General features: G+C 61.8%; 100 protein-coding genes and 1 tRNA gene (2 of these 101 running past the window's edge). 72 read left to right on the top strand and 29 right to left on the bottom strand.

The window, feature by feature from the left end:
- From PQQ86_RS12585 to PQQ86_RS12555, 7 genes are all read left to right on the top strand, one after another.
- Positions 1-581, top strand: the 3' portion of a protein-coding gene (locus PQQ86_RS12585; protein ID WP_408267053.1) for an FAD binding domain-containing protein. 241 nt of this gene lie to the left of the window's left edge; only the last 581 of its 822 coding nucleotides appear in the window; its start codon lies beyond the left edge, outside the window; it ends in the stop codon at positions 579-581.
- A gap of 28 nt (positions 582-609) precedes the next feature.
- The gene (locus PQQ86_RS12580) at positions 610-1131 is read left to right on the top strand and encodes a (2Fe-2S)-binding protein (protein ID WP_408270249.1); all 522 of its coding nucleotides are present in this window, start codon (positions 610-612) and stop codon (positions 1129-1131) included.
- On the top strand, positions 1124-2743 hold the full coding sequence (locus PQQ86_RS12575; protein WP_408267050.1) for an AMP-binding protein: 1620 nt from the start codon (positions 1124-1126) through the stop codon (positions 2741-2743). Before PQQ86_RS12580 ends, PQQ86_RS12575 begins: the two co-directional genes overlap by 8 nt.
- Before the next feature lie 4 nt (positions 2744-2747).
- Positions 2748-3554, top strand: a complete 807-nt coding sequence (locus PQQ86_RS12570; protein ID WP_093636080.1) for an enoyl-CoA hydratase/isomerase family protein — start codon at positions 2748-2750, stop codon at positions 3552-3554.
- Positions 3555-3620: 66 nt separating this feature from the next.
- The gene (locus PQQ86_RS12565; RefSeq protein ID WP_408267048.1) at positions 3621-5354 is read left to right on the top strand and encodes a GMC family oxidoreductase; all 1734 of its coding nucleotides are present in this window, start codon (positions 3621-3623) and stop codon (positions 5352-5354) included.
- A gap of 93 nt (positions 5355-5447) precedes the next feature.
- Positions 5448-6824, top strand: a complete 1377-nt coding sequence (locus tag PQQ86_RS12560; RefSeq protein WP_408267045.1) for an MFS transporter — start codon at positions 5448-5450, stop codon at positions 6822-6824.
- Between the two features lie 55 nt (positions 6825-6879).
- The gene (locus tag PQQ86_RS12555) at positions 6880-7581 is read left to right on the top strand and encodes a sterol desaturase family protein (protein ID WP_408267042.1); all 702 of its coding nucleotides are present in this window, start codon (positions 6880-6882) and stop codon (positions 7579-7581) included.
- A gap of 191 nt (positions 7582-7772) precedes the next feature.
- Here the strand turns inward: PQQ86_RS12555 and PQQ86_RS12550 are convergent, their stop codons facing one another.
- The 4 genes from PQQ86_RS12550 to PQQ86_RS12535 all read right to left on the bottom strand — a co-directional run bounded on the left by PQQ86_RS12550 (position 7773) and on the right by PQQ86_RS12535 (position 12101).
- Positions 7773-8783 carry an Ldh family oxidoreductase gene (locus tag PQQ86_RS12550; protein ID WP_408267039.1) on the bottom strand — a complete coding sequence of 337 codons (1011 nt, stop codon included), beginning with the start codon at positions 8781-8783 and terminating at the stop codon, positions 7773-7775.
- A 154-nt stretch (positions 8784-8937) separates the two neighbouring features.
- Positions 8938-9678 (bottom strand): FadR/GntR family transcriptional regulator, encoded by a 741-nt coding sequence (locus tag PQQ86_RS12545; protein WP_408267036.1) that lies wholly within the window; start codon positions 9676-9678, stop codon positions 8938-8940.
- A gap of 257 nt (positions 9679-9935) precedes the next feature.
- Positions 9936-10943: a trans-3-hydroxy-L-proline dehydratase gene (gene lhpH / locus PQQ86_RS12540; protein WP_408267033.1), complete on the bottom strand. Its 1008-nt coding sequence runs from the start codon at positions 10941-10943 to the stop codon at positions 9936-9938.
- Positions 10944-10979: 36 nt separating this feature from the next.
- Complete coding sequence (locus tag PQQ86_RS12535) at positions 10980-12101, bottom strand: branched-chain amino acid ABC transporter substrate-binding protein (RefSeq protein WP_408267030.1); 1122 nt, start codon at positions 12099-12101, stop codon at positions 10980-10982.
- 161 nt (positions 12102-12262) lie between these two features.
- Here PQQ86_RS12535 and PQQ86_RS12530 point away from each other — a divergent pair, with 161 nt between their 5' ends.
- From PQQ86_RS12530 to PQQ86_RS12500, 7 genes are all read left to right on the top strand, one after another.
- Entirely contained in the window at positions 12263-14479 is a 2217-nt protein-coding gene (locus PQQ86_RS12530) for a N,N-dimethylformamidase beta subunit family domain-containing protein (RefSeq protein ID WP_408267028.1), read from the top strand.
- Between the two features lie 328 nt (positions 14480-14807).
- On the top strand, positions 14808-15341 hold the full coding sequence (locus tag PQQ86_RS12525) for a flavin reductase family protein (RefSeq protein WP_408267025.1): 534 nt from the start codon (positions 14808-14810) through the stop codon (positions 15339-15341).
- 66 nt (positions 15342-15407) lie between these two features.
- Positions 15408-16286 carry an acyl-CoA dehydrogenase family protein gene (locus tag PQQ86_RS12520; RefSeq protein WP_408267022.1) on the top strand — a complete coding sequence of 293 codons (879 nt, stop codon included), beginning with the start codon at positions 15408-15410 and terminating at the stop codon, positions 16284-16286.
- On the top strand, positions 16183-16599 hold the full coding sequence (locus tag PQQ86_RS12515) for an acyl-CoA dehydrogenase family protein (protein WP_408267020.1): 417 nt from the start codon (positions 16183-16185) through the stop codon (positions 16597-16599). Before PQQ86_RS12520 ends, PQQ86_RS12515 begins: the two co-directional genes overlap by 104 nt.
- A gap of 406 nt (positions 16600-17005) precedes the next feature.
- Complete coding sequence (locus PQQ86_RS12510; RefSeq protein ID WP_408267017.1) at positions 17006-18550, top strand: DUF6351 family protein; 1545 nt, start codon at positions 17006-17008, stop codon at positions 18548-18550.
- Positions 18551-18588: 38 nt separating this feature from the next.
- Positions 18589-19743 (top strand): ABC transporter substrate-binding protein, encoded by a 1155-nt coding sequence (locus PQQ86_RS12505; RefSeq protein WP_408267014.1) that lies wholly within the window; start codon positions 18589-18591, stop codon positions 19741-19743.
- 291 nt (positions 19744-20034) lie between these two features.
- Complete coding sequence (locus PQQ86_RS12500) at positions 20035-20523, top strand: MarR family winged helix-turn-helix transcriptional regulator (RefSeq protein ID WP_408267012.1); 489 nt, start codon at positions 20035-20037, stop codon at positions 20521-20523.
- Positions 20524-20582: 59 nt separating this feature from the next.
- Here the strand turns inward: PQQ86_RS12500 and PQQ86_RS12495 are convergent, their stop codons facing one another.
- Positions 20583-20720: a hypothetical protein gene (locus tag PQQ86_RS12495; protein WP_408267009.1), complete on the bottom strand. Its 138-nt coding sequence runs from the start codon at positions 20718-20720 to the stop codon at positions 20583-20585.
- A 92-nt stretch (positions 20721-20812) separates the two neighbouring features.
- Here PQQ86_RS12495 and PQQ86_RS12490 point away from each other — a divergent pair, with 92 nt between their 5' ends.
- The 8 genes from PQQ86_RS12490 (at position 20813) to PQQ86_RS12455 (ending at position 27137) form a co-directional block, all read left to right on the top strand.
- On the top strand, positions 20813-22486 hold the full coding sequence (locus PQQ86_RS12490) for an FAD-dependent oxidoreductase (RefSeq protein ID WP_408267007.1): 1674 nt from the start codon (positions 20813-20815) through the stop codon (positions 22484-22486).
- Between the two features lie 357 nt (positions 22487-22843).
- Positions 22844-24067: a response regulator gene (locus PQQ86_RS12485; RefSeq protein WP_408267004.1), complete on the top strand. Its 1224-nt coding sequence runs from the start codon at positions 22844-22846 to the stop codon at positions 24065-24067.
- Positions 23988-24380 (top strand): glycosyltransferase, encoded by a 393-nt coding sequence (locus tag PQQ86_RS12480; RefSeq protein ID WP_408267001.1) that lies wholly within the window; start codon positions 23988-23990, stop codon positions 24378-24380. The genes PQQ86_RS12485 and PQQ86_RS12480 overlap by 80 nt, the downstream gene beginning before the upstream one ends.
- A gap of 71 nt (positions 24381-24451) precedes the next feature.
- The gene (locus PQQ86_RS12475; RefSeq protein ID WP_408266998.1) at positions 24452-24799 is read left to right on the top strand and encodes a hypothetical protein; all 348 of its coding nucleotides are present in this window, start codon (positions 24452-24454) and stop codon (positions 24797-24799) included.
- Between the two features lie 96 nt (positions 24800-24895).
- Positions 24896-25177 carry a hypothetical protein gene (locus PQQ86_RS12470; protein WP_408266995.1) on the top strand — a complete coding sequence of 94 codons (282 nt, stop codon included), beginning with the start codon at positions 24896-24898 and terminating at the stop codon, positions 25175-25177.
- 21 nt (positions 25178-25198) lie between these two features.
- Positions 25199-25423: a hypothetical protein gene (locus PQQ86_RS12465; protein WP_408266992.1), complete on the top strand. Its 225-nt coding sequence runs from the start codon at positions 25199-25201 to the stop codon at positions 25421-25423.
- A gap of 506 nt (positions 25424-25929) precedes the next feature.
- Complete coding sequence (locus PQQ86_RS12460; RefSeq protein ID WP_408266990.1) at positions 25930-26574, top strand: hypothetical protein; 645 nt, start codon at positions 25930-25932, stop codon at positions 26572-26574.
- 59 nt (positions 26575-26633) lie between these two features.
- A complete protein-coding gene (locus PQQ86_RS12455; protein ID WP_408266987.1) occupies positions 26634-27137 on the top strand; it encodes a M48 metallopeptidase family protein in 504 nt (167 codons plus the stop codon).
- Positions 27138-27204: 67 nt separating this feature from the next.
- On the opposite strand, the gene PQQ86_RS12450 is transcribed toward PQQ86_RS12455, so the two are convergent.
- The gene (locus PQQ86_RS12450; protein WP_408266984.1) at positions 27205-29523 is read right to left on the bottom strand and encodes an FdhF/YdeP family oxidoreductase; all 2319 of its coding nucleotides are present in this window, start codon (positions 29521-29523) and stop codon (positions 27205-27207) included.
- Positions 29524-29692: 169 nt separating this feature from the next.
- On the opposite strand from PQQ86_RS12450, the gene PQQ86_RS12445 reads away from it, so the two are divergent.
- The 4 genes from PQQ86_RS12445 (at position 29693) to PQQ86_RS12430 (ending at position 33427) form a co-directional block, all read left to right on the top strand.
- Positions 29693-31126 carry an aminotransferase-like domain-containing protein gene (locus PQQ86_RS12445; RefSeq protein ID WP_408266981.1) on the top strand — a complete coding sequence of 478 codons (1434 nt, stop codon included), beginning with the start codon at positions 29693-29695 and terminating at the stop codon, positions 31124-31126.
- Positions 31127-31158: 32 nt separating this feature from the next.
- Positions 31159-31467 carry a helix-turn-helix domain-containing protein gene (locus PQQ86_RS12440; RefSeq protein ID WP_408266978.1) on the top strand — a complete coding sequence of 103 codons (309 nt, stop codon included), beginning with the start codon at positions 31159-31161 and terminating at the stop codon, positions 31465-31467.
- Positions 31468-31687: 220 nt separating this feature from the next.
- Entirely contained in the window at positions 31688-32827 is a 1140-nt protein-coding gene (locus tag PQQ86_RS12435) for a BMP family ABC transporter substrate-binding protein (protein ID WP_408266975.1), read from the top strand.
- A gap of 51 nt (positions 32828-32878) precedes the next feature.
- Positions 32879-33427 carry a nucleoside deaminase gene (locus PQQ86_RS12430; protein WP_408266972.1) on the top strand — a complete coding sequence of 183 codons (549 nt, stop codon included), beginning with the start codon at positions 32879-32881 and terminating at the stop codon, positions 33425-33427.
- Between the two features lie 2 nt (positions 33428-33429).
- Here PQQ86_RS12430 and PQQ86_RS12425 read toward each other — a convergent pair whose 3' ends face one another.
- Positions 33430-33984, bottom strand: coding sequence for a lysozyme inhibitor LprI family protein (locus PQQ86_RS12425; protein WP_408266969.1), 555 nt, complete (start codon positions 33982-33984; stop codon positions 33430-33432).
- Positions 33985-34374: 390 nt separating this feature from the next.
- On the opposite strand from PQQ86_RS12425, the gene PQQ86_RS12420 reads away from it, so the two are divergent.
- Positions 34375-35268 (top strand): SH3 domain-containing protein, encoded by an 894-nt coding sequence (locus tag PQQ86_RS12420; protein ID WP_408266967.1) that lies wholly within the window; start codon positions 34375-34377, stop codon positions 35266-35268.
- A 38-nt stretch (positions 35269-35306) separates the two neighbouring features.
- Here PQQ86_RS12420 and PQQ86_RS12415 read toward each other — a convergent pair whose 3' ends face one another.
- Positions 35307-36182, bottom strand: coding sequence for a LysR substrate-binding domain-containing protein (locus tag PQQ86_RS12415; protein ID WP_408266964.1), 876 nt, complete (start codon positions 36180-36182; stop codon positions 35307-35309).
- Here PQQ86_RS12415 and PQQ86_RS12410 point away from each other — a divergent pair.
- From PQQ86_RS12410 to PQQ86_RS12365, 10 genes are all read left to right on the top strand, one after another.
- The gene (locus PQQ86_RS12410; protein WP_408270378.1) at positions 36160-36375 is read left to right on the top strand and encodes a hypothetical protein; all 216 of its coding nucleotides are present in this window, start codon (positions 36160-36162) and stop codon (positions 36373-36375) included. The genes PQQ86_RS12415 and PQQ86_RS12410 overlap by 23 nt on opposite strands.
- A 111-nt stretch (positions 36376-36486) precedes the next feature.
- Positions 36487-38796 (top strand): putative bifunctional diguanylate cyclase/phosphodiesterase, encoded by a 2310-nt coding sequence (locus PQQ86_RS12405; RefSeq protein ID WP_408266962.1) that lies wholly within the window; start codon positions 36487-36489, stop codon positions 38794-38796.
- A gap of 232 nt (positions 38797-39028) precedes the next feature.
- Positions 39029-39217 (top strand): hypothetical protein, encoded by a 189-nt coding sequence (locus PQQ86_RS12400; RefSeq protein WP_408266960.1) that lies wholly within the window; start codon positions 39029-39031, stop codon positions 39215-39217.
- Positions 39218-39411: 194 nt separating this feature from the next.
- Entirely contained in the window at positions 39412-40812 is a 1401-nt protein-coding gene (locus PQQ86_RS12395; RefSeq protein WP_408266957.1) for an FAD-containing oxidoreductase, read from the top strand.
- Between the two features lie 98 nt (positions 40813-40910).
- Complete coding sequence (locus tag PQQ86_RS12390; protein ID WP_408270246.1) at positions 40911-41249, top strand: cupin domain-containing protein; 339 nt, start codon at positions 40911-40913, stop codon at positions 41247-41249.
- A 68-nt stretch (positions 41250-41317) separates the two neighbouring features.
- Positions 41318-41635, top strand: coding sequence for a hypothetical protein (locus PQQ86_RS12385; RefSeq protein WP_408266954.1), 318 nt, complete (start codon positions 41318-41320; stop codon positions 41633-41635).
- Between the two features lie 84 nt (positions 41636-41719).
- Positions 41720-42106 carry a DUF488 domain-containing protein gene (locus PQQ86_RS12380; protein ID WP_408266952.1) on the top strand — a complete coding sequence of 129 codons (387 nt, stop codon included), beginning with the start codon at positions 41720-41722 and terminating at the stop codon, positions 42104-42106.
- 93 nt (positions 42107-42199) lie between these two features.
- The gene (locus tag PQQ86_RS12375; RefSeq protein WP_408266949.1) at positions 42200-42775 is read left to right on the top strand and encodes a TMEM175 family protein; all 576 of its coding nucleotides are present in this window, start codon (positions 42200-42202) and stop codon (positions 42773-42775) included.
- A 2-nt stretch (positions 42776-42777) separates the two neighbouring features.
- A complete protein-coding gene (locus tag PQQ86_RS12370) occupies positions 42778-43587 on the top strand; it encodes a hypothetical protein (protein ID WP_408266946.1) in 810 nt (269 codons plus the stop codon).
- A gap of 24 nt (positions 43588-43611) precedes the next feature.
- The gene (locus PQQ86_RS12365) at positions 43612-44100 is read left to right on the top strand and encodes a metallophosphoesterase family protein (RefSeq protein ID WP_408266943.1); all 489 of its coding nucleotides are present in this window, start codon (positions 43612-43614) and stop codon (positions 44098-44100) included.
- Between the two features lie 151 nt (positions 44101-44251).
- Here PQQ86_RS12365 and proP read toward each other — a convergent pair whose 3' ends face one another.
- The 3 genes from proP to argA all read right to left on the bottom strand — a co-directional run bounded on the left by proP (position 44252) and on the right by argA (position 48243).
- A complete protein-coding gene (proP, locus tag PQQ86_RS12360) occupies positions 44252-45754 on the bottom strand; it encodes a glycine betaine/L-proline transporter ProP (protein WP_408266940.1) in 1503 nt (500 codons plus the stop codon).
- A 721-nt stretch (positions 45755-46475) separates the two neighbouring features.
- Entirely contained in the window at positions 46476-46751 is a 276-nt protein-coding gene (locus PQQ86_RS12355) for an oxidative damage protection protein (protein ID WP_054043359.1), read from the bottom strand.
- A gap of 103 nt (positions 46752-46854) precedes the next feature.
- A complete protein-coding gene (argA, locus tag PQQ86_RS12350) occupies positions 46855-48243 on the bottom strand; it encodes an amino-acid N-acetyltransferase (protein ID WP_054043361.1) in 1389 nt (462 codons plus the stop codon).
- Positions 48244-48266: 23 nt separating this feature from the next.
- On the opposite strand from argA, the gene hrpA reads away from it, so the two are divergent.
- Positions 48267-52643 (top strand): ATP-dependent RNA helicase HrpA, encoded by a 4377-nt coding sequence (gene hrpA, locus PQQ86_RS12345; RefSeq protein WP_408266935.1) that lies wholly within the window; start codon positions 48267-48269, stop codon positions 52641-52643.
- A gap of 270 nt (positions 52644-52913) precedes the next feature.
- Here the strand turns inward: hrpA and PQQ86_RS12340 are convergent, their stop codons facing one another.
- Positions 52914-55385: a YadA-like family protein gene (locus tag PQQ86_RS12340; protein ID WP_408266932.1), complete on the bottom strand. Its 2472-nt coding sequence runs from the start codon at positions 55383-55385 to the stop codon at positions 52914-52916.
- Positions 55386-56008: 623 nt separating this feature from the next.
- Between PQQ86_RS12340 and PQQ86_RS12335 the strand changes: the two genes are divergently transcribed.
- The 4 genes from PQQ86_RS12335 (at position 56009) to PQQ86_RS12320 (ending at position 59912) form a co-directional block, all read left to right on the top strand.
- Entirely contained in the window at positions 56009-57028 is a 1020-nt protein-coding gene (locus PQQ86_RS12335; protein ID WP_408266930.1) for a YVTN family beta-propeller repeat protein, read from the top strand.
- A gap of 46 nt (positions 57029-57074) precedes the next feature.
- Entirely contained in the window at positions 57075-58073 is a 999-nt protein-coding gene (locus PQQ86_RS12330; protein ID WP_408266928.1) for a sterol desaturase family protein, read from the top strand.
- Positions 58074-58220: 147 nt separating this feature from the next.
- A complete protein-coding gene (locus PQQ86_RS12325) occupies positions 58221-59051 on the top strand; it encodes an EI24 domain-containing protein (protein WP_408266926.1) in 831 nt (276 codons plus the stop codon).
- Positions 59052-59081: 30 nt separating this feature from the next.
- Positions 59082-59912: a competence/damage-inducible protein A gene (locus PQQ86_RS12320; protein WP_408266924.1), complete on the top strand. Its 831-nt coding sequence runs from the start codon at positions 59082-59084 to the stop codon at positions 59910-59912.
- Between the two features lie 146 nt (positions 59913-60058).
- Here PQQ86_RS12320 and PQQ86_RS12315 read toward each other — a convergent pair whose 3' ends face one another.
- Positions 60059-60523 (bottom strand): rhodanese-like domain-containing protein, encoded by a 465-nt coding sequence (locus PQQ86_RS12315; RefSeq protein ID WP_054037988.1) that lies wholly within the window; start codon positions 60521-60523, stop codon positions 60059-60061.
- A 439-nt stretch (positions 60524-60962) separates the two neighbouring features.
- Here PQQ86_RS12315 and glnA point away from each other — a divergent pair, with 439 nt between their 5' ends.
- From glnA to PQQ86_RS12295, 4 genes are all read left to right on the top strand, one after another.
- Positions 60963-62378 (top strand): type I glutamate--ammonia ligase, encoded by a 1416-nt coding sequence (gene glnA, locus PQQ86_RS12310; protein ID WP_179732915.1) that lies wholly within the window; start codon positions 60963-60965, stop codon positions 62376-62378.
- A gap of 211 nt (positions 62379-62589) precedes the next feature.
- Positions 62590-63732 carry a nitrogen regulation protein NR(II) gene (glnL, locus tag PQQ86_RS12305; protein WP_408266922.1) on the top strand — a complete coding sequence of 381 codons (1143 nt, stop codon included), beginning with the start codon at positions 62590-62592 and terminating at the stop codon, positions 63730-63732.
- Positions 63733-63767: 35 nt separating this feature from the next.
- The gene (ntrC, locus tag PQQ86_RS12300) at positions 63768-65285 is read left to right on the top strand and encodes a nitrogen regulation protein NR(I) (RefSeq protein WP_408266920.1); all 1518 of its coding nucleotides are present in this window, start codon (positions 63768-63770) and stop codon (positions 65283-65285) included.
- Between the two features lie 195 nt (positions 65286-65480).
- Positions 65481-67613, top strand: a complete 2133-nt coding sequence (locus tag PQQ86_RS12295) for a prolyl oligopeptidase family serine peptidase (protein WP_408266918.1) — start codon at positions 65481-65483, stop codon at positions 67611-67613.
- Between the two features lie 18 nt (positions 67614-67631).
- Here PQQ86_RS12295 and xth read toward each other — a convergent pair whose 3' ends face one another.
- Positions 67632-68408: an exodeoxyribonuclease III gene (gene xth / locus PQQ86_RS12290; protein WP_408266916.1), complete on the bottom strand. Its 777-nt coding sequence runs from the start codon at positions 68406-68408 to the stop codon at positions 67632-67634.
- Positions 68409-68665: 257 nt separating this feature from the next.
- Between xth and PQQ86_RS12285 the strand changes: the two genes are divergently transcribed.
- Both PQQ86_RS12285 and PQQ86_RS12280 read left to right on the top strand, forming a co-directional pair.
- On the top strand, positions 68666-68953 hold the full coding sequence (locus PQQ86_RS12285) for a hypothetical protein (RefSeq protein WP_054038000.1): 288 nt from the start codon (positions 68666-68668) through the stop codon (positions 68951-68953).
- Between the two features lie 126 nt (positions 68954-69079).
- Positions 69080-69156 (top strand) — tRNA-Met (locus PQQ86_RS12280).
- 92 nt (positions 69157-69248) lie between these two features.
- Here the strand turns inward: PQQ86_RS12280 and PQQ86_RS12275 are convergent.
- Positions 69249-69947: an aspartate/glutamate racemase family protein gene (locus PQQ86_RS12275; RefSeq protein WP_408266913.1), complete on the bottom strand. Its 699-nt coding sequence runs from the start codon at positions 69945-69947 to the stop codon at positions 69249-69251.
- A gap of 213 nt (positions 69948-70160) precedes the next feature.
- On the opposite strand from PQQ86_RS12275, the gene PQQ86_RS12270 reads away from it, so the two are divergent.
- Positions 70161-71453: an amidohydrolase family protein gene (locus tag PQQ86_RS12270; protein WP_408266911.1), complete on the top strand. Its 1293-nt coding sequence runs from the start codon at positions 70161-70163 to the stop codon at positions 71451-71453.
- Between the two features lie 174 nt (positions 71454-71627).
- Here PQQ86_RS12270 and PQQ86_RS12265 read toward each other — a convergent pair whose 3' ends face one another.
- Complete coding sequence (locus PQQ86_RS12265; RefSeq protein WP_408266909.1) at positions 71628-73736, bottom strand: M3 family metallopeptidase; 2109 nt, start codon at positions 73734-73736, stop codon at positions 71628-71630.
- Positions 73737-74078: 342 nt separating this feature from the next.
- Between PQQ86_RS12265 and PQQ86_RS12260 the strand changes: the two genes are divergently transcribed.
- The gene (locus tag PQQ86_RS12260; RefSeq protein WP_408266907.1) at positions 74079-75179 is read left to right on the top strand and encodes an acyltransferase family protein; all 1101 of its coding nucleotides are present in this window, start codon (positions 74079-74081) and stop codon (positions 75177-75179) included.
- Positions 75180-75296: 117 nt separating this feature from the next.
- Here the strand turns inward: PQQ86_RS12260 and folD are convergent, their stop codons facing one another.
- The 5 genes from folD to fixL form a co-directional block, all read right to left on the bottom strand.
- The gene (gene folD, locus PQQ86_RS12255) at positions 75297-76157 is read right to left on the bottom strand and encodes a bifunctional methylenetetrahydrofolate dehydrogenase/methenyltetrahydrofolate cyclohydrolase FolD (RefSeq protein ID WP_408266905.1); all 861 of its coding nucleotides are present in this window, start codon (positions 76155-76157) and stop codon (positions 75297-75299) included.
- Between the two features lie 243 nt (positions 76158-76400).
- Positions 76401-77342 (bottom strand): DUF2950 domain-containing protein, encoded by a 942-nt coding sequence (locus tag PQQ86_RS12250; RefSeq protein WP_211706219.1) that lies wholly within the window; start codon positions 77340-77342, stop codon positions 76401-76403.
- Positions 77343-77362: 20 nt separating this feature from the next.
- The gene (locus PQQ86_RS12245) at positions 77363-78685 is read right to left on the bottom strand and encodes a DUF3300 domain-containing protein (RefSeq protein ID WP_408266902.1); all 1323 of its coding nucleotides are present in this window, start codon (positions 78683-78685) and stop codon (positions 77363-77365) included.
- Positions 78686-79206: 521 nt separating this feature from the next.
- Positions 79207-79851 carry an oxygen response regulator transcription factor FixJ gene (fixJ, locus tag PQQ86_RS12240; protein WP_011488992.1) on the bottom strand — a complete coding sequence of 215 codons (645 nt, stop codon included), beginning with the start codon at positions 79849-79851 and terminating at the stop codon, positions 79207-79209.
- Complete coding sequence (fixL, locus tag PQQ86_RS12235) at positions 79848-82364, bottom strand: oxygen sensor histidine kinase FixL (protein ID WP_154566152.1); 2517 nt, start codon at positions 82362-82364, stop codon at positions 79848-79850. Before fixL ends, fixJ begins: the two co-directional genes overlap by 4 nt.
- Positions 82365-82639: 275 nt before the next feature.
- On the opposite strand from fixL, the gene aceE reads away from it, so the two are divergent.
- From aceE to lpdA, 3 genes are all read left to right on the top strand, one after another.
- Positions 82640-85336, top strand: coding sequence for a pyruvate dehydrogenase (acetyl-transferring), homodimeric type (gene aceE / locus PQQ86_RS12230; protein WP_408266900.1), 2697 nt, complete (start codon positions 82640-82642; stop codon positions 85334-85336).
- Between the two features lie 86 nt (positions 85337-85422).
- Positions 85423-87063, top strand: coding sequence for a dihydrolipoyllysine-residue acetyltransferase (aceF, locus tag PQQ86_RS12225; RefSeq protein ID WP_408266898.1), 1641 nt, complete (start codon positions 85423-85425; stop codon positions 87061-87063).
- Between the two features lie 298 nt (positions 87064-87361).
- Positions 87362-89119, top strand: a complete 1758-nt coding sequence (gene lpdA, locus PQQ86_RS12220) for a dihydrolipoyl dehydrogenase (RefSeq protein ID WP_408266896.1) — start codon at positions 87362-87364, stop codon at positions 89117-89119.
- Between the two features lie 339 nt (positions 89120-89458).
- On the opposite strand, the gene PQQ86_RS12215 is transcribed toward lpdA, so the two are convergent.
- Entirely contained in the window at positions 89459-90031 is a 573-nt protein-coding gene (locus tag PQQ86_RS12215) for a phasin family protein (protein WP_054038013.1), read from the bottom strand.
- A gap of 404 nt (positions 90032-90435) precedes the next feature.
- Between PQQ86_RS12215 and PQQ86_RS12210 the strand changes: the two genes are divergently transcribed.
- Positions 90436-90723: a hypothetical protein gene (locus PQQ86_RS12210; RefSeq protein ID WP_408266893.1), complete on the top strand. Its 288-nt coding sequence runs from the start codon at positions 90436-90438 to the stop codon at positions 90721-90723.
- Positions 90724-90810: 87 nt separating this feature from the next.
- On the top strand, positions 90811-91995 hold the full coding sequence (pbpG, locus tag PQQ86_RS12205) for a D-alanyl-D-alanine endopeptidase (RefSeq protein ID WP_408266891.1): 1185 nt from the start codon (positions 90811-90813) through the stop codon (positions 91993-91995).
- A gap of 103 nt (positions 91996-92098) precedes the next feature.
- On the opposite strand, the gene PQQ86_RS12200 is transcribed toward pbpG, so the two are convergent.
- The gene (locus tag PQQ86_RS12200) at positions 92099-92905 is read right to left on the bottom strand and encodes an IclR family transcriptional regulator (RefSeq protein ID WP_097389715.1); all 807 of its coding nucleotides are present in this window, start codon (positions 92903-92905) and stop codon (positions 92099-92101) included.
- A gap of 180 nt (positions 92906-93085) precedes the next feature.
- On the opposite strand from PQQ86_RS12200, the gene PQQ86_RS12195 reads away from it, so the two are divergent.
- Positions 93086-93808, top strand: coding sequence for a (Fe-S)-binding protein (locus tag PQQ86_RS12195; protein WP_408266889.1), 723 nt, complete (start codon positions 93086-93088; stop codon positions 93806-93808).
- 158 nt (positions 93809-93966) lie between these two features.
- Positions 93967-95382, top strand: a complete 1416-nt coding sequence (locus PQQ86_RS12190) for a lactate utilization protein B (RefSeq protein WP_408266887.1) — start codon at positions 93967-93969, stop codon at positions 95380-95382.
- Between the two features lie 88 nt (positions 95383-95470).
- On the opposite strand, the gene PQQ86_RS12185 is transcribed toward PQQ86_RS12190, so the two are convergent.
- Positions 95471-96034: a hypothetical protein gene (locus tag PQQ86_RS12185; protein ID WP_408266885.1), complete on the bottom strand. Its 564-nt coding sequence runs from the start codon at positions 96032-96034 to the stop codon at positions 95471-95473.
- A gap of 275 nt (positions 96035-96309) precedes the next feature.
- Here PQQ86_RS12185 and PQQ86_RS12180 point away from each other — a divergent pair, with 275 nt between their 5' ends.
- From PQQ86_RS12180 to iscX, 10 genes are all read left to right on the top strand, one after another.
- Positions 96310-96549 carry a hypothetical protein gene (locus PQQ86_RS12180; protein WP_154565452.1) on the top strand — a complete coding sequence of 80 codons (240 nt, stop codon included), beginning with the start codon at positions 96310-96312 and terminating at the stop codon, positions 96547-96549.
- 108 nt (positions 96550-96657) lie between these two features.
- Positions 96658-97155, top strand: a complete 498-nt coding sequence (locus PQQ86_RS12175; RefSeq protein ID WP_408266882.1) for a low molecular weight protein-tyrosine-phosphatase — start codon at positions 96658-96660, stop codon at positions 97153-97155.
- A gap of 142 nt (positions 97156-97297) precedes the next feature.
- Positions 97298-97828 carry a Fe-S cluster assembly transcriptional regulator IscR gene (gene iscR, locus PQQ86_RS12170; protein ID WP_028199491.1) on the top strand — a complete coding sequence of 177 codons (531 nt, stop codon included), beginning with the start codon at positions 97298-97300 and terminating at the stop codon, positions 97826-97828.
- 74 nt (positions 97829-97902) lie between these two features.
- Positions 97903-99126 carry an IscS subfamily cysteine desulfurase gene (locus PQQ86_RS12165; protein WP_408266880.1) on the top strand — a complete coding sequence of 408 codons (1224 nt, stop codon included), beginning with the start codon at positions 97903-97905 and terminating at the stop codon, positions 99124-99126.
- Positions 99127-99198: 72 nt separating this feature from the next.
- The gene (gene iscU / locus PQQ86_RS12160) at positions 99199-99612 is read left to right on the top strand and encodes a Fe-S cluster assembly scaffold IscU (RefSeq protein ID WP_028199493.1); all 414 of its coding nucleotides are present in this window, start codon (positions 99199-99201) and stop codon (positions 99610-99612) included.
- A gap of 161 nt (positions 99613-99773) precedes the next feature.
- The gene (gene iscA / locus PQQ86_RS12155; protein WP_408266877.1) at positions 99774-100097 is read left to right on the top strand and encodes an iron-sulfur cluster assembly protein IscA; all 324 of its coding nucleotides are present in this window, start codon (positions 99774-99776) and stop codon (positions 100095-100097) included.
- A 189-nt stretch (positions 100098-100286) separates the two neighbouring features.
- On the top strand, positions 100287-100814 hold the full coding sequence (gene hscB / locus PQQ86_RS12150; RefSeq protein WP_028199495.1) for a Fe-S protein assembly co-chaperone HscB: 528 nt from the start codon (positions 100287-100289) through the stop codon (positions 100812-100814).
- Between the two features lie 122 nt (positions 100815-100936).
- Complete coding sequence (gene hscA / locus PQQ86_RS12145; RefSeq protein WP_408266875.1) at positions 100937-102808, top strand: Fe-S protein assembly chaperone HscA; 1872 nt, start codon at positions 100937-100939, stop codon at positions 102806-102808.
- 140 nt (positions 102809-102948) lie between these two features.
- On the top strand, positions 102949-103290 hold the full coding sequence (gene fdx, locus PQQ86_RS12140) for an ISC system 2Fe-2S type ferredoxin (RefSeq protein ID WP_012433562.1): 342 nt from the start codon (positions 102949-102951) through the stop codon (positions 103288-103290).
- A gap of 15 nt (positions 103291-103305) precedes the next feature.
- A complete protein-coding gene (iscX, locus tag PQQ86_RS12135; RefSeq protein WP_007181290.1) occupies positions 103306-103503 on the top strand; it encodes a Fe-S cluster assembly protein IscX in 198 nt (65 codons plus the stop codon).
- 119 nt (positions 103504-103622) lie between these two features.
- Here the strand turns inward: iscX and PQQ86_RS12130 are convergent, their stop codons facing one another.
- From PQQ86_RS12130 to PQQ86_RS12110, 5 genes are all read right to left on the bottom strand, one after another.
- The gene (locus PQQ86_RS12130; protein ID WP_408266873.1) at positions 103623-104348 is read right to left on the bottom strand and encodes a glycine zipper 2TM domain-containing protein; all 726 of its coding nucleotides are present in this window, start codon (positions 104346-104348) and stop codon (positions 103623-103625) included.
- A gap of 318 nt (positions 104349-104666) precedes the next feature.
- Complete coding sequence (lysS, locus tag PQQ86_RS12125; protein ID WP_408266871.1) at positions 104667-106193, bottom strand: lysine--tRNA ligase; 1527 nt, start codon at positions 106191-106193, stop codon at positions 104667-104669.
- Between the two features lie 121 nt (positions 106194-106314).
- A protein-coding gene (prfB, locus tag PQQ86_RS12120; protein ID WP_408266869.1) for a peptide chain release factor 2 occupies positions 106315-107419 on the bottom strand; the annotation gives its coding sequence in 2 pieces (ribosomal slippage) (positions 106315-107337 and positions 107339-107419; 1104 coding nt in all).
- A gap of 151 nt (positions 107420-107570) precedes the next feature.
- The gene (gene recJ / locus PQQ86_RS12115; protein WP_408266867.1) at positions 107571-109277 is read right to left on the bottom strand and encodes a single-stranded-DNA-specific exonuclease RecJ; all 1707 of its coding nucleotides are present in this window, start codon (positions 109275-109277) and stop codon (positions 107571-107573) included.
- A 16-nt stretch (positions 109278-109293) separates the two neighbouring features.
- Entirely contained in the window at positions 109294-110439 is a 1146-nt protein-coding gene (locus PQQ86_RS12110) for a regulator (protein WP_408266865.1), read from the bottom strand.
- 68 nt (positions 110440-110507) lie between these two features.
- On the opposite strand from PQQ86_RS12110, the gene PQQ86_RS12105 reads away from it, so the two are divergent.
- The 5 genes from PQQ86_RS12105 to PQQ86_RS12085 form a co-directional block, all read left to right on the top strand.
- Positions 110508-110804, top strand: coding sequence for a hypothetical protein (locus tag PQQ86_RS12105; RefSeq protein WP_408266863.1), 297 nt, complete (start codon positions 110508-110510; stop codon positions 110802-110804).
- Between the two features lie 418 nt (positions 110805-111222).
- Positions 111223-112476 (top strand): lipoprotein-releasing ABC transporter permease subunit, encoded by a 1254-nt coding sequence (locus tag PQQ86_RS12100; protein WP_408266861.1) that lies wholly within the window; start codon positions 111223-111225, stop codon positions 112474-112476.
- Positions 112469-113212: a lipoprotein-releasing ABC transporter ATP-binding protein LolD gene (gene lolD / locus PQQ86_RS12095; protein WP_408266859.1), complete on the top strand. Its 744-nt coding sequence runs from the start codon at positions 112469-112471 to the stop codon at positions 113210-113212. Before PQQ86_RS12100 ends, lolD begins: the two co-directional genes overlap by 8 nt.
- A gap of 56 nt (positions 113213-113268) precedes the next feature.
- On the top strand, positions 113269-114057 hold the full coding sequence (locus PQQ86_RS12090; RefSeq protein WP_408266857.1) for a TatD family hydrolase: 789 nt from the start codon (positions 113269-113271) through the stop codon (positions 114055-114057).
- A gap of 112 nt (positions 114058-114169) precedes the next feature.
- On the top strand, positions 114170-115343 hold the start of the coding sequence (locus tag PQQ86_RS12085) for a DNA internalization-related competence protein ComEC/Rec2 (protein WP_408266855.1). The gene runs 1709 nt beyond the window's last position; the window shows 1174 of its 2883 coding nt (coding positions 1-1174); its start codon is at positions 114170-114172; its stop codon lies beyond the right edge, outside the window.

Below are 115343 nucleotides of genomic sequence, written 5' to 3'. Positions count from 1 at the left end.
GCAGCGTCGAATGGCGCGCGTCACTGCGCGATGAAGTGCCGCTGCTGGCGATGGCGTTCCCGCACATTTCGCACTTTCAGATTCGCAATCGCGGCACCGTGTGCGGCTCGATTGCACACGCCGATCCGAGCGCGGAATTGCCCCTTGTGCTGGCGGCGCTCGGTGGCGACGTGACCCTGCGCTCGAAAAAGAAGAAGCGTGTCTTGAAGGCCGAGGAATTTTTTCAAGGGATGTTGATGACGGCGCGCGAACCGGAAGAATTGGTCGAAGCGGTGCGTTTCCCGCTGAAGAAGCCCGGCGAACGCTACGGCTTCACCGAATTCTCCGCGCGTCATGGCGATTTCGCGATGGTCGCTTGCGCGGCGGTGGTGACAAGCGACTCGATCCGCCTCGCGGTGGGCGGCGTCGCGGATCGGCCGGTGGTCGAGAAATGGCCGAGTTTGCACGGCGAAGACCTACGCAGTGCATTGAACGATTTGAGCTGGAAGCTGGGCGCGCAGGACGACGCGCACATTAGCGCGACCTATCGCCGGCATCTGGTCCGGCAACTCGGATGGCGCGTGATCGAGGAGGCAAAGTAAAGTGAGCAACACGTCTGAAGGCAACATCATGCGGCAGGGCGACCGGCAGTGCATCACGCTGACGCTCAATAGCTGCGAACGCAGCGGCCATTGCGAGCCACGCGAACTGCTGTCGGATTTCATCCGTCACGAACTGGGCGCGACCGGCACGCATGTCGGCTGCGAACATGGCGTGTGCGGCGCGTGCACGGTACACATCGACGGTGTGGCAGGGCGTTCTTGCCTGATGCTGGCGGTGCAGGCGCAAGGGCGTCGCATCGATACGGTCGAGGGCCTCGCGCCCGATATGGTGCTCGGCGATCTGCAGCAGGCATTTCAACGCCACCACGCATTGCAGTGCGGCTTCTGTACGGCCGGCATTCTGATGTCGTGCGCGGACTATCTGAAGCGCGTGCCCGATCCCACCGAGGCGGAGGTGCGCGACATGCTCTCGGGCCATCTGTGCCGCTGTACGGGCTATACGCCGATCGTCGCAGCGGTGTTGGACGTGGCGGCAAGACGTAACGCAGGCAAGCGGGTCGGTGAAACCGTGGAGACCGCTCATGCTTGATCTCGGCCGAACCTATCTGCAAAGCGTTGAGCGCAGCCCGAATGCGCTCGCTCTGGTCGATGGCGAGCTGACGCTGACCTATGCGCAGTGGCATCGCATCATTGTGAACCTCGCCGAAGGCCTGCGCGAACTGGGTCTCGCGCACGGGGACCGGCTGCTCGTCGTACTGCAAAACCGCTGGGAAATGGCAACCTTGCACTGGGCCTGCCAGTTCGCCGGCATTGTGATCGTGCCGTTGAACTGGCGCGCCAAGCCTGACGAACTCGATTACTGCGTGACCGATGCCGGCGTGAAGGCGATCGTCTATGAACCGGTCAGTGCCGAAGCGGTCACGCAAAGCCCGGCTGCACAAAATCTTCCTCGCATCGGGCTCGACGACGCGCAAGGCCGCAGCGCCGGATTCGCATCACTCCTCGTCGAGCGCTCGCATGATGCCAGCATCCAGACCACTCGCGCGAATGCGGACAACTACTCGCTGATTCTTTACACGTCGGGCACCACGGGAAAGGCCAAAGGCGTGCCGCGCCGTCACTGTCATGAGCGGGCTGCCGCGCTCGCCCATGTAGCGCAGAACCTGTACCGGCATGGCGAGCGCACGCTCGGGGTGATGCCGCTCTATCACACCATGGGCGTGCGCTCGCTGCTCTCGATGGCAATGGTTGACGGCGTGTTCGTTTGCGCGCGCCGCTGGAACGCCCGCTTCGCGCTCGATTCCATCGCGCAGTATCAGATCAGCTGTCTTTATCTGGTGCCGACGCTTTATCACGATCTGCTGGCCGATCCGGCTTTCGCCGCTATCGACACGACCTCGGTCAAAAAGCTCGGCTTTGCCGGCGCACCGATGAACGACGGTTTGCTCAAGCGGCTCTCGGCTGCTTTCAAACCCGAACTGTTCGTCAATCACTACGGCTCGTCGGAGGTCTACACCTTCAGCATCGACCAGGACGCAACGCAGAAACCGGGCAGCGCAGGGCGTGCTGGCATCAATACGCGCCTGCGTGTCGTGAAGCTCGATGCGCAAACGCCGGAGGATCTGGCGCAGGCTGGCGAAGAAGGCCAGATCATCGCCGATCTGCTCGGCGACGAAGCTTTCGAAGGCTACTGGAACCGCCCTGACGCCAACGCAAAGTCATTGCGCGACGGCTGGTATTTCACCGGCGACACCGGCTTCTTCGACCTCGAAGGCGACCTGTATGTGTCCGGACGCGTCGACGACATGATCATCAGCGGCGGCGAGAACATTTCGCCGGTCGATATCGAATCGGTCCTGTCTCTGCATCCCGCCGTCGACGACGTGGCGGTGGCAGGCGTGAAAGACGAGCGGTGGGGCCAACGGGTCGTCGCCTTCGTCAAACGCCGCGAATACGTCGATGCCGAAACGCTCGATGCGTATTGCCGCACGTCCAATCTCGTCAACTTCAAGCGGCCGCGCCAATACGTCTTCGTCGACGACATTCCGAAATCGCCGGTTGGCAAGATCTTGCGCCGCAAGCTGTCCGCGGGCGAGTACGAACGCGACGAACGTGGTCAGCCTAATGACGGTAACGACGGCAACCACGGCCGCGCCAGCGGCGCATTCATTGCCACACACACGGAAACTACCAAGGAGTAACCCCATGACCGACTTGACTCACCGCGGCCAGAGCCTGCTGCAAGAACTCGACGGCTTTTCGATCGAGATCGATGCCGAACGCGAGCGGGCCGACATTATTCTGCATCGGCCGCCGTTTAACGTGATTTCGATGCATGCACGCGACCAGTTGCGCGCGGCCTTCGAAGCACTCGACGAAGACGAGCGCGTGCGCGTGATCGTCGTGCGCGCCACGGGTGAACACTTCTCGAGCGGCGGCGACATCAAGGGCTTTCTCGAGGCGTCGCCGGAACACGTGTCCAAGCTCGCCTGGAATATCGCGGCGCCTGCGCGCTGCTCCAAGCCGGTGATCGCCGCCAATCGCGGTTTCTGCTTCGGCGTGGGTTTCGAACTGTCGCTCGCGTGCGACTTCCGCATCGCCACCGACACCACCTTCTACGCGCTGCCGGAACAGAAGCTCGGCCAGATCCCGGGCTCGGGCGGCTCGGCGCGTTTGCAGCAGATGGTCGGCGTCGGTCGAACCAAGGACATCGTCATGCGCTCGCGCCGCATTCCGGGCAAGCAGGCCTACGACTGGGGCATCGCGGTGGAGTGCGTGGCCGATGCGCAACTCGAAGCCACGACCGATGCGTTGGTGGATGAACTGCGGGCCTTCTCGCCGCTCGCGCAACGCACCGCCAAGAAGCTGCTGAACGATAGCGAAGATGCGCCGCTCTCGATCGCGATCGAACTCGAAGGGCATTGCTATAGCCGTCTGCGCACGTCCGACGATTTCCGCGAGGGGGTTGAAGCGTTTCATGGCAAACGCAAGCCGGTGTTTCGCGGCAGTTGAATCGAACGCAGCACAACATAGCGGCAACACCCCGTAGCGAATAAAAAACCGCAGGAGACAAAGCATATGGAGCGTTTCGATTACGTGATTGTGGGCGGTGGATCTGCCGGATGCGTGCTTGCGCACCGGTTGTCGACAGTACCGTCGTTGCGCGTCGCGTTGATCGAGGCGGGCAAGGATACGCCGCCGGGCGCCGTGCCCGCAGCGATTCTCGATAGCTATCCTATGCCGGTTTTCTGCGGCGACACGTACATCTGGCCGGAGCTCAAAGCGAGCGCGACCCGAACGGCCGCGCCGCGTGTGTATGAGCAAGGGCGTGTGATGGGTGGCGGATCGAGTATCAACGTGCAATCGGCCAATCGCGGCCTGCCGCGCGACTATGACGACTGGGCCGCCAACGGCGCAACTGGCTGGGCGTGGCAGGACGTGCTGCCGTACTTCCGCAAGCTCGAACGCGACGTGAATTTCCCGGAAGGCGAATTGCACGGCGACGATGGGCCGGTGCCTATTCGCCGTGTTCTTCAGGCCGACTGGCCGCCGTTCTGCCATGCGTTTGCCGACGGGATGCGTAAAAACGGCTTCGCCAGCTTGCAGGACCAGAACGGCGAATTCGGTGACGGCTACTTTCCCGGCGCGTTCTCGAATCTCGACGACAAGCGCATCTCGACCGCAGTCGCCTATCTGGATGCGCAGACGCGCAGGCGCCGCAATCTGCACATTTACCCGGAACTGCGCGTCGAGCGCATTGTGATGGAGGGCATGGTCGCGCGCGGTGTGGTGGCCGTGGCACGTAACGGCGCCCACGTGCGCTTCGAGGCGAATGAAGTTGTGCTCTGTGCAGGCGCGTTGCAATCGCCGGCGCTGCTGATGCGAGCGGGTGTCGGCGCGAGGGATGATCTGAGCGCGCTCGGCATCGATTGCATGATCGATCTGCCGGGCGTGGGGCGTAATCTTCAGGATCACCCGTCGCTGACCTTCTGCCATTTTCTCGAGCGACGTTATCGCATGCCTTTGTCGCGGCGCCGCGCGAGTATGACAGCCGCGCGTTTCACCTCGGGCGTTGCAGGGTGCGATGCGTCCGATCTGTATCTGTCTAGTGCGACGCGTGCCGCATGGCATGCGCTTGGCAACCGGCTCGGGCTGTTCTTTCTCTGGTGCAATCGCCCGTATTCACGCGGCCGTGTGCGACTCGTTTCACCCGACTCGGCGGTGCCGCCGCGTGTCGATCTGAATCTGCTCGACGATCCACGCGACGTCGCGCGCCTCGCTTTCGGCGTACGAATGCTGGCGAAAATCGTCGATGCCTCGGGGCTCGGTCACGATTCACGCGACTTTTTCCCCGCGGCGTTTTCACCACGGGTCAAGGCGCTTAGCCGCGTCGGAACCCGCAACGCCGCGCTGACCTCGATGCTCGGCGTGCTGCTCGACACACCTGCGCCGATTCGGCGGACGTTGATCGAACGGTTTTTCACGCGAGGCCAGAAAATGTCTGCACTGCTTGACGATGAGACCGCACTTGAGTCGTTCATTCGCGCCAATGTGTTCGGCGTATGGCACGCGAGCGGCACCTGCAAGATGGGCGATGTGAACGACGTCATGGCTGTGACGGACAACGCGGGCCGCGTGCGTGGCGCGCAGGGCTTGCGGGTCGTCGATGCGTCACTGATGCCGCGGCTGCCTTCGGCGAATACGAATATCCCGACCATCATGATGGCCGAAAAGATCGCCGACGCGATGCTCGCGCGAAGGTACCCGGGCGCAGCGTCGAGCACGACGTCGCCCACGGTGGTCGGTCGATAAAGTTTCTTAACACAACTAAGAGCACGCAATCCAGAACGTGCCTTAAAACGGGGGCGATCGAAAGACGGCCCGCTGAAAATCAAGGAGATGACGATGTCCGTAGCAGCGCAGAATGGCGCCGCCTTGCCCGCTGTAGACCAGCGGCAAGTGATGGGTGCGGTAGTGGCCTCGTGCCTCGGTTGGGCACTGGATTTGTTCGATCTGTTCGTCTTGCTGTTCGTCGCACCGGTAGTTGGACGGCTGTTCTTTCCGTCCGAACACGCAATGCTCTCGCTCGCCGCGGTCTATGCATCGTTTGCCGTGACCCTACTGATGCGCCCGCTCGGCTCGGCATGGTTCGGCTCCTACGCGGACCGGCACGGACGCAAGGGCGCGATGATCACTGCGGTAGTCGGCGTGGGTCTCTCGACGGCAGCCTTCGGCTTGCTGCCGACGGTCGCGCAAGTCGGCCTCGTCGCGCCGATCCTGTTCTTGATGCTGCGTTTGATACAAGGCGTATTCGTCGGCGGGGTGGTGGCGTCGACCCACACCATCGGCACCGAATCGGTCGCGCCGAAATATCGCGGCGCCGTGTCGGGGCTGATCGGCGGCGGCGGGGCGGGACTCGGCGCATTGCTCGCATCGCTCACCTATCTGGCGATGTCGGCGATCTTCCCGGGCGACTTGTTCGACGTGTGGGGCTGGCGCTGCATGTTCTTCACCGGCATTGTCAGCTCGATTCTCGGCTTGTTCGTCTTCAGTAGTCTGGAAGAGTCGCCGCTGTGGAAGAAGCTGGCCGCCGAGAAGGCCGCCAAGGCCGCAATGCAGAACACGGCCGCACCGGTCGAGGTCGTACGCTCGCCGATCCGCACGCTGTTTTCACGCGACTATCGCTCGATTCTGTTCGTCAATCTGCTGCTGACGATCGGCGGCGGTAGCGGCTATTACCTCACGTCCGGCTACCTGCCGACCTTCCTCAAGGTGGTGAGTCACGCACCGAACGGCGCCGCGGCCGCGATTCTGATGATCTCCAGCGTCGCGGTGGTCATCGCGTCCATCGCGGCGGGACATCTGAGCACCTTCATTGGACGCAAAAGCGCGTTCGTCTGGATCGGCCTGATTCGCCTGATCGCGCTCCCTGCGCTATTCCTGCTGCTGCCCACAGCGCAAAGCATCACGATGGTCGGCGTCTACGCGGTGATTCTGAGCGCGCTCGGCAGCGCCGGCTACGCGCCGATTCTGATCTTCCTGAACGAACGCTTTCCGACCGCGATTCGCGCCACTGGCACGGGGCTGTCATGGAACATCGGGTTCGCGATCGGCGGGATGATGCCGACCGCCGTCTCGCTGGTGGCAAAAGACGCCAGCCAGTTGCCGATGACGCTTGCGATCTTCGCCGGGGCGATCAGCGTAATTTTCCTGGTCGGGGCGTTCATCGTGCCGGAGACCCGCGGCAAGCTCGATAACGGCACAGCTTGCGAGACCGCCTAGTGCATTCCAGCGGGCGCAAAAGCGCGCCCGCATCGCTCAGATACAGGAGACATATATGAAATACGACGAGGACGTTCGCGCGCGTTCATACCAGTTTCGCGACGATTATGTGGCGGCCACGCCACCCTGGTATCGCGGTGAAATGCACCTTGGCTTCACGCTGCTTTTCACGGGTGGAGTGATCGCGTATTGTTTCACGCGGCTTCATGCTCCCACGCTTGCCGAATGGCTGGCGGTCATTCCGCTCTTTCTGTTCGGCAACTGGGCGGAGTGGGCCGCGCATCGCTACGTGCTGCATCGCCCGACGAAGTACTTCAGCATGATTTACAAGCGGCACTGCGCGGTCCATCACAGGTTCTTCACGCACGTCACGCTCGAATACAAGGGCCAGCGGCACTGGCGCGCCTTATTGTTTCCGCCGTTTGCGCCGGTCGCGTTTGTGCTGGCCGCAGTGCCGTTCGCACTCTTCATTGGTTATGTGTTTTCGCGCAACGCAGGATATATCGCGCTGCTCACGATGGCGGCGTACTACCTGATGTACGAGGGGCTGCACACACTGTCGCACGTCACCGACAGCCCGTTGCTCGACCGCGTTCCGTTCGTCAATACCGTACGGCGCTTGCACGTCACGCACCACGATCCCGAACTGATGGCGACGCAAAACTTCAACCTGACGTTTCCCATCTGCGACACGCTGTTCGGCACGCGCAGGGATGCGCCGCGCACCGCACGCGAGCCGCTGGCGCGTCGTCCATAAGGAGCTTCAGTGGCTTTTTCGAAATAAGGGACCCGACAACCCCCAAGTCGCCGGTCGATAGAGGACGGCGAGCGTCCGGATGTGATCGGCTGACAGGACGTTCGCAGGTGACGTACCGATATCCTGGTTGTTCGCGCCGGTTGCGGTACCGGAGGTGTAGGCCAGGATGCGGCCCTGTCACTCAGCGGATCTCACGAAATCAAACGGGTAAGCTCTTCGTGGAGTTCCTTTGAGAGCGACACGCCGTGCTCAATGCTGCGCTGTCGTGCATCGAATCGTCGCTGGGAGGGCAGGCGCGCGCCTTGACCCACGATTCCTTCAAACAGAGTCTCAGCGCGCTGCAGGTTGTCCGTAGGGGCAGCGCCAGCAAAGACTGCAGGATCGAAAGCGACGATGATTTCCCCGTGACATGGTGCTGCGCCTACGCCTTCGTCAAAAGCCAGCGACTCCGGGCTGAGCATATCGCTGATCAACGGGCCAGCCAGCAACTCGACCATCGCCGAAAGCGCGGATCCTTTATAGCCTCCGAACGTGAGCATGGCACCCCGCAACGCTTTATCGGGATCATCGGTGGCTTGACCGTTTTCGTCGATCGCCCAGTCGCTCGGAATCCTGGAACCCGACCTCTTGTGCAGTTCGATGTCGCCACGGGCGATTCTGCTTGTAGCCATGTCGAACACAAACGGAAAGGGGCCTGGACGTGGCCAGGCGAACGCGATCGGATTGGTTCCGAATAGCGGCTTGTTCCCGCCAGCAGGTGCGACACAACTATGAGTAGGCGTCATGGCTAGTGCGGCTACGCCTTCAGCAGCGATTGCCTCGACCTCCGGCCATAAAGCGCTGAAGTGAAAACAGTTGTTGATTGCCAGAGCCGCGATGCCAGATTTCTTCGTCTTTTCAACGAGCACCCGGCTCCCCAGTTCAAACGCGAGCGGAGAGAATCCGAACCGGGCGTCGACTTTAACAAGCGAAGGCGAGACATCGTTTATCTGCGGGTCGGCATCAGCATTGACTTTGCCCATCTTCAGCGTTTTTACGCATCCAATGAGGCGCCATACACCGTGTGAGTGGCAATCGTCCCGTTGGCCCGCAACGAGTACCTTCGCCATCGCGTTCGATTGACGCGGGCTGAGCCCATTGGATGCCAATACGTCAAAGGCCAACTTGTGCAAGTGATCAAGTGAAAGAACTATTTCTGCCATGTCTTCTGAAGTCCGTCCTTTATTCGTGGCAGCGCGGCCACGCGCGTTTAATTTGTATCCAGCGTCTGCTGACAATCATCGGGGACATCGCTACTGCGATCTCTTTGTCGACGATGGTGGAGTGTTCGCGGCCAGCTAATTGACCAAGGCGGCGCTACTTGGGCGCAATATCCCGTCGCACCCGCTTGATATGCTGCTCCACGTAGAATCCTGCTGCCTCAGCATCGCCACTCACGATCGACTCGTAAATAAGCCGATGCTCGGACGCATACAGGCGTATCCGTAGCGGATCGTAAATCGCGTCGTCCTTTAGCCGTTTCCACAATGGCTGATCCATTGTTTTCGCTACCTCGTCTGCGATCTTGACGAGCAAAGCGTCACCGGTCATGACAGCCAATTGGCGGTGGAACATTCTGTCGCTGTTATTCCACAGCGCGCGCTCCTCTAGATTGGTGATATCGCGAATCGTCTCCATCTCCGCAAGGTATTGCTCAGCCAGGCGATCGCGCTTGCCTCGGGCGGCGGCTCGCCGTGCGATTGCTGGCTCGAGGATGAATCGCGTTTCGAGCGTTCCCGTTGGACTGAAATCCGGCTCCGCGTTCTGAACTCCATGATTGCCGTCGTCGTTAAGTAAACGCTCAGAGGCCGCAGAGGAGACGTACGTGCCGGAATTCCGTTTCGTCACAACGAGGCCTTCATTCTGAAGAGCCCCTATTGCCTCTCGAACCGCAGGTCGGCCGACGCCATAGAGCGCTGCAAGCTCGCGCTCCGATGGCAGCCGGGACTCGGCCGCGAACCGTCCCGTGCGGATTTCCTCCTTGATCTTCTCCTCGACCTGCTCATAAATCTGCAGCGGTCTGAAATTCGATTCGAGATCCTGCCGTGTCGTACCCATCTCACTTCCTTTCATTTCCTGACGTCCGATGCGGGGGACTTCACCTGTCATTGACGAATAATTATCATGCGTCGCAGCGACATGATGCCATCTCCTGATTCGACCACGTATGAAGTGTTCTCCGTGCCTCGCACAAGGCAAAAAGCGCGGCTGCATCCCATTTCAGAATGCGCCGCGAAGGCTCCAAGGAGATGGGCCAAAATGTGTCACGTCAGTGTGACAGCTGCTGTCGAAGCAGCGCCTGGAATCTGCAACCTCTACCGCACCAGGAATCCGTAGGTCAAAGGATCGCGTTCGTCGATCAACCACGTCCCGTAGCCGCAGATGAACGCGTTCCCTTCGATCTCGGGAATCACTGCATCGAATTCACCGCATTTCGTCTCGCTGAGCACGCGGCCCTTGAAGATCGTTCCGATGATCGACTCGTTCACGAGCGTTCCATCCGAGGGTAGATTGCCGCGCTGGTAGAGCTGAGCGACGCGCCCTGCGGTGCCGGACCCTGTTGGCGATCGGTCAACCTCGCGATCGGCGAAGATGCAGCAGTTCGCCTGAGTCGATCCCGGATGACGGGCTGTATTCGAAATGATCGTGCCGTAGAGCCCTCTGATTTCCGGAATCTCTGGATGAACGATGTCAAACGCTGCGTTAGTCGCCTGCGTGATCTCGTCGCCGAACCGCTTCAGTCGATCAACGTTGTTTTCGCCTACCGCCATATCGTACTGTGCACCATCGACGTAGAAATAGAACGCGCCTCCGTAAGCGATATCTCCTGACACGGGGCCGAACGTCGGCGTATTGACGGTGACGTCCTTTTTCCAGACGAATGACGGCACATTCACGAAACGCACATTCCCTGCATTTTCGCCGTCCCACTGGACGAAGGCCTCGAGGAATCCGCAAGGCGCGTCGATGCCCACGCGCGTTTCCGGCGACGTGCGCTCAATCCAACCCAGTTCAACCGCCGCGGTGGCCAGCGCAATGGTCCCGTGACCGCAGTGGGGGCTGTAGTCTTTATTCTGCGTAAAGATGATGCCGAAATCCGCGCCTTCGCTTACCGGCTCAGTGAGAAAGCCTCCGTACATATCGGCATGGCCTCGAGGCTCCAGCATCATGGCGCTCCGCAACTCATCCGCATGCTTCTGGATCCAGTCCCGCCGCTCCACGATGGTTTTCCCCACCAGACGCGGGAAACCATTGGTGATGATGCGAAACGGCTCACCCCCGGTGTGCATTTCGATCGTGTTAAGTGTTCTGGTAATTCGCATAGATACTCCGTCTTGCTTACTATTTTCGTTGAGACCTTAGTTACCGTAAGTTACGACAGCGCCATCCTTGAATGTGTACACCGTCGTCGCCGAGCTTTTCAGATCATGATGTACGTCGAACGAGTACTCGCCGGCCACGCCGGTGTAGGCGGACCTGGCGAGTTGCGCGCCAATTTTGGCGCGGTCGGATGTCGTGCCGGCCTTCACCATCGCGTCGGCCAACAGCTTCATGCCGTCGTAGTAGCTGACGCCATACACCTGCGTATCGACGTTGAAGGTTGTCTTGTACTTTTTCACGAATGCGCTACCCGCAGGCGTCTTGTCCAGTGAGACCCCGCCTTGCGAACAGTACGCATTCGTCGCTGCGGGACCAGCGATTTTGGCCATGTCAGACGTACAGATTCCGTCGCCGCCCAGCAGCTTCGCCCGCAACCCGAGCTGACGCATCTGTTTGACAAGCGGGCCGCTTTGCGACGCGTAACCACCATAGAAGATGACGTCGGGATTCGTCGCCTTGATCTGGGAGAGGACGCCCTTGAAATCGACGGCCTGACCATTCGTGTATTGCTGGTCGATAATCTTGAGCCCTCGTGTCTTGGCCACGCTCATGAACTCTTCAGCCACGCCCTGGCCGTAAGCCGACCGGTCATCTATGACCGCAGCTGTCTTCGCTTTAAGCGTATCGATGGCGAAATTAGCCATCGCTCCGCCGAGTTGCCCGTCACTGGCGCCAATACGAAATACCTCATTAAACCCTTGAAGGGTCAGCGCTGGGTTCGACGCAACCGAAAGCATCGGGATGCCAGCGCTCTGGTAGAGCCGCGAGGCCGGGATCGCGACTCCGGAATTGTACGGACCGAGAACTGCGGCTACCTTGGCGTCGACCAGCTTTTGCGCGACCTGCACCCCAATCCGGGGATCCGCCTGGTCATCTTGCGATACCAATTTGAATGTTACGTTTTTACCCGCGATCGTCGTTCCGGCGCTATTTAGTTCGTCAACCGCCATGCGCGCGCCATTCTCGTTGTCTTTCCCTTCCGACGCCTGCGGACCGGTTAATGGGCCGGAAACGCCAACAAGAACAACCTCTTGGGCGCTTGCGCTACCGAAGGCGAGAAGCGCAGCAATCGTCATTACCGAAGAGACCAATTTTTTCATCGCACACCCCGAGTGGTTAAAGTACACTGGACTCTATAGTGACCACTTGTGGTTCTATTTTCAACCATTGCAAAATAAAATCTCACAGGGGTTTACCCTGGCCGTAGACAGTCGCGGAGCAGCGCCTGGAACCACGACCAAGAACGATCGATCATTTGACTATGAATACTTCCCACTCCAAAACTCCCGCGATCATCGGCTATGTAACCCCGTGGAGCGCACACGTTGGTCAGGAGCTGGCGTTCAAAATCAGTTCACGCGGCGATCGCGCTTTTACGGCGACTGTTGAGCGCATAGATTGTTGTGACCCAAACCCTAACGGGCCCGGAATGAAGCTGGTCCCGATCGATGTCCAGCTGGAAAGCACTTACCCAGGACAGGAGCAGCCAGTATTTCCCGGCTCCTGCGCTTACGGCCCAATGCCTGCCCTAAAGGACTCTCAGCGCGTCAAACTCGACCTGACGGTTCAGCCCACGTTCGAGGACACTTCCCTCCAGACATTGGTCGCTCTTCAGAACCACGATGGGACGCATGGTGTAGCGATCGCTCTCACTCGCGGCGAACTCGTTTTCCAGAGCCTCGCAACAGGGGAACAGATCACCACAGGCGTAGCTATCGCCGCCGATTTATGGACAAACTTGCGGATATCGATCGACCGTGACGGGCACGTTCAGGCAGTCAGTTCAGGCACGAACGCGCGCGAAGAGGTGTTCAGGAACGTGTTAGATTTTGAAGCGCCATTCTCTGCTGCCGCGTTCGACGGTTCGACGGTGTGCTTTGCGGCTATCTGGAGAGGACACCCGGAGGATGCCTTCAACGGCTTCATCGAAAGCCCGGAATTGCGCGCGCCCGGCAGCGATGCACGCGGCGATCTGTGCGAGGACAACGTGTTGGCGCATTGGGACTTCACGCCAACGCTCGCGCACACGAGTCTACCGAACAGGCTTGATAGCGACGCCCCATTGACGCTTGTGAACGCACCAATGAGGGCAGTTCGGTCGTCGGGGTGGACCGGACAGGAACTGGACTGGACGCATGCGCCAGAGGAATACGCCGCGATCCGATTCCACGCTGACGACCTGTCGGACTGTGGCTGGCAGACGTCGGTACATCTGAAAATCCCGGCCGACATGGCGTCGGGCGTCTATGGATTGCGTGTGGACAATGGAGAAGGAGTCGACACAATCCCGTTTTACGTCACGGTTGCGTCGCGGGGGAAACATGCGCGCATCGCGTTCCTCGCGCCCACACTGACTTACCTCGCCTACGCCAACAACGCCCGTGGAAATTTTTCGGGGGCGCTTGCTGCTCGCGTGGAAACATGGGGAGCGTATCCCCACAACCCGGACGTCGTAACCTCATTTGGCACATCAACGTACAACTATCACAGTGATGGTTCAGGTGTAAGCCTCTCTTCCCGCTTGCGCCCGGTTCTCACCATGCGTCCAGGCTATCTGACGTTCCTTGACGAGCATGGGTCAGGTCTGCGCCACTTTTCCGCGGACTCCCATCTGACCAACTGGTTAAGGGAAAAAGAATTTGAATTTGATGTCGTTACCGATGAGGATCTCGATGAGCGCGGTGTCGACGCGTTGAAGCACTACGACGTCGTCCTGACTGGATCGCACCCGGAATACCATACACGCCGAATGCTGGACGCGCTTCTGGCCTATCGGTCTGCGGGCGGAAGCCTGATGTATCTTGGTGGAAACGGTTTCTACTGGAAGATCGGGCGGACCGTATCAGCGCCACATCTGCTTGAAATTCGTCGGGCCGAGGCGGGCATGCGGGTATGGGAAAGTCAGCCCGGTGAGTACTACAACCAGCTGGACGGCGAGTATGGGGGTATGTGGCGTCGAAACGGTTTGCCGCCGCAAAAAATTGCCGGCGTCGGATTTACTGCGGAGGGAGACTTTCGGGGCACGTTCTATCGCCGCACACCGGAATCGCATGCCCCCGAGCACGCGTGGCTGTTTGCAGGGGTAAAAGCAGGAGCAGGGGAACCGTTTGGAAACTTCGGCTTATCTGGAGGCGGCGCTGCGGGCTTTGAAATTGATCAAACTGCGACCGACCTCGGCACGCCCGCCTACGTGACAGTGGTTGCGTACTCCGACGATCACGACGCCAGTTTCGTGACCGTTCCCGAGGAGCTTCTCTTCAATCGGATGGTCGGCAAACCCAGAGTGCACAGCGGTATTCGAGCGCACATGATCTGCGGTTTCGGCCCGAGCGGTGGCGGACTATTCGCAGTCGGCTCTATCTCCTTTCTCGGAAGTCTTTACAGCGCCAGTTACGACAACGACGTCTCGCAAATCGTCGAGAACTGCTTGCGCCGTTTTCTAGCCGTTTCCCACACTTCCCGCAAGTTGCCCGTATAGCAGGTTTGATCGGAGGCGGGGTCAGCAAAGAGGGCCATTAGCGACAGGGGCGCGCACAAAGTCTGATGGTCATCGATTCATAGACAGCGTATCTAGCGTGCAATGGGAAGCAGGCGATACGCGCCCGGAATGACTGTTGTGCGCCGAGCTTCAGACGTCGAGGCGTCGGTCGCGAAGGTCACTAAATGGCCGAACCCGGTCCGATGGCGAACATCCGTAGTTGACCCGCTAGAGTCGCTCACAAATCCTTTCCTGCTGTCCGCGGCGGCGTGGGTCGTTCGCCGACGACTCATCATCTCTGCACTGCTTCACTGGCTCTTTGGGCACGGTGTCCACCACGTCGTTAAGGGCACCGTCGCAGTGCCCGACCGCCTCCACAACTCTTTTTTATAAGGCTCGTATCAGCGGATACTTCGTTACTGGTGTCACGGTCATCGCTGTCGCATCCGAGGAGAGACGATCCGGAGTAGCGGCAATGACGGCTAGCGCAGTCTGTCCTGTGAGTCTCGCTCCCTTGCTGCTTTTATTCTGCGTTCGGAACGAGAGTTCGTTTCTTCCGCATCTCAAGCAATCCAGAACGTTCTCGGTGAATATCCTTTCCTCCAGTCAAGATGCCGTCTCGCGATACTACGGCGGTCAGGCACATCGCGGCACCATAGGCACGTGGGACTTAAGCGCTGCTTCCGCCCCGGTACTGGACGGCGCGAATGCCACGTTTGTTTGTCATGTCACCAATCTTCAGGAGCTCGGCGGCCATCATGTTGTTGTCGGCGAGGTCGTCGACATGTATTCAATTGACCCGCCGGTGCCTGCACTTATCTACGCGGCGGGCAAGTATCTCGGCGTCGAGCTCGACAGCTAGTCAGCGGCGCAAGCGTCGGCGTAAGCAAGGCCAATTCAGTCACGACTTTTCATGGTGCAGACTCAAATGATTGACCACATTCCTAATGCCGAGACCTTGATTGAGCGCGCGAGGTTGATGATTCCGATGCTGAAGGCGCAGGGACCGGGACACGACAGTGCGAAGCGCATTTCAGATGATGTGGCCAGCCAGCTTCGTGCGGCCGGCTCTTTCAGAATCTGCCAGTCTGTCGAAAACGGCGGCTACGGATTGCGTCCGTCGGTCTTGTGGCGTGTCTGTCGCGAAGTTGCCCGCGGCGATAGCGCGACAGCCTGGGTACCGGGCCTTGCCGGGCTACATCCGTGGATGGCTGGCATGTTCGGCGAGCGAGCACAGGACGACGTATTTGCCGGCGGCCAGGACGCTGTTGTTATCGCGCTCACCGGAAACGTAGGGCGTGGAGTCGATGCCAGCCTGGACGGCGACCACTTTGTCCTGAACGGCAAATGGACTTACGCGTCGGGTATCGATGTTGCTGATTGGGCAAGCGTGTTGGTCGATGTGCCAACCACCGAAGGTATCAGGGAACTGAGGTTGCTTCTTGTCCCCCGGAGCAGTTTCCGCGTTGATCACGAGAGCTGGAACGCCTTCGGAATGAAGGGGACTGGCAGCAAAGACGTCTATCTCAACAACGAGTGGGTCCCGGTCTACCGTAGTATCAAATGGACTGACGTGCAGCACATTGCGTATCCGGGGCGCGAGCGCAACAAAAGCCCGATGTATCGCATTCCGCACACCAGCCTGTTTGTCATGTCTGTCGCGGCGGCCATTGCATCCGTGGCGCACGGCCTGCTGGACATCCATGCCGACACTGTGCGAAAGCAGGATTCCTGCTGGCCTGAACTCGCCGCAAACCGAAGATCGCTTCACACTGGCGGAGCTCGGCAAAGCCGCGGCGAAGATTGAAGGGGCGTTCAATCTGCTCATGCATGACGTAGACGAGATGTGGGACTGGGCCGAAGAAGGGAAAGAGTTCTCGGTGGAGCAGCGCGCGCGATATCGAACGGACGGAGCCATTATTTGCGACATGGCGCTCGCCGCTGCTGACGACCTGGTGCGAAATCTCGGTGGGAGTCTCATGCCGGCTGGCCCAGTGGAAGGATACTTCCGCGACTTGCATAGCATGGCCTCTCACTTCCTGATGCAAGTAAATCCATCCGCTGAACTGTACGGCCGCGTTTTGCTGGGTATGCCGCTGCCGGCGAATGCGCGAATCTGAGGAGACGCCTGTTCTTGAAAGATTTCTACCTACGCCGTATACGTTGCGTGAATTAGATGCATATACGCATATAATGCACGCGGTAGGTACGTGTGCATGAGCATTATTCAGCTAAGCTTGGTTTCCTTCCACACGCCACTCACCGGGTAATCGCATATCCCACCAACCAAGCGGGTTAACCCCGCTTGGCGTCAAGCCAAAACGATCCTAACGTTACACACATTGATTGAACGACCGGACGGTTTATTAATATCCGACCCGGTCAATCAGGCGGATGTGTTCCCTCAGATTACCCATCTACTTCCCGTCGCCGGGCAGCGATCCTGCTCGTCCCGACGAAAGCGAAGAACCCGACTCTCCGGCCGCGCTGGCAATAAATACGACACCTACATCTGGAGATACCAACGTGAAGAGCTGGATTGAATGCAATGCCGGGCGACTCGTTGTCGCATTGGCGGTGGGAGGGTGCGTCCTCGCACTTTCGGGGTGTGGCAGTTCCGACAATGTCGCGTCGCCGGCGCCAGTCGACTATGCAGCGCTGTGCACGAAGATAAACGGCCAGCAGTTCAATGGCATTACGGTGACGGCAACTTCACGCATCGCGTCCGCTGGTGGCAACCCGGGTTATTGCAAGGTCAGTGCGACGGGGGCCGCCAGTACCACACTCGACATCGAGGTCGATCTTCCGGACAACTGGTCGAAGCGGCTGCTCCAGCAGGGCGGTGGCGGTTTCGACGGAAGCATCCCGACCGTCGAAGCAACATCCGCACAGTTCCCGCTCATCAAGCCATTGGCCCGTGGGATTGCCTATACCGCTTCGAATGGCGGAAACCGCACCGGTAATCCGACGGATCTGCTGACGAATGCAACGGCAGAGAAGGACTACGCGTATGCGTCGACGGGTATCACGGTTCATTTCGCCAAGGCCGTGATTACCGCCTTTTACGGTTCCGCGCCGAAATATACGTACTTCAGTGGCGCATCGAACGGTGGCCGCGAGGCCTATCTTGCCGCCCAGAATCAGCCGGGGGACTACGACGGCATCATCGCCGGCGACGAGAGCATGAACATGGGAACCCAGGTAACGGCGATGCTGAATACAGCAACGCTTGCCGGTTCCGCTGCGATGCCCTCAAGTGCTCAGTGGACAGCAGCGTATTCCGCGGCAGTCGCGCAATGCGGGAATGCCAACGGCGTGATCCTGAATCCTGCTGCCTGTACCTTTGATCCATCGACCTTGCAGTGTGGTGCAACCGGTGCGCCCGCGGCAACCTGTCTTTCGCCGGCGCAGTTGCAAACCGTGCAGCGGATAGTCGCGCCATTGTCGACAAGCGGCGGCCAGTTACTGTTTTCCGGGTACAACTGGGCGGATTTCGGCTCCATGTTCGGGGTCGGCTCGTATGGCGGGCTGGGTGGCGGCTTCGCGGCGATCGGCACGGGCAATGCGAACTGGCTACTGCCCGCAACGGTATCAGGCAGTCTGCAAGCGAACTTCAACGTCGACACCTCGTATCCGGTCATTGCCGCAGGGCTGCAAAACGTGGGAGCGGATCACAACCTGCAGGCCATTGCGCAATATCTGATGGCAGGCAGAAAGATGATTTCGTTCAACGGCGCAGCCGACCCGTTGATTTCACCACGCGACCATCTGCGTAACTGGCAAACCGTCGTACAGCTTGCCGGGTCCGCTGGAGGCAATGCACGCTTCTATCTCGAACCAGGGGTGGGCCACGTACTCGGTGGCAACGGTCCTGATCAGACAGACTATCTCGGCGCGATGATCGCGTGGGTCGAACAGGGTACCGCCCCAGGGCAGTTGCTACTGACGAAATTCGACTCCAACGGCAACGTGACGTCGTCCCTGCCGGACTGTCCGTACCCAACCGTGCCGCACTATTCGGGCTTTGGCAACGTGAGCGCCGCGGCCAGCTACACCTGTGCCGCAAGCTAGACACGCGTGAATACCTGCCAATAAAACGGGGCAATCCTATGAAACTCGCTACATCAATACTGAGCCTGCTTGCAACCACATTATTCTTTTCGGTCGCGGCGCAGGCGCAGGTCAAGATAGGCGTGACGCTATCGACCACGGGACCGGCGGCTTCACTCGGCGTACCAGAGAAGAACACGATCGCGTTGTTGCCGAAGGAGATCGGCGGCAAGAGCATCCAGTACATCGTGCTCGACGACGCATCGGATACGGGCCGTGCTGTGCAGAACGCCCGCAAGCTGATCGACGAAGAGCATGTCGATGCGATTGTCGGTTCGACGGTCACCCCGAACTCGCTCGCCATGGTCGATACCGTGTCCGAGGGGCACACGCCGATGATTTCGCTTGCGGCATCCGCAGCGATTATTGCGCCCATGGATGCGAAGCGCGCATGGGTGTTCAAGACACCGCAGAACGACAGTCTGATGGCAGACGCCATTGCCGGATATATGGAGGCGCACGGTGTGCATACCGTCGGCTACATCGGCTTTGCGGACGCCTACGGTGACGGCTGGTATAGCGTATTCAGCGCGGCGGCAACGGCTCATCATCTGAAGATCGTGGCGAATGAGCGTTTTAACCGGACGGATTCGTCGGTGACCGGTCAGGTACTGAAGACTTTGGCTGCGTCACCGGACGCCGTGCTGGTGGCCGGTGCCGGGACACCGGCGGCTTTGCCTGCCAAAACACTGAAGGAGCGCGGCTACAAGGGCGCTATCTACCAGACGCACGGGGTAGCGAATAACGACTTCCTACGCGTATGCGGCAAGGATTGTGAAGGTGAGTTGTTGCCCGCGGGACCGATCCTCGTTGCGGACCAGCTGTCCGATTCGAATCCGGTCAAGCAGTCATCGCTTGCCTATAAGGCGGCGTATGAGAAAGTGTATGGAGCGGGTTCGGTGGCGACATTCGGCGGCCACGCGTGGGATGCCGGTCAGATGTTGCAGCGGGCGATTCCTGAGGCTTTGAAAAAGGCCCGGCCTGGCACGCCCGAGTTCCGCGAAGCGTTGCGCGCGGCACTTGAAAACGTGAAGGACTTACCCCTGTCTCATGGCGTCATGAACACGACTAAAGCGGATCACAATGGTCTTGATCGGCGGGCGAGGGTAATCGTCGAGATCGTCGACGGGAAGTGGACGCTGCGCAACGACTGACCGTGCTGCGCCTGAAGTTGAACTGGTGTCGAGCCCACGGCACCAGTTCAACTCATGTTGGACAAAAAGCCTACCTGCAAGAACAGTCAGACTGCACTAGATGTGTGCGTGCATACAACTGACGTCCTTTCCGCGAATATCTGCGAAAATCCAACCTGAAGAATCCCGCCACACATCGAAGGTGTGCCAGCGTGCAACCCTTCCCGCTGCCTTTACGTGGCAGGCCGTGGCGAGAAATCTGTAAACACAGGGTTATCGCAATGCAAATATTCGTCGGAAATGGACAGGCGCATGAAAGGTAGTGCAACCGGCATCGGGCGCAAACTCGAACTCCTGTATGGATTGGTTGCCTCGCGGGTATTTCACCACGCGTCGACGATGTTAAGCGGCGACGTGACCTTCGCGCGTGTCATCTCTCTGTTCCACCTCCATCATCACGATTCGCAGACCATTGCTGAACTGGCCGAGGCAACTGGCCTGAGTCATGCTGCGGCCAGTCGTATGGTCGACGGGTTATACCGGGAGGGTGTAGTGGATCGTCAGGAGGCGGCCGAGGATCGCAGGCAGAAGTGTGTTGAATTGACACCTGATGGTCTGAAAAAAATAGAGGCCATGCGCCAGGTAACGACTGAGGCCTATGCCGAGATGATGGCGCAAGTGCCAAAGGAATTATGTATCAGGCTCGACGAGATCCTGATGGAACTTGAGCCGTACGTGATCCCTGCTGAAGCAGAGCGGGGAGGCCGTCCGCGTAAACCCCGATCGCGTCGCCAAAGCTGAGAACATGCAACAGGAATCGGCGGCAACGCTGGCCCTTTAGACCGCAGCCACATAACTATTCACGAAGCGGCAGGTACCAGCCGCTTCAACGCTTTTCCAATCGGCGTGATGCCATTGCCATCCGGTGTGCGGGCGAGCCACCGCGTCTCGCGCACTTTACTGCGACCGAAATTCAGGTACACAATCAGTCCGGACATTGCGGATCGCAGTCTCGAATCCTTTTGATTATTCGTGCCCTCAAGGTGCTCACCCGGGTCACAATCTGTGCCCACTCATTGGGAATCTCTTCATGAGCGATAAATCGTCGGGCAGATTTGGAGAACTGGTGTCGGGTGGCAGCCGCCACTACCAGATTTTTCCAACGCTGAATGAAAGCCAGTTTGCACTGTTGGAGAGGTACGGTGAGCGACGCAGGCTGAACACGGGCGATGTGTTGTTCTCTGAAGGCGACCGGCACATTCCCATGTTCGCCATCGTCTCGGGGACGATCGAGGCGACGCGAGGCTCAGGAGAGGGTCTCCATGTGCTGGGCGTGCACGGTCCAGGCTGCTTCACCGGTGAGGTCGGAACACTTGCCGGCCGCGCCGCGGTGGCATCGGCGCGCGCCACCAGTGATTGCGAAGTCATCGTGATCGACGAGGAATCGCTGCGCTCGCTCGTCATCGCGGAAGCTGAATTGAGTGAAACGATCATGCGTGCGTTCATCCTGCGCCGGGTCGCTTTTATTCAGGACCAGAGCGGGGGTATTCTGGTGATTGGCAGTGCGGCGTCTGCGGCCACGTTCCGTCTTCGGCATTTTCTGAGCCGTAACGGTCAGCCATCGGCCTACTTCGATATCGTCGACCATCAGGAGGCGCAAGCGCTTCTCGAACGCAATGGCGCGACGGAAGCGGATATACCGGTGGTCATCACGCGACAAGGTCACGTTCTGAAGAGCCCGACCCACCGCGCCGTGGCCGATGCAGTGGGTCTCAGTCCCGACAAGCTGAATGGCGAGCGGTTCGATGTGGTCGTAGTGGGCGCCGGACCTGCAGGTCTTGCGGCCGCGGTATACGTGGCCTCCGAAGGCTTAAGGGTCGCGGTCCTCGACACGAAGGCGCCGGGTGGCCAGGCGGGCACCAGTTCGAAGATAGAAAATTACTTCGGGTTCCCAACGGGTATCTCGGGTCAAGCGCTTGCCGGCCGCGGCCTGTCGCAATGCCGAAAATTCGGTGCCGAGGTCGGCGTACCCATTGAAGCGCTCGGCATCGATTGCCAGGACGAACCGCCTTTTCACATTCGGCTCAATTACGACGAGCACGTGTATGCCCGCGCAGTCGTCGTCGCGACTGGCGCACGTTATCGGAAACCGCCGCTGGATCGCCTTGAGAATTTCGAGGGACGCGGCGTGTACTACAGCGCCACGTTCATGGAAGCCGCGTTTTGTGCCAACGAAGAATTGATCATCGTCGGCGGCGGAAATTCAGCCGGTCAGGCAGCGGTTTTCCTCGCGGGATTTGCGCGGCATGTCCACATCGTGATTCGCGGTGACGGACTCGCTACGAGCATGTCGAATTATCTGATCCGACGGATCGATGCGGCGTCCAACATTACCGTTCATCAGCGGACTCAGGTCGTTGAACTGTACGGCGAGGAGCGGCTTGAATCGGTCAAATGGGACCGGCAAGGGCAGGTTGAACAGAAGCCGATCCGGCAAGTCTTCCTGTTTCTCGGTGCGCAGCCCAGTACCGGCTGGCTCGGCGATTGTGTTGCACTGGACAAGAACGGTTTCGTGCTCACCGGCACCGATGCACTTAAGGCGTGTCCGCCAGATCGTCCGCCTCGATTTCTGGAGACGAGCCGGCAAGGCATCTTTGCAGTTGGCGATGTTCGCAGCGGTTCGGTGAAGAGGGTCGCAGCTGCCGTCGGAGAGGGCGCCGCTGTCCTTCAGTCGCTGCATGAATATCTGGCTCTCTATGAGTGAGGCCTGACTGCAAGTGTCGGCAGAGTAGCGGCGTTTGGACCATGCAGCGCCGTAGCGATACGTACCTCATGCGGGTGGTTACGACCAATAGTCGTAACGCACCCCGCGTCAAATCTGGACGACTTTCCGTCCATGCCGCATCAAGCGCATAGCTCGCGACAAAAGTACACAAGTCCAGACAAACGGGCCGTGGACGGAAGAAATACTTCCGTCTAACATTCGCCCGTTCTTGTAAAAATCGGTAATACACAGCAGACGTCAATAGTCGATTTGCCGGATCTCATCAACAGAGAGGTTTGGATTTCCGCCTGGTAAGCGCTCTGAAAATCTGGAATTTCATGGTAGATGAAATCATCGATGGAATCGATCGCTCTCTCGCTGCCGGTACTGATGTACCACCATGTCTCAGAGTCGAATGGCTCGCTGAATATCTCACCCGAGTGTTTCGAATCGCAGATGAACTGGCTGGCACGCAACGGATATGTCACGCTCACCGCGGACGAATTCACGCGTTTCCTGCGCGGTGCGCCAATGCCTGATAAATCGATTCTTCTGACATTCGACGACGGATATTTGGACAACTATATTCACGCGCATCCTTGTCTCGAGCGTTACGGTTTCAATGCCGTCATGTTTCTCGTGACCGGTCGTATTCATGACGGTCCTGTTCGACCCGCCATGACAGCTCGCGCGGCCAGGAGCATGTCGCACGCAGAGTGCGAGCAACGCGTCCAGGCGGGCCGATCGGACGATGTCACGGCGCGTTGGAGCGAGATCGAACTCATGCGTAAGGCCGGAACGTTCGAGTTCCACAGCCACACGAACACTCATCTCCGTTGGGACATGCTGTGCAGTGATTCGGTCAGCAAGCGGCATCGCATCGCACAGGACATCGAGATATCTAAATGTATTCTGGCCGGGCGCATGGGTTCAGTATCGACGCGCTGCGCCGCCATGCCAGACACGCTCCTGTTGATCGAAGACGACCTTCCATTCGCAGCACTGACGACAGAGTTTTTGCGCTCCGAAAATTTCGAGGTCGTGATTGCTCACCGCGGCGACGTGGCGGTGAAGATGATCGATGCCGTACGCCCGGATCTGCTCGTTATGGACGTCATGCTGCCGGGCATGGTTGGATTCTCTCTATGCCGCGAGATTCGGTCCTCCTATTCCGGGCGGATTCTCATGATGACGGCGCTGGACGAGGACGTAGAACAGTTGATGAGCTTCCATGTCGGCGCCGACGACTTTGTCGTCAAACCGATCGATCCTCTATTGCTCGTGGCCCGCATTCGCGTCTTGTTGCGAAGGGACATTCGCCTTGCCAAGCCGGGGCGGGTGTTCGACCATACGTTTGGGGACTTCCGCCTTGATCTCCATGCTCGAAGGGCCTGGCTCGACGATAAAGCCGTCGCGTTTTCGGTGGCAAAGTTCGATCTCCTGTCGATTTTCGCTCGGCATGCCGGCACGCCGCTCAAAGCAGGACGTTCGGCCGGCAGTAGTGGTTCTGGATGTCGGTTTTGTATTTTCTCAGCGGGAAACGCTGTCATTCGCGTGCCGGGAGATGATGGCGATGGGTAAGCCGGTGATTGTCTCTGACACGGGTGGTTTGCCGGAGAACGTGACCCCTGGCGAGGATGGGTGGCTTGTCCCGCCAGGTGGACACGGTTACATCGCGCAGCTTCTCATGCTCCTGCTGTGCAATCCGTCCGAGATCGAGCGGGCTGGCGCCGCCGCACGTGCCAAGAGCGAGGCGGAGTTTTCATTGCAGATTTTCGCGGCCCGTACCGAGGCGGTTTACGTCGAGTGCTTATCAAGAGTCTCGCCGTTGGCGGCAGAAAAAGGTCTCGCTCAACGGGTGGCGCGGGGGCGCACTGCCCCAAGCGAGTCGTAATTGAGCGAGTGTGCTGAACACCCGCGACCGCTGTGGCGCTCCAGAATCGAATCAATCACATCCAGCTACCTATGAACTTATCACTGTCATCCAACGGCGCAGCGTATAGAACTCGGGAAACCCGTGACGGTGTCCCGCTGAGCTATATCAGCGAGAAGCTGGCGTACGCCATAGAAGATACCCATGCGGCCGGTCAGGCGCACCCGGAAATGCGCTTACGTCTTTCCCATGTGATGTATTCGCAAACCCTGGCCTTCCTCGCGCTTCACAATATGCTGGGCGCCGCCAATGACTCGGGCTTGCCGGAACGGTTGCTCGATCTGGAGCGCGAGGAACTCAGGAAATGGATCGACGCTGTCGTAAGCTATGGGGATCTGCTGGGAGTGGGCGACGTCGGAACGCGCAACAGTCCTTGTTAAAGCAACAGTAGCGATCGGGAAGCGGGTGCGTGGTCATGTTTGAAGCGAGATCCATATCGATCAGCTACTACATGCTACGATTCCTCGACGATCACGATGGAGACAGCCATGTGGGACAAGATCGAACACGACGGATACGAAGTCTGGGTCCTACCTATCCTTGCATACGGTCCCCCGGCCCCCACCACCTTGTGGCACTACTCGGCGTACATCTGCCGCCACGGTTCCGATGCCCACCTCGCCGGGCAGAGCTTTCGCTTCCAGGAACTTGTCGTCACTTTCGGCAGCGAGGAGGCAGCCCGCGAGGCTGGGTATGTCGAAGGCAAGCGGCGTGTCGACATGATGGTCGAAGGCGGCTCGGTTGCCAGCAACGGCTGATCACTGCTCTGGTTGTTCAAAATGGAACTCTGGATTCAACCATGCGCACGGTGCGCTGATCTCTACGGGCAGCCGGCTACTGCGACTCCGCACGACGACCTGACGCCCAACGGCGTCGGCGCCGTGAAGGATACGCGAGCAGAAGAGCACTACACCTGCGTGCGGTGCGGCGGCGTGTTTGCACGCATTCTCGCCGGTGCGCCGACGCGACAGATCTGGATGCTCCTGAACGCGGGGCAGCACTGATTCTCCTGTGCGGGAAAGCCGGCTTACGGATAGTATCCTTCATACGAGGATTGCTCGAAGATACCGACGGAGGCCGCTATGTGGACCTGTCGAAACTGCAATGTGTCGTTCGACTTCGATCGCGTCGAGCGGCAAGTCGATGAACAAGGATTCTTTTTCCTCTGTCCTGCCTGTGACTACCGCAACAAGCTGGTGGATTCAGGTCCAGACGCAACAGGGCGCCCGAAGCTTGTTCAGAGCGACGACGGTATCTCGCCCCAAGATCAGCCTGACTGAAGAGCGCTGCCGAACACCTTCTGCCGGTAATCGCGCTCGGGGCGGAACCTATCGAACTGGCGTACGCCGCAGTCTGTCCTGGCCCACGCGATTGCCTCCCCATGCTGATCCAGAATGATGAGGGAGCGATCAGACGCCCGTTGCACCCCGGATAATTGCGCCGATGTACAGAGCGTCGCCCTGTTTAATGTAAATTGGTCGTTCTTGAGAGCGCCTTTCAGCGAGACACCATGAAAAACGGAAAACCAAAACTAACGCGTCGTGATGCAGACGGTCTTTTCCCCGACCTGCAGCAAAGCGGCGCCCATCTCGCTAGCCGGCCTGATAACCCGTTCGGAGAAGAAGTATCCCGAACAACCGACCGACGTGATCGCGACGAGGCCAAGCTTTGGAAAGATAATCTCGTTACCTTGCCTGCAGCGATCGAGTTGCCGCCGGGGTATGAGTCGGTGTCGCACGTGCGCGATGCGATGGAGCGGGCCTGGCGTATGAAATGGGTCCGGGAAAGCGGCAATGAGGTCGTCGCTGAATTTCCTGAAGGCTGGGCCGCCGCTCGGCCGGCCAGCGGTCCAGTGGAGTTAAAGGACGCAACCGGCGTGGTCCGGGCCGTGTACGGCTGGGCAGGGGATGCTGAAGTGAGACTCTTGCCGCGATATCGGGTCGAAACGCAGGAGAACAGTTCGAGCGGTCTTGGCAGTTTGCTTGTCCGTGATCGTGAGAACGGACAGATTCTCGAGAGATCGTCGACGTGGTCTGCGAAGACTGGGACCAACCACCCCGATTGGACCCGGCTGTCGGCGTGGCTCGACAAGCAGTATCCGCTTCACCGGGATCCGCTGCGGCTCTGGACGGATTGCGAAAGCAATCGCGGTTGAATCCGGCTCAACGAAAGTCCGTCGCCGCGAGGCCATCGTCAAAAGCAAACACCATTGCCATGCAACACCTGAAATACCTGACAGGCTACCCAGCCGGGCTACAGGAAAAAGTCAAAAAGCTGATAGCCGACGAACAACTCGGCCCGTACCTCGTGGAGCGGTACCCCGGCACGCACCAGGTGCAAACAGACCGGGCCCTGTACGAGTACTGCTCGGAGCTCAAGCGCGAACACCTTCGCAACGGCGCGCAAATCGACAAAGTCACTTACGATAGCAAGCTCGACGTTGTGCGCCACGCACTCGGCCTGCACACGAGCATCTCGCGTGTGCAGGGCGGCAAACTGAAGGCAAAAAAAGAAATCCGCATTGCGTCGCTATTCAGGGACGCCGCACCGGAATTTCTGAAAATGATCGTCGTGCATGAACTCGCTCACTTGAAAGAAAGCGACCACAACAAGGCGTTTTATCGCCTCTGCGAGTTCATGCAACCGGGCTACCACCAGATTGAGTTCGATCTGCGCTTGTATCTCACGCATCGCGATCTGAAGAAAGACCAGGCGTGAGCGTCAATCTTCAGATGCGGAGCTTCGGGCGGCGCCCACTACCCGCCACCCGGAACCCAGCACCGTATCAAGCAGCAACCGCTTCAACAACCGCTGACGCCGTCAACAGCACCGGAATCGACTTCGAAGTCGGCGTCCCCGCGCCATCGGCAACCGAAGAGAGCGGCACCAACGGATTCGTCTCCGGATAGTAAGCGCCAAGACACCCACGCGGAATGTCGTATTCCACCAGCAGGAACCCAGCCGCGTGACGCTCGATTCCGTCGGCCCACACACTTTTGATATCCACGCGCTGGCCCGCAACGAAGCCCAGCATCGCGAGATCGTCCTTGTTGGCGAACAGCACGCGCCGCTGCCCATATACGCCGCGATAACGGTCGTCGAGGCCGTAAATCGTCGTGTTGTACTGGTCGTGTGAACGCGTCGTCATCAAGGTCATCAGACGCTCGCCATGCTCGGCGCGCGCCTGATGAATCGGCGTGTCGACGTCAATCGCATGCACGAGGAACTGCGCCTTGCCGCTCGGCGTTTTCCAGATCCGCTCGCGTGACGCCACGCCCAGGTGAAAACCGCCCGGGCTCTTGAGGCGTTCGTTGTAGTTCTGGAAGCCGTCGATCACCTGCGCGATGCCATCGCGAATCAATGCATAGTCGGCCGCCTGAGCGAGCCAGTCGACCTTGGCGCTGCCGAGCGTGGCGAGCGCCATGCGCGCGACGATCGCAATCTCCGACAACAGATTCTCCGAGGCCGGCTTGTTCATGCCGTACGAGATGTGCACCATGCTCATCGAATCCTCGACGCTCACGCCTTGCGCCACACCATTCTGCAGATCGATTTCGGTGCGCCCGAGCGTCGGCAGAATCAGCGCGTCGCGTCCGTGTATGAGGTGGCTGCGGTTCAGCTTGGTCGTGATGTGCACGGTCAGCTCGCACGAGCGCATCGCATCCCACGTGCGCGGCGTGTCCGGCGTCGCGATCGAGAAGTTGCCGCCGAGGCCGATGAACACCTTCACCTTGCCGTCGAGCATCGCCTGGATCGTGTTGACGACGTCGAGACCATGCTCACGCGGCGGTTCGAAATCGTAGACTTCGCCGAGCCGATCGAGGAACGCCTGAGTCGGCCTTTCTTCGATGCCGACCGTGCGATCGCCCTGCACATTCGAGTGTCCGCGCACCGGGCACAGGCCCGCGCCGCGGCGGCCGATATTGCCGCGCATCATCATCAGGTTCGACAGGATCTGCACCGTCGGCACGGAGTTCTTGTGCTGCGTGAGGCCCATGCCCCACGTCGAGATCACCGCGCGGCCCTTCACGTAGATATCGGCAAGCTTCAGCACGTCTTCAAACGGCACGCCGGATTCGGCAACGATCGTGTCCCAGCTTTCCGCACGCAAATCGTCAGCGAACGTATCGAAGCCGACCGTGTGTTCGGCGATGAACGCGACGTCGAGCACGCGTTCGAGACCCGAAGCCAACGCTTCGTCGTCGAGCTCGATTACACGTTTGGCGACGCCCTTGATCAAGGCGAAATCGCCGCCCACCTTCGGCCGGATGAACACGGAGCTGATCTTTGTGCTGCCCATCGTGATCATTTCTACCGGATGCTGCGGGCTTGCAAAGCGTTCGAGGCCACGTTCCTTCAGCGGATTGATCGACACAATGGTCGCGCCGCGCTTCGCGCATTCACGCAGTTCGCCGAGCATGCGCGGATGGTTGGTCGCCGGATTCTGGCCGAAGATCAGCAGCGTATCGGCGTGTTCGAAGTCGTCGAGCGTGACCGTGCCCTTGCCGATGCCGACCGTGTGCGGCAAGCCGCGGCTGGTCGCTTCATGGCACATGTTCGAGCAATCGGGGAAATTGTTGGTGCCATACATGCGCACGAACAACTGGTACAGAAACGCGGCTTCGTTACTGGCGCGTCCCGATGTGTAGAAGGCGGCGCGGTCCGGATCGTCAAGGCGCTTCAGGTGATCGGCAATGAGATCGAAGGCTTCGTCCCAGCCGATCGGCACGTAACGGTCGCGCATGGCGTCGTAGACGAGCGGGTCGGTCAGACGGCCATGTTGTTCGAGCTCGTAATCCGACTGCGCCATCAGTTCTTCAACCGTATGTTCCTCGAAGAACGCCGGCGTCACGCGCTTGCTGGTCGCCTCGGCCGCCACGGCCTTGACACCGTTTTCGCAGAACTCGAAGGTCGACGCATGCTCGCGGTCCGGCCACGCGCAACCCGGGCAGTCGAAGCCGTCCGGCTGATTCTGCTTGAACAGCATGCGGTAGTCGCCGCCCGTCACCTTTTCCTTGATGAGGTTGATGGCAACGTATTTGAGCGCGCCCCAGCCAGCGGCGGGGTGGGTATACGGTTCGATGCGAGCTTCGGGTTTCTTCATGATCTTGCCGCCGGATGTGGCTTGGACGAGGCTTTTATGCCGATGCATGAAAGCCTACTGTGTTCCAAAAATGGCGCAGCATACAGAAAATCGGAAAGGAGAGGGGTACAGTTGCGCCAAATTTGTCATAGACTGGCGTTCCGCACATGTTTTTGTTCGAGCCAGGTCCTTGAAACTGTACGAAAAACTCGCCGACGAAATGACCGAAGCCGTACGCCGCGGCGTTTTCGCCGCAGGCGAGCGGATTCCGTCGGTGCGGCAAGCGAGCCAGCAGCACGGCGTCAGCATCAAGACCGTGCTGCACGCGTACGCGTTGCTGGAAAGCCGGGGGATTGTCGAAACCCGGCCGCAGTCGGGCTATTTCGTGCGCGATGCGGTGGCGACGGCGGCCGCGCTCGACGAGCCGCGTCTGAACCGCCAGCCGGCAGCCCAGACGCCGCCGGTGGCCGCTGCGGTCGACGTGAGCCGCCTCGTGCTGTCGACCCTGCGTAGCATCCGCGCGCATGATGCCGTTCCGCTCGGCTCACCGTACCCCGATCCGTCGCTGTTCCCGTGGCGGCGCATCAACCAGTACGCAAATGCAATCGCCCGGCGTCACGCGAGCTGGAATCTGATCGACGACCTGCCGCCCGGCAATCCCGAGCTGATCCGGCAGATCGCGCGGCGCTATGCCGAGAATGGCGTGCCGGTCGACCCCGACGAAATCATCATCACGCTCGGCGCGACGGAGGCGATCAACCTCAGCTTGCAGGCGGTCGCGAAGCCGGGCGACACGGTCGCCGTCGAGTCGCCGACTTACTATGCGATGCTGCACGCCATCGAGCGTCTCGGCATGCGCGCCATCGAAGTGGCGACGCATCCGGTCCACGGTATCGACATCGAGGCATTGGCCCAGGTCATCGCCCGGCAGAAGATCGCCGCGTGCATGGTGATGCCGAACTTCCAGAATCCGCTCGGTTTCCAGATGCCGGACGAGCGCAAGCGGCAACTGGTCGAACTGCTCGCCGCGCACGAAATTCCCGCCATCGAGAACGATGTCTATCAGGAGTTGTACTTCGGCGAGGCGCGGCCATCGACCTTGAAGAATTACGACACCAGGGGGCTGGTGCTGCATTGCGCGTCGTTTTCGAAAAGCCTGACCGCGTCGTACCGGATCGGCTGGGCGATGCCGGGGCGCTACCGCGCGCAGGTCGAGAAGCTGAAGTTTCTCAACACGCTGACCACGCCTTCGGTGCCGCAAGTCGCCGTCGCCGATTACCTTCGGCAGGACGGCTACGACCGGCACCTGCGGCACGTGCGCAAGGTCTACCGGCAGCAGGCGAGCATCATGATGGCGATGGTGCAGCGGTTTTTTCCGGCAGGTACGCGCGTGTCGACGCCGCAAGGCGGGTACGTGCTGTGGGTGGAGTTGCCCGAACGGGTCGATTCGATGCGGCTCTATCAGGCGGCGCTCGCGCGCAGCATCACGATCGGGCCAGGCATGATGTTTTCGATGCGCGACGATTTCCGCCACTTCATGCGACTCAATTACAGCTATCCGTGGACGGCACAGACCGAGGCGGCATTGAAGACGCTGGGTGAACTGGTGGCGCAGATGGCTTGATCGGCCCTAAGAAAAGCGAGGAGACATTCACGATGGAAGACGATGAACTCGATCCGGTACTGGTAGCCGTGCTGGCGCAGTTGTGGCGCGCGCATCAGGAAACGCCCGGCGGCGCGTGGTCGCTCGCCAAGCTTTCCAAACAGGCGGATGTGCCGATGAGCGGCTTGCGGCGACAGTTGACGGCGCTGGTCGACGGCGGCCTGGTGGACACCACGTTCAACGAGGAAGGCACGGGAACGGCACGCCTGAGCGAGATCGGCCAGGGCTTGTGCGCGGACCTGTTCGGTGAGGACGATTCGCCTGACGATGATGAGGCTGACCCACCGCCACGCGTTCACTGAGCTGCCGCTGAATTCGACGTGAGGGTTTTGCGGCCGCATTCGTTCGAAGGCTCGAACCTGTTTCTTGGCTACCAAAATACAGATTTCGTTATGGGCGGGATAACGGGAAATAATTTTTCCGCGGAAATTGACCTTCGAATATGGCCCCCTATGCTGGAGCCTTGTCCGGGACAATCCCGGACACAGTGGCAGGCACCTGGAAACCATCTTCGGAGAATTCATGAAAGCAAAGCTGGCGCGAGCGCTGCATCACTCATTGCGCATCAAAACCGTCCTGACCGTTCGCACTGTTCTTGCTGCAGCGTTCGGCGCGTCCCTCGCGCTCGGCGCCGGGGCGGCAGCCGCCGCGACTGCGCAGCCGCTCGGCATCGCTTTCGTCTACCTCGGCAATCCGGGCGACGCCGGCTGGACCTACGCGCACGAGCAGGGCGTGAAAGAGGTCGAGGCGAAATTCGGCGACAAGATCAAGGTGACGCGCGTCGAAAACGTGCCGGAGTCGGCGGATTCGGAGCGCGTGTTTCGTGATCTGGCGTCCAAGGGCAATAAGATCGTGGTCGGCTCGAGTTTCGGCTTCCAGGATTTCGAGCTGAAGGTCGCCAAGGACTTTCCGGACGCCGTGTTCGAACATGCGACCGGCTACAAGAAGGCCGCCAACTTCGCCACCTATGACGTGCGGACCTACCAGAGCGCCTATCTGGCCGGACTGGTCGCCGGTTATACGACGAAGTCCAACACGCTCGGCTTTGTCGGCTCGGTGCCGGTGCCGGAGGTGGTGCGCAACATCAACGCGTTCACGATGGGTGCGCGCTCGGTCAATCCGAATGCGCGCGTGAAGGTCGTGTGGATCAATAGCTGGTTCGACCCGGGCCTCGAAAAGCAGGCCGCCGAAACGCTGATCGGCCAGGGCGCCGACGTGCTGATCCAGAACACTGATTCGACAGCGACGATGCAGACCGCCGAGCAGAAGAAAGTGCATGCATTCGGCTGGGACTCCGATATGAAGAAGTTCGGGCCGAACGCGCAACTGGGGGCATGCGTGAGCAACTGGGGCGTGTACTACACGCATCTGGTGCAGCAAGTAATGGCGGGTTCGTGGAACAACTCGCCCGTGTGGTGGGGGCTGAAAGAGAAGGCGATCGATCTGGCCAACATCAACACAGACGCGGTGTCGCCGACGGCGCAAAAGGCCTTGAGCCAGAAGCGTGACGACATCATCTCCGGCAAGTTCAATCCGTTTGCCGGTCCGATCGCGGATCAGTCCGGTGCGGTGAAGGTCGCCGCGGGCAAGTCGTTGAGCGATGCGGAGCTGCTGCGTTTGAACTGGTTCGTGCAAGGCGTCGACGGTTCGCTGCCGAAGTAATGCATTGATTGGTTTACCTAACTATCATTAAAAGATTAAAGGAGATCGCCCGTGAGTCTTACCGTCCCGACCGATGCCGGCGCCGCTGGAGTGGCGCCGGCCTATCCGCCGCAGGGTTTAACGCCGACGCACGAGCAGGTCGTGCGTCATCTGCGGCATTCGAGCCGGATAGCCGAGCGGGCGACGCTGCTGGGACACCATCCGTTCGGCGCGGTGCTGGTCGGCCCGGATCAGGAGACCGTGTTGATGGAGCAGGGCAATGTCGATACGGTGAATCACGCCGAGTCGGTGCTGGCTCGCGTGGCGGCGTTGAACTTCACGCCGGAGTACTTGTGGGGTTGTACGCTGTACACGTCGGTCGAGCCCTGCTGCATGTGTGCCGGCACGATGTACTGGGCCAATATCGGCCGCGTCGTGTTTGGCATGACCGAGAAGCGCCTGCTGGAGGCGACCGGCGATCATGCCGAGAATCCGACCATGAGCGTGGATTGCCGGTATGTGTTCGATCACTGCCAGAAGCCCGTCGAGGTGATCGGCCCGGTGCCCGAGGTGGAGGCTGAGGTGATGGAGGTTCAGCGGAGGTTCTGGAGCGGCAGGTAGTGCTATCGCACTTCCGCCGGCGCGAGCATCGCCAGTCCGCAGAACCAGTCGCCGCCGTGTGGCTGATATTTCCACTTACCGTTGTTCTCCTTGATCACAGTGGAACACTGGTCGTTCACGACGATCCCGGGATCCGCCGCGGTGCATCGAAGCATCGCGGTTTCGGTTTGCTGTAGCGCGGGCATCACCGCCTTACGCTGAGTGTCCGGTTCGGCCGGACCATCCGGGGTTCCCGTTCGGATGCTTTCGATCAGCCGCTGCAGTTCCTCGATCCGAGTGTCATACCACGTCCCCAGACACACCGCATCGCGGCAATTCGCTTCCCGCCACGCCCACTTGCTGTCACTGTCCGTGAGGAAGGCGCGACGGTTGACGACCCGTCGCCGCGCTTTCCAGTAAAGTTGTCCAAGCGTGTCATCGAGCTTCGAGAGCGCAGGGTCGTTGCAGATCATCCGTTCGGTGAGCGAGCGTCCCCTGCTGCAGTCGAAACTGGTGGCGTGAGCGGGCAGATGCGTGAGCATCAGTGCAGCGACAAGGATAGGGCGGAAAATTTTCATGGCGCTCCGAGCAGTGCATGGGTTTTTCATGCCATGGATGATCGGCCGAGTCGCCGGAGTACAGAGGCCCGAAAACAGCGTGAGTTCGGGTGGGTGATTACCAAATCTTGCTTTGCACGGGGCGCACTGGAACGGCTAGGGCAAGTCCGTAAGCATTTGCCGGGCGGTTTCAGGCATGCGCATTGCAGGTGCGGATGAGTAGGTATCGTGGCCGCCACACCGCTTGAAGCGATGGCCAGGCCCGACGCATTCTTACGTGCGTGCGTGCGTGCGTGCGTGCGTGCGTGCGTGCGGGCGGGCGGGCGGGCGGGCAGGCAGGCAGGCAGGCAGGCACATATGCGGGCCGTAGCGGCACGCATGCAAACGCGGGACGTAAAAACGGGAGAAAAAATGAAACGACACCTCGTTCGATGCATGTACGCGGCGGCTAGCTTGCTGGCGCTGCCAGCAGTGGCGTCCGCGCAGTCGCAGGCCTATACGAATAGCACGGTCAACGTGCGCGCAGGGCCGGCTTCGGATTATCCCGTCGTGACGCAGTTGCCGGGCGGTGTCCCGGTTAGCGTGATGGGTTGCATCAGCAACTACCAATGGTGTGACGTCGCCGCTCCGAACCTGCGTGGCTGGGTTTATGCGGCGCGACTCAGCTATCCCTATCAGGGCAGCAATGTGCCGGTGATGAGCTACGGCACGGTGATCGGCTTGCCGATCGTGACGTTCTCGATCGGTACCTACTGGGGCAATTATTATCGGGGCCGGCCGTGGTATGGCCAGCAATCCCGCTGGGCGCATCATCCACCGCCTCCGCCGCCGAGACCCGGTGCCGGACGGCCACCAGGTTGGCGTCCGCCCGGAGGTCCGCCGCCCGGGAATGTGGGTGGTCGGCCACCAGGCGGTCGGCCACCGGGTAATGCCGGCGGACGTCCACCGGGTGGGCAGCAGCCAGGCAATGGAGGCGGTCGTCCACCGGGCGGCCAGCAGGGCAATGGAGGCGGACGCCCACCAGGCGGGCAGCAACCGGGCAATGGAGGCGGACGTCCGCCGGGCGGGCAGCAACCGGGCAATGGAGGCGGTCGTCCACCGGGCGGGCAGCAGCCGGGCAATGCGGGCGGACGTCCACCGGGCGGGCAGCAACCGGGCAATGCAGGTGGTCGTCCATCGGGTGGGCAGCAGCCGGGCAATGCAGGCGGACGTCCACAGGGAGGTCAGCAAGGCGGTGGGAATAACCGCCCTCAAGGTGGGTCTCAACAGGGCGGCGGTCGGCCGCCAGGAAGTGGAAACAACTGAGGCAAGGTGGACCGGTCCATCCGGTCCGCCCATTTGCTTCAGTAGGCCGCGTTCAGAAATGCCGAGCTAACCGCTCGCAAAGTTTCCTGCGAGCGCGGGTCGCTCAGCCGCGTATGCAATACCACTTTCGAAGCCGGCAGCTGCGGCAAGCCGAGTTGCTCGCCGACCTCCACCGCTCCCGCCGGCGCCACGCGCTGCGCCAGCGCGGCCACGGCGAGCCCTGCGCTAACGGCAGCGCCGACAGCCATCACGCCGCCGCCAACGAACACCTCGGTCCAAGCAATCCCGGCCGCATCGAGCGCGTCGGTGGCAATCGCGCGAATCCCGCATGGCGCGGCGAGCGTCGCCAGTTTCAGCGGCTGCCCCTCGCGATGCTGCCAGCCCGGCGCCGCAAACCAGCCGAGCCGCTCCTCAGCCAGCGGTTGCCCATCACGGCGATCGCCTTCGCGACGACCGATCGCCGCGTCGACTTCACCCCGCTCGAACCATGCAAGCACGTCGCGTGACGCGGCAATGCGCACTTCGATGACGAGCAGCGGATCGTAAGCCGCGAGTCGCCCCAGCAGCGCTGGCAGATTCGGCCCTGCCACGTGGTCGCTGATGCCAAGCTTGAGCCGGCGCTCCGGCGCGTCGGCGGTCCCGGCCAGCGCTCGCTCATGAGCGAGCAGCAATTGCCGGGCGGCGCCGATGAAAGCGTCGCCGCGCGGCGAGAGTCTCACTGCGCGCGGGGTGCGCTCCAGCAAGCGGTAGCCCAGACGCGCTTCGAGCCGTTTGAGCTTGAGGCTCATCGCGGCTTGTGACGTATCCATGACCTCGGCGGTGCCGGTCGCCGCGGAGGGGCACGGTCTACGAGGTGCTGCACCTCGCGCGGCCGGGCGTCGCGAGTCTGAAGTGAGCGCTAGTGGGGCGCCCAACGGCAGGACGGCTGAGACCGGTCCGGCAGCCGTTCCGTTGGCCCCCGCTCAACCCGTGCAGCTGGCGCCTCTCGATATCCGCGTGGCGCTGGCCGCGCATCTGGCAGGGCTGGCGCTGACGATGGCCGGGATCGTCGGCTTCACCGTGCTCACAGTGTTAACGGGGCAGTCGCTTCATTGGCTGACCGGCTAGCCGGTCACACGCTTTGCGCGCTATGCATCGCGATTAAAGTGCGCTAGCCTCACGTAAACCCCGGTGCGCCGCGTACATTAACTTGCCGATGTGGGGTTAGGGGGCGCACAAATGACACGCGAAGCGACATCAGATAGCACGATGGGAGCAACGCCTGAGGGCACCCGCTACGGGCCGGATCGGGCCGAGGGGGTGTTGGCGTCGGAGCGTACGGTGTTGCGGCTGATTACCCGCAACACACCGCTGCCGGAATTGCTCGACGAAGTATGCCGCCGCGCGGAAGCGCTGCTCGGCGATGGTGCAACCTGTTCGATCCTGCTACTGGACGCGGACGGCGTACGCGCGCGCGTGGGCGGCGCGCCTTCGCTGCCGGCGCACTTCAGCGCCGCGATCGACGGCGTCCCGATCGGCCCGCGAGCCGGGTCCTGCGGCACGGCGATGTACGAGCGCCGCATGGTCGCCGTCGAAGATATCGAAACTGATCCGCTGTGGGCCGATTTCCGGCACCTCGCGCTGCCGCTCGGTTTGCGCGCGTGCTGGTCGGTGCCGTTTGAAAACGATGCCGGCGCGGTGCTGGGTGCGTTCGCTGTCTATCACCGCACGTCGCGCCGACCAAGCCCCGAAGAGGCGGCGATGCTCCACGACATTAGCCACAGTGTCGGTCTCGCCGTTCATCAGGACGCGATGGCGCAACGCCTCGCGCACAGCGAGGAGCATCACCGGCTGGTCGTCAACCATCTCAACGAAGGCATCATCGTGCAGTCGCGCGAGGGCGTGGTGCTGGCCTGCAATCCGAGTGCGCAACGCATTCTGCGGGCGAGCGCCGACCTGATCGGCCGCGACATTCTGACGGTGATGGTGCGCGCATATCACGAGGATGGTTCCGTCGTCACCGACGCCGATCGTCCGACCAGTCAGGTGCTGGCGACCGGCAAATCCAGGCTCGGCATCACGATCGGTCTGGAGCTAACGGACGGCGATGTCGTCTGGATTACTGAGAATGTCGTGCCGATCATCAAGCCGGGCGACAGCGAACCCAGCTCGGTGCTGATCTCGTTCACCGACATCGGGCCGGTGCGCGAGGCGCAACGGCAGCTCAAGTTTCTGGCCACCCGCGATCCGCTCACGGGCCTTTACAACCGCGCCTACCTGGCTGAGCGGATGCGTGATCTGTTCACGCCGGGTGAAGTGGCGGGCATGGGCGAGCTGGCGCGGGTCGCCGTGCTGTTCGTCGACCTGGACGGTTTCAAGAAGGTCAACGACACCGCCGGTCACGAGGCCGGTGATGCACTGCTGTGCAGCGTGGCGGAGCGACTGTCGGCGTGTGTCGCGCGCAACGATACGCTCGCGCGCGTGGGTGGCGACGAATTCGTGATCGTGGTTAGCGCTTACGAAAACACGGGCCGGCTGATCGCGCTCGCCCAGCGCATTCTCGACACGATCGCGGTGCCGTTCGCCGTGGCGGACAACGAGTACTACATGGGTGCGTCGATCGGCATCAGTCTGTTTCCCGAGGACGGCCAGGACGTGCCCACGCTGATGCGCAACGCCGACTCGGCGATGTACCACGCGAAACAATGCGGTCGCAACAATTTTCAGTTCTTCACCGCCGAGCTGAATCGGCATCTGCAACGCCGCTTCATGATCGAGCAGGCGTTGCGGCGCGCGCTCGCCACGGATGAACTGAGCCTCGTGTATCAGCCGATCGTCGACAGCCAGTGCGGCCGCACGATCGGCGCCGAGGCGCTGCTGCGCTGGTACAACAGCGAGCTGGGCAACGTCTCGCCGGTGGAATTCATCCCCGTGGCCGAAGACGCCGGCCTGATCGTCGAGATCGGTTCCTGGGTGCTGGCGCGGGCCTGTGAACAGGTCGCGCAATGGCGGCGTACGCTGGCGCCGGATTTGATCGTCGCGGTGAATCTGTCGCCGCGCCAGTTCAAAGGCGGGCTGGTGGAGCGGATCGAGCGCTGTCTCGAGGAGTCCGGGCTCGAGCCGGCGGCGCTGGAGCTGGAGATTACCGAGCGGCTGTTGATGAGCGACAGCGACGCCGTCCTGCCGATGCTCACTGCGTTGAGCGCGATGGGCGTGCGGATTTCCGTCGACGATTTCGGCACCGGCTATTCGTCGCTGTCGTATCTGAAGAGGTTTCCGCTGCATAACCTGAAGATCGACCGTTCCTTCGTCGCGGGGTTGCCGGATCATCGCGATTCGATCGCGATCACGCAGGCGGTGGTGGCGATGGCCCATTCGCTCGGCATGAATGTCACGGCGGAAGGTGTGGAAACCGCCGAGCAGGCGGCGTTTTTGCGCGGGATCGCTTGCGACAAGCAGCAGGGGTATTTTTATAGCCGGCCCGTGGGGGCGAGCGCTTATGCACGTAGCTTGCATGATGCGCAGGTGGGGCTGGCCAGCGCTTCATAGCTGTCCTGACGTCTCCGGGCACGGCCACAGGCGCCACAAACCCACTTCGCGTGAGGGGCTAATGTCGCAATCGGACTCGACTGCCGAGGGGATCCAGATTCGATTGTTCAGATTCGCAAACAAGTGCCTTCGCGTTCCCGGTATTTATCCGAGCCTCCGGTTTCCCTAAAATCCTCCCATCGAATGTACATTCCGCGTCGTGCCAGAACGGCCCAGCGCGATGGGAGCCGTTATGCCAGCCTTAATTCAGAACCAGCTTTATCGACCATCGGTGATCCTGCCGATGGTTGCCCTCATGCAAGTGATGGTGTCGCAGGATTTCAACCTCGGCCAGGTCGGCTGGGTCGTGGCCGCTCGCGGCGCGCAGGCCGCGCTGCAACGCTCGCGCGAGTTGATCTGCGCCGTGCATTGCCACGCCTGAACACAACGGGGCGCAATTTCCATCAATCGGCCGCGCCGGCCCATCGGCGGCGCGAAAACAGATCGGCAGCCGGCGCGCGAACGTCACCGCGCGCAGCAGAAGCAACAAGAGCGGGCGAGAAGGGGCGATAGCGGCAACGCGAGGCGCTGAGGGTAAGATGCTACGACCAGCACCCCAGCCTCGGGAGATCTGCCATGCCACAGCACTTCGACGCAGTCGTGATCGGTACGGGACAAGGCGGGACGCCGCTCGCTGTCCGTCTCGGTCAAAGCGGCCGTAAAACCGCGGTGATCGAACGCGGGGCCTTCGGCGGGACCTGCGTGAATGTCGGCTGCACACCCACCAAGTCTTATGTGGCCAGCGCCCGAGCGGCCCACGTGGCGCGCCACGCCGCGGACCTCGGCGTGCAGGTGAGCGGAGCGGTCAGCGTCGATCTGGCAGCGGTCAAGGTGCGCAAAGACGGGATCATCGGGCAATCGCGCGACGGCGTCGAGAAATGGCTGCGCGGTGCGGATAACGTCACCGTCTTCACGGGCCACGCGCGCTTTACCGGCGCGCATACGCTCGCCATCAGTAGCCCGGACGGCTCGGTGCGCGACGAACTCAGCGCCGACGAAATCTTCATCAATACCGGCACGCGCGCCGTCGTACCGCCGCTCAAAGGCCTTGAGCGCGTTCGCTACTACACCAACTCCAATCTGCTCGACCTGACGGAATTGCCGGATCATCTGGCGATTGTCGGCGGCAGCTATATCGCGCTCGAATTCGCCCAGATTTTTCGCCGCTTCGGCAGCCGGGTGACTGTGCTGGTGCGCGGCGAGCGCGTGCTCACGCGCGAGGATGCCGACTTCGCCAACTCCGTGCAGAAGGTGCTGGCGCGTGAAGGGATCGAGTTTGTCTTTGGCGTGCAGCCCTCGCGGGTCGAACCGCATCCGCATCACGAGAACGAGGTGTGCATCGGCTTTGAGCAGAACGTTCCCGCACTCGAAGCGTCGCACCTGCTGTTCGCCACCGGCCGTGAACCGAATACCGACGACCTCGGCCTCGACGTGGCCGGCATCGCGACGGACAGGCACGGCATGATTCCCGTCGACGGCCAGTTGCGCACCAACGTGCCGGGCGTCTGGGCGATCGGCGACATCAACGGACGCGGCGCCTTTACCCACACTTCCTACGATGATTTTCAGATCGTCGCCGCCAATCTGCTCGACGGCGGCGCGCGCAGCGTCGATACGCGGATCATGGCGTATGCGGTGTTCGTCGACCCGCCGCTCGCGCGCGTCGGACTCTCGGAGACCGACGTGCGCAAAGCCGGCCGCGACGCGCTAATCGCCACCATGCCGATGACGCGGGTGGGCCGCGCGCGCGAACGCGGTGAGACCGACGGTTTCATGAAGGTGCTGGTCGACCCGCAAAGCAAGCAGATTCTTGGCGCGGCGATCCATGGCATTGAAGGCGACGAAGCCCTGCACACGTTCATCGACATCATGACGGCCGGCGCGCCGTATCCGACCTTGCAGTACGCGATGCACATTCATCCGACCATCAGCGAACTGGTGCCGACCTTGCTCGATGGCCTCAAACCGATGAAATGAGCGGTGCACCTGGTGGCAAACCGGGGGCGAGCGCGATCGGCGAAAACGCGCAGCGAACTCAGGTAGCGAGCATAGCCGGAGCATAAGCGATGAAAGGCATGATCAGCAGCGGCAATCTCTTCGATCCCGGCGCGCCAGCGAGCCCTGACGAACAGATCGACGCGCTCGTGGAAGAGGCCGGTGTGAGCATTGAGCGGATCGTCTCGCGGGGGCACGCAAGCCCGCCGGACTTCTGGTACGACAGTCCGCGCGCCGAGTGGGTCGTGCTGCTCAGCGGCGCGGCGGCGCTCGAATTCGAGGGTGAGCGCGAGTTGCATCCGATGAAACCCGGCGACCACGTGCTGATCGACGCACATTGCCGGCATCGGGTGGCATGGACGAGCGACACGGAGCCGAGCGTGTGGCTGGCGGTGTACTACCCTGGCGTTTCAAGCTGACCGATAGCTGAGATCACGTCGCCATAACGGGATTAAACTCGAACTGGCACGTATCCTGGAGCGAGATCATGACTGATGCTGACCCCAAAAGTACTTTTCGCGGTCTTCCGTTGACCCCGGAACAGGACGCGGAAGTCAGACACTACATAAAAAAGCAGAAGCAACAGGGCGCGGAGTGGGACACGCCAGAGCTGTCGTCCATGCTTCGGGACATGCTGGAGCCGCCGGGCGATGACGACGGAGAATTCGATTCCGTCTTCGACGAAACGAAAGCCGCCGCTGAACGTGCAGCGTCCTCGATCGACGAGGCGATGGACCCGATCGAGGCGAGCGAAGAGCGGAACGCGGCGATGGAAATCGAGGCCATGAAGGGCTTGAGGCGCTGAGCCTGCATCGCAGAACCACTGACGAGCGCGTTGATCGACCCGACGGGGGAAGGTCGCGAGCCCACCACGGATCAGGCAAACAACATGAGCATCAGCATTGTCCAGCTTGGGTCTCCGAGAGCGGCCGACGAAGGGCTGCGTATCGGTACCGTTCGGCGACCGCCGCGCGGCGTACCCCGGGCCGAATTCGCCCCCCGCGACTATTACGATGTGTGGCTGCCCAATCTGTCGCCTGACGCGGACCTGGTCAAAGAAGCAAAGGCCGTTACCAGTGACCGCGATTGGGCCATGTTCGCGAAAAAATTCCGCGCGGAGATGAATGGTGGCGATGCCAGCAAGGTGTTGGACCTGCTTGCCGCCCTGTCAAAAACGACCAACTTTTCCGTTGGCTGCTATTGCGAGGACGAAAGCCGCTGCCATCGCAGCATTCTTCGTCAGTTGTTGGACGAGCGGGGTGCGCTCATAAGGTGAGGCGTGCGTACGCCGCCGGCCGGCATTCGACAAGTCCCGTTGTCATCGCCGATAATCGGTGGCGTAGCGACTACACAATCAGGAAACCGACCGATGGGCAAGGGACGCGTCGAAGCCTTCAGCGATGGCGTGATCGCCATCATCATCACGATCATGGTGCTCGAATTGAAGGTGCCGGACGGCTTCGATCTCGCCGCGCTGCGCCCCGTGATCCCCGTGTTCTGCGCCTACGTGCTGAGTTTCATCTACGTCGGCATCTACTGGAACAATCATCACCACTTGTTCCATACCGTGCAGAAGGTCAACGGCGCGGTGCTCTGGGCCAATCTCCATCTGTTGTTCTGGCTGTCGTTGCTGCCGGCCGTCACGCATTGGGTTGGCGAAAACCATCTCGCCGCCTGGCCGACCGCGATGTACGGCGCCGTGTTGTTCATGTCGGCGATTGCGTATTTCATTCTGACCCGCGTGCTGATCCGCGAGCACGGCACGGAGTCGACGCTCGCGAAGGCGGTCGGCAACGACTTCAAGGGTAAGGTCTCAGTCATCATCTATCTGGCGGGCATGGCGCTGGCATTCGTTCAGCCGTGGCTCTCGGCCGCGCTCTACACGCTGGCCGCGGCGTGGTGGCTGATACCTGACCGACGCATCGAACACCTGATGGAAGCGTAAGCATGTTGCTTACGCTCAAGCTCGCGCTGGTCCCCGCGTTTCTCGCCGCGCTGACGGTGGCGGGGCGTGTGTGGGGGCCGTCGGTGGCGGGATGGCTGGCGGGGCTGCCGGTGGTGTCCGGCCCGATCGTGTTGCTGCTTGCGCTGGAGCGTGGGCCGGCGTTCGCGGCGCTGGCGTCCGCGGCGTCGATTGCGGCGATCGCCGCATCCGAGGCGTTCAATTTTGCGTATGCGTGGACGTGTCGGCGTTCAGCATGGCCGCTTGCGCTCGCGGCCGGGATGCTGGGATGGGTTGGCGTGGCGATGGTGCTCACGCATTTGCCGGGTGGACTGATGTGGGCGGTGGCCGCGAGTTGTCTCGCTGTCGCCATTTCGCAAAGCGGCTTGCCGCGCGTCACGGGCCATGTGCCGGCGACGCGTCTCGGGCTCGGCGATCTTGCGCTGCGCATGCTCGCCGGCGCGTTGTTGACGTTGGCTGTGACTACGCTGTCTGCGTCGATGGGCGCGACATGGAGCGGGCTGCTGTCGGTGTTTCCTTTGCTCGGCATCGTCCTCGCGGTGTCGGCCCAGCGCGCGCATGGCGCGGACTTCGTCGCGTTGTTGACGCGCGGCATGGTGATCGGCCGCGGCTCGTTCGCAGCGTTCTTCGCCGTGACCGCGACGATGTTGCCGCATAACGGCGTGTGGTTGAGCTTTGCGTGTGCGGCGGGGGTGTCGATGGTGGTGCAGGGGGCAACCAGGCGGTTGCTTCGCGCGAAGCGGCCGGCGCAGGTGTTGACGCGTGAGCTTGCTGAACAGCAGTCGGCGGATTGAGGCCGTTTGGCCGATACTGACATTATGACTTCGCGCACCTCAAGCCCCGCAGCCACCCGAATCGGTTTGATCTCCGACACGCATAACCTCGTGCGCCCCGAAGTCCTGCAGTACCTTGCAGGGTGCGACGCGATCATCCACGCGGGCGATATCTGCAATCAGGCGGTGCTCGATGTGCTCGCGCAGATCGCGCCGGTCACCGCCGTGCGCGGCAATAATGACATCGGCGAGCCAGTCGCCTCGCTGCCGACGCACGTCAAGCTGACCGTGCACCAGGTGACGATCCTCGTCGTGCATGACATCGCCGACGTGGGCGACGATCCGCGCAGCGAAGGCATCGATGTGGTCGTGACGGGGCACTCTCACAAGCCGGCAATCAGTGAGCGCGACGGCGTGCTGTTCGTCAATCCAGGCAGCGCAGGGCCAAGGCGTTTCAAGTTGCCGATTTCCGCCGGCATGCTGATCGTTGAAGGTACGCGCGCCAGCGCAACGTTCGATTCTCTGGTGACGTAAAAAAGCGGGCCGGCAAATATCTGCCGGCCCGCTTTCGAACATGCTCACGCTTATTGCTGTGGTTGCCTGCCGCCGTCCGTCATAGCGCTTGCGGGCGATACGCGTACCACTTCAGTGGCTAGTTACTGCGCAACCGAGGCGCAACCCAGGATCAGGCACGCGCCGTAGCCGCGGAAGCGTAACCTTCATCCATCTCCGCTGCCTCACGCTCGCCGCGCAGCACCGCATGCGCTTCCGCACGCGTTGCCACGCACGGACCGGAGCCGAGCAACGGCTTGCGGGCCGTTTCGCGCAGCGCCAGCACCGATACGATACCGATCAACGACGCACCCATCAGGTAGTACGCGGGCATCATCAGATTGCCGGTGCCGTCGACCAGCCATGCGGTCACGAGCGGCGTCGTGCCGCCGAACAGCGACACCGAAATGTTGAAGCCGATCGCGAGCGCACCGTAGCGGATCTTGGTCGGGAACAGCGCCGGCAGCGCCGACGGCATCACGCCGGTAAAGCACGACAGCAGCACGCCGAGAATCATCAGGCCGCCGAACACCGGCAGCACCGTCCCCATGCGGATCAGCAGCAGCGCGGGAATCGACAGCACGAACAGACCCACGCAACCGAACAGCATCACCGGCTTGCGGCCGATCGTGTCGGACAGACGGCCGGCTGCCAGCGTCATCGGCATCATCAGCACCATCACGAGCAGCACGAGGAAGAGACCGTGCGTTTCGTTGAAGTGCAGCGTGGCCGACAGATAGCTCGGCAGATACGAGAGCGCCATGTAATCGGTGACGTTGAAGATCAGCACGAGGCCGACGCACAGCAGAAGCGGCTTCCATTGCTGCATCAGCAGCTCGCGGAACGATTGCTTCGGGAGCGCCTTGTCTTCGGCTTCGCGTTGCTCGGCCTGCTTCTTGAACGCAGGCGTTTCTTCGAGCTTCATCCGGATGTAGAGACCCACCAGACCCAGCGGGCCCGCGATCAGGAACGGCACACGCCAGCCCCACGAGAGGAGCGCCTCGTTCGAGAGCGTCGCCGTCAGAACCGCGACCGTACCCGCGCCGAGCACATAGCCGATCAGCGTGCCGAACTCGAGGAAGCTGCCCATGAAGCCGCGGCGCTTGTCTGTCGAGAATTCGGCGATGAAGGTCGCGGCGCCGCCGTATTCGCCACCCGTCGAGAAGCCCTGCACGAGGCGCGCGACCAGCAACAACGCCGGCGCGAAAATGCCGATCGTCGCGTAACTCGGGATCAGGCCGATCGCGAAGGTGCCGAGCGCCATCATGATCATGGTCATGGCCAGCACCCGCTGACGGCCGATGCGGTCGCCCAGCGGCCCGAACACCATGCCGCCGACCGGCCGCACGAGGAACGCCGCGGCGAACGTGCCGAAGGTGGCGATCAACTGGGCGGACGGGCTCGACGACGGGAAGAACACTTTGCCGAGCGTGACAGCGATATAGCTGTACACGCCGAAATCGAACCATTCCATCGCGTTGCCGAGCGCCATGGCGCCGACGGCCCGCTTGAGGAGAGATTTGTCGACGACGGTGATGTCGTCGAGTGAGAGGCGTTGTTCTTCTTTGTGATGTCGCCAGAAGCCGTTGCTGGAAGCGGTCAAGGTGAAAACTCCAATGACTGCGACGAAACTCATGAAAACGCGCATGAACGTTCCGCCACGGGTGCTGGGGAAGTGCAGTTTCGCGAGCAGAGCGATGGCGTCTCTCGCCCGAAGGCGATAGAAGGGGCGTGAAAAAGAAAACGGAACGCCCGTGCCTCGCGAATCATTCGCGAAAAAACACTCGTCTAGATTGTGCTGACTGTTGCAACTGCGTGGCCGTGGAAGGGGGGCAGATGCATGAGGACGCTGGGGTGGCTGAAAGCTGGCCCATGCGCCGCTGGAAGGCTCGAAACGAAAAAGGCCGGTGCTGGATCGCCGCTCTGGGTGCAAGCTCAAGCGGGGAAACGACCGACAAGCCTTCTTGTATAAAAAACTATTCAATCCGGCCCTCGGTACGCACTGCATGCCAAGTTTGAACTGAACCGTGACGCGGGGTGAAATGCTGGTGAATTGCTGTTGGAACGGTGCACATGATAGCACGATGACGGACGATCGTGCAAACCCAAGGTCCGGTCGGCGGCCCGGGGAGGGCGCTCAATCCCTTGCGTGACGGGGGATTCGGCGGATTGCGGCGGTATGGAAAAGAGGCTTAAAAGTGGCCGGAAATGGTCCAGTTAGTGAATTTTTACAAGGCTGGAAAGTGGCGAAATGCGTGGCGAAATGCGTGGGCAGACAGGCGAAAAAAATCCGCGCTCGCGGCGCGGATTTTTCATCAGGCTGGTCGCCAATCCTGGCTTGTAGCGCAGGAAAGCGCTTACTCGGCTGCCGGCGGCACGTAGCCCTGTGCCGTATCCGCGCCTTCGCCGAAGAAGAACTTCTCGGTCTGCTTCATCAGATATTGGCGTGCGCGCGGGTCGGCCATGTTCAGGCGGTTTTCGTTGATCAGCATGGTTTGCTGCTTCAACCAGGCCTGCCAGGCTTCCTTCGAAATGCTTTCGTAGATCCGCTTGCCAAGTTCGCCCGGCAGCGGCGGGAAATCGAGGCCTTCGGCTTCCTTGCCGAGCTTCGCGCATTGAACCGTACGAGTCATGCTGTGCTTCTCCTTTGTCGACCGGAGTTAGTGCTTTAGCACTTACTCCGGTCCCATGAAAAAAATAATTACCGTGGCGGGCAGTCGCTTTATATGAGGACGTTCAGAGCTGTTTCATCAGCACGAGCGACTTGCGCTGCCAGTTATAGAGTCGGCGGCGGTCTTCCGGCAGGTCGTCGACCGTGACCTTGACGAAGCCGCGCTTGAGGAACCAGTGTTCGGTGCGCGTAGTGAGCACGAAAATTCGCGTGAGGCCGCGTGCCCGGGCGCGTTGTTCGATGCGCTTGAGCAGGCGCTCTCCGTCGCCGGTGCCTTGTGCTTCAGGCGCGACCGTGAGGCAGGCCATTTCGCCGATGCGCTCCTGCGGGTACGGATACAGCGCCGCGCAGCCGAACAGCACGCCATCGTGCTCGATCACCGAGAAATGGTCGATGTCGCGTTCGATCTGGTGGCGGCCGCGCCGCACCAACGTACCGTCGGATTCGAGCGGCTCGATCAGGGAGAGAATGCCGCCGACGTCGTCCGGCGTGGCTTCGCGCAGGCTTTCGAGGTTCTCGTACGAGATCATCGTGCCCACGCCATCGTGCAGGAACAGTTCGAGCAGCAGGCTGCCGTCGAGCGCGTAGGGGATGATGTGCGCCCGCGCCACGCCGCCGCGGCAGGCGCGGATCGAATGTTTCAGATAGAAGCCCGCGTCGCCGGTGACTTCGCCGCTTTCATGCAGCTTGTAGGCGTCGTCGAGCGACAGTTCGCGAACCAGTACGGGTCCGTCTTCGCCGGTTTCCATCAGGCCCGGCGTCTCGGTCAGGAACACGATCTTGTCGGCGCGCAGCGCGATCGCCGCCGCCGAGGCGACGTCTTCCATCGACAGATTGAATGCCTCGCCGGTGGGCGAGAAGCCGAGCGGCGACAGCAGCACCAGCTTGCGGCTCGCGAGCGAATGGCGGATCGAATCCGCGTCGATCTTACGCACCACGCCGGTGTGGGCGAAATCGACGCCGTCCAGAATGCCGACCGGGCGCGCCGTCACGAAGTTGCCGGACACCACGCTGATGTGCGCGTGCGCCATCGGCGTGTTCGGCAAGCCCTGACTAATCGCCGCCTCGATATCCAGACGCACTTCGCCGGCCGCTTCTTTCGCGGACTCCAAAGCACGCGCGTCGGTAATGCGCATGCCGTGCGAAAACTCGGATTCCACGCCGTGCAGGCTCATCTGCTCTTCGACCTGCGGCCGCGAGCCGTGCACCAGCACGATCTGGATGCCCATGGCCTGCAGCAGCGCGATATCGGACACGAGCGCATTCAGGAGCCCCTGATGCACCACCTCGCCGCCGAAACCGACGACGAACGTCTTGTTCCGGAACGCATGGATGTAAGGGGCGACTGAGCGCATCCAGTCGACGAATTGCGCGTGCTGTGCGAGGTCTTCCGTTGCTCCGGCGGGGGCCGGAACGCTCGCGGGCGCGGGGACGAGGTCGGTTTGGGAATTCATGCCGGGGATTATAATGCGCCCCCATGTCGAATGTACCCAAAAGTCCCGCTACGGCGAACGAGAATGTGACGCCGGCCGCCGATCAGGTGAAGGCCGGCGACGCAAAGCGCCGCGATGCGCAGGACGCTAACCGCAACACGCCGGAAACGGCGCGCGAGCCGCGCCGTGCCGCGGAAGGCGCGCAAGCGTCGCCACAGAAAAATAATCCGCCGCGTGCGGCGCGCCGCGAAGCGGGCGCGCAGGCGCCGAAAGCTGCGCATGAAGGGCGCAAACAGCTGCCGCAGGGCGATGCTTCGCGCAGGCAACCGAATGCCGGAAGCGCTGCGCAGCCGCCGCGTCGTGCTGAAGGGCGCGCGCAAAATTCGCCGCAAGCAGGCGATGCGCAAGGCGGTCAGCCGCGTCGTGAACCACGCCCGCCGCGCGTTCAGCGCGTCGTCGAACCGAATCCGATTCCGCCGATCACATTCCCCGAAGCGCTGCCGGTTTCCGGCCGTCGTGAGGAGATCGCGCGGGCCATCGCGCAGAATCAGGTGGTGATCGTCTGCGGTGAGACGGGTTCGGGTAAGACGACCCAGTTGCCGAAAATCTGCCTCGAACTCGGGCGCGGCCTCGGCGCAGGCGGTACCGGGTTGATCGGTCACACCCAGCCGCGCCGGATTGCTGCATCGGCGACGGGCCGCCGTATCGCCGAAGAACTCGGCACGCCGTTCGGCGAAGTGGTCGGCTACAAGGTGCGTTTTACCGACAATCTGTCGCCGGGCGCGTCGGTCAAGTTGATGACCGACGGCATTCTGCTCGCCGAAACGCAGACCGATCCGCTGCTCAAAGCCTACGACACGCTGATCATCGACGAAGCGCACGAGCGCAGCCTGAACATCGATTTTCTGCTTGGCTACCTGAAGGAAATCCTCGTCAAGCGACCCGATCTGAAGCTGATCGTGACCTCGGCGACGATCGACGCGGATCGCTTCGCGCGTCATTTTGGCCGCGACGACAAACCCGCGCCGGTGATCGAAGTGAGCGGGCGTCTCTATCCGGTCGAGGTGCGCTATCGGCCGGTCGCGGAGGACAGCCCGGCGGTGAAGGCGGCGGAAGGTTCGTCCCCTTCTTTCCGTGAGCGCGAGCGGCCGAAGACCCAGCGCGAAACAGATCGCGATCTGATGGAAGCGATCGTCGATGCAGTCGACGAACTGTGCCGCGAAGGCCCCGGCGACGTGCTGGTCTTCCTGCCTGGCGAGCGCGAGATTCGCGATGCCGCCGAGGCGCTGCGCAAGCATCACCCGCCGCACACCGAAATTCTGCCGCTGTTCGCGCGCTTGTCCGCCGCCGAGCAGGAGCGCGTGTTCCGCACCTCGAACGCGCGCCGCATCGTGCTTGCGACCAACGTCGCCGAAACTTCGCTGACGGTGCCCGGCATTCGCTATGTGGTCGATACGGGCCTGGCGCGTGTGAAGCGCTACTCGTATCGCAACAAGGTCGAGCAGTTGCAGGTCGAGTCGATTTCGCAGGCCGCCGCGAATCAGCGGGCAGGGCGTTGCGGCCGCGTCGCGGATGGCATCTGTATTCGTCTGTACGAGGAAAGCGACTATCAGGGCCGCGTGCGTTTCACCGACCCGGAAATTTTGCGCTCGTCGCTGGCGTCGGTGATTTTGCGCATGAAGTCGCTGCATCTGACGGCGATCGAAACCTTCCCGTTCATCGAGCCTCCGCCGGGCCGTGCCATCGCCGACGGCTATCAACTGCTCAACGAACTGGGCGCCGTCGACGACGACAACCAGCTCACGCCGCTCGGCCGCGAACTCGCGCGCTTGCCGCTCGACCCGCGCGTGGGTCGGATGATTCTCGCCGCCCGCGATCAGCAGGCGTTGAAGGAAGTGCTGATCATCGCCAGCGCCTTGTCGGTGCAGGACCCGCGTGACCGGCCGATCGAGGCGCAGGAGCAAGCCGACCAGGCGCACCGCCGGTTCGCCGACGAGCGCTCAGAGTTCTTGCAATGGCTGAAGATCTGGAACTGGTTTGAAGAGGCGATCGCGCACAAGAAGTCGAACCGGCAATTGCAGGACGAGTGCCGCAAGAACTTCCTGTCGCAACTGCGCCTACGCGAATGGCGCGACGTGCATTCGCAATTGCTGACCGTGGTGCGCGAGCACGGCTGGCGGCTGAACGAAGCCGAAGCGACTTTCGAGCAGATTCACCTCGCGTTGCTGACCGGCCTGCTCGGCAACATCGGCCTGAAAGCCGACGACGAACCGTATTTCCTCGGCGCGCGCAGTATCAAGTTCTACCTCTGGCCGGGCTCAGCGCTGGTCAAGAAGGCCGGCAAGTGGGTGATGGCCGCCGAACTGGTCGAGACGAGCCGTCTGTACGCACGCTGCATCGCGAAGATCGAGCCGGAATGGATCGAAAAGATCGGTGAGCATTTGCTGAAGAAATCGTTGTCCGAGCCGCATTGGGAAAAGCGCGCGGCGCAGGTGTCGGCATTCGAGCGCGCGGTGCTGTACGGTCTGCCGATCTACCATCGGCGGCGCGTGAGCTTCGGCAAGCAGGACCCGGCGCGTGCGCGCGAGTTGTTCATTCGCGGCGCGCTGGTGGAAGGCGAGTTTGATACGAAACTCGCGTTCTTCGCGCACAACCGTAAGCTGCTCGCCGATATCGAGCAGCTCGAACACAAGTCCCGCCGCCAGGACGTGCTGGTCGACGACGAACTGATTTTCGGCTTCTACGATCAGGCGCTGCCGAAAGGCATCTATACGGGCGCGTCGTTCGAGCGCTGGTACCGCGACGAGGTGAAGAAGAGCGGTCAGCCGGAAGACAAGCTGCGTTTGCTGTATTTGTCGCGCGACGACCTGATGCGGCACGAGGCCGCCGGCGTGACGACCGATCTGTTCCCGAAGCGGATGACGATGGCCGGCGTCGAAATGTCGCTCACGTATCACTTCGAGCCGGGCTCGCCGCGCGACGGTGTGACACTCGCGGTGCCGCTGTATGCGCTGAATCAGGTCGATGCACGGCGCTGCGAATGGCTCGTGCCCGGCATGCTGAAAGAAAAGACGCAACTGCTGCTGAAATCGTTACCGCAGAAGCTGCGGCGCCACTGCGTGCCGCTGCCCGAGTTCGCGGCGGGTTTCGTCGAACGGCATAGTGGTCCGCGCTTCGGCGCGGGCGGTTTGCTCGAAACGCTGATCGCCGACGTTCGTGAGCAGACTCAGGTCGCGATGAAGCAATCGGACTTCAAGCTCGAAACGCTGACGCCGCATCTGTTCATGAACTTCAAGGTCGTCGACGAGCACGGGCGGCAGCTTGCGATGGGCCGGAACATGTCGCAACTGCGTGCTGAACTTGGTGGTCAGGCGCAGCAGCATTTTCAGAAGATCGCGTCGGGTGCGGCTGGAGTGGCGTTGGCGGACGCGGGCGGCGGTGGCGGCGTGGCCGCTAGCGCGCAAGCGAGCGGAGCCGCCGGCGCGGCAAACGGTGCGGCTTCGCGAGGCAAGGGCACCGCTGCGTCAGGTCCGCAAACTGCGTCGCAAGACGGCGCAGCGGGCACCGCGCTGTACGAAAAACTGACGACGTGGAATTTCGGCAAGCTCCCCGAGTTGCTCGAAATTCGCCGTGGCGGGCAGACGTTGTTCGGTTATCCGGCGCTAGTGGATCGCGGTACGCACTGTGACGTCGAGGTATTCGATTCACCGGACGAAGCCGCGCGCATCCATCGCGCCGGGCTGCGGCGATTGTTCGCGTTGCAACTGAAAGAACCGATCAAGTACCTGGAGAAGAATCTCCCCGGTCTGCGCGAAATGGCGATGCAGTTCATGCCGCGCGGCACTCAGGAGGAGTTGCGCGATCAACTGATCGACACAGCACTCGACCGCGCCTGTCTGCAAGATCCGCTGCCGGCCGATGACGTCAGCTTCCACACGCGCCGCGACGAAGGCCGCAGCCGTCTGACTTTGCTAGCTCAGGAAATTGCCCGCCTCGTTGGGCAGATTCTCAGCGAATACGCGACCGTGACGAAAAAGCTGGTGCAGGCGAAGACGTTCACGGCTGCGCATGCGGACATGCAGAACCAACTGGATGGTCTGATCGGCAAACGCTTTGTGGTCGATACGCCATACGCGCAGTTGACGCACTTTCCGCGTTACCTGAAGGGCATTGCGCTGCGCATCGACAAGCTGAAGGCGGACTCCGCGCGCGACGCACGGCAGTTCGCCGAATTTCAGCCACTGTTGCAGAACTACCAGCGCGCGCTCGCGCAACGCGGCGGCGTGCTGGATACGCGCTTGTCGGAATTCCGCTGGCTGCTGGAGGAACTGCGGATTTCGCTGTTCGCGCAGGAGTTGCGTACGCCGATGCCGGTTTCGGTGAAGCGTCTCTACAAAGTTTGGGAATCGATGCAGCGCTGAGCGCCGGACGGCGTGGAACCGATGCGGCGCCGAGCGGCGTAGGGAATGGGGCGCCGCAGGTGTTCGATTCGGTTGCCTAAGGTTAGCCGATGCGGTCCCACAGGTGGCGTCGAGCAAAAAAACGCGCGACGCCATTCCTTTCGAGAATGATGTCACGCGCAAAAGGCGCGAGTTCTTGCGGGCCCGCGCCAGCTCGCTGCTAGTACGGCAATGCTATTGGGCGAGGCGTGACGGGTTCCGAGCGAACCAGTCACGCTTCTTGCCGAAGTTTTACCAGTGCATGCCCGCGCCGACCGACGCACCGAATTGACCACGCGAGTCGGTCGTCCCTTGCACCTTGTAGACCCACTTGCCGGTTTCCGACAGTTGCGATACACCGATGGCCATTGCCGACTGGCCGCCATATGTGCCACCCGCAATCGCCACCATGCCGTGACCCGGCAAGACCGCCTGCGGCAAACCTGCTGCAGCCAGCGCCGATGCCGTGCCACCGTATGAATCGCGCCGGGCCGAGCGGATCTGGTCGTCGGTGTAGCTATTTGCCTGGCTGACCGCGCCGCTTACGCTCTGCTGCAACTGATTGACGTTGACGGCGTCCGTGCCTTGTACGCCGGCTGCGACATTCGTGATCTGACGCTCCTGGCCCGCCGCGCCGACCGAAACCGTGTTCGCCCGATCCGCGACCGAGCCTTGGCCCAATGCCACTGAGTTGTCTGCGCTGGCGTTTGCTGCGGCGCCGAGCGCAGTGGCGTTGCTGCCGCTTGCGACCGAGTTCGCGCCGATCGCCACGGTATTGGTGCCCGTGGCTTGTGCGTTCGCGCCGGAAGCGACTGAATGCGTGCCGCTTGCCAGGGCGCCTTCCGTATCGCGGTCGCCTTCCGCGCTGAAGAACGGATTGGCCGTGTTGACTGTGATGTCGTTGACCGCGCCGTTGATGGCCGCGTTCAACTGGCCGAGGTTGACGGCGTCGCTTGTATCCACGCCGTCGGCGACGTTATGGATCATCGTGCCACCGCTCGTTGTATCGCCGAGCGTGACGCTATTCCTGTTGACGCTGCCGTCTGCATTTTTGTCGTACATCACGGCGCCATCGAGCCTGGCGTCGGTCTGCGCGGTAACTTCCTTCAGTTGGGCAACGTTGACGGCGTCGGTGTCGGCGGTGCCGGCTGCGACATTGGTGATCTGACGTTCTGCGCCGCTTGCCCCGACAGAGACGGTGTTAGCACGATCGGCGACCGAGCCTTGGCCCAACGCGACCGAGTTGGCCGCGACGGCATTTGCGTTATAGCCGAGGGCCGTCGAGCCGTCGCCTACTGCCGTGGCGAGGGTGCCGACGGCCATGCTGTTGTCCCCTTGTGCCCACGAGGAGGTGCCGGCTGCAAATGACGCGCGGCCGGAAGCATTGGCATAGGCGCCGATCGCGACCGAGTGCTCGCCGTTGGCGATGGCATCGTCCGAGCCGTCATTGGCGCCGCCTGCCTTGAAATAGCGCGAGGCGTCGGCGGCAGCGGCATTCAGCTGGCTCAGGTTGACGGCGTCGGTCGCTTCGGTGCCGGCTGCGACGTTGGTGATTTGACGTTCTGCGCCGCTTGCCCCGACAGAGACGGTGTTAGCACGATCGGCGACCGAGCCTTGGCCCAACGCGACCGAGTTGGCCGCGACGGCATTTGTCTTGTAGCCGAGGGCCATCGAGCCGTCGCCCGCGGCCGTGGCGAGGGTGCCGACAGCCGTGCTGTTGTCCCCCTTTGCCCACGAGGCGGTGCCGGCTGCAAATGACGCGTGACCGGAAGCGTTGGCATAGGCGCCGATCGCGACAGACTGGTCGCCGTTTGCGATGGCGTCATCCGAGCCGTCATTGGCACCGCCTGCCTTGAAATAGCGCGAGGCGTCGGCGGCAGCGGCATTCAACTGGCTCAGGTTGACGGCGTCATTAGCTTCGGTGCCGGCTGCGACGTTGGTTATCTGGCGCTGCTGTGTGGCTGAGCCGACCGACACCGTATTCGCCAGAGTAGCCACTGAGCCTTGGCCTAGTGCAACGCTGCCGTCGGCGGAAGCGGTAGCGCCAAGGCCAACGGCGACCGCGCCGCTTTTATTCGCGAGCGCATTGGCGCCGAGCGCCGTGCTGCCACCGTCAAGCGCATAGGAGTTGGCGCCAAATGCGCTCGCTTGCGGGCCGTTCGCGCGGGAATAGGAGCCGATGGAGACCGAATCAGAACTTTGCGCCTCCGCCGTATAGCCGAGCGCAACCGAATTCTCGCCATTAGCCTGCGCTAACGCGCCGACGGCCGTTGCACCCACGCCCTTCGCGATGGCGAAGTTGCCTACGCCGGTGCTGAAATCAGCGTCGGCCAGGGCCGTCATCCCGGCTGCGAATGCACCTTCGCCGTTGCTTTCCGCCTTGAACCCGAGCGCGATCGCGGCCGTGTTCGTTGCCGTTGCCCAGTTACCGATCGCGACGGAGCCCGAACCCGATGCGCTCGATCCTACGCCCGCTGCCACCGAGCCCGGTCCCGAGGCTGTCGCATCGGGATCAACGGCCGGAATGACCGCGCCGGCAGCGAAGTAAACCGTGTCCGCCTGCGCGACCGGCACACCGCCCAGCAACATTGCACTGGCCAGCACAGCCTGCGCCAACACCAGCTTCCGAGCCGTTCCGCGCTTTGTCTTCGACCGAGCCGTTTCCGACGTGGCTACCCACGTTCCCGTCGCTTCACACCAAACCGATTTGTAAATCTTGTTCATGCTTTTTGAAAACTCCGCGGAATTACGAGTGTGGACAATGCGTGAAGGCATTTTGATTCGGAGGGGGTCATCGCCCTCAATATGTCGTCGCGCACAAAATAAAACATGTCGGCCGCGGTTTCTCCGGTGTCCGTTTTTTCGTGTCCTGCTGAATTTTTCGCGCGTCCGAATCGCCTGCTTCACGCTCTTAGGTCCACAGGATTAAGTGCATGGGCGATGATCGGCGGGATTGTCAGGTGTGGCGGGGGAGAGGCGGAATAAGCCAATTCCTAAAGGATTGAAAACAAATAATTGATTGTAATTTGATTTTATTAATTGTTATTTGAGTGTATAAAATTAAGAAATGTAAAGATAAATCTTGGTTTTTCTTAGGTGTGTTTTAAGAAATTGAGAATGTAATAATCCATTGTTTTGATTGAAATGGATGGCATTGAGAAAATCGAATGGGGGTCTTCTTACGCGAAGCTGACCTTATGTCAGCAGTGCAGCGGAATATCCTGACAGTCTGGTGCCCGCATCCCGCCTGATTTCCGTTTTCCCCCGCACGTCGCACCCGCATCCACGTCAACCGCTGGTCACAGCAAACGTTCTACAATGACGGTTGTTCTCCGAAGTGAGTTTTCATGCGTAAATTTTTTCTTCCCGGCTTGACTGCCACGTTCGCCGCAGGCGCGGCGCTGGTCGCCGCCGCAGGCTTTTTTTCTCCGGCGGCTTTCGCCAACAACGTGATCGTGCTCAATTCCGGCGAAGCCACGCTTAGCCTGATCGACGAGACCACCCGCCAGGTCATCGGCACGGTGCCGACGGGCAAGGAACCGCATCACCTGATGGCCACGCCGGACAACTCGTCGCTGATCGTCGCCAACTCGGTGTCGAACAATCTGATGTTCGTCGATCCGAAGTCGGGCCAGGTCCAGCGCTGGGTCGAGAACATTGAGGACCCGTACCAGATCGGTTTTTCGCCCGACCGCAAGTGGCTCGTCACCACCGGGCTGCGTCTGGACCGCCTCGACATCTATCATTACGACAGCCAGAAGAACCAGATGACGCTGGCCTCGCGCCTGCCGCTCGCGGTGATGCCGAGCCACATGGCGTTCACCAATGACAGCAAGACGGTGTTCGTTACGCTGCAGGTGTCGGGCGAGCTGGCCGCTATTGATCTGGCTACGCAAACCGTCAAGTGGAAGATGAAAGTCGGCAAGGTGCCGGCCGGCCTGTGGATGACCCCGGGCGAAAAATATCTGCTGATCGGCATGACCGGGGCGGACTACGTCGCGGTGGTCGACTGGCGCAACCAGAAAATCGTCAAGACGATCCAGACCGGCAAGGGCGCGCACAACTTCCGCTCGCTGGTCGACGGCAAGCATGTGGCGGTGTCGAACCGCGTCGCGAGCACGATCAGCATCATCGACGAAGACACGCTCACCAACGTCGGCGATATCACCGGTTTGATGCCGGGGCCGGACGACATGGAACTTTCCGCGGACAAACGCTATCTGTGGGTGACCTTCCGCTTCGCGAAGCATATCGGCATCATCGACCTGAACACGCGTAAGCTGATCCAGACGATAGCCGTCGGCCGTTCGCCGCACGGTATCTATTTCTTCAATCGCGCGCCGATCACGGCGCCGAACGGCGCGTGACGCCGTAACAGGCAAACCGCCAGGAATGAAGTAACAGGCCAGCACCATGTTCCATCTGATTTTTTCTTCTCTCGACAGCTTCGTCTCGGCGGTGCAGACGCTGCTGTACGTCGACGTGGTGCAGCCGCTGCTATTCCACTTCAACTTGATGGACTATGACGAAGATACCTATGACAGCCTGTATTGGGTGATCGTGGGCGTCTTCGAGGTGCTGGCGATGTACGCGGTGCTGCGTCCGCTCGAGATGCTCCGTCCGGTGGAGCGGTGGGAAAACCGCAAGGCCGTGCGCGTCGACGTGATTTACACGTGGATCGCCAAGCTCGGCATCCTGAACCTGTTCTTCTTTTTCGCGCTGCAGCCGTTCTTCGACACTGTGCAGGCCTGGCTGCGTCTGCACAACATCGCGAATATCGAATTCGACAATCTGTGGCCGGGCGTCACCACGCAGCCGCTCGTCACGTTCGTGATGTATCTGCTCGTGCTCGATTTCGCGGGGTACTGGTACCACCGCTGGGAACACCGGATCGGCGTGTGGTGGGAATTGCACGCGGTGCATCACAGCCAGCAGCAAATGTCGCTGTGGTCCGACGACCGTAACCATCTGCTCGACGACGTGTTGCAAGCGTCGTTCTTCGCGGTGATTGCGCTGGTGATCGGCGTGCCGCCGTCGCAATTCGTCGTGCTGGTGGCAATCACGAACCTGGCGCAGAGCGTGCAGCACGCGAACATTCGTCTGTACTTCGGCTGGCTTGGCGAGCGCCTGCTGGTCAGCCCGACTTTCCATCGCAGGCACCATGCGATCGGCTACGGCCATGAAGGCCTGAACTACGGTTGTAACTTCGGCGTGCTGTTCCCGTGGTGGGACATGCTGTTTCGCAGCGTGTCCTGGAGCCGGGAGATGGAGCCGACCGGCATCGCCGACCAACTCGAAGGCCGACGCTACGGCGACGGTTTCTGGGCGCAGCACTGGCTTGCCTTCGTGCGCATCGCCGGGCGGCTTGCGCCGAAGCGTCGCTCCGAAGGCAGCGACGCCGCCCCGGTTTGAGCATTCTTCCTCTCGCGGCGCCGGTTTTCCCGGCGGCGCGTCACGTGGTTTATCCTGTTCACGTTTGTGCGCGCGACCTTGGCCTCGTGGCCGGTGCGTTGCGGCATTCTCCTTATTCCATCGTTTCGTTCACCGGCAATGGCTCGCATGAATGATCTGTTGCGCTCGCTCGGGCGCGCGCTCACAAGCGCGCTCCACCCGCGCATGCTCTGGCTGACCTTCCTGCCGTTTCTGGCGGCAACGGTCGGGTGGGGCGTGATCCTGTGGTTTTCCTGGCAGACGCTGATCGGTGCCACCCGCACGTGGCTCGAAAGCTGGTCGTTCACGGTCACGCTTTATCATCTGTTCGACTGGCTCGGTTTTTCGGCGCTGCACACGGCGATCGCGCCGTTCATCGTGATTGCGATGGCGATTCCACTGATCGTCGTCACGGTGCTGCTATTGATCGCCACGCTGTCGATGCCGGCGGTGATCCGCTTTCTGTCGGCGCGGCAATTCCCCGGCCTTGAAATGCGCCGTGGCGGAACGTGGTACGGTAGCCTGGGCCAGGCATTGTGGACCACGCTGGTTTGTCTGGTGCTGCTTGTGGTCACATTGCCGCTCTGGCTGGTGCCGCCCTTCTTCGCGCTGATTCCGCCGCTCCTGTGGGGTTGGCTGACGTATCGCGTGATGAGCTACGACGCGCTCGCGCTGCATGCCACGCGTGACGAGCGGCGCGCGCTGGTGAGACGCTTCCGGTTTCCGTTGCTGTTGATCGGCATTGCGAGTGGACTGCTGGGGTCGCTGCCGACGCTGCTGTGGGCGTCGTCGGTATGGCTGATCGTGCTGTTCCCGGTGATCACCGCGGTGACGATCTGGATCTACGCGTTCATCCTCGTGTTTTCGGCGTTGTGGTTCGGCTACTACTGTTTGCGCGCGCTGCAACGCATGCGCGCGGAAGAGCACGGCCCGCGGCACGCGGCGCCGGTTCCCTACTGATGAATTACTGACAAAGCGAAAGAGGCGGCAATGGCATTTGGCGTCATCATCATTGGCGACGAAATCCTGTCGGGCAGACGTATCGATAAGCATCTGCCGAAGGTCATCGAATTGCTGGGCGCGCGCGGGCTGTCGCTCGGCTGGGCGGAATACATCGGCGACGAGCCGGAGCGCATCACGGCCACGTTGCGACGCACGTTCGCGTCGGGCGACATAGTGTTCTCCACCGGCGGCATCGGCGCCACCCCGGACGACCACACCCGCCAGTGCGCGGCAGCCGCGCTCGGCGTGCCGCTCGAACTGCATCCGGAGGCCGCGAACCTGATTCAGGAGCGTATCCGCGATATGTATCCGGCGAACTCCGCAACGCCGCTCGATCTGAATTCGGCCGAGAACCGGCATCGTCTGAATATGGGCACGTATCCGCAGGGCGCATCGATCATTCCAAACGGCTACAACAAGATTCCGGGCTTCTCGATCAAGCAGCACTACTTCGTGCCGGGCTTTCCGGTGATGGCGTGGCCGATGATCGAGTGGGTGTTGGACACGCAATACGCGCATCTGCATCACGCGATGCCGCATGCGGAAAAGTCACTGCTGGTGTTCGAGCTGCCGGAGTCACGCCTCACGCCGTTGATGGAAAAGATCGAACACGATTTTCCGGGTGTGCGGGTGTTCAGCCTACCGAGCGTGGGCGATGCGGAGCGCGGCGGCGTGTATGCGCGGCATCACATCGATCTCGGTGTGAAGGGCGAACCGGAAGCGGTGGCGGCGGCTTTTGTGAAGCTGCGTGAAGGTGTCCACCTGTTGGGCGGCGATATCGTCGAGCCGGAGGCGGCTGCGGTTAAACCGCGCGGTTGAGCTGCGGTTTCCGCCGCACATGCCAAACTTCTTTCAGGTGCGTACGTGCCTGAGTTAAGACTCAACGCATCATCGGCCTGTCACATGCAGCGCCGACGATGCGTCTGATTGTCTCGCCCATCGCCCGGGCCCCTGCGAATCAACAATCAGGCGCCGATCCACGGCAACCCGCGAAAGCACCAGCCCGACACCGTCTTCCGATGCCCCTGGCCGTCCTTGTCGCCTTCGAAGCCTTCCAGCAGGTCATACGCCTTGGTAAAGCCGGCCTGGGTAGCGGCAATCGCGGCGAGCTTCGAGCGCGCGGCGCTGCGGCACAAAAACAGCACCGGCGTATCGGGCGAGGCGATGTGGCTCAGTTGCTGAAGGAATTCCTGGTTTGGCACGGCGCCCGGATAGCGCGTCCATTCCACGTGGGCGTATTGCCCATCGCCGATAACCGGTCGGCCGACCCAATCGAGTTCGGCACGGGTGCGCACGTCGACGAGACGCGTGCGCGGATCGAGTTGCAGCAGTTCGAACGCCTCGGCGGGCGATACCGCGCCCGCATACGGCAACTGGTTCTCGGTGCGGCGCTTGTCCGCCTGGGCGTACAACTGTTCGAGCGTGCTCATGAGCGCAAATCTCCGTCGGACCAAATGAACATTCTAGCGCGCGGCGCGCGACACGCACGCGGTTCAGAGGCGGCGTCCCGTCCGCACGAAGCAAGGAGACGCGCGCTCAATAGTGGTGCATATTCCCGTGAATGCACCAAAATAGAGATGCTTTCCGTTGCTGATTTTGTGAATGCACTGATTCGGTGCGTCAGGCAGTGTAAAGATTTTGGGGCTGCATGCGGTTCGGTGCGCCCATTCCCCGCAAACGCGCGCGCAGTGTGGTTCTGCGCCGGGTTGGCGCATACATGGCACAGAAGCTGCTTTATTGGTGCCGATCGATTTGTTCCAGCAGGCTTTTATGTTCATCCTCAACGATAGAGGGGTGGACGCGCCGGGACGGGTCAGCTAGATTGGGCGGCGGCTGAATCCGCCGAATTCGTTAATCAGGAGATAGGTTATGAGTAAATCCGTGGCCGACGTCGTTCAACTCGTCAAAGACGAAGACGTCAAGTTTGTCGACTTCCGTTTCACCGACACGCGCGGCAAAGAGCAACACGTTTCGGTGCCGGTGTCGGCATTCGATGAAGACAAGTTCGAAAGCGGCCATGCGTTTGACGGTTCGTCGATTGCCGGCTGGAAGGGCATCGAAGCATCGGACATGTTGCTGATCCCGGACGCGAACACTGCCTTCATCGACCCGTTCTATGAAGAGTCGACCCTTGTCCTGACCTGTGACGTCGTCGAACCGGCTGACGGCAAGGGCTACGAACGCGACCCGCGTTCGCTCGCCAAGCGCGCTGAAGCGTATCTGAAGAGCACGGGCCTCGGCGACACGGCCTTCTTCGGTCCGGAACCTGAATTCTTCATTTTCGACTCGGTCAAGTGGGGCACGGACCAGTCGGGCACGTTCGTCAAGATCGGTTCGGAAGAAGCACCGTGGTCGTCGGCGATGGACTTCGAAGGCGGCAACACCGGCCACCGTCCGGGCACGAAGGGCGGCTATTTCCCGGTCGCTCCGGTCGACACGTTCCAGGACATCCGTTCGGAAATGTGTCTGTTGCTCGAACAGATCGGCATCCCGGTCGAAGTGCATCACCACGAAGTCGCGGGCCAAGGCCAGAACGAAATCGGCACGAAGTTCTCGACGCTGGTGCAACGCGCCGACTGGCTGCAGCAAATGAAGTACATCATCCACAACGTCGCGCACACGTACGGCAAGACGGCAACGTTCATGCCGAAGCCGGTGGTCGGCGATAACGGTTCGGGCATGCACGTTCACCAGTCGATCTGGAAAGACGGCACGAACCTGTTCGCAGGCAACGGTTACGCAGGTCTGTCGGAATTCGCGCTGTTCTACATCGGCGGCATCATCAAGCATGCTCGCGCGCTGAACGCGATCACGAACCCGTCGACGAACTCGTACAAGCGCCTCGTGCCGCACTTCGAAGCACCGGTGAAGCTGGCTTACTCGGCTCGCAACCGTTCGGCATCGATCCGCATTCCGCACGTGTCGAACCCGAAGGGCCGCCGTATCGAAACGCGTTTCCCGGATCCGATGGCGAATCCGTACCTGTGCTTCTCCGCGCTGATGATGGCGGGTCTGGATGGCGTGCAGAACAAGATTCACCCGGGCGAAGCTGCCGACAAGAACCTGTACGACCTGCCGCCGGAAGAGGATGCAAAGATCCCGACCGTGTGTGCCGGCCTCGACCAGGCTCTGGACTCGCTGGACGCGGACCGCGAATTCCTGACGCGCGGTGGTGTGTTCACGGACTCGATGCTCGACGCGTACATCGAACTGAAGACGGGCGAGCTGCAACGCTATCGTCAGTCGGTGCACCCGATCGAATTCGAAATGTACTACTCGCTGTAAGCGGCAATGACGCTTCGCCCTTCAAACGGCGAAGCGCTTTGCCCGACGCTCGCGATCGGTCACGAAGGGACGGCGGCGCCGTCCCTTTTTTGTTAGCGCGAATGAGTCCATTCGCAGCGTTCGCGGCGTAGGGGCAATGAAGTAGCGCATCGGGCAGGACAATAAGCGGTACACCTGATTGATCACCATCTCCTATCGGCCAGACTGCAAGATGGTTCTGAAGAATCTGATGAAGGCAAGGAAAGGGCACGAGCAGACGCTGTCGGAAGACGCTCAGCTGGTGGGCTCCGGTTTGCTGCCGGGCTTCGAGGCATTGCCGACGGTTGTGCTGGTGCTGGAGAAACGCACGCTGCGCGTGGTGTTTGCGAACCCGTCGGCGGAGTCCATGCTGGAGCTCTCGCGCAAGCAATTGACGCAGATGGCATGGCCGGACATCTTCTCGAATGCGGACGAACTGCTCGCCACGATTTCGGCGATCGCCGCTCACCGTTTTCACGCGACGCATCTGGACGCCGTACTCGAGCGTCCGGGCCACGAGCCGCTGCATGTGCATGCGATCGTCGGCCACCTGGAAAGCGCGCAAGACTATGTGCTGCTCGAACTGTTCGAGAACGAGCGGCATATCCGCACCGACCGCGAGGAGCGCATCAATGACCTCACGGCGGTCAACAAACAACTGATCCGCAACCTCGCGCACGAGATCAAGAATCCGCTCGGCGGGATTCGCGGCGCGGCGCAACTGCTCGAGTTCGAACTCGGCGAGCGTCAGCGCGACGAGTTGCGCGAGTACACGCAGGTCATCATCAAGGAATCGGACCGGCTGCAAACGCTGGTCGATCGCCTGCTGGAGCCACACCGTCATCCGCATATCGTCGGTGACGTGAATATTCATGAAGTGTGCGAGCGCGTGCGCCAGGTGATTCTCGCGGAGTTTCCGCGCGGTCTCACGATTGAACGCGATTACGATGTGAGCGTGCCGGACCTGCGCGGCGACAAGGAGCAACTGATCCAGGCGCTGCTTAACATCGTGCGCAACGCCGCCGAAGCATTGCGCGAACGCATCTCGCAAGGCGATGCGCGTATCGAATTGCGCACTCGAATTGCGCGCAAGATCACTGTGTCGAAACGTTTATGTAAGCTGGCACTGGACTTGCATATCACTGACAACGGGCCAGGCATTCCCGAAGAAATCCGCGACCGCATTTTCTATCCGCTCGTGTCGGGGCGCGAGGACGGCAGCGGTCTCGGCCTGACGCTCGCGCAGACTTTCGTGCAACAGCACGACGGGCTGATCGAAGTGGAAAGCCGGCCGGGCCACACCGAGTTTCAGATTCTGCTGCCGCTCGACTGCTAACACCACAAGCCTCTCAAGACTTCTGAACGACCTATATGAAGCCGATCTGGATAGTAGACGACGATCAATCGATTCGCTGGGTGCTCGAAAAAGCGCTCGCCCGCGAAAACTTCGCGACACGCAGCTTCGCGAACGTGCGCGAGGCATCGGCCGCGCTCGATCACGACAGCCCTCAGGTGCTGGTGTCCGACATCAGGATGCCTGGCGGCTCCGGCCTCGAATTGCTGCAGACCGTTCGTGACAAGGTGCCGGGCCTGCCAGTCATCATCATGACGGCGTTCTCGGACCTGGACAGCGCGGTCGCCGCATTCCAGGGCGGCGCATTCGAATACCTCGCCAAACCGTTCGACGTCGACAAGGCGGTCGAGCTGATCCGTCGCGCGGTCGACGAAAGCATGCGCGGCGAACAGACGTGGGACGACCGCGTCGCCGATGCACCGGAAATGCTCGGCCAGGCGCCGGCGATGCAGGACATGTTTCGCGCGATCGGCCGGCTGTCGCATTCCGCGGCCACCGTGCTCATTACCGGCGAATCAGGCACCGGGAAGGAACTCGTCGCGCGTGCGTTGCACCGACATAGCCCACGCGCGAACGGTCCCTTCATCGCGCTGAATACGGCGGCGATTCCGAAGGATCTGTTGGAATCCGAACTGTTCGGTCACGAGCGCGGTGCTTTTACCGGCGCGCAGGCTATGCGTCAGGGGCGCTTCGAGCAGGCCGAGAACGGCACGCTATTTCTCGATGAAATCGGCGACATGCCGTTCGATCTGCAGACGCGCCTGTTGCGGGTGCTATCGGACGGGCAGTTCTATCGCGTCGGTGGCCACAATCCGTTGCGCGCCAATGTGCGCGTGATCGCGGCGACGCACCAGAACCTCGAATCGCGCGTGCGTCAGGGCCTGTTCCGCGAGGACTTGTATCACCGGCTCAATGTGATCCGCTTGCGTTTGCCGGCCTTGCGCGAGCGTAGCGAAGACATCCCGCTGCTCACGCGCCACTTCCTGCAAAAGAGCGCGCGCGATCTGGGCGTGGAGCCGAAGCGCGTGTCGGAAGAGGCGCTCGCTTATCTGGCATCGCTGCCGTTTCCGGGCAACGTGCGTCAACTGGAGAATCTCGCCAACTGGCTCACAGTGATGGCGCCGGCGCAGACCATCGAGATCAAGGACCTGCCGCCCGATCTGGGTCCCGCGCAAGTCGGTGTGGCCGATCTCGCGGGCGGTGGCAACGGCGTGATCGGTACGGGTGAAGCCGGGCTCGCCGGCGGCGCGCCGATCAACGGCATCAGCGCGGCCACGCATCCGGCCAGTACTGCCGGCATGCCCGTCGCGACCGCCGTCGCCGCCTGGGAAGGCGGCTTGCGCACTGAAGTCGCGCGGATGTTGCGCGAGAATGCGGCCGACGTCATGGACGAACTCGCGCGCCGCTTCGAAGCAGCGGTGATTCGCGAGGCGCTGGATTTCACGCGTGGACGCAAGGTCGAGGCGGCGGAGCGACTCGGTATTGGCCGCAACACGATTACGCGCAAGATTCAGGAACTCAATCTCGAGCCCTGAGGTTTGCGCGGTCAGTCCGGGCGGCTTGTCAGCCGCCCCGACAGTTGTTACCCGGGCTGCCCCGTTAGGCCGATTCCTGGGCAGTCCCGCGGGCAGCCCCAGAGACAGCATCGTCAGCCGCTCCGGCGCGCAGCGTCAAAGGCTCTCCGGCTCTCGCAGGGCATAATCAACGCTGTTTTCATTCGACAGCTGACGATGCCCGCTTCTCCCGCTACTTTCTCCTGGCCGCTTTCCCCCGATCCCTTTCTGTCGCTCGAAGCACTCGACGATCCTGACGCGCTCGCGTGGGTCGAAGCGCAGAACGCCCGCACGCGCGCCGCGTGGTGCAGCAGTGCGGAATTCGAGTCGCTCAAACAGCGGCTTGCCGACGCTTATCTGCCGCGCGAGCGCCCGGTCATCCCCGATTGCTGGAAAGAATGGGCCTACGACCTGTGGCAGGACGAACGCAATCCCAAAGGCATCTGGCGGCGCACGACGTGGGCGGCCTGGCGCGGTGGCGCACCTGACTGGCAGAACCTGCTCGACTTCGACGCGCTCGGTGCGGCCGAAGGCACGCCATGGGTCTGCGCCGAACTCGACATTCTTTATCCGGATGGCGATCGCGCGCTGGTCACGCTGTCGCCGGGCGGCTCGGATGCGCTGGTTGTACGCGAGTTCGACATCGACGCGCAACGGTTTGTCGACGACGGCTTCGTGATTGCTAAGGCCGGCAAGCACACGGCTTCGTGGATCGATCGGGACACGCTTTATGTCGGCTGGGACAACGGCCGCAAGACGCTGACGCGCTCCGGCTATCCACGCGAAGTGCGGCGCTGGACGCGAGGGAGTGCACTGGCCGACGCGCCGGTCGTCTTCAAAGGGGCGTTTGGCGACATCGGTGTGGAGGCCCACTACGATCCGATTGAGCAGCGCCACACGGTGGTGAGCAGCGTCGATTTCTTCGATTCGCAGACGTACTATCTCGATAGCAACGACCGCACTGCAGACGGTGCCGACGCGTGGCACCGGTACGACGTGCCGTCGCATGTCGCGGTCGGCGGCTGGCAAGGCTGGCTGCTGCTCGAGCCGCGCCTCGATTGGGACTGCAATGGCGTGCGCTATCTGGGCGGCGCGTTGCTGGCGATCCGCGAAACCGCGTTCTTGCGTGGCGAGCGTGACGTGACGCCGCTCTTCACGCCGACGTCGCAAACCTCCGCCTGCGAGTGGACACACACGCGCAATCACCTGATCGTGTCGTACCTGGAAGACGTACAGAGCAGGACTTCGCTGTGGATCCCGTCGCAAGTGGCCGATCAAACCTGGCACTGGCATCAACGCCTCTTTCCGTCACGTGACGATGTGCAAGCCGACGTCTCACCGATCGAGCCGACGCTGAACGACGAAGTGTTCGTCGATACCGACGACTATTTGCAGCCGCCTGCGTACTGGCTCACCGATCTTGCCCAGAACGACCTGACCGATTGGACGTTGCTCGACCGCTGGCCGACTCAGTTCGATGCGACGCCGTTCGCGGTGACGCGTGGGCACGCGGTGTCCGCGGACGGCGCGCGGGTGCCGTACACCGTGATCGGACCGCGGGTAGCGCAACACGCTATGCAAGAGCAGACGGCGCAGACGCACGAGCAAACGCGCCCATGCCTGCTCAACGGTTACGGCGGTTTCGCGATTCCGTTGCTGCCAAGCTATCTGACCGGGCCGGGTATCGGCTGGCTGGAGCGGGGCGGTGTGTACGTGGTGGCGCATATACGCGGCGGCGGCGAGTTTGGCACGCAGTGGCATACGGCGGCGCAGGGTGAGCATCGGCAACGCTCGTTCGACGATTTCATCGCGGTGGCCGAGGCGCTCATCAGCACAGGCGTAACCAGCGCCGCGCAACTCGGCATTCAGGGCGGCAGTAATGGCGGCCTGCTAGTCGCGGCGTGCATGGTGCAGCGTCCCGAGTTGTTCGGCGCCGTGGTGTGCGAGGTGCCGCTGCTCGACATGAGCCGCTATCACCTCTTGCACGCAGGCGCGTCATGGATCGATGAATACGGCGATCCGGACGAGCCCGAGGAAGCACGCGTGCTGGCCGCTTATTCACCCTATCACCGCGTGAACGCGGACGTGGCGTATCCGCCCGTGCTATTCACCACGTCGACTGCCGACGACCGTGTGCACCCGGGACACGCGCGCAAGATGGCCGCGCGCATGCAGGCGCTGGGCGCAGAAAGGGTCTGGTATCGGGAGAACACGGAAGGAGGGCACGGCGGCTCCGATGAGCTGGAGCAGGCCGAGCATGATGCGATGGTGTTCGAGTTTTTGTGGCGCTGTTTGAGCGGGGCAGCGTAGGTTTCGTTCGCGGCCTGTTCAGCCGATCTGCGCGACGACCGGCGCGTGGTCTGACGGCTGCTCCCACTTGCGCGGCACCTTGTCGACATCGCAGGACGAGCACGCTTCGGCCAGCGCTTTCGACAGCAGAATGTGGTCGATACGCAGCCCCGCGTTGCGGCGGAACGCCATCATCCGATAGTCCCACCATGAGTAGATCTTCTCCGGCTGCTCGAATTGGCGGAACGCATCGACGAGACCGAGTTCGACCAGCCGCACGAACTCGGCGCGCTCTTCGGGCGACACCAGATTCTGGCCTTCCCACGCTTTCGGATCGTGCACGTCGCGATCTTCCGGCGCGATGTTGTAGTCGCCGAGCAGCGCGAGTTTCGGATGCAGCGCCATTTCGCTCGCGATCCAGTCGTGCAGGGCGGCGAGCCAGCGCAGCTTGTAGGCGAATTTGTCGGTGCCCGGCGCCTGGCCGTTCGGGAAGTATGCGCAGATGATGCGTACGCCCTCGACGGTCGCGGCGATCACGCGTTGCTGGGGGTCTTCGAAGCCGGGGATATTGCGCACGATGCTGCTTTCGTCGACGTTCAGGCCTTCGCGCACCAGGATGCCGACGCCGTTATAGGTCTTCTGGCCCGCGAACCAGCTTCGGTAGCCTTTTGCTTCGAGTTCGGCGCGGGGGAATTTGTCGTCGGTCAGCTTCAATTCCTGCAGGCACAGTACGTCCGCGTGGCTGGTTTCGAGCCAGTCGATGACGTGTTGCAGGCGGACTTTGAGGGAGTTGACGTTCCAGGTGGCGATTTTCATAAAGTTCTCACATTCTTGCTGGGCAAGGCTTTGTGGGGCGCTGACCCCGCGTTCCGCTTTATTTTTGCTTCAGCGACGATCCGTCAGGCGACCCAGATTCGGATTGGCAGGATCGGGTCGATTCCGACAGTCCCGCATCTTATCGCGCGAGACGAGCGACGGTGAAAATTGCCGCGGCGGCCGTCAAAAATAAAAGCCCGATGCCGTCATGCCACGGCGTATAGTGGGATCACATTTACGCGCATCGGGAACGCATCATGGCCCAACTTTATCCAGCCCTTTATAAGGACTTCGAAGTGCATCCGCTGGTGTTTTCGCGGCAGTTCGACAAGTTCGACGGTCACAAGCGTCATGCCGAAGGTTACGACGTCGCAGTACGCGTGTGCCGGCCGGGCGCGATCAGCGGCTCGAAGGCAAGCCGCGTATTTCGTCTCGTGCTGGCATCCACGTTCTCCGATTTCGGCGTGGCGAAACGCAGCGCGAGCCAGTACGGCGCGGACATCATCGACGGCAAAGTGGAAGGCGCGACGGTCGAGGATCTCTGAGTCGTCTGATCATGTGCCGCATTCACTTGCTGCACGTGTGCGACCCGCGACAGGCACCTCATCTGAAATTATTTCGTCCGATTGTTTGACGTCTCGCGAGTCACCCTATATACTCTTTTTCTCTGACGCGGGGTGGAGCAGTCTGGCAGCTCGTCGGGCTCATAACCCGAAGGTCGTAGGTTCAAATCCTACCCCCGCAACCAAGCATTGTTGAAAGCCCGCTAGCGCAAGCTACGCGGGCTTTTTAACTTCTGGCGTCCGCTCTCAAGCCTGCATGCGCCACACGCGTTTGCATTCACGCCGACTCGATCGCCCAGTCCACCGCCGCTTGCGCATGCAATGCGGTCGTGTCGAACACGGGTAACGCCGAATCTTCCGGCTTGATCAGCAAGGTGATTTCCGTACAGCCGAGAATCACCGCCTGCGCACCCCGCGCGGCCAGTCCTTCGATCACACGTTGATACACCGCACGCGAGGCGTCATTCACGTTGCCGTGGCACAGTTCGTCGTAGATGATGCGGTGCACATCCGCGCGTTCGGCTTCATCGGGGATCAGTGTCTCGAGGTCGTAGCGTTCGCGTAAGCGCCCCGTGTAAAACGTCTGCTCCATCGTATAGCGTGTACCTAGCAAGCCCACCCGCGCGATTCCTGCGGCGCGCAGCGAGTTGCCGGTCGGATCGGCGATGTGCAGGAAGGGCACGTCGATCGCCTGTTCGATCGATTCATACACGCGATGCATGGTGTTGGTCGCCAGTATCACCAGGTCGGCGCCGCCTCGTTCGAGTTGGCGCGCGGCGTCGGCCAGCTGATTGCCGAGCGCGGTCCAGTTGCCGGCGCGCTGGTTGGCCTCGATCGGCGCGAAATCGACCGTCAGCATCAGGCTGCGGGCGTTGTGGTGGCCGCCGAGACGCGCCTTGGCGTGGCGGTTCAGGAGCCTGTAGTACTCGGTGGACGACTCCCAACTCATTCCGCCGATCACGCCGATGGTTTTCATGGTCTTGCTCCGTGGGTGGATGATGCAGGCCGTTGCGTGTCGAACGCCAGTCATCGAACGTGTGGAAAGTCGAGTATAGGCGGGCGTCGTCATCCGTAGCCGGTACGCATTCCTCTCCGCCTGCCGGTACGGCGTCCTGCTAAAACGTCGGCACACACTTTCTGACGCCGATAGAATCGCAATCAGTCAAAGAGCGGTCAACAGGAGCGAATCATGGATCTGATTATCCGCCGCGCGATGCTGCCGCCGAGCGCCGCACCGCAGCACAAGCGGCCGGTCGACATCGGCATCGAAGCGGGCCGCATCGTCGCCGTCGAACCGAGTCTGGCCGCGAGCGCGCACGAAGAAATCGACGCCGCCGGTTCGCTCGTCACGCCGCCATTTGTCGATCCGCATTTCCATATGGACGCGACGCTGTCGTACGGTCTGCCGCGCGTGAACGCGTCGGGTACCTTGCTGGAAGGCATCGCGCTGTGGGGCGAACTGAAGCCGGACCTCACGCAGGAGGCGCTGATCGAGCGCGCGCTGCAGTACTGCGACTGGGCTGTCGCGCGCGGTCTGTTGGCGATTCGTAGCCACGTGGATGTGTGCGACCCACGTTTGCTCGCGGTCGAGGCGCTGCTCGAAGTGAAGCGTCGCGTCGCGCCTTATCTCGACCTGCAACTGGTCGCGTTTCCGCAGGACGGCGTCTTGCGCAGCGTCGGCGCATTCGAGAATCTCAAGCGGGCGATTGCGATGGGCGTCGACGTGGTCGGTGGGATTCCACATTTCGAACGTACGATGGCCGACGGCGCACAGTCCGTGCGCATGTTGTGCGAGTTCGCGGCGGAGCAGGGCTTGCGCGTCGACATGCATTGCGACGAATCGGACGATCCGATGTCGCGCCATATCGAAACGCTCGCAGCCGAAACGCACCGGCTCGGCCTGCATGGGCGCGTTACCGGTTCGCACCTGAGCTCGATGCATTCAATGGACAACTACTACGTCAGCAAGCTCTTGCCGCTGATGCGCGAGTCAGGCGTCGCGGCGATCGCCAATCCGCTGATCAACATCACGCTGCAGGGCCGCAGCGACACTTATCCGAAACGGCGCGGCATGACACGCGTGCCGGAGATGATGGCGGCAGGCATCAACGTTGCGTTCGGCCACGACTGCGTGATGGACCCGTGGTACAGCCTCGGTTCGGGTGACATGCTCGAGGTCGCGCACATGGGTTTGCACGTCGCGCAGATGACGGGCGTCGACGGTATGCATGCGTGTTTCGACGCGGTCACGGTGAATGCCGCGCGTATTCTCGGGCTGGAAGGCTACGGCGTCGCGCCGGGAAGTGCTGCCAATCTCGTGCTGCTCGACGCACGAGATCCGGTCGAAGCGATCCGTTTGCGCGCCGCTCGGCTCGCGGTGGTGAGTCGCGGCAAGGTGGTGAGCCGTGCGCCTGCTGCGCGCGCGGCGTTGTCGCTGGAAGGGCGTCCTGCCGAGGTGGATTTCAAACTGCATCGCGGTTAGCCGCCGCGCACCGCTCGCGACACACACGCGAATGGAAAATGCCGGTGCCTGCTCATGAAAAAACACCCCGCATCGTTGGACACCCGTCCAACGATGCGGGGTGCAGTTCAATCACCGGCTTTTTGTCGACGTCGGCGTTTATCTACAACGCCGCCGAATGCTTCAACGCAAGATTCAATGCGTCGCGGCAGGCGTCATGCCATTGTGGCGCAGCAGCGCATCGATACTCGGCTCGCGACCGCGGAACGCCTTGAACGACTCCATCGCGGGACGGCTGCCGCCGACTTCCAGAATCTCCTTGCGATAGCGCATGCCGGTTGCCTGATCGAGCACGCTGCCGCTCGCGGCTTGTGCGGCTTCTTCGAACGCGGCATACGCATCGGCGGACAGCACTTCAGCCCACTTGTAGCTGTAGTAGCCTGCTGCATAACCGCCCGCGAAAATATGGCTGAACGTATTCGGCCAACGCGAGAACGAAGCTTGCGGCACCACGTGGAAACGCTCGTTGATCTCGCTCGCGAGTTCGGTGGCGTTCTTCGTGCCGGACGCATCGAAACCGGTATGCAGTTGCATGTCGAACATTGAGAACACGATCTGGCGCAGCGTGCCGAGACCGCTCTGGAAATTCTTCGCGGCGAGCATCTTGTCGAACAGATCACGCGGCAGTGGCTTGGCGGTGTCGACGTGCGAGGTCATGTCGCTCAACACGTCCCACTCCCAGCAAAAGTTCTCCATGAATTGCGACGGCAATTCAACCGCGTCCCACTCGACGCCGTTGATACCCGACACGCCCAGTTCATCAACACGCGTGAGCATATGGTGCAGACCGTGGCCGAACTCGTGGAACAGCGTGATCACTTCATCATGCGTGAAGCAGGCGGGCTTGCCGCCGACCGGCGCCGAGAAGTTGCAGGTCAGATACGCCACCGGCGTTTGCACACTGCCGTGCGTGTGCTTGTGACGGCCACGTGCATCGTCCATCCATGCGCCGCCGCGTTTGCCTTCGCGCGCATACAGGTCGAGATAGAACTGCGCGACGAGGCCGCCGTCCTGATTCTCGACGCGGAAAAAGCGCACGTCCGGGTGCCACACGGTTGCTTCGTCGCGACGGATGCGCACGCCGAACAGCGTTTCGGTGACCTTGAAGAGGCCCTTGAAGACGATGTCTTCCGGGAAGTACTGTTTGACTTCGTTCTCGGAGAATGAATAGCGCTTCTGACGCAGACGTTCAGCGGCAAACGTCATGTCCCACGGTTGCAGCTCAGCCATGCCGAGTTCGTTCGCTGCAAATTCGCGCAGTTCCTTCCAGTCCTGTTCAGCGTGCGGGCGCGCACGCGTGGCGAGGTCTTCGAGGAAGGCCATGACTTGCGCCGGCGACTCGGCCATCTTCGGCGCGAGCGAGACTTCGGCGAAGTTGTTGTAGCCGAGCATGTGCGCTTCTTCGGCGCGCAGCTTCAACTGATCGGCGAGCACGGCCGTGTTGTCCCATTCCGGCTTGCCGTTGCCATATTGCGGACCGAGTTCCGACGCGCGCGTCACATAGGCGCGGTATATCGTTTCGCGCATCGCGCGATTTTCCGAGTACTGCATGATCGGAAAATACGACGGGAAATGCAGCGTGAATTTGTAGCCGGTCTTGCCTTCGCGTTCGGCTGCTTCCTTCGCGGCTTCGATCACGTCTTCGGGCAGGCCGGCCAGTTGCGCTTCATCGCCCGCTTCGACGAGATAGGCGTACGCGTTCGTTGCGTCGAGCACGTGATCCGAAAATGCTTTCGACAATCCCGCCTGCTTTTCCTGCAATTCGGCGAAATGCGGCTTCTGGTCTTCCGGCAATTCCGCGCCCGACAGGCGGAAATCGCGCAGCGCATTACCGAGGATTTTCTTGCGCTCGCCAGTCAGCGAGGAAAAATCGCTGCTGGCGTAAAGCGCCTTGTACTTCTCATAGAGGGCGAGATTCTGGCCGACGCTCGACCAGAACTCCGTGACGCGCGGCAGGTTCTCGCCGTACACGGCGCGAAGTTCCGGCGTGTCCGCCACGGCGTTCAGATGGCCGACCACGCCCCAGGCGCGCGACAGCGGCTCGGTCGCGCGTTCGACCGGCTCGACCACATCAGCCCACGAAGCGGGCGTGATGGGCTGGGCGGCGCGCTCGACGGCGGCGGCCGCATCGGCGAGCAGGATATCGAGGGCGGGGGTGACGTGTTCGGGGCGGATTTCGCCAAAGCGCGGCAGGTCGGAGAAATCGAGGAGCGGATTGTCGTGCTTCGAGGGGGTAGTGGACATAAGGCTTCCTGTCTGACGCGGGTGAACGGGTAATCGGTGCATCGACGGGCGCGCGATGACGCCCCAATGACACTCCATAGGGACATTATTGGGGCAGGGCGCGCCGATTCCAATCCGTCGGTAGACAAATTATCAGATGTCGCGCGACTGTGCCCGGAGGAGCGGGTGCCACACGCAGTTCCGGTGGCCGCAATACATGCGCCACCGGTTGCACCCGATTCGCTGAGCCCGCCGCGCCGCTGCGCTATGGCGCTCTGTGCGAAAGCGAACGGTGCAAATTGCTGCCATGCCGCATTCTGGCGCGTCGGCACCCGTTAGTGACGCTTTCTGTAAGAGGAATCGATGAACCCGCTTTCGGACGCTCTATCGCGCAACGGCAACAACTTCGATCTCGTGCGGCTCCTTGCCGCCATCGCCGTGGTGTATGGTCATTCGTATCTGATACAGGCGCCCGACGGCACCACGGATTGGGTCCAGAACGCGCTCGGCTTCGACGGTTTCGGCGCACTCGGCGTCTATGCGTTTTTTCTGCTGAGCGGCATGCTGGTGACTGCCAGTTTCGACCGGCAACGCTCGGTGCCGCGTTTCGTCGTGTTGCGCATTGCGCGCCTGTGGCCGGCAGTGGCGGGCGGCACGCTGGTGACGATCTTCATTGTCGGGCCGCTGTTTACGACACTGCCGTTGCGCGACTATTTCGCCTCGGGCGTGACGTGGGCCAATCTCGACAACTTTTCCATCATCGTGCTGAAAACCGGCTGGGTGGTGCCCGGTGTATTCGAGCACAATCGCTTTCCCGTCGACGTCTGCGCGCCGCTGTGGACGTTGCCGATCGAAGTGCGCTGCTATCTCATCGTGATGGTGACCGGCATGCTGGGGTTGCTGTCCAGCGCGCGGGGCGCGGCGCTGGCGGCGGCGCTCGGCTGCGCCGCGTTCGTTTTGCGCGTGCATCTGCCGCATCTGCAGATCGGCCTGCGTGATTTCAGCGAAACGCCCGGCGGCTATTCGTTCTGGCCGGAACCGTTTTTCATGCTTGGGATGCTGCTGTACGGCTGGCGCGAAAGGATTGACATCAATGGCCTGACCGCGCTCGCGCTGGTGATGGTGTTTCTGGTGTTCCGCGACACGGCCGGCGCTCAAGCGTTGTTTTATCTGGCTTTTGCTTACGGCGTGCTGTGGGTAGGCGCGACGCCGCTCTTGCGGCGTTTCGTGCCGCGCCACGATTACTCGTATGGGATTTATCTGTACGGCTTCATGGTGCAGCAATGCGTCGCGAATATCGCGCCGCAGTTGAGCCATGTGACGGCGGTACTGATCGCGGCACCGTTCATCCTGCTGTGCGCGGCACTGTCGTGGCACTTCGTGGAGAGGCCGGTGCTGAGGTGGTGCCGCGGGCGTCTTGCGCGCCGGTCAACGACGCTTGGCGCTGGGATAGCGACGCGGTGAGTGTCCTGTTTGGCGCCGATGTCTGCAACCGGCGCTTGTTACCCTGGTTTGACGCCGGGGTTTGACGGTTTACATGCCATGCCGGCGAAATCATTTCGCCGGCATGAGTCCTCGGCTTTACGCCTTCGCCGCCGCTTCGCGCTCGGCGGCTTCGATCGTGTTGACGAGCAGCATCGTAATGGTCATCGGACCGACGCCGCCCGGCACCGGCGTGATGTAGCCGGCCACTTCCTTGACACCCGCGAAATCCACATCGCCGCACAGCTTGCCGGCTTCGTCACGATTCATGCCGACGTCGATCACAGTCGCACCCGGTTTCACCATGTCTGCCGTGAGAATGTTGCGCAGGCCCGTGGCGGCGACCACTACGTCGGCGTTGCGGGTATGGGCAGCCAGATCGCGCGTCTTGCTATGGCAGATCGTGACGGTAGCGCCCGCTTCGAGCAGCAGCAGCGCCATCGGCTTACCGACGATGTTCGAGCGGCCGATCACCACCGCGTTCGCGCCTTGCAGCGGAATCTCGTAGGCCGCCAGCATTTTCATCACGCCGTAGGGCGTGCACGGGCGGAACAGCGGCCGGCCGGTCATCAGCGCACCGGCATTGGCGACGTGAAAACCGTCGACGTCCTTTTCCGGGGCGATCGCCTCGATCACCTTGTGACTGTCGATATGCGGCGGCAGCGGCAGTTGCACCAGAATGCCGTGGATGCGCGGATCTTGATTCAGCTCGTCGATGCGCGCCAGCAGATCGGCTTCCGGCAGATCGGCCGGATAGCGGTCGAACGACGAACCTAGGCCGTTGTCATTGCACGCCTTGACCTTGTTGCGCACATAGACTTCGCTGGCTGGATTGTCGCCGACCAGCACCACGGCGAGGCCCGGCTGATGCCCGCGGGCAGTGAGGGCGGCGGCGCGCGTGGCGACGTCGGCGCGCAGGGTCTTGGAAAGGGCTAGGCCGTCGATCAGTTTGGCTGTCATGGTCGGTCGAGAAGGGCGGTTTGGAAAGCGGAGCAGGGCACAGGCGCGCGTGCGGGGCACGTGCGATGGCGCTTTTCACCGAAAACGGGTCGGCACATGAAAAGCGCGCGGCGCGAATCAGGGATAAGCAGCGCTGCAAAGTCCGTCATTATACCGGCCCGGCTTGCCGTGCCATGCACGGATTCCGGGTGCGCGGGCGCGCCGGAATCCGCGATGCCTCCAACCGTCGAGCGACTTCTCCCGCTACTCCTGCACGGCCTGCCAGCTATCGTCCGGGTCGAACGATTTAATGGCGGCCGCGGCACGCGCGGATTGCGGCCCAAGGTTCTTCTGATAGACCTGACCGTCCTGATTGACGATAAAGCTCATCACGCCGGTCTTGCCGTACTCGGCCGGCGAGGCGATCAGGCCGAATCCTTTGGTCAGCACGCCGTTCTCGACGTAGTTCTGCGCGCCCCCCTTCGCGTGCGCACCTTGTGCCGTCAGGATCCGGTAGTGGTAGCCGTGGTAGGCCTCTTTCGGCAAGGTGCCGTTGGGCATGGTGGCGGCAAGCGGTCCGAGCGGGCTTTCCGTTTCGCCGGGCGCCGTCGCCCAGTACAGGCCGTCATGCTGGCCCTGCGTACTGACGAAGCGTTGTGCGTAGTGCTGGGTCAGGTTGTGATAATCGTTTTGCGCGTCGAGGTAGGCGAGCGAGGTCAGGATCGCCGCGTGTTCGTTGCGGCCGATCCTGCGTGTCAGCATCTCGTCCTGCGCGGCGGGCGGATCGAAACGCCAACCCTTGCCAGCCTGCACGAGCGGGATCGGCAAGGTCCAGCCACTGTCGCCGACTGCCAGATGCGCGGTTGCGCGACCCTTGCTCTTCGCTGGGTCCTCGATGATCTGATGCCCCTTCGACCATGCGCCGAGGAACTGGTAGATGTCGTCCTCGCCGATTCCCTCGGAGGGAATGTAGCGATGAAAATCGTTGCCGAGCACGTGTTTGAGCGCACCTTCGTCGTTGCGGGCCAAGGCGTCGACGAACGCATTGGCAGCGTCGTCGGCAGTGGGATAGACCGCCTGGGCGTGCGCGGCGGTCGTGCCGAGCAGAAGTACCGGCGCAACCAGCAGGGTGCCGGTCGTGCCGAGGGCGACGGCGAGTGTCAGAACGTGGGCGCGCAAGGCGCCGCGTGGGAATAAGCGAATCATCAGAGACTCCTCTTGATCGTTCAACGGTTGCGGCCGAGGTGACGCTCACCGCCGCCGCCACCGCCCAGTCTGCCGCCACCACCGCCGCCGCCGAAGTTGCCACCGCCGCCGCGCTGGACGCCACCGCCGTTTGCACCGAGGCCGCCGCTCGTGCGCTGCTGACCGCCACCGTTGGCACCGAGGCCGCCGCCGGAGCGGTTCGCCGCAGCGTTGCGGCTCGCCTCGCCGCGTTGCGTATCCTGCCGCGCGGCATTGCCGTCACCGGCGCCGCGCAACGCGTTATCGCGATTGGCATTCTGTGCGCGGTTCTGCAAATCGGCGTTCTGCGTGCCGCCCTGGTGAATCCCTTGCACGCGCTGGCTCGCATTGCCGCTCAGGTTCTGGCCGGTTCGGTTCTGCAAGGTCTGCTGCGCCTGGGCGCGGGCGGCGTCGTCACGGCCGCGATAGGCATCGCGCTGTGCGCCGCCGAGGTTGTTGTTGACGTTGCGGTTGATGTTCGCGTTGTTGACGTTGCGATTGACGTTGGTGTTGCGGTTCCAGTTCGTCGTGTTGCTATTCACGTTGAGCCGGTTGTTCACATTGATGTTGTTGTACCGGTTCACGTTGATGTTGACGTCGTGCGTGTTCCAGTTGAAGCCACCCCACAGCGAATTGGCAACCGCGACACCGGCGCCGAACGCAAGGCCGGCCGCCAAACCGCTTGCGATTGCATAACCGGGCGGCGGTGGCACATACACGGGCGGGTAGGCGGGATAGGGCCATGTGCCGTAGACCACAGTCGGGTTATAGGTAGGTACGTAGACCACTTGTGGATTGGCCGGCACGATCTGAATCGTGCTTTGCTCTACCACGACCTTTTGTTGCGAGCTCGTCTTCAGATTGCCCGCCGCTTGCGCCTGTTTGCGCAGGCGTTGCACGGAGTCCATCACGTCATTCGACTGGCCAAGAAAGGCCGTGCCGAGTTGCGAGACCCAATCGGGTTTCGACGCCATCGTCGCGAGGACCTGCGGGAAGGCGACGAGTGATTGCACGCTCGGGTCCCAGGGCTCGGACGCGACCGCTTTGACGGCGTCGTCGCCTTGCAATTTCGAGTTTGCTTTCGACCATGCGGCCGCGGCTTGCACGTCTTGTGGGAAGGTGGCGGCCATCAGCACCTGCGCAAGCAGCGCGTCGGGATAGAGCGCGATGGGCGCGGTCAGCGAATCGAGTTGCTGGTTCGACAGCTTCGCGGCGCTTTGCGCATAGACCGCGCCCGGCGTGACCAGACCGACGAAGAGTGGCGCGCCCGCGAGTGCGGCGCAAACAAGCAACACACGCGAACGGTGTGTTCCGGATCGTTTCACGATGAAATCCTCCCGGCTGCGTTAGACGCGCGAGATCGATGCGCAGCGCATGTTGCGTTGCTTTCGCGCGATGGAATGGAGAAGGCGGCGAATAAGGCGAATAAAGCGAGTAAGGGTCGGCTCAGCTTCGCTTGAACCGTTCGATATGACTGATGCGTCAGCAATGCGGCCGCACCGCTTTAACTGATTTGCGCCATATGGCGACGCCGCATACGACAACGACAGCACACTTGTCCTGTGTTCATCGGGCATCAAAGATTCCTGCTAAGGAGTTCTTTATAAATTAAGGGGCGCAGTGAAGCTTGTCAATCTTGTCGGAGGAAAGAAGTTATTGCTGCGCAGCGTAAGCGTTTGCTGAGTAATGCGTAATGATTAGCGGATGAGGGTGCGCGCGCGTCGAGCTATGCCGCGCGTCGCTGTTGCGAAGCGGGAGAGGGGAGGGATGGAGCAAGCCGGACTAGTCGACAGTCCGGCCGTTGAACCGCAATAGCGACCCGCGGGCTGCGCCGCGGTCGTTATGTTTATTGCGCCGGTTGCGGCTTGTTCGACAGCGCCAGTCGCAGCAGATCGGCGACCGTGTTGACGTTGAGCTTTTCCATGATGTTCGCGCGGTGCGCTTCAACCGTCTTGATGCTGATGCCGAGGTCGTCGGCGATCTGTTTGTTCAGGCGGCCGGCGATGATGCGCTCGAGCACCTGATGCTCACGCGCGGTCAGCTTGCCGAGACGTTCTGCCGCAGCGCGTTGCTGCTGCACGCTGGTGCTTTCGCTGCGCGCCTTGTCGAGCATGCGCTCGACCAGCTTGCGCAGTTCGGCTTCGTCGAACGGTTTTTCGATGAAGTCCATGGCGCCTTTTTTCATCGTCGACACAGCCATTGGCACGTCGCCGTGGCCCGTCACGAAGATGATCGGCAGCGACGCGTTGTCGGCGATCAGGCGTTCCTGCAACTCGAGCCCGCTCATGCCGGACATCCGCACATCGAGAATCAGACAAGCGATCTGGCCCGGATGCGTATGCGGCTGCCATGCGTCGATAAACTGCTCGGCGCTGGAGAAGCATTGCACGCGGTAGCCGTTCGCCTCCAGCAGCCAGCGCAGCGAATCTCGCACGGCCTCGTCGTCGTCGACGACAAAGACAGTTTCCTGTGTGGTGACTGGGCTGTTCATAGCTCTCCCGTAACGGTTTGTGGTGTCGGCGCCTCTGACCCGCCGTTGCTCGGGCCGTCAGGCTCTCCAATAGGCAGACTGCAATGGAACGTGGCGCCTGTGATGTGGCCGTCAGATTCGACGTTGTTGACTACCCACAGACGGCCGCGGTGCGATTCGATAATCGAACGGCAAATGTTCAGCCCCATGCCCATACCATCGGACTTGGTGCTGTAAAACGGTTCAAACAGACGCTCGGCCGTCGCTTCGTCGACACCCGGTCCCTGGTCGACGACGCTGATGCAGACAAACCCGCTCTCCAGTCGCACGACGACGCGAATCACGGGGTCGACCGCATTCGGGCGCGCATCGTGCATGGCCTCGACGCCGTTCTTCAGCAGGTTGACCAGCACCTGCTCGATCAGCACCGGGTCGACGTAAATCACCGGTAGGCGCGAGCGCAGATCGGTCACGATGCGAATCTTGCGCTTGCGCGCTTCGAGTTCGGCGAGCCCTACTGCATCGGCGACGATATCGGCCACGCGCGTAGCCTGCCGTTTCGGCTCGCTGCGTTTTACGAACTCGCGAATGCGCTTGATGATCATGCCAGCCCGCACCGCCTGTTGGGCGGTTTTCTCAAGCACGGGCAGCAGATTGTCAGGCGTCGTCCGACCGGATTTAACCAGTGCTACGGTTCCTGAGCAATAGTTATTGATCGCGGCGAGCGGCTGATTCAGTTCGTGCGCGAGCGACGAGGCCATTTCGCCCATCGTCATCAGGCGGCTGGTGAACTGCAGCTTCTCATCCTGCTGACGCGAGAGTTCCTGGGCCTGCTTGCGGGTGGTGATGTCGGTCGCGATCTGCATCTGCGCAAGGTGGCCGTCCACCCACTGGATGTACTGGCGGCGCACTTCGAACCACTTCTGGATGCTTTGCACGTAGACTTCCTGCGCGTCGGCGGTGCTTTCGGTCAACGCGGCGGCCGGCAGACCCGCGTAGGCATCCACCATATCGATCGAATCGGACGACGCCTGTGCGCTATCGAACCCGCCGCCTGCCAATTCAAGATGGCCGTCCGGGCGAATGCCGAACAGGTGGCGGTAATAGCGGTTGGCGAACAGCAGTTCGGCTTCGTCAGCGGCCAGCACGGAGACGGCGGCGTCGAGACTTTCGAGCACGGTTGTGAAACGCTCGTGCGCGGCGGCGAGCTCTTCGCGCGCGCGCTTTGGTTCGGTAATGTCGGTCATCGACGACATCCAGCCGGTCTGGCGGCCCGAGCTGTCGATCAGCGGCGACACATAGAGGCGTGCATGGAACAGCGAACCGTCCTTGCGGCGCACCCGCAATTCGAAGCCCGAAGAGGGGGCTTTGCCGCGCAGCGTCATGTCGAGCTGGCGTTGCATCTCAGGGTAGGCGTCACGCGGCCAGTAAGCGAACGGCGCGTTCTTGCCGACCAGATCGCTTTCGTCCCAGCCGGTCATGCGGCAAAAGGCCGGATTGACGTGGGTGATGCGCCCGTGCATGTCGAGTACCCGCATGCCGATCAGCACCGAGTTTTCCATTGCGCGGCGAAAGAACGCTTCGGCGTAGAGCGCCTGCTGCGCCTCGAAGCGTTGCCGCGTGTGTTTCCACAAGCTCCACAGACTCCACAACACGAAGCACGACAGGCCGGCCACCAGCCAGACCAGCGTGTTGTTGGTGAAGTTGGTCATCTGCGGGAACGCGTAGACGCGTACCGAGACGCCCTGGCCCGGCGGGTCGAGCGGCAGATCGTAGAACATGTCGCGCGGCAGGCGCGGGCGGGTCGACGTGGTAGTCAACTCGCGGTTGTTCACGTCGATGATCGAGATTTTGTATTTCGCCGACAACTCGGGCGGAATGTCGTGCTTCAGGATGCCTTCCACCGAAAACACGGCGGCAATCGTGCCGAGGAAGTCGCGGTCGCGGTAGACCGGCGTCTGCAGCGTGATGTAGCCGTTGCCGAGGTCGTCGTAGATCAGGGGCGAGTACACCTGGCGGCGCGTATTGCGCGCCTCGTTGAAGGCGGCTTTGACGGCCTCGTCCATCTGTGCGTCGTTCGGCTTGGCAAGCCGCTGGCCGAACACGGGGAGTGCGGTATTGGGCCAGCGCGGTTGCTGCAGGCTCGTGTACCAGTTCATGTAGAGGATCTCGGGATGCCCCTGCATGATGTCCGTGGTGGACACCTGGAATGAATGCGGATCGGCGTGGCCGGCGACGAGATCGCGGGCGAGGGCCTGAATCTGTTCCTGCGCGCCCGTCATGGACAGGCGGATCTGCTGCTGCGCCCACGCGACATTGCGGTAGAGCGTGTCTTCCTGCTGCTGTTGTTCGCGCCGGTTCAGGCTCCACAGAATCAGGCTCATGACGACCAGGAAAACCAGGATCGACAGCAGCGGCGTGAGCAAATAGGAGTTCGACCACCACGGTCCGTGGTGCCAGCGGGAGGACGGCGTCGAATCCGCCGGCGAACCAGCGGTGCGCGCCGAGCGAGCGAAAAGCCGTTCGGTCAACATGCGTGGCATTGTAGCGCAGCGGGTCACTAGCAAATGGCGCAAAAAAGCGCTGAAAGAACCGTTATTCGGCGCAAACTAGCCGACGTATCGGTCGATCGGCAGTCAAATCAGGTTGCGCCGCAACAATTTTCCGCATTATGAGAATCAATCTCGTGATTCGAAATTTTTGTTGCGCAGACGTCGGGACCCCTTTTACAATCGGCCGAAGCTGCCGCGGCCGTGCTTCGTCCGCGTCGTCTGTTCAAAGAGCGTTCCTCTATATCCAGGAGACGAGCATGTCCGCTGTACCCGACGAAGTCATGAAATATGTCGCTGCCGAAAAAGACGACGATCCCCAGGAAACCGGCGAATGGCTGGAAGCGCTGGATGGCGTGATTTCTGCTGTGGGCCCCGATCGCGCTCACTACCTGATCGAGAAACAGATCGAATTCGCCCGTGTACACGGCGAACATCTCCCGTTCTCTGCAAACACCCCCTACATCAATACGATTCCCGTGTCGCGTCAGGCGCCGATTCCCGGCGACCAGGACCTCGAACACCGGATTCGCTCGTACACGCGCTGGAACGCCATCGCCATGGTGCTGCGCGCGGGCAAGGATACGAACGTCGGCGGCCACATCGCTTCGTTCGCGTCGGCCGCCACGCTGTACGACGTCGGCTACAACCATTTCTGGCACGCACCGTCCGCTGAACATGGCGGTGACCTCGTGTTCGTGCAGGGCCATTCGTCGCCGGGCGTGTACTCGCGCGCGTTCCTGCTCGGCCGTCTGACCGAGAACCAGCTCGACAACTTCCGTCAGGAAGTGGGCGGTGAGGGCATCTCGTCGTACCCGCACCCGTGGCTGATGCCGGACTTCTGGCAATTCCCGACCGTCTCGATGGGCCTCGGCCCGATCATGGCGATCTATCAGGCGCGTTTCATGAAGTACCTGCAGGCGCGCGGCATTGCGAAGACCGAAGGCCGCAAGGTCTGGGCCTTCCTCGGCGACGGCGAAACGGATGAACCGGAATCGCTCGGCGCAATCGGCATGGCTGGTCGCGAACGCCTCGACAACCTCGTGTTCGTGATCAACTGCAACCTGCAGCGCCTCGACGGTCCGGTGCGCGGCAACGGCAAGATCATCCAGGAACTCGAAAGCGAATTCCGCGGCGCCGGCTGGAACGTCATCAAGGTCGTCTGGGGCAGCCGCTGGGATGCGCTGTTCCAACGCGACAAGTCGGGCGCGCTGATGCGCCGGATGATGGAAGTCGTCGACGGTGAGTACCAGACGTACAAGTCGGAGTCGGGCGCGTATGTTCGCGAACACTTCTTCAATACGCCTGAACTGAAGGCGCTGGTTGCCGAGTGGTCCGACGAAGACATCTGGAACCTGAATCGCGGCGGTCACGATCCGCACAAGATCTACGCAGCGTTCACGGAAGCCTCGAACTCGCAGGGCCAGCCGACCGTCATTCTTGCGAAGACGATCAAGGGCTACGGCATGGGCGAAGCCGGCCAGGCGATGAACATCACCCATCAGCAGAAGAAGCTGCACGTCGATCAGCTGAAGAAATTCCGCGATCAGTTCCGTCTGCCGATCCCCGACGAAGACCTCGTCAACGTGCCGTACCTCAAGTTCGAAGAAGGTTCGAAGGAACTCGAGTACATGCGCGCTCGCCGTCAGGACCTCGGCGGCTATCTGCCGGCGCGTCGCCAGAAGGCCGAGTCGCTGCCGGTGCCGGCGCTCGACGCGTTCGAGCCGTTGCTGAAGGGCACGGGCGAAGGCCGCGAGATTTCCACGACAATGGCGTTCGTGCGGATCCTGAATATCCTGCTGAAAGACAAGGCGCTCGGTAAGCGCATCGTGCCGATCGTGCCGGACGAGTCGCGTACCTTCGGTATGGAAGGCCTGTTCCGTCAGATCGGTATCTGGAATCAGGAAGGCCAGAAGTATGTGCCGGAAGATTCCGACCAGCTGATGTTCTACCGCGAATCGGAAACCGGCCAGATTCTGCAGGAAGGGATCAACGAAGCCGGTGGTATGTGTGACTGGATCGCAGCCGCGACGTCGTACTCGACGCACGGCGAGATCATGATCCCGTTCTACATCTTCTACTCGATGTTCGGCTTCCAGCGTATCGGCGATCTTGCATGGGCGGCGGGCGACATGCGTTCGCGCGGCTTCCTGCTGGGCGGCACGGCTGGCCGCACGACGCTGAACGGCGAAGGTCTGCAGCACGAAGACGGCCACTCGCTCCTGTGGGCAGCATCGGTGCCGAACTGCATCAGCTACGACCCGACGTTCGGTTACGAACTCGCGGTCATCATGCAGGACGGTCTGCGTCGCATGGTTGCTGACCAGGAAGACGTGTACTACTACATCACGGTGATGAACGAGAACTACGAGCACCCGGCGATTCCGCAGGGCGATGCTGTAGCGGCCGACATCATCAAGGGTATGTACGCGTTCCGCAAAGCTGAAGCTGATAAGAAGGCGCCGCGCGTTCAGCTGATGGGTGCAGGCACGATCTTCAATGAAGTGATTGCTGCTGCCGACCTGCTGAAGAACGACTGGGGCGTCGCTGCCGATCTGTGGAGCGTGCCGAGCTTTACCGAACTGGCTCGCGAAGGTCACGAAGTGCAGCGCTGGAACCTGCTGCACCCGACGGAAGAGAAGAAGGTCTCGCACGTCGAGAAGCTGTTGAAGGACGCACAAGGTCCGGTCATCGCGTCGACCGACTACGTGCGTGCGCTGACTGAGCAGATCCGCGCGTTCGTGCCGCAGAAGTTCGTCGTGCTGGGCACGGATGGCTACGGCCGTTCGGACACGCGCGAAAAGCTGCGTCACTTCTTCGAAGTCGACCGCTACTGGGTCACGGTTGCCGCGTTGAATGCACTGGCAGATGAAGGCACGATCGAACGCAAGGTCGTCGCCGAGGCGCTCAAGAAGTACGACCTTGATCCCGCCAAACCCAACCCGATGACCGTCTAAGGCATCATTCCCCGTGTGCCACGGCGTGCGCGCCTGCTCCTGATCGACAGGAGCGGGTGGCGTGCGCGGCCCAGGAGACACTAACAATGAGTCAAGCGATCGAAGTCAAGGTGCCGGACATCGGTGATTACAAGGATATTCCTGTGATCGAGGTGCTGGTGAAGGCGGGTGACACCGTCGAGAAAGAGCAATCGCTCGTTACGCTGGAGTCTGACAAGGCGACCATGGACGTGCCGAGCTCGGCTGCCGGTGTCGTCAAGGAAGTGAAGGTCAAGATTGGCGACAACGTGTCGGAAGGCTCGCTGATCGTCGTGCTGGAAGGCGCGGGCGCGGCTGCTCCGGCCCCGGCGCCCGCTGCTGCACCGGCCCCGGCTGCTGCGCCAGCTCCCGCGCCGGCAGCAAGCGGCGGTGGTCTGCAAGAAGTCAAAGTGCCGGATATCGGCGACTACAAAGACATTCCCGTGATCGAAGTCTCGGTGAAGGTTGGCGATCGCGTCGAGAAAGAGCAGTCGCTGGTGACTCTCGAATCCGACAAGGCGACCATGGACGTGCCGAGCTCGGCCGCCGGCGTCGTCAAGGAACTGAAGGTCAAGGTTGGCGATAACGTGTCGGAAGGCTCGGTCATCGTCGTGCTGGAAGCGGACGGTGCTGCTGCGCCCGCTGCGGCTGCCGCACCTGCGGCGAAGCAGGAAGCGCTTGAGAAGCCGTCGGATGCACCGGTTGCTCCTTCGCCTGCTCCGGCTTCGCCTTCTGCGCTTGCCCAAGCGCCGTTGATCCAGGCTGGCGAGGGAGGTGCTCGCCGTGCGAGCCACGCTTCGCCGTCCGTGCGCAAGTTCGCGCGCGAACTTGGCGTCGACGTGACGCAGGTGCAGGGCACGGGTCCGAAGGGCCGCATTACGCAAGCGGACGTGACCGGCTTCATCAAGGGTGTGATGACGGGTCAACGCGCTGCACCGGCAGGTGCTGCTGCGCCGGCAGGTGCGGGTGGCGGCGAATTGAATCTGCTGCCGTGGCCGAAGGTCGACTTCACCAAGTTCGGCCCGGTCGATCCGAAGCCGTTGTCGCGCATCAAGAAGATCTCGGGCGCGAACCTGCATCGCAACTGGGTCATGATTCCGCACGTCACGAACAACGACGAAGCGGACATCACCGATCTCGAAGCGCTGCGCGTGCAGTTGAACAAGGAAAACGAAAAGGCCGGCGTGAAGTTCACGATGCTGGCGTTCGTGATCAAGGCAGTGGTTGCTGCCTTGAAGCAGTTCCCGACGTTCAATGCGAGCCTCGACGGCGATAACCTGGTGTTCAAGCAGTACTTCCATATTGGATTTGCTGCCGATACGCCGAACGGTCTGGTCGTTCCGGTGATTCGCGATGCGGACAAGAAGGGTTTGATCGACATCGCCAAGGAAATGACCGAGTTGTCGAAGGCTGCGCGTGACGGCAAGCTGAAGCCGGATCAGATGCAAGGCGGCTGCTTCTCGATTTCTTCGCTGGGTGGGATTGGCGGGACTAACTTCACGCCGATTATCAATGCGCCTGAAGTCGCTATTCTCGGGTTGTCGCGTGGTGCGATGAAGCCGGTTTGGGATGGCAAGCAGTTTGTGCCGCGTCTGATTCTGCCGCTGTCGTTGTCGTATGACCATCGGGTGATTGATGGCGCTGCGGCGGCGCGGTTCAATGCGTATCTGGGTGCGATTCTTGCCGATTTTCGGCGTGTGATTCTTTGATCTGGTGATGGTTGCGCGGGGCGCGGGTTTTGTTTGTTTTTGTCTTTTATCCGCGTCTCTCTGTAGAACCTGCTTTCCTGGTGGTCTATTAGCGTTGCCCCTGTGCGGGGCGGCACCTACTTTTCTTTGCACCCCAAGGGTACTTCCTGCGGGGCGTCTTCCAAAGAAAAGTAGGCAAAAGAAAGGCGCGTCCTTGGGCGGACAGCAAAGGAAGTTGCTGTTCGCCGCGCTGCCGGCTTTTAGGCTGCTTGTTTTTGGGTTCTTCGTCTCATCACGATCAATAAGAGAAGGGGACACTATGAGTCTCGTCGAAGTAAAAGTGCCGGATATCGGTGACTTCAAGGACGTCGATGTCGTCGAAGTCAATATCAAACCGGGTGATGTCATCGAGAACGAGCAGGCGCTGATGACGCTCGAGTCCGATAAGGCCTCCATCGAAGTGCCGAGCGATACCGCCGGCACCGTCAAGGAAGTACGCATCAAGGCCGGCGACAAAGTCTCGCAAGGTACGGTCATCGCGCTAGTCGAAACGTCCGCAGATGCAGCACCGGCCAAGGCGCCTGAGAAAGCGCCCGCTCCGGCGGCAGCGCCTGCGCCCAAAGCGACAGCGCCCGCGCCGCAAGCCGGCAGTTTCTCCGGCAACGCGGATATCGAGTGCGACATGCTCGTGCTTGGTTCGGGCCCCGGTGGTTACTCGGCTGCGTTCCGCTCGGCCGATCTCGGCATGAAGACGGTGCTCGTCGAACGTTATTCCACGCTCGGCGGTGTCTGTCTGAACGTCGGCTGCATCCCGTCGAAGGCGCTGCTGCACACGGCGCTCGTTATCGACGAAGCAGAAGCGCTCGGCGCGCATGGCATCACGTTCGGCAAGCCGCAAATCGATCTCGACAAGCTGCGCGACTTCAAGTCGGGCGTCGTCAAGAAGCTCACTGGCGGTCTTGCCGGCATGGCCAAGATGCGCAAGGTCGAAGTCGTGACGGGTACCGGCTCGTTCGTCGATCCATATCACATGGAAGTGCAGACCGAAGGCGGCAAGAAGGTCGTCAAGTTCAAGCAGGCGATCATCGCCGCGGGCTCGGAAGCGGTGAAGCTGCCGTTTATTCCGGAAGATCCGCGGGTGGTCGATTCGACCGGCGCGCTGGAGTTGCGTCAGATTCCGCAACGCATGCTGGTGATCGGCGGCGGCATCATCGGCCTGGAAATGGCGACGGTCTACGCTACGCTCGGCGCAAAGATCGACGTGGTCGAAATGCTCGACGGCCTGATGGCCGGCGCGGATCGCGATCTGGTCAAGGTCTGGGAGAAGTACAACAGCAAGCGTTTTGCCAACGTCATGCTGAAGACCAAAACCACCGCGGCGGAAGCGAAAGACGACGGCATCTACGTGTCGTTCGAAGGCGAAAAGGCCCCGGCCGAAGCACAACGCTATGACCTCGTGCTGGTCGCCGTCGGCCGTACGCCGAATGGCAAGAAGATCGGCGCGGACAAGGCAGGCGTGGCTGTGACGGATCGCGGCTTCATCGACGTCGACAAGCAGATGCGCACCAACGTACCGCATATCTTCGCGATCGGCGACATCGTCGGTCAGCCGATGCTCGCGCACAAAGCCGTGCATGAAGCTCACGTCGCCGCTGAAGTGGCTCATGGTGAGAAAGCGTACTTCGATGCGCTGCAGATTCCGTCAGTGGCCTACACCGATCCGGAAGTGGCGTGGGCCGGCAAGACGGAAGATCAGCTGAAGGCCGAGGGCATCAAGTACGGCAAGGCGGTGTTCCCGTGGGCTGCTTCGGGCCGCGCGATCGCCAACGGCCGCGACGAAGGCTTCACCAAGCTGCTGTTCGACGAGGAAACGCATCGCGTGATCGGCGGCGGGATCGTGGGTTTGAACGCCGGCGACCTGATCAGCGAAGTGTGCCTCGCAGTGGAGATGGGAGCGGACGCAACGGATATCGGTAAGACGATTCATCCGCACCCGACGCTTGGCGAATCGATCGGTATGGCCGCCGAGTTGTACGAAGGCGTCTGCACCGACTTGCCGCCGCAGAAAAAGAAGTAATGCTGCTGAACCGGCCTGCATGCAGGCCGGTTCGAAGAAGCGCAGATGCAAAAAAACGGCGCGCCCCGCAAAGGGCGCGCCGTTTTTCTTGTGCAGCAAGCAGCGTAGAGCGTTTGTCGCGAAGCAACGCGCGCAATATGCATCGCGCGCCTCAGGGCAGAGGGGAAAAAAATCCCGGCCTTTCGCCGGGCAAACGATACGCTATTAAACGTATCGGAGCGTTCGGCCACGTAAATCCGTGTGAGCGGCAACGGCACAACGCTGTTGCTTGCACGCTGTTGCTGCAATCGCGCCGGCCCTGCCGGTGAGGCGGGGCCGGCGTGATGTGCGGCTTGAAACTTAGACTGCCTTCTTTGCCGAGCGCGATGCTTGTGCAGCGGCTTGCGACGCTGCCTTCGATGCGGCCGTTGCGGCTGCATTGAAGTTGCTTTCGGCGATCTCGACAGCTTGCTTGGTTGCCTTGTGGACCGTTTCGTACGTGGTGTTGGCGGCGGTGATTGCCGACTTCAGCACGGCGACAGCGGTTTCCGAACCGGCCGGGGCATTCTTCGCAACGTTTTCGACGAGCGACTGGACCTTGCGGTTTTGTTCTTCGAATTGGGCTTCTGCGACGCGGGTGAATTCACCTTGCGTTGCCGAAACGATCTCATACACATGACGGCCGTACGACAGCGCCTTTTCAGCCACCGGCTGTGCGAGGCTAGCTTGCAGTGCCAGCAGCTCCTGGGCGTCCTTCACCGACAGTGCGCGTTGGGCATTTTCCTGGCTTTCCGCGAGCGTCGATTTCACGACTTGCAGGTTCAGTTCAACCAGCTTTTCGACGCCTTCAAATGCTTTGGTCGTCAGGCCGAACAGCGTTTCAAAGTTGGCTTTCTGGGCTGCGGCGAATTGCTCGGGGGTCAGCAGAGTCATGGTTTACGCTCCTGGATCGCGGTCTGTCTGTGCGGACCGCATTGGGTTGGTGGCGAGACGCTCTCAGCTCGTCTCCCCGGACCGCGACGTTTTGTGCATCGCAGCAATGGTTCCCATTTTAGGATGGTGTTAACGAATGTCAAGTGTTTTTTGTGCGTCGCACAATATTAAGAAATTACTGATAAAACAATACGTTATGCGGTGGGCATGACATTCGTTTGACGCAGGTTGATTTGTCCGTCGCACCGCGTTGGTGCGGGATAAATCTGCATTTGTTACCGATTTCAGGAGAGATTTTGACCACGCGATGAGGCGCGGCGTGGGTGGAAGGGCAAATCGGCGTTTGACAAAAAACCCGTCGATTGACCATCCCGATGTAAACCAGAAAGTGTCACGGAACGTTAATGCTCTATGCCGGTCGAATGCGCGTTGGCGGTCTCCAGCAGGTGTTTAACAGCCTGCAGCAGGACTCGCTCGACGTCCCGGCGCGCTGGCAAGGCGTTACATGCCTGCGCTCTGACCGTATTTCCCCTGATCAAGGTTGTCTCGAAATTGCCGTTATGCTGAAAGAATCGGTGCGATTCTGGCGTTTGGCGGCAAGGGCGAGGCAAAGCGCGTTGGCGATCGTTTTTTTCGATCGAAACGTGGCACTTATTTGTGTTTTTGCGATCGGAGCTTACAAGCCGGTTTAAGGAGCGCGTATAAGTGCTTCAAATTGCTAATTTTTCGTTGTTTTACTACACTTGCGGAAACCTCTTGCCGCTCCTTACTGAACACCCATGAAAACCGACATGTTTTCGTCGCTAAAAGTGATCCACGGCGCGGCTCGCAGCACCGCTCTGTCGGTGGCCGCCTCAATGGTCATCGCAGCGGCGTTCGCCACGCCTGTCAGCACTTTTGCCGCCACGCCCGCCACCACGGCAAAAACCTCCAAACACGCGAAAGCGGCCAAAAAGCCCGCCGCGGCCCCCGCCGACAAAGTGTCGAGCAAGAAGGCCGCCAAAGGTGCCGCTGCGAAGACCGTGGCCGCCGCAGATGACGACGCGCCGCGCACGAGCGTCAAGCGCAAGCGCGTGATGTACTCGTCGAACGGCCGTCACCACTCGGTGGTGCGCCGTGTCGCGTACGAACCGCGTCCGCCTACCGTCGGCCAGGCCTTCGGTCTGCACGACACGCCGGACGCGCTGATGCTGCGTTCAAGCGTTGCCTACGTGATCGATCAGAATACCGGCGAATCGCTGTTCGACAAGAATTCGCGCGCCGTGGTGCCGATCGCGTCGATCACCAAGCTGATGACCTCGATGGTGGTGCTCGACTCGAAAGAGCCGATGACCGACCAGATCGAAGTCACCGACGAAGACCGCGATTACGAGAAGAACACCGGCTCGCGTCTGTCGGTGGGCTCGGTGCTCTCGCGTGAAGACATGCTGCACATCGCGTTGATGGCCTCGGAAAATCGCGCGGCCGCCGCGCTGTCGCGTTACTTCCCGGGCGGCCGTCCGGCGTTCCTCGCGGCAATGAACGCGAAGGCCAAGCAGCTCGGCATGACCGATACGCATTTTGAAAACCCCACGGGTTTGACGAGCCAGAATGTTTCGAGCGCGCGCGACCTCGTGAAGATGGTCAACGCGGCGTATCAGTATCCGATGATCCGCAAGTTCTCGACCGACCACAGCTACGAGGTGTACACCGGCAAGCGTTCGCTGGCGTACAACAGCACGAATGCATTGGTGCGTAACCCGACGTGGGACATCGGTCTGCAGAAGACCGGGTTCATTAACGAAGCGGGCGAGTGCCTCGTGATGCAGGCGACCATTCACGGCCGTCCGATGATCATCGTGCTGCTCGATTCGTCGGGTAAGTACTCGCGCTTTGCGGACGCGACGCGTCTGCGCACGTGGCTCGACAACGGTGGCGATCAGCCGCGCATCACCAGCGCGGATGCCGGCGGCTCAGGCACCTGAAGCGCGCTAGCGTACTCTGGCGGCCGGTTTTCGAACCGGCCAGAAAAAAAGCCTCGCAGATGCGAGGCTTTTTTATTGCGTCGGAGGACGCGCGACTAGCCGCTTATGCGTGCTGCGGATGCGTATGTTCCTGCGGCGTCTGTGGACGATAACCAAGCGACTCTGAAATCAACAGCGCCGTTTGGCTGAGCTGCCCCAACCACGAGTCCTGCAAACGATCCGCCGGCGCCGACAGCGACAGGCCCGCAACCAGTTTGCCGGTGTCGTCGTAAATCCCCGCTGCGATGCAGCGCACGCCCAGCTCCAGTTCTTCGTTATCGCGCGCGCAGGCCTGCTGGCGCACATGCGATAACTCACGTTCGAGCTTGGTCAGATCGGTGATGCTGTTCTGCGTGTGACCGGACAGCCCGGTGCGCGTGGCGTAGGCCCGCACGCGAGTCGATTCGTCCGCGGCGAGGAAGAGCTTGCCCACCGAGGTCAGATGCAGCGGCGCCCGCCCGCCAATCGCCCGCACCACCTGCATGCCGGAGCGCTCGGAGTAGGCGCGTTCTATATAGACGATTTCGTCGCCCTGGCGCACCGACAGGTTCACGGTCTGCCCGGTTTGACGGTGCAGTTCGCGCATCGGTGTGAGCGCCGCGTCGCGTACGGACAGCCGCGCCTTCACCAGATTGCCCAGTTCGAGCAGACGCATACCGAGACGGTAAGTGCCGGGGTCCGACCGGTCGACCAGCCGGCACATCACCATGTCGTTCAGGATACGGTGTGCGGTGGACGGGTGCAGCTCCGTGCGGATGGCGAGTTCTTTCAGGCTGACCGGGTCGCTATGCGCAGCGAGTGCATCGAGCAAGCGCATCATGCGTTCGATCACCTGGATCGAAGTTTTGGGATCCGGGTTCGTATCGCTCATGGGGAGGAATCGGTTGACGCGTCAAACAGCGGAAATTGATTGTATCCCGTATTGTGAAAAGATGGAAAGCAGTTGGAACGCCTATTCCAATTTAACGTGGTATTCGTCCTATGCCTTCCGGCCGTTGGTATTGTGCGGCAAACAGCGGATAATCAGGGACGTTTTCCCGAAGGAGGGCTCATGCGAGTCGGATTGTTCGTCACCTGCCTGATCGACCTGATGCGTCCGGAGATCGGTTTTTCGGTCATCAAGCTGATCGAAGCCGCCGGTTTCGAGGTGGTGGTGCCGCCCGCGCAAACCTGTTGCGGGCAGCCCGCGTACAACTCGGGCGAGCGGCGCATCGCGCGCGATCTGGCCGAGAAAACCCTGCGCGAATTCGAACAGTTCGACTATGTCGTGGTGCCGTCCGGTTCGTGCGGCGGCATGATCCGCGCGCATTACGGCGACCTGTTTGCCGACGATCCGGAGCTGATGAACCGCTTCGGCCGGTTGCGCGCCAAAGTGTTCGAGTTGACTGATTTTCTTGTCAATGTGGCCAAGGTGCACTTGCAGCCCGGTGAGTTCGCGGGCCAGGTAACCTACCACGATTCCTGTTCGGGGCTGCGTGAACTGGGTGTCAAAACGCAGCCGCGCGCGCTGCTGGCGCAGGTGGGCGTGGCGGTGACTGAAATGAAGGATTGCGAGCACTGCTGCGGCTTCGGCGGCACCTTCGCGATCAAGTACGGCGACATCTCCACGGCAATCGTCGACGAGAAATGCGCGAATATCGGCGCGAGCGGCGCCGGCACGGTGGTGCTCGGCGACCTCGGCTGCATGCTCAATATCGAAGGCCGCTTGCGGCGCACCGGCGATACCGCCACGCGCGTGCTGCACATCGCCCAGGTGCTGGCCGGCGACGCGTAGCAATCGTCGTAGCGCCCAAACCGCGCAGTTGAATCGGTGCAGGCCATTTCGCGCGCTTCACTCGTTCATTTCACCCGCTTTTCGTTCGCGCATTTCAACAGCACATTTCACTCGCGCTTTTTATTCGCGCTTCTCATCCGAATACGCTCAAGGCCGCCATGCAAGTCCAATCGATGCATTTCAAGGCCCGCGCGGGCCAGAAACTCGCCGACCAGCGTTTGCAGCAGAACCTGATCAAGCTGTCGACCAAGTTCGTGTCGGCCCGCGCCGCGGCCATGACCGCGATCGATTTCCCCGCCACTCGCGCCGCGCTGAAGGAACGCCGCAATCGCGCGCTGGAAAATCTCGACGTCTGGCTCGAAACCTTCGAACGTGAAGCGACCCGGCGCGGCGTCACGGTTTTGTTCGCCGAGACGACGCAGGAGGCCGCGCGCCTCGTCGGCGATATTGCGCGCCGGCACGAGGTGAAGAAGGTGATCAAGACCAAGTCGATGGTCACCGAGGAAATGCGTCTGAACGAAGTGTTGGGGCAGATGGGCGTGCAATCGATCGAAACCGATCTGGGCGAATACATTCTCCAGATCAACGACAACGAGCCGCCCAGCCATATCATCGCGCCGGTCGTCCATAAAGATAAGGACGAGATTGCCGACCTTTTCGCGAAAACGCACGGCCGGCCGCGTCTGACCGAGATCACCGACATGACCCGCGAAGCGCGCGAGATGCTGCGTCCGCACTTCATGACAGCGGACATGGGCGTGACCGGCGGCAACTTTGTGGTGGCGGAGACGGGTTCGGTCGTGCTGGTCACAAACGAGGGTAACGAGGGCATGTGCACGGTGATGCCGCGCGTGCATGTGGCGGTGACCGGCATCGAAAAGGTGTTGCCCACGCTGGAAGATCTCGCGACGGCAATGCGTCTGCTGCCGCGCTCGGCAACCGGTCAGGCGACATCCAACTATTTTTCGGTGCTGACCGGGCCGCGCGGCGCGGGCGATCAGGACGGTCCCGAGCATATGTACGTGGTGCTGGTCGACGGCGGGCGCACGGGGCTGATCGGCGGCGACTTCCAGGACATGTTGCGTTGTATCCGTTGCGGCGCGTGCATGAATCACTGCCCGGTGTATCAGAAGGTGGGTGGGCACGCCTACGGCTGGGTTTATCCGGGACCGATGGGGTCGGTGCTGACGCCGAGCTACGTCGGGATCGACAAGGCACTGGATCTGCCTCAGGCGGCGACGTTGTGCGGCGAGTGCAACAGCGTGTGTCCGGTGGGCATTCCGTTGTCCGATCTGCTGCGCAAACTGCGCGAGAAGCAGGTTGAGCGGCATCTGCGGCCGTGGCGCGAGCGGGCAGGGCTCGCTGTGTGGGGCTTTCTCGCGCTGCACCCGGATGCTTATGCGCTCTTCACCAAGCTGGCGGTTCGTGTGCTGGAAAGAATGGGCGGACGAAATCGTTCGATTGCCAGGTTGCCGCTGGGTGGAGCGGGCTGGACCAACACGCGCGATATGCCGGCGCCGGTTGGCCGCACGTTCAGAGAGTTGTACGCTGCGCAACGCAGCCATATTGGTTGAGCGAGCGGCGCAGTTGTTGAGGTTTGCGCGCCAGGTACGAGAGGCGTGACGCGAGACCGCGCCTACGCCCGCATCGCTCCCTGCCGGATCAATGGTCCGTCATCCCGCCTGGCTGGCGGCCGTTATTGCTTCTGGCCTGCGGATTCCCGCCATTGCCGCGTCCACCGTTGTTGCCTGCCTGCTGTGGCGGAGGGGGCGGTGGGCTGCCTGCTCCCGGCCGTGGCGCATTAGATCCGCTCGGACCTCTTGGCCCGCCAGCCGCACCTTGAGGCGGCGGCCCCCCATGTTGCCCGCCGTTCGGCTGACCATGCCAGCCGCCGTTATCTCCCCGGTTGCCGTTGTTGCTATCGTTGCCGTTATTCGGCCGTCCCCGATCTGGATAGCCCGGGTAGCCCCGATAGCCGGGACCCGGCCCGTAATAGCGGCCCGGCCCGTTGTAGTAACCGGGGCCCCCGTAATTGCTGTAGCCCATGTAGACGTTGGTTTGCGGCACAACCGGCACGCCGGTGGCATAGCCGTCGTAACCGTCATAGCCGCTGTAACCGCCGCCATAGCCGTTGCCAGCCATCGGCGAGCCGTCCGGATAGACCGCGCAGCCACCCAGGAAGGCAGCAGCGACCATGAGGCCGGCGAGTGGAGCAATACGTTTCATTGGAAGGACCAGTGCGAAGATTTCATGTCTGTAAGACAGCTATTATCGCTAACCGTCGCGCCAGCTTTGTATGCGTTTGTAAGGATTTCTTTTTCATGCCATGACGCAGATCAGCGTCGTACGCGGCAGAGGCAGGCCAGTTAAGGGACTGTTCCATCCAGCGCAACGCTGTATCTCGCCCCAGTAGGTTTTTCCCGATTGTAAATTCCTATAGCATTTCGACTGGGCATAGTGGGTCACGAACTCACCAGCCCCTAATCGGAAGAAACCACATCATGAAAAAGACAATATCGGTGTACTGGCCCCTCGCCATCGTTGTGCCGCTTGCTGCGGCAGCCTATCTGCACATTTGCGGCGACGCGGCTTCGCGCTCCTCGCAGGCGCCGCTCGCTGCTGACCAACTGACCGCGGAACTCGCGCGCGCCGTCTCGTACGGCATGGTCGACAACACGACGACGTTGCCGGCCAAGCCTATGCACGCCGTCACGGCAATGCCGGTGGCCGAAGCGTCTTAAGCGTTCTAGGCGCGCGCAGCCTCCGGCGCGATCTGGTCGACCTTTGTATAATCGCGCCACCGTTTCCTAACTGCTGATCCGCGGGCGTTGAGCGTCCGAAAGCCTCTGATGAAAACCATGTCCGTCTGCTTTGTCTGCCTGGGGAACATCTGCCGCTCGCCGACCGCGGAAGGCGTGATGCGCCGTCTGGTCGCCGAGGCGAAGCTTGCGGAGCGCATTCTGATCGATTCCGCCGGCACAGGCGACTGGCACATCGGCCAACCGCCTGACGACCGCGCGCAGCATGCGGCCGAACGGCGAGGTTATGAGTTGGCCGCCTTGCGCGGCCGTCAGGTCGCGGCAGTCGACTTCGAGCGTTTCGATCTGCTGATCGCAATGGACGACAAAAACGTCGCCGCGCTGTGCCAGATCTGTCCGGCGGAGCAGCGTGACAAAATCCGTCTGCTGATGGAATTCGTGCCTGAGGCGGACGGCCGCTGGGGCGGTGCCTGCGAAGTCGTTGACCCCTATTTCGGCGGGGCCGAAGGGTTCGAACAGGTATTAGATCAATGTGAAGCAGCCTGCCGCGGACTGATCACAGTGTTGCGTCCCCAATTGATTGCGTAAGACCGGCGGGTCATCGGCGAAGTCTGGGCCGGCTTATCCAGCAATTAAGCAAATGACCCAAATCACGATAGGGATACTTGACTAATTCAGTCATGTATTTATACTTGACCAAACTTGTCGAGAATTGCGGTTCCCACACCATATGAGACTCACCACGAAAGGCCGTTTCGCCGTCACGGCGATGATTGACCTGGCACTGCGCCAGGAGCAGGGCCCGGTGACGCTTGCGGGTATCAGCCAGCGCCAACATATCTCCCTGTCTTATCTCGAGCAGCTGTTTGGCAAGCTGCGTCGTCACGAAATCGTCGAGTCCGTGCGCGGACCGGGCGGCGGCTACAATCTGGCCCGCCGCGCGGAAGACGTGACCGTCGCCGACATCATTATCGCGGTCGACGAACCGCTCGATGCCACCCAATGCGGCGGAAAGGGCTCGTGCGAGGGCACCAAACAGCACGATGGCCACTGCATGACGCACGAATTGTGGTCCACGCTGAACCAGAAAATGGTCGAGTATCTCGACTCGGTGTCCCTGAAAGATCTGGTCGATCAGCAGCGTTCGCGCGAAGGTGCGCCGGCGGTGTTGCGCGACCGGCGCAACGAGGCGCCGGCGGTCGAACCCGCACGCGTCGTGCCGAAAGGGCCTAATTCAGTTTTCAACATGGCCGGTTCCTAGGCGCGGCAATCTGAACGCACCGCAGCCTGATCAGGAACCCAGAAGCCAGAGCAATGACGTCCCCGGAGCAATTGATGAACAACGACACTCTCCACCTGCCCATTTACATGGACTACAGCGCGACGACGCCGATCGATCCGCGCGTGGTGGACAAGATGATTCCGTACCTGCGCGAGCAGTTCGGCAACCCCGCATCACGCAGCCACTCGTATGGCTGGGACGCGGAGCGTGCGGTCGAAGAAGCGCGCGAGAACGTCGCCGCGCTGGTGAATGCCGATCCGCGCGAGATCATCTGGACCTCGGGCGCAACAGAGTCGGACAACCTCGCGATCAAGGGTGCGGCGCACTTCTACAAGAGCAAGGGTAAGCACATCATCACGGTGAAGACCGAGCACAAGGCTGTGCTCGACACTTGCCGCGAACTCGAGCGCGAAGGCTTCGAAGTCACGTATCTGGACGTGCAGGACGACGGTCTGATCGACCTTGAAAAGTTCAAGGCGGCGCTGCGTCCGGACACGATTCTGGTGTCGGTCATGTCGGTGAACAACGAGATCGGCGTGGTCCAGGACATCGAGGCGATCGGCGAGATCACCCGTGAAAAGGGCATCATTTTTCACGTCGACGCGGCGCAAGCCACCGGCAAGATCGCGATCGATCTGCAAAAGCTGAAGGTCGACCTGATGTCGTTCTCGGCGCACAAGACGTATGGTCCGAAGGGCATTGGCGCGCTGTACGTGCGTCGCAAGCCGCGTATCCGTATCGAAGCGCAGATGCACGGCGGCGGTCACGAGCGCGGCATGCGCTCGGGCACGCTGGCTACGCACCAGATCGTCGGTATGGGCGAAGCGTTCCGTATCGCGCGCGAAGAAATGGCGACGGAAAACGAACGCATCCGTATGCTGCGCGACCGTCTGCTGCGTGGCCTGCAGGACATGGAAGAAACCTATGTGAACGGCGACATGGAAAAGCGTGTGCCGCACAACCTGAACATCAGCTTCAATTTCGTCGAAGGCGAATCGCTGATCATGGCGGTGAAGGACGTGGCGGTGTCGTCGGGTTCGGCGTGTACGTCGGCTTCGCTGGAACCGTCGTATGTGCTGCGTGCACTGGGTCGCAACGACGAACTGGCGCACAGCTCGATCCGCTTTACGGTGGGCCGCTTCACGACCGAGCAGGATGTCGATTACGTGATCAACCTGCTGAAGACCAAGATTTCGAAGCTGCGCGACTTGTCGCCGCTGTGGGAAATGCACAAGGACGGGATCGATATTTCGACCATCCAGTGGGCAGCGCACTGACGCGCCAGTTTGGACGACGTCGAATTTATCGAATTGCAAATTGCAGGTTGAAACGGATCAAGGAGTGTCATCATGGCTTATAGCGACAAGGTTCTGGACCACTACGAAAACCCGCGCAACGTTGGTTCCTTCGCGAAGGACGACGATGCAGTCGGCACCGGCATGGTCGGCGCGCCGGCATGCGGCGACGTGATGAAGCTGCAGATCCGCGTGGGTGCGGACGGCATTATTGAAGACGCGAAGTTCAAGACGTACGGCTGCGGTTCGGCGATCGCATCGAGCTCGCTCGTCACCGAATGGGTGAAGGGCAAGACGCTCGATCAGGCCATGTCGATCAAGAACACGCAGATCGCCGAAGAACTGGCGCTGCCGCCGGTGAAGATCCACTGCTCGATCCTCGCGGAAGACGCGATCAAGGCAGCGGTCGCCGACTACAAGCAACGCCACGGTGAAGCAGTCGTCGAAGGCGACAAGCAACACGCGTAAGCGGCGGTTGGGCGCTCGTTTGAGTGCTCATTTGGGTAAGTCGAAGCGGGCGGTGCGGGCAAAAAACACCGTCCGGCATGAGCGATATTTGAAGCAGGCAGGGTAGCAGCGCGTCAATAGGCACAAGAGTGACGAACACGCGCGGCGCAATGAGAAACGCTATGGCAATTACGTTGACCGAAAAGGCAGCACAGCACGTCCAGAAGTATCTGACTCGCCGCGGCAAGGGTGTCGGGCTGCGCGTGGGCGTGCGCACCACGGGTTGCTCGGGTTTGGCCTACAAGCTCGAGTACGTGGATGAACTCGCGCCCGAAGACGAAGTGTTCGACTGCAACGGCGTGAAAGTCATCGTCGACCCGAAGAGCCTCGCCTATATCGACGGCACCGAACTCGACTTCGCACGCGAAGGGTTGAACGAAGGCTTCAAGTTCAACAACCCGAACGTGAAGGACGAGTGCGGTTGCGGCGAATCGTTCCGCGTGTAAATCGGCTCACTCCGCGTGCAGCGGATCAAAGGCGGCGCGTGCCGCCTTTTTAGTTTCATCCGCGCATCCGGGTTGGCACTTTTCGGCTGACTTTGCCGCTGAATCCGCCACCGAGTCTCCATGGCGCTTTCGATCCGCGTTTTTAGCCTGCACTCCGGTGCGCTTTCCTGAACGGACTCCTTTTATCCGATGGCCTCGCTGAACGACAGCCACTTCGACCTATTCGATCTGCCGGCGCAATTCGCGCTCGACGCAGCGGCACTCGATCACGCCTACCGCACGGTGCAGGCACAAGTGCATCCGGACCGCTTCGCGGCGGCCGGCGACGCGCAAAAGCGCATCGCGATGCAATGGGCGACGCGCACCAACGAGGCGTATCAGACCTTGCGCGATCCGTTGAAGCGCGCGACCTATCTGTTGCATCTGCGCGGCATCGACGTCGGCGCGGAGAACAATACGGCGATGGAGCCGGCGTTCCTGATGCAGCAGATGGAGTGGCGCGAAGGCATTGAAGACGCGGCCGCGGCGAAGAACGTCGACGCGCTCGACGCCTTGCTGACCGAACTGCGCGACGAAGAGCGCATGCGTTTCGACAAGCTTGGCGCGCTGCTCGACAGCGGCGCGAATCAGGCGGCGGGCGAGGCGGTGCGGCAGTTGATGTTCATCGAGCGGGTGGCGTCGGAAATCGGCACGCAGATCGAGCGGCTCGAGAACTAGCGATCCGGCGGCCCGATGCGCGGCGGCGCCGCGCATATGAATACGCAGCGATAACAGCCGTAGAAATACATCCAGCAACGCGAAAATTCAGGACGGGGCCCAGCGGCCCCGAGAAGATCCAGATGGCCCTACTGCAAATCTCCGAACCCGGCATGGCGCCGGCGCCCCATCAGCGGCGCCTGGCGGTCGGTATCGATCTCGGCACCACCAATTCCCTTGTCGCCGCCGTGCGCAGCGGCGTGCCTGACGTGCTGCCCGACGAAGACGGCTATGCGCTGCTGCCGTCGGTGGTGCGCTACCTGGAAAAGGGCGGCCGCCGTATCGGCCGCACGGCCAAGGCTGAAGCCGCGACCGATCCGCGCAACACGATCGTGTCGGTCAAGCGCTTCATGGGCCGCGGCAAGGCCGAAGTGGAAGGCGCCGAGAACGCGCCATACGATTTCATCGACGCGCCCGGCATGGTGCAGATCCGTACCGTCGACGGCGTGAAAAGCCCGGTCGAAGTATCGGCGGAAATTCTTGCGACGCTGCGCCAGCGTGCCGAAGATACGCTGGGTGACGAACTGGTCGGCGCAGTCATTACCGTGCCCGCGTATTTCGACGAAGCACAGCGCCAGGCGACCAAAGACGCCGCGCGTCTGGCCGGCCTGAACGTGCTGCGTCTGCTGAACGAGCCGACCGCGGCGGCGATCGCCTACGGTCTCGATAACGGCTCAGAAGGCCTCTTCGCGGTCTACGACCTCGGCGGCGGCACCTTCGATCTGTCGATTCTGAAGCTCACCAAAGGTGTGTTCGAAGTGCTCGCGGCGGGCGGCGATTCCGCGCTCGGCGGCGACGATTTCGACCATGCCCTGTATCGACACGTGCTGGAACAGGCGGGCATCGCACCGCAAACGCTCGCACCGGAAGACGTCCGCCTGCTGCTCGACAGCGTACGCGTGACCAAGGAGGCGTTGTCCGACGCGTCGAATGCGAAGGTACAGGCAACGCTCTCGAACGGCACGCAGATCGATCTGACGGTCGACGAGGCCACTTTCGAGGCCATCACTCAGGCGCTGGTTCAACGCACGCTTGGACCCACGAAGAAAGCGCTGCGCGATGCCAAGGTTGCGACCGGGGACATCAAGGGCGTGGTGCTGGTCGGCGGCGCGACGCGCATGCCGGTGATCCGCCGTGCGGTCGAGTCGTTCTTCGGCCAGCCGCCTTTGATCAACCTCGACCCGGATCAGGTTGTCGCGCTCGGCGCGGCGATCCAGGCCGATCTGCTCGCGGGCAATCGTGGCGCCGACGGCGACGACTGGCTGCTGCTCGACGTGATTCCGCTGTCGCTGGGTGTCGAAACGATGGGCGGTTTGACCGAGAAGATCATCCCGCGCAATTCGACGATTCCGGTCGCTCGCGCGCAGGATTTCACAACGTTCAAGGACGGCCAGACGGCCATGGCGATCCATGTCGTGCAAGGCGAGCGCGAGCTCGTCAGCGATTGCCGTTCGCTCGCGCGTTTCGAGCTGCGCGGCATTCCGCCGATGGCCGCCGGCGCGGCGCGGATTCGCGTCACATACCAGGTCGACGCGGACGGCCTGCTGTCGGTGTTCGCGCGTGAGCAGGGCTCGGGCGTAGAAGCGTCGGTGGTGGTCAAGCCGTCCTACGGCCTTGCCGACGACGATATCGCCCGGATGCTCGAAGAGAGCTTCTCGACCGCCGAAGTCGACATGCGTGCTCGCGCGTTGCGCGAAGCGCAAGTCGAAGCACAGCGACTCGTCGAAGCCACCGACGCCGCGCTCGCTGCCGACGCCGAATTGCTCGACGACAGCGAACGCGCCGAACTCGACACGCTGCTCATCGCATTGCGCAACATCGCCGAAAGCGACGACGCCGACGCGATCGAAGCCGCGACCAAAACGCTCGCCGAAGGCACCGACGAATTCGCCGCCCGCCGCATGAACAAGGGCATTCGCCGCGCGCTGGCCGGCCGCAAGCTCGACGAGATCTGAGCGTCTTGCGGCGTGGCCGCGCGATGCGCGCCAGCCGGCAATGAACCGCGCCGCGCGGACTTAAAAAGTCCGTGTGACGCCAGTAAAATGGTACGGAGCCTGTTTGCGGCCGCCGTGCCGCAGACCCAAACGGAAAATGTATGCCTCAAATCGTTGTGCTGCCCCACGTCGAACTGTGCCCGGAAGGCGCGGTGATCGATGCCGTGCCCGGCAAGAGCATCTGCGACAATCTGCTCGAACACGGCATCGAAATCGAGCACGCGTGCGAGAAGTCCTGCGCGTGCACGACTTGTCACGTGATCGTGCGTGAGGGTTTCGCCGCCTTGACGCCGTCCGAAGAAGACGAGGACGATCTGCTGGACAAGGCGTGGGGGCTCGAACCGGCCTCGCGTCTGTCGTGCCAGGCGATGGTGCCGGCCGAGCAGGATCTGGTTGTCGAGATCCCGCGCTACTCGATCAATCACGCGAAGGAAAATCACTAACTGGAGGATGCAGCCATGAAGTGGACCGATACGCAAGACATCGCGATGGCCCTGACTGACAAGCACCAGGACATCGATCCGCAACAGGTGCGCTTCACTGATTTGCACCGGTGGGTCACCGAGCTGGAAGGTTTCGACGACGACCCTAACCGATCGAACGAAAAGATCCTCGAAGCGATTCAGGCTGCATGGATCGAAGACGCGGATTACTAAGCACAACGCTGGGTGGTCCGCCGGCGGTGGGGCGCGATTGATTCCGCTTCGGCTGCGGCAAAGAAAAAGGCGATTCCATTGGAATCGCCTTTTTTAACGCCCGCAGAATCTTCAGGTGGTCAGCTTGCCACGAGCGTGCCGTTTTCGACCCGCACGCGCTGGCCTTGCTGGAACGGCGGCGTATCGTGATACGTGAAGTAGCGCGTCTTGCCGCTTTCCATCCGCACCCGCACGGAATAGGACGTCGTGCTGCGGATGTGCTTTTCGACCGAATTACCGGCCAGGCCACCACCGAGCGCGCCCAGCACCGTCATTGCGGTACGGCCGTTGCCGCTGCCGAACTGGTTGCCGACTACGCCGCCGGCCACCGCGCCGCCGACCGCACCGATACCCGTGCCATGGCCTTCCTGACGTACCGCCGAGATGCCTTCGACCGTGCCGCAAGTCGAGCAGTAGGCCGGTTGCGACGGCTGTTGCTGGCCGTACTGCGGTGCCGGTTGGGCCTGTTGCTGCTGAGCGTACTGTTGTTGCTGCGTCGGCGCCGGCGCGCGTTGAGGCACCTGTTGCTGCGCTGCCTGTTGTTGAGCTTGTTGCGCTTCGACCTGCGCGGCTGCCTGTTGAGCGGCCGGGCTTGCCGGCGCCGCCGAATCGACCACGCCCGGTTGGGTGGCCACTTGCGCAGCCTGGGTCTGATCGGTTTGCGAGCCGCTGCTCGACGCCTTCGGGAACAGGCCCGTGACGGCCGCTGTCGCGACAAGACTTGCGATGATCACGGCACCCGCAGCAGTAGCGACGAGCGGGTGAAGACGACGTTGTTGCGTGGGTTTGGTATCTGGATTATCCATATTGGCCTCCGTCTGGAGCAGAGTCGACTGTTATTGAGACTGAGTGTCGGGCAAATCGATCCCGGAAGGGTTTCAATTTGTAACCATTTCCGGGCAATCATCGCGGCGCTTTCGCGTCAAAGCGCGCGCAGCGCGGCGGGGTGCCTGATTTCTTGCGGGTCCGCGGCAACTTATGAAAACCGCAGCTCAGCGGCGAAAATGCGCTTTTTACCGATGGTTACAAACTGTCAGCATTCGGCTGTCGGTATTTTTCACGCGCCGTAAGAAAAAACGCCCGACATCGAGCCGGGCGTTTTTCTTTTGCAAACCGCGCAACGATCAGTCTTCGCGGCGCAGATGCGGGAACAGAATCACGTCGCGAATGCTCGGGCTGTCGGTCAGCATCATGACCAGACGGTCGATGCCGATGCCGCAACCGCCGGCCGGCGGCATGCCGTACTCCAGCGCGCGGATGTAGTCCGCGTCGTAGAACATTGCTTCTTCGTCGCCGGCGTCTTTCTGGTCAACCTGCTTCTTGAAGCGGGCGGCCTGGTCTTCCGGGTCGTTCAGCTCAGAGAAACCGTTGGCGATTTCACGGCCCGTGATGAACAGCTCGAAACGCTCGGTGATGCCGGCGACCTTGTCCGACGCGCGCGCCAAAGGCGACACTTCAACCGGGTAGTCGATGATGTAGGTCGGCTCCCACAGTTGCGACTCGGCGGTCTCTTCGAATAGCGCCAGTTGCAGTGCGCCCACGCCTGCATTCAGGAATTGCGGCTTCGACGCGTCCACGCCGAACTTCTTCAGTTCGGTGCGCAGGAATGCGTCGTCGCCGAGTTGCGCGTCCGTGTATTGCGGCGCGTACTTCTGGATCGCCTGGCTGATCGTCAGACGGTGGAACGGCTTGGCCAGATCCAGTTCGCGGCCCTGATAGCTGATCGTCGCGGTACCCAGCGAGTCGATCGCCGCCTGGCGGATCAACTGCTCGGTGAAATCCATCAGCCACTTGTAATCGGTGTACGCCGCGTAGAACTCGATCATCGTGAATTCCGGATTGTGGCGGACCGACACGCCCTCATTGCGGAAGTTACGGTTGATCTCGAACACTCGCTCGAAGCCGCCGACCACGAGACGCTTCAGATACAGTTCCGGCGCGATGCGCAGGAACATCTGCATATCAAGCGCGTTGTGGTGCGTTTTGAACGGCTTGGCCGCCGCGCCGCCCGGAATCGGATGCAGCATCGGCGTTTCGACTTCCATGAAGTCGGCATCCGACATGAACTTGCGGATCGACGAAATCGCCTTGGTGCGCGCGACGAAGGTCTTGCGCGTTTCCGGCGTGACGATCAGGTCGACGTAGCGCTGGCGGTACTTCATTTCCTGGTCGGCGAGACCATGGAACTTGTCCGGCAGCGGACGCAGCGACTTCGACAGCAAACGCAGTTCGGTACAACGCACCGACAGTTCGCCCTTGTTGGTGCGGAACAGCACGCCGCGCGTCGCGATGATGTCACCCATGTCCCACTTCTTGAAGGCGTCGTACGTTTCCTGACCGACGTCGGCGGGCGTGATGAAGAACTGGATCTGACCCGAGCCGTCGCGCACGGTTGCGAAGCTCGCCTTGCCCATCACGCGCTTGAGCATCATGCGGCCGGCGATCGCGACTTCGAGCGGATTCGCTTCCAGTGCTTCCTTGTCGGTCTCTGCGTACTGCGTTTGCAGATCTTCAGCGTGATGCGTGGGGCGGAAATCGTTCGGATAGGCGACGCCTTGCTCACGCAGTTCGCGCAGCTTTTCGCGGCGCTCGGCCATGATCTTGTTGTCGTCCCCCTCGGGCGCGGCATTAGGCTGGGTCGGTTCGGTCATGATGATTTGGTATTCGGTGGCCCGCACCAGGATGGTCCGCATGCGGGTGGCCAGTCAGTAAAAACCTCAGGCGGTAAAAAGATGCGGCGCAGCAATGCGATGCATGCCGCGCCGGTTGCGCTTAGACGCCCTGTTTCAGGCTGGCGCTGATAAACGGATCGAGGTCGCCGTCGAGCACGCTCTTGGTATTGCTGATTTCGACGTTGGTGCGCAGATCCTTGATACGGCTGTTGTCCAGCACGTACGAGCGAATCTGATGACCCCAGCCCACATCGGTCTTGCCAGCTTCGAGCTTGTCCTGCTCGGCCTGACGCTTGCGGATTTCCGCTTCGTACAGGCGCGATTTCAGCATGGCCATGGCTTCGGCACGGTTGCGGTGCTGCGAACGGTCGTTCTGGCACTGCACGACGATGCCCGAGGGCATGTGCGTAATCCGCACGGCCGAATCGGTCTTGTTGATGTGCTGACCGCCCGCGCCGGATGCGCGGTACGTGTCGATGCGCAGATCGGCCGGATTGATGTCGACTTCGATCGAATCGTCGATTTCCGGATACACGAACACCGACGAGAACGACGTATGACGGCCGCCCGACGAATCGAACGGCGACTTGCGCACGAGGCGGTGCACGCCGGTTTCGGTGCGCAAAAAGCCGTACGCGTATTCGCCTTCGATCTTGATCGTGGCGTTCTTGATGCCCGCGACGTCGCCTTCGGTCTGTTCCAGCACTTCGGTTTTGAAACCCTTGCGCTCGCAGTAGCGCAGGTACTGACGCAGTAGCATGGACGCCCAGTCGCACGCTTCGGTGCCGCCGGCGCCAGCTTGAATGTCGAGGAAGGCGTTGTTCGGGTCGGCCGGATTCGCGAACATCCGGCGGAATTCCATGTCGGCGACGCGCTGTTCGATGCCTTGCGCGTCTGATTCGCAGGCTACGAGGGTTTCCTCGTCGTCTTCTTCACGAGCCATGTCGAACAGGTCCTGCGCGTCGCGCAGATCGTTATCGAGCGACGTGAGTTTGCCTACGACGTCGTCGAGCAGCTTCTTTTCCCGGCCGAGGGCCTGGGCGTGCTTCGAGTCGTTCCAGACGTCCGGGTCTTCGAGTTCCCGGTTGACTTCGATTAGACGCAGTGCTTTGTCGTCGTAGTCAAAGATACCCCCGTAGCGAGTCTGCGCGCGTGCGCAGGTCCGCCAGTGAGGCTTCGATCGCGTTGAGACGTTCCGCTTCCATGTCGATCTTTTATAGCTTCGTAAAAAGGGGAAATTATAGCCGATCGGCGCCCCGCGCCGGAGGCTCTTGAGCGATCCGGCGCGGGTTTGGGGTTGATTTTGCGGTGATTTTCGACGCCGTTGCGCATCCTGCGGGCGTCTCGGACAACGTGCTAGCTCGCCGCGTGCTCGACGATCAATTGCACTCGTGACACGCCATTCCACGTGTCGCTGGCGAGCCGGTAGGCGACCGTGGTGCGTGCGGGTAGCGTATCGGTGTGATTGAACCAGATCGCGTTGAAGCGCTGGCGGCCGCGCACGAGTTGCAGCTTCAGATGCTTGTCCTTAACCAGCGCCTGCGACGCAATGTCGAACTCGCCGGAAAACACCGGCGCCGGGAAGCCTTGGCCCCATACGGCGGCGTCGAGCATTTCGACGAATTGCGGCGTGAAATAGGCGTCTTCGAGTTCGCCGTCCGTTTCGACCGTGCGCGAGAGCGCCTCTTCGGAGAGCCATTCCTGGCCCACTGCCTCGAACGCGGCGGTGAAGCGCGGGACGTCGGCGGCGGCCATCGTCAGGCCCGCGGCCATCGCGTGGCCGCCGAATTTGGCGATCAGGCCCGGCTCGCGCTTCGAGATCAGATCGAGCGCGTCACGCAGATGGAAGCCCGAAATCGAGCGGCCCGAGCCTTTGACGAGCTGGCCGCTGTCGTCGGCGAGCGCGAACGTGAACGACGGCCGGTGGAATTTTTCCTTCAACCGTCCGGCGACGATGCCGATCACGCCCTGGTGCCAGCCCGGATTGAACAGCGTGATGGTGGTCGCGCCCTCAGGATTGATAGCCGAGAGGTCTTCGAGCGCCTGCTGCTGCATGCCGGCTTCGATTTCGCGGCGCTCGCGGTTCATCGTATCGAGTTGTTGCGCGAGATCCCATGCGCGGCCGATGTCGTCCGTGGTCAGGCACTCGATGCCGAGCGACATGTCCGACAGGCGGCCGGCCGCGTTCAGGCGCGGCCCAAGCGCGAAACCGAGGTCGAAACCCGAGGCGCTGCGGGCGTCGCGCGCGGCCGCGCGAAAGAGGGCGGCGATGCCCGGCTGCATCTTGCCCTTGCGGATCCGCTGCAGACCTTGCGCGACCAGCACGCGGTTATTGCCGTCGAGCTTGACCACGTCGGCCACCGTGCCGAGCGCGACCAGATCGAGCAGGCCGTCCAGACGCGGCTCGGGGAAATCGTCGTTGAAGGCGCCGCGGCGGCGCAATTCCGCGCGCAATGCCAGCAGCACATAAAACATCACACCGACGCCCGCGATGCACTTGCTTGGGAACGTGCAGCCCGGCTGGTTCGGATTGACGATCGCGCGTGCCGCCGGCAGTTCGTCGCCGGGGAGGTGGTGATCGGTGACCAGCACGTCGATGCCGAGCGCATTGGCCGCTTCGACGCCGTCGACGCTGGCGATGCCGTTATCGACCGTAATCAGCAGTTCCGGCTTGCCCGACTCACTGCGGGCGGCCAGCGCGACGATCTCAGGCGTGAGGCCATAGCCGTACTCGAAGCGGTTCGGCACCAGATATTCGATCTGGCCGCCGAACATGCGCAGGCCGCGCACCGCGACCGCGCAGGCGGTGGCGCCGTCACAGTCGTAGTCGGCGACCACCAGCATGCGGCGCTTGCCCTGGATTGCATCGGCGAGCAGCACGGCGGCGTCTTCGCAGCCTTTGAGCCCGGCGGGCGGCACGAGCCGCGCGAGACCGGTTTCGATTTCATCGGGCATACACACGCCGCGCGCGGCATACAGACGCGCGAGCACCGGATGCAGGCCGTGGCGGGTTAGGACTTCGGCGTCGACGGGTGACGAGGCGCGCGTAACGATTCGAGTCATTCGGAAAGGCCGTGGATCATTCGATAAACAGCGACGCGAACACGCGCCGTCGCCAGAATTTGCGCAGGTCGCCGCGCGTGATCGTGAGCGTCACCGAGCCGGTGTCGCCGCACAGTGTCAGGGCGAGTTCGTTTAGCTGGCCGGATTGCAGCGCTTGTAGCGCAGGTTCGAACCAGTCGGTTTGCAATGCGGCGAAGGCGTCGTTCCAGCGCGCCCAGTCCTGCTCGATGTAAGGCGCGGAGAAAGGATCGAGTTCGACCAGCGTGGCGCCGTTGGCATGTGTGTCGGCGGATGCGCCAACCGACGTGTTGCCCGAGGCGCCGTTCGCCGCGGAAGCGGCCTGGAACGCCGCAAACGACGCCGGCGGTGCCGCGGTCTGGACGCCAGACGTCATGGCGAGGCCACGCGTGGCCGCCGCGTCGGAAAACACCTGCGCGAACGGGCTCCTCACCGGCTGCGCCGCGCCTTGTGCATGAAACCAGATCGAGTTGACAGCTGGCAGGCCACGCGCCTCGCGCGCTTCATTGACGGGATGCTCGAACCACGCCATCTGGACTTCGTTCTGGAGCTTCATCCAGGCGCGTGAACGTTCGCCGGAATGGGCCTCGTGCGGCAGCCAGATTTCGATGTTGCGACCGCTTGCACGCAACGGCGACGCCCCTGCCAGCGTGCCGAAGCCGTCGCCCGACAAGTACCAGCGTGTGGGCTTCGGCGCTTCGATGCGCACGCCGAGTTCCTCGATCAACGGCCGGGCGACCGCCAGCAGCACGCTGGCTTCGTCGTCGGACAGTTCGAGCGAGGCCGGATCGATTAGCACCAGATGGTCATGCGCGATACGCACGTGCACCGGCTGCACGCAGGCCCACGTGGCGTTGCCGGGCTCGCCGCCATCGGCGCGCAGCATGTACGGCGCGAGCGGCGCTTCGTCCGCGGCCGCCGCGCCGCTCGGCAGCGCGCCGAACTGGCGCGCCACCCAGCGCTCGTGCGGCAGCGTACGCTGAAAATCTTCACCGACCACGCGTTCGACCAGCGTCGCGCGGGCGATCAGCCGGTCGAGAGCCGGACTCTGGATGTCGTGCAGGGCGGTGGAGGCGTCCGCTGCGGCGGGCAGCGCGAAGGGCAGGAGAAGATGAAGACGGTTGGCGTGCATGATGCTGCGCATTGTAGGGCAAAGAGTGCGAGTATTCAGACCATATCGGCGGATTCGGGCGCCTCATCCGAGCCTCGCCGATGGCAGCAGCCGCGCGCGGCGGCACCGCGCCCATGACGAGGGAGACCGACATGTCGCGTGAACTGAAAACCGAGCAGGAGCTGCTTGGATTGGTCGTGCAGGCGCTCGACGCCAATCCGGCCACGGCCGGCTGGATCCCGACCGGTTTCCACGAGACCGTCGAGGACGAGGACGGCTGCAACTGGGATATCACCCATCTGCATCGCGACCGTAAGGATGCGGAAGTGCGCGACGTTGCAACCAGCGAGGCGGCCGGGATCATCAACGATCTGCGCCATCGCTACAACCTGAGTTAGGGCGCGTGTCTGCGCAAGACAGCGGGTAGGCAGGGCTGCGTCGTGGGCCCTCCGCTCAAGGCCGCTGGCAGGGGGTTTGCCGCCACCGCGCGCCCGGCGCCCAAAGGCGCCGGCTGACCGCAGTGTTCGCCGTGAACCCCGCGTGCAAGGCCTTTGCGCGGGTTCGCGGCATTGTATGGCAAACTTCGCGCTTGATTGACGGCAGTGGCGGCAGCGGCGAGGCGATGGCTTCGGTGGCGCGAGGTTTGCCAGGCGCACCGGGCGGCACCAGAACGTCATACCGGAACCATCCGGGTTGCCGCGACACCAATGAGATCACGACGCTCGGGCCGCATGACAGGCGCGACAGCCGCAAGCTGCCGCCGCCATGCGCGGCAAAAGGGCCACGAGCAGACGAAGAACGCAGAAAAGGATTCGCTTGAAATTTCCCTACGAATGGCAGATTGGCTGGCGCTACACCCGCGCCGGCAAACGCACGACCGGTAACGGCTTCATTTCCTTCATCGCGCTCGTGTCGATGTCGGGCATCGCGCTCGGCGTCGCGGCGCTGATCGTCGTGTTGTCCGTGATGAACGGCTTCCAGAAAGAGGTGCGCGACCGGATGCTGTCGGTGCTGGCGCACGTCGAAATCTTTTCGCCAACCGGTTCGATGCCCAACTGGCAATTGACGGCCCAGGAAGCGCGCCAGAACAAGGAAGTGATCGGCGCGGCGCCATATGTCGAAGCACAGGCGCTGCTGACCCGTCAGGACGCCGTGAGCGGCGTGGCGCTGCGCGGCGTCGAACCGACGCTCGAACCCGAAGTATCCGACATCGGTAAGGAAATGAAGGGCGGCAAGCTGACCGACCTCGTGCCGGGCGACTTCGGCATCGTGCTGGGCGCCGACCTTGCCACCAATCTCGGCGTGACGGTCAACGACAAGATCACGCTGGTCGCGCCCGAAGGCACCATCACGCCCGCCGGCATGCTGCCACGGCTGAAACAGTTCACCGTGGTGGGCATCTTCGAGTCAGGACATTACGAGTACGACAGCACGCTCGCGCTGATCAACATCAAGGACGCGCAGGCGCTGTTCCGGCTATCCGCGCCGACCGGCGTGCGGCTGCGTCTGACTGATATGCAGCGGGCGCCGGAGGTCGCGCATCAGCTGGCGCGCAGCCTGTCCGGCGATTTGTATATTCGCGACTGGACCCAGCAGAACAAGACGTGGTTCTCGGCGGTACAGATCGAAAAACGCATGATGTTCATCATCCTCACGCTGATCATTGCGGTCGCGGCGTTCAATCTGGTGTCGTCGCTGGTGATGACGGTGACCAACAAGCAGGCTGACATCGCGATTCTGCGCACGCTCGGGGCACAGCCCGGCTCGATCATGAAGATTTTCGTGGTGCAAGGCGTGACGATCGGCTTTATCGGCACGGCGACCGGCGTCGCGCTTGGCTGCCTGATTGCGTGGAGCATTCCGTGGCTCGTGCCGATGATCGAGCATCTGCTCGGCGTGCAGTTCCTGCCACCCTCCGTGTATTTCATCAGCGAACTGCCGTCCGAACTGATTCCCGCCGACGTGGCGCGGATCGGCATCATCGCGTTCCTGATGTCGGCGCTGGCGACGCTTTATCCGAGCTGGCGTGGTGCGAAAGTCCGTCCTGCGGAGGCACTGCGCTATGAATGACCGTTCCACTAGCCTATCCATGGCCGATCAAAATACCGCGTTGCATCCCTATGTGCTGGAAGCGACCGGCATTTCGAAGTCGTTCGTGCAGGGCGGCCTCAATGTGCAGGTACTCAACAACGCGCAACTCAACGTGCGGCGCGGCGAAAAGCTGGCGATCGTCGGCGCGTCGGGGTCCGGCAAGAGCACGCTGCTGCATGTGCTCGGCGGTCTCGACGATCCGAGCGCCGGTCATGTTTCGGTGATGGGCAAGCCTTTTACGAAGCTCTCCGAGCGCGAACGTAACGACCTGCGCAATCGCGCGCTCGGTTTCGTGTACCAGTTCCACCATCTGCTGCCCGAATTCACCGCGCTCGACAACGTTGCGATGCCGCTGCGGATTCGCCGCATGACGACCGAGGCCGCGCGGCGCGAAGCGCTCGCGGTGCTGGAGCGCGTCGGCATGGGACATCGGGCGAAGCATCGTCCGGGTGAGCTGTCGGGCGGCGAGCGTCAACGTGTCGCGATCGCGCGGGCATTGGTGACGAAGCCCGCTTGCGTACTCGCCGACGAACCCACCGGTAATCTGGACGGCGGCACCGCCGACACCGTGTTCAACCTGATGCTCGAACTGTCGCAAACGCTCGACACCAGCTTCGTGATCGTCACACACGATCCGGAACTGGCCGGACGTTGCGACCGGATCATGCGGTTGCGCGACGGGGTATTGCACGAAGAGCCGCCGGTGCCGGTTTAAGCACCGCGCGGAACGCGAGCGATGCTCCGCCATCTCTGTCACTAGCGAGGCGCGCCATGTGGATCGATACGCACTGCCATCTCGACGCGTCCGAATTCAATGCCGATCGCGACAAAGTCGCCGATGCGGCGCGTCGAGCAGGCGTAGGGCGTATCGTGATTCCCGCGATCGGCCGCGAGAACTTCACGACGGTGCGTGAACTCGCGCACCGCATCGACGGCGGCGCGTATGCGCTGGGCATTCATCCGCTCTTCACGCCGGGTGCCGAGGAGCGCGATCTCGACCTGTTGCGCATGGAAATCGAGGCGAGTCTCGACGATCCGCTATTCGTCGGCATCGGCGAGATCGGCCTCGATTATTTCGTCGAAGGTCTCGACGATGCGCGCCAGCAATTCTTCTACAACGGTCAACTTCAACTGGCGCGCGAATTCGATCTGCCAGTGATTTGTCACGTGCGCAAATCGCAGGATCAGGTGATCAAAGGGCTGCGGCGGCATCAGATCCATCGCGGCATCGCACACGCTTTCAACGGAAGTTTCCAGCAGGCTCAGGCATATATCGACCAGGGCATGCATCTCGGTTTCGGTGGCAATCTGACCTTCGAGCGGGCGCGGCAAATCCGTCGTCTTGCTGAGCAATTGCCGTTCGAGGCACTGGTCGTCGAGACCGACGCACCGGACATCGCCCCTTCCTGGATTTACAAGCAGCGCAACTCGCCGGATCAGATTCCGGCCATCGGCGCGGGTCTCGCGCAACTGCGCGGCATGACCGCCGACGAAGCCGCCCTAGGCACAACGGCTAACGCGCTCGCTGCGCTGCCGCGGCTCGCACTTTCCTCTGCATAATTGAACGCGATGGTTTGAGTGATTCGCGCCGGGCGGAACACACGCCTGGCGGGCTTGCTGACGCCTGCTCGCTGTGCGTTGCGCCGTCCGGCGATGGCTGGGCGGAGGGCGGATGCGGGCAGGGTGGTGCGGGTTTGCGTTGGGTGTGATCTGGCTGCAGCGGCAGGCGGCGTTGCCGGATTGGGGTGGGTGGTATGTGCTGGTGCTGTTCGGGTGCGTTGCGAGTCTTGTAGCAGTGTGGGGATTGCGCCGGGGTTCTTCGGGCGAAGGGGCCAGCGGCTCCTCAGGGGAAGTGTGCGGCTACTTTTCCTACAGTGTGCGCGGCAACTCGCTGGGCGGCGTGTGCCACGACACTTCGAGCGAAGTGTGCAGCGGTCCTTCTGGCGGATTGCACTGGGGTGCTTCTCTGATCGCGGACGCGCGTGCCGCAGTTGCAAATTCGCGCGTGCGCCATGTCTTGTTCAGCGGGCGCTTGCGTTCGGGCGTCGGCTGGGGCGCGGTTTGGATTGCGGCCTTATGTGTGGGCTTCGGATACGCCGCCTGGCGTGCTGAGTCGCGGCTCGCAGTGAGCTTGCCGAGCGCCTGGGAAGGCCGCGATGTCGACGTCGTCGGCAGTATCAAGGGTCTGCCGTCGCGCGACGACAAGGGCGCGCGTTTTCTCTTCGCAGTCGAGTCGGCGGATGCGCCGATCACCGCATTTCCACGCGTGATCCAACTGTCGTGGATTGCCGAAGATGCGCCTGCGCCGTTGCTCGAACCGGGCGCACGCTGGCGGCTGACCGTGCGGCTTAAACGCCCGCACGGCAATGCGAACTTCGGCGTGCGCGATGCTGAAGCCAGTTTGCTGGCGCGCAATGTGCGCGCTACCGGCTACGTGAGTGCGCCGGCTCACGCCGTGCGGTTGTCAGGCAACGCGCGTGGGGCAGGCGTGACAGTCGATCGCTGGCGCGCCGCGCTGCGGGCGCGCATCGGCACAGTGCTCACCGACGCGCCACATCGTGGGATCGTGGTGGCGCTTGCCATCGGCGCGCAGGACGAAGTCAGCGCGGCCGACTGGCTTCTGATGCGCGGCACCGGCACCAGTCATCTGGTGGCGATTTCTGGCTTGCATATTGGTTTTGTCGCGGGCCTGGCGGCGTGGCTCGCCGGCGCGGTGTGGCGGCGTTCGGGGTTCATCGGTCGCAACTGGCCGTTGCTACTGCCAGCGCAGGTTGTCGCGGTGGCGGGCGGCGCGTTGTTCGCCGGGCTGCATGCGGCGTTGGCCGGGTTCAACGTGCCGGCGCAGC

The sequence above is a fragment of the Paraburkholderia sediminicola genome, from assembly GCF_046026675.1.
GTDB classification, from domain to species: domain Bacteria; phylum Pseudomonadota; class Gammaproteobacteria; order Burkholderiales; family Burkholderiaceae; genus Paraburkholderia; species Paraburkholderia sediminicola_F.
The sequence above is the reverse complement of the archived record's forward strand: the minus strand, read 5'-3'. Positions and strand labels throughout refer to the sequence as shown.

Bases quoted from the DNA above. Each gene is read 5' to 3' on its own strand.
- PQQ86_RS12580 (WP_408270249.1), top strand. From the start codon at position 610: ATGCGGCAGGGCGACCGGCAGTGCATCACGCTGACGCTCAATAGCTGC.
- PQQ86_RS12575 (WP_408267050.1), top strand. From the start codon at position 1,124: ATGCTTGATCTCGGCCGAACCTATCTGCAAAGCGTTGAGCGCAGCCCG.
- PQQ86_RS12570 (WP_093636080.1), top strand. From the start codon at position 2,748: ATGACCGACTTGACTCACCGCGGCCAGAGCCTGCTGCAAGAACTCGAC.
- PQQ86_RS12565 (WP_408267048.1), top strand. From the start codon at position 3,621: ATGGAGCGTTTCGATTACGTGATTGTGGGCGGTGGATCTGCCGGATGC.
- PQQ86_RS12560 (WP_408267045.1), top strand. From the start codon at position 5,448: ATGTCCGTAGCAGCGCAGAATGGCGCCGCCTTGCCCGCTGTAGACCAG.
- PQQ86_RS12555 (WP_408267042.1), top strand. From the start codon at position 6,880: ATGAAATACGACGAGGACGTTCGCGCGCGTTCATACCAGTTTCGCGAC.
- PQQ86_RS12550 (WP_408267039.1), bottom strand. From the start codon at position 8,783: ATGGCAGAAATAGTTCTTTCACTTGATCACTTGCACAAGTTGGCCTTT.
- PQQ86_RS12545 (WP_408267036.1), bottom strand. From the start codon at position 9,678: ATGGGTACGACACGGCAGGATCTCGAATCGAATTTCAGACCGCTGCAG.
- lhpH (WP_408267033.1), bottom strand. From the start codon at position 10,943: ATGCGAATTACCAGAACACTTAACACGATCGAAATGCACACCGGGGGT.
- PQQ86_RS12535 (WP_408267030.1), bottom strand. From the start codon at position 12,101: ATGAAAAAATTGGTCTCTTCGGTAATGACGATTGCTGCGCTTCTCGCC.
- PQQ86_RS12530 (WP_408267028.1), top strand. From the start codon at position 12,263: ATGAATACTTCCCACTCCAAAACTCCCGCGATCATCGGCTATGTAACC.
- PQQ86_RS12520 (WP_408267022.1), top strand. From the start codon at position 15,408: ATGATTGACCACATTCCTAATGCCGAGACCTTGATTGAGCGCGCGAGG.
- PQQ86_RS12515 (WP_408267020.1), top strand. From the start codon at position 16,183: ATGCCGACACTGTGCGAAAGCAGGATTCCTGCTGGCCTGAACTCGCCG.
- PQQ86_RS12505 (WP_408267014.1), top strand. From the start codon at position 18,589: ATGAAACTCGCTACATCAATACTGAGCCTGCTTGCAACCACATTATTC.
- PQQ86_RS12500 (WP_408267012.1), top strand. From the start codon at position 20,035: ATGAAAGGTAGTGCAACCGGCATCGGGCGCAAACTCGAACTCCTGTAT.
- PQQ86_RS12495 (WP_408267009.1), bottom strand. From the start codon at position 20,720: ATGTCCGGACTGATTGTGTACCTGAATTTCGGTCGCAGTAAAGTGCGC.
- PQQ86_RS12490 (WP_408267007.1), top strand. From the start codon at position 20,813: ATGAGCGATAAATCGTCGGGCAGATTTGGAGAACTGGTGTCGGGTGGC.
- PQQ86_RS12485 (WP_408267004.1), top strand. From the start codon at position 22,844: ATGGAATCGATCGCTCTCTCGCTGCCGGTACTGATGTACCACCATGTC.
- PQQ86_RS12475 (WP_408266998.1), top strand. From the start codon at position 24,452: ATGAACTTATCACTGTCATCCAACGGCGCAGCGTATAGAACTCGGGAA.
- PQQ86_RS12470 (WP_408266995.1), top strand. From the start codon at position 24,896: ATGGAGACAGCCATGTGGGACAAGATCGAACACGACGGATACGAAGTC.
- PQQ86_RS12465 (WP_408266992.1), top strand. From the start codon at position 25,199: ATGGAACTCTGGATTCAACCATGCGCACGGTGCGCTGATCTCTACGGG.
- PQQ86_RS12460 (WP_408266990.1), top strand. From the start codon at position 25,930: ATGAAAAACGGAAAACCAAAACTAACGCGTCGTGATGCAGACGGTCTT.
- PQQ86_RS12455 (WP_408266987.1), top strand. From the start codon at position 26,634: ATGCAACACCTGAAATACCTGACAGGCTACCCAGCCGGGCTACAGGAA.
- PQQ86_RS12450 (WP_408266984.1), bottom strand. From the start codon at position 29,523: ATGAAGAAACCCGAAGCTCGCATCGAACCGTATACCCACCCCGCCGCT.
- PQQ86_RS12440 (WP_408266978.1), top strand. From the start codon at position 31,159: ATGGAAGACGATGAACTCGATCCGGTACTGGTAGCCGTGCTGGCGCAG.
- PQQ86_RS12435 (WP_408266975.1), top strand. From the start codon at position 31,688: ATGAAAGCAAAGCTGGCGCGAGCGCTGCATCACTCATTGCGCATCAAA.
- PQQ86_RS12425 (WP_408266969.1), bottom strand. From the start codon at position 33,984: ATGAAAATTTTCCGCCCTATCCTTGTCGCTGCACTGATGCTCACGCAT.
- PQQ86_RS12420 (WP_408266967.1), top strand. From the start codon at position 34,375: ATGAAACGACACCTCGTTCGATGCATGTACGCGGCGGCTAGCTTGCTG.
- PQQ86_RS12405 (WP_408266962.1), top strand. From the start codon at position 36,487: ATGACACGCGAAGCGACATCAGATAGCACGATGGGAGCAACGCCTGAG.
- PQQ86_RS12400 (WP_408266960.1), top strand. From the start codon at position 39,029: ATGCCAGCCTTAATTCAGAACCAGCTTTATCGACCATCGGTGATCCTG.
- PQQ86_RS12395 (WP_408266957.1), top strand. From the start codon at position 39,412: ATGCCACAGCACTTCGACGCAGTCGTGATCGGTACGGGACAAGGCGGG.
- PQQ86_RS12390 (WP_408270246.1), top strand. From the start codon at position 40,911: ATGATCAGCAGCGGCAATCTCTTCGATCCCGGCGCGCCAGCGAGCCCT.
- PQQ86_RS12385 (WP_408266954.1), top strand. From the start codon at position 41,318: ATGACTGATGCTGACCCCAAAAGTACTTTTCGCGGTCTTCCGTTGACC.
- PQQ86_RS12380 (WP_408266952.1), top strand. From the start codon at position 41,720: ATGAGCATCAGCATTGTCCAGCTTGGGTCTCCGAGAGCGGCCGACGAA.
- PQQ86_RS12375 (WP_408266949.1), top strand. From the start codon at position 42,200: ATGGGCAAGGGACGCGTCGAAGCCTTCAGCGATGGCGTGATCGCCATC.
- PQQ86_RS12370 (WP_408266946.1), top strand. From the start codon at position 42,778: ATGTTGCTTACGCTCAAGCTCGCGCTGGTCCCCGCGTTTCTCGCCGCG.
- PQQ86_RS12365 (WP_408266943.1), top strand. From the start codon at position 43,612: ATGACTTCGCGCACCTCAAGCCCCGCAGCCACCCGAATCGGTTTGATC.
- proP (WP_408266940.1), bottom strand. From the start codon at position 45,754: ATGAGTTTCGTCGCAGTCATTGGAGTTTTCACCTTGACCGCTTCCAGC.
- PQQ86_RS12355 (WP_054043359.1), bottom strand. From the start codon at position 46,751: ATGACTCGTACGGTTCAATGCGCGAAGCTCGGCAAGGAAGCCGAAGGC.
- argA (WP_054043361.1), bottom strand. From the start codon at position 48,243: ATGAATTCCCAAACCGACCTCGTCCCCGCGCCCGCGAGCGTTCCGGCC.
- hrpA (WP_408266935.1), top strand. From the start codon at position 48,267: ATGTCGAATGTACCCAAAAGTCCCGCTACGGCGAACGAGAATGTGACG.
- PQQ86_RS12340 (WP_408266932.1), bottom strand. From the start codon at position 55,385: ATGAACAAGATTTACAAATCGGTTTGGTGTGAAGCGACGGGAACGTGG.
- PQQ86_RS12335 (WP_408266930.1), top strand. From the start codon at position 56,009: ATGCGTAAATTTTTTCTTCCCGGCTTGACTGCCACGTTCGCCGCAGGC.
- PQQ86_RS12330 (WP_408266928.1), top strand. From the start codon at position 57,075: ATGTTCCATCTGATTTTTTCTTCTCTCGACAGCTTCGTCTCGGCGGTG.
- PQQ86_RS12325 (WP_408266926.1), top strand. From the start codon at position 58,221: ATGAATGATCTGTTGCGCTCGCTCGGGCGCGCGCTCACAAGCGCGCTC.
- PQQ86_RS12320 (WP_408266924.1), top strand. From the start codon at position 59,082: ATGGCATTTGGCGTCATCATCATTGGCGACGAAATCCTGTCGGGCAGA.
- PQQ86_RS12315 (WP_054037988.1), bottom strand. From the start codon at position 60,523: ATGAGCACGCTCGAACAGTTGTACGCCCAGGCGGACAAGCGCCGCACC.
- glnA (WP_179732915.1), top strand. From the start codon at position 60,963: ATGAGTAAATCCGTGGCCGACGTCGTTCAACTCGTCAAAGACGAAGAC.
- glnL (WP_408266922.1), top strand. From the start codon at position 62,590: ATGGTTCTGAAGAATCTGATGAAGGCAAGGAAAGGGCACGAGCAGACG.
- ntrC (WP_408266920.1), top strand. From the start codon at position 63,768: ATGAAGCCGATCTGGATAGTAGACGACGATCAATCGATTCGCTGGGTG.
- PQQ86_RS12295 (WP_408266918.1), top strand. From the start codon at position 65,481: ATGCCCGCTTCTCCCGCTACTTTCTCCTGGCCGCTTTCCCCCGATCCC.
- xth (WP_408266916.1), bottom strand. From the start codon at position 68,408: ATGAAAATCGCCACCTGGAACGTCAACTCCCTCAAAGTCCGCCTGCAA.
- PQQ86_RS12285 (WP_054038000.1), top strand. From the start codon at position 68,666: ATGGCCCAACTTTATCCAGCCCTTTATAAGGACTTCGAAGTGCATCCG.
- PQQ86_RS12275 (WP_408266913.1), bottom strand. From the start codon at position 69,947: ATGAAAACCATCGGCGTGATCGGCGGAATGAGTTGGGAGTCGTCCACC.
- PQQ86_RS12270 (WP_408266911.1), top strand. From the start codon at position 70,161: ATGGATCTGATTATCCGCCGCGCGATGCTGCCGCCGAGCGCCGCACCG.
- PQQ86_RS12265 (WP_408266909.1), bottom strand. From the start codon at position 73,736: ATGTCCACTACCCCCTCGAAGCACGACAATCCGCTCCTCGATTTCTCC.
- PQQ86_RS12260 (WP_408266907.1), top strand. From the start codon at position 74,079: ATGAACCCGCTTTCGGACGCTCTATCGCGCAACGGCAACAACTTCGAT.
- folD (WP_408266905.1), bottom strand. From the start codon at position 76,157: ATGACAGCCAAACTGATCGACGGCCTAGCCCTTTCCAAGACCCTGCGC.
- PQQ86_RS12250 (WP_211706219.1), bottom strand. From the start codon at position 77,342: ATGATTCGCTTATTCCCACGCGGCGCCTTGCGCGCCCACGTTCTGACA.
- fixJ (WP_011488992.1), bottom strand. From the start codon at position 79,851: ATGAACAGCCCAGTCACCACACAGGAAACTGTCTTTGTCGTCGACGAC.
- fixL (WP_154566152.1), bottom strand. From the start codon at position 82,364: ATGTTGACCGAACGGCTTTTCGCTCGCTCGGCGCGCACCGCTGGTTCG.
- aceE (WP_408266900.1), top strand. From the start codon at position 82,640: ATGTCCGCTGTACCCGACGAAGTCATGAAATATGTCGCTGCCGAAAAA.
- aceF (WP_408266898.1), top strand. From the start codon at position 85,423: ATGAGTCAAGCGATCGAAGTCAAGGTGCCGGACATCGGTGATTACAAG.
- lpdA (WP_408266896.1), top strand. From the start codon at position 87,362: ATGAGTCTCGTCGAAGTAAAAGTGCCGGATATCGGTGACTTCAAGGAC.
- PQQ86_RS12215 (WP_054038013.1), bottom strand. From the start codon at position 90,031: ATGACTCTGCTGACCCCCGAGCAATTCGCCGCAGCCCAGAAAGCCAAC.
- PQQ86_RS12210 (WP_408266893.1), top strand. From the start codon at position 90,436: ATGCTCTATGCCGGTCGAATGCGCGTTGGCGGTCTCCAGCAGGTGTTT.
- pbpG (WP_408266891.1), top strand. From the start codon at position 90,811: ATGAAAACCGACATGTTTTCGTCGCTAAAAGTGATCCACGGCGCGGCT.
- PQQ86_RS12200 (WP_097389715.1), bottom strand. From the start codon at position 92,905: ATGAGCGATACGAACCCGGATCCCAAAACTTCGATCCAGGTGATCGAA.
- PQQ86_RS12195 (WP_408266889.1), top strand. From the start codon at position 93,086: ATGCGAGTCGGATTGTTCGTCACCTGCCTGATCGACCTGATGCGTCCG.
- PQQ86_RS12190 (WP_408266887.1), top strand. From the start codon at position 93,967: ATGCAAGTCCAATCGATGCATTTCAAGGCCCGCGCGGGCCAGAAACTC.
- PQQ86_RS12185 (WP_408266885.1), bottom strand. From the start codon at position 96,034: ATGAAACGTATTGCTCCACTCGCCGGCCTCATGGTCGCTGCTGCCTTC.
- PQQ86_RS12180 (WP_154565452.1), top strand. From the start codon at position 96,310: ATGAAAAAGACAATATCGGTGTACTGGCCCCTCGCCATCGTTGTGCCG.
- PQQ86_RS12175 (WP_408266882.1), top strand. From the start codon at position 96,658: ATGAAAACCATGTCCGTCTGCTTTGTCTGCCTGGGGAACATCTGCCGC.
- iscR (WP_028199491.1), top strand. From the start codon at position 97,298: ATGAGACTCACCACGAAAGGCCGTTTCGCCGTCACGGCGATGATTGAC.
- PQQ86_RS12165 (WP_408266880.1), top strand. From the start codon at position 97,903: ATGAACAACGACACTCTCCACCTGCCCATTTACATGGACTACAGCGCG.
- iscU (WP_028199493.1), top strand. From the start codon at position 99,199: ATGGCTTATAGCGACAAGGTTCTGGACCACTACGAAAACCCGCGCAAC.
- iscA (WP_408266877.1), top strand. From the start codon at position 99,774: ATGGCAATTACGTTGACCGAAAAGGCAGCACAGCACGTCCAGAAGTAT.
- hscB (WP_028199495.1), top strand. From the start codon at position 100,287: ATGGCCTCGCTGAACGACAGCCACTTCGACCTATTCGATCTGCCGGCG.
- hscA (WP_408266875.1), top strand. From the start codon at position 100,937: ATGGCCCTACTGCAAATCTCCGAACCCGGCATGGCGCCGGCGCCCCAT.
- fdx (WP_012433562.1), top strand. From the start codon at position 102,949: ATGCCTCAAATCGTTGTGCTGCCCCACGTCGAACTGTGCCCGGAAGGC.
- iscX (WP_007181290.1), top strand. From the start codon at position 103,306: ATGAAGTGGACCGATACGCAAGACATCGCGATGGCCCTGACTGACAAG.
- PQQ86_RS12130 (WP_408266873.1), bottom strand. From the start codon at position 104,348: ATGGATAATCCAGATACCAAACCCACGCAACAACGTCGTCTTCACCCG.
- lysS (WP_408266871.1), bottom strand. From the start codon at position 106,193: ATGACCGAACCGACCCAGCCTAATGCCGCGCCCGAGGGGGACGACAAC.
- recJ (WP_408266867.1), bottom strand. From the start codon at position 109,277: ATGACTCGAATCGTTACGCGCGCCTCGTCACCCGTCGACGCCGAAGTC.
- PQQ86_RS12110 (WP_408266865.1), bottom strand. From the start codon at position 110,439: ATGCGCAGCATCATGCACGCCAACCGTCTTCATCTTCTCCTGCCCTTC.
- PQQ86_RS12105 (WP_408266863.1), top strand. From the start codon at position 110,508: ATGGCAGCAGCCGCGCGCGGCGGCACCGCGCCCATGACGAGGGAGACC.
- lolD (WP_408266859.1), top strand. From the start codon at position 112,469: ATGAATGACCGTTCCACTAGCCTATCCATGGCCGATCAAAATACCGCG.
- PQQ86_RS12090 (WP_408266857.1), top strand. From the start codon at position 113,269: ATGTGGATCGATACGCACTGCCATCTCGACGCGTCCGAATTCAATGCC.